Genomic DNA, 92,089 nt, shown 5'->3' with positions numbered 1-92,089 from the left:
TCGCGCGCGCCGGCCAGGAACGGCAGCGGCGCTGCTTCTCGGTCGGCGCGATGCAGGCGGGCGTGTTCGACGGCTATCGCCGGCTGCTGGCGCGTGACGACGGCGCCGCGCGGCCTACGGCCGGCGCGTGAAGGGCCGTCGGTCGATCCGCCTTCGCCGAACCCTCCCGCGTCGAAACCGACGTCGCCGTGGTTCATCGTGTCGGCACGCTGGTTGCCGCAATCTCGGCCAATGCGCAGGAGCGGAGCGCTGGTGTCGTCCAGATCGGCCAGTCTGTCACCGAGCTAGACCAGATTGCCCAGCCGAATGCTGAGCTGGTGCGGGAGTTATCTGATTCCGCCCCGGATCATTGCCTTCAAACTCAGAGCCTGGCGGAGCCAGAATATCGCTAGTTCTGGTTTAGCTGGCACTGTTTTCCAGAAACACTTGCACGCTGCGCGGCTTGAGGTAGACATGGCTGCCCTGGTTGAGGGCCAGCTCTCTGAAACGCTCGCGCGTGATTTCCGCTTCGATGATGTCGGCATCGTTCACGGGTTGTAGTTCCAGACGCACCAGCGGGCCGGCTGCGTGGATGTAACTGACGACGGCCTGCAATGCCGGGTTGCCATTCGGCTCGGTGTAGATGTCGATGTCGTGCGGGCGCACGTAGGCGAGCGCATTGCTGTTTTGCACGGCATGGTGCTCGTCCAGGCTTAGCGTGATGTTGCCGATATGGGCCTGGCCCTGGTCGACGCGGCTATGGAACTGGTTGACGTTGCCGAGGAATTTATAGACGAACGGCGAGGACGGGTTGTCGTATACCTCCTGCGGGGAGCCGATTTGCTCGATCTTGCCCTGGTTCATGACGACGATGCGGTCCGCGACTTCCAGGGCTTCTTCCTGGTCGTGCGTGACGAATACGCTGGTGATGTGCAGTTCGTCATGCAGGCGGCGCAGCCAGCGGCGCAAGTCCTTGCGCACCTTGGCGTCCAACGCGCCGAAGGGTTCATCCAGCAGCAATACCTTGGGCTCGACAGCGAGCGCGCGGGCGAGCGCGATGCGTTGGCGCTGGCCGCCGGAAAGCTGCGGCGGGTAGCGGTCAGCCAGCCAGTCGAGTTGCACCAGGCTCAGTAGCTGGTGCACCCGCCGGTGGATTTCGGCTTCGCTAGGACGGGTTTTCTTGGGCCTGACCCGCAGGCCGAACGCGACGTTCTCGAACACGGTCATGTGGCGGAACAAGGCGTAATGCTGGAACACGAAGCCAACCTGGCGTTCGCGTACGTCGCGGTTGGTTGCTTCCTCGCCATGGAAGTGGATGCTGCCGGAATCGGGCGATTCCAGGCCGGCGATGATGCGCAGCAGCGTGGTCTTGCCGCATCCCGAAGGGCCGAGCAGGGCAACCAGTTCGCCGCTTGGCACGTCGAGGCTGACGTCCCCCAGTGCGGTAAAGCTGCCGAATTCTTTTTTGATGTTGCGGATTTCAATACTCATGATGTCATCCTTGTGACAGGTATGCTGTTTATATGTTATTGGTCAGAGGCTTTTTCACGCGCGCTGGCGCTGCGGCTGCTTTGCCACTCGATATACGACTTGAGCGCCAGCGTGATGAGCGCAAGGAAAGCCAGCAGCGACGCCACGGCAAACGCGGCTGCATAGTTGTATTCGTTGTAGAGGATTTCCACATGCAGCGGCATGGTGTTGGTGAGTCCGCGGATATGGCCCGACACCACCGAGACCGCGCCGAACTCGCCCATGGCGCGCGCATTGGTGAGAATCACGCCGTACAGCAAGCCCCATTTGATATTGGGCAGAGTAATGTGCCAGAGGATCTGCCAGCCTGACGCGCCCAGCACCAGGCCTGCCTCTTCCTCTTCCTTGCCTTGCGCCTGCATGAGCGGGATCAGCTCGCGCGCGATGAATGGGAAGGTGACGAAGATCGTGGCCAGCACAATGCCTGGGATGGCGAAAATCACCTTGAGATCATGGTCGATCAGCCATTCGCCGAACCAGCCCTGCAGGCCGAAGATCAGCACATAGATCAGGCCTGCGATGACCGGGGAAACGGCAAACGGCAGGTCGATCAGCGTAATGAGGATGCTTTTTCCCTTGAACTCGAACTTGGCGATTGCCCAGGCTGCTGCAATGCCGAATACCAGGTTGAGCGGCAGCGAGATGGCTGCCGCGATCAGGGTGAGCTTGATCGCGGAGACGGCATCAGGCTCCACCAGGGCGGCGATGTAGGTTTCAAAGCCCTTGCGCAACGCCTCGGTGAATACGGCAGCCAAGGGGATGAACAGGAACAGGCTGAGGAACAGCAGGGCCGAGATGATCAAGGTCCAGCGAACCCAGGTGGGCTCGGAGGTCGCGCGGCTGCGCGCTACCTTGGCATTGTAGTGGGCGAGTTGGGAAACGGTGGTCGACATATTATTGTGTTCCTATCGCGATGCGCTGTTGCGGCGGCTGCTCCACCATTGCAGGCCGTTGATGGTGAGCAATAGCAGGAAGGAGATGACGAGCATGACCACCGCGACCGCGGTAGCGCCGGTGTAGTCATACTGTTCCAGCTTGGTGATGATGATCAGCGGGGTGATCTCGGAGATCATCGGCATGTTGCCCGCAATGAAGATGACGGAGCCATATTCGCCAATCGCGCGGGCAAAGGCGAGCGCGAAGCCGGTGAGCAGGGCGGGCCAGAGCGCGGGCAGGATGACGCGATGGAAGGTTTGCCAGCGATTGGCTCCCAGGCTGGCGGCGGCCTCCTCGGTTTCCGCCTCCAGGTCCTCGAGCACGGGCTGCACGGTGCGGACTACGAAGGGCAGTCCGATGAATGTGAGTGCCACGACGACGCCGAGCGGGGTAAATGCCACTTTCAGGCCGTAAGGTTCGAGCAGGCTGCCGATCCAGCCGTTGGCCGAGTAGACCGCCGTAAGCGCAATGCCTGCCACCGCGGTAGGCAGGGCGAACGGCAGGTCGACCAGCGCGTCGACCAGCTTTTTGCCTGGAAATGTGTAGCGCGTCAGCACCCATGCAGTCAGCAAGCCAAAAACCGCATTGATGATGGCGGCAAACAGGGATGCCCCGAAGGTGAGCTTGTACGAGGCGATGACCCTCGGCGTGGTAACGGTGTGCCAGAATTCACCGAAGCTTAGTTCGGTGGTCTTGAAGAAGGCGGCCGACAAGGGGATCAAGACGATCAGGCTCAGGTATAGCAACGTATAGCCGAGAGAGAGGTTGAAGCCGGGCAGCACGTTATGCGGTTTGTGTTTTTTTGCCATATTGTGAATTTAGTTTGTTTGGCTGGAATTGGGGCTGGTGCAATGTAGCAGAAGCGACTGCCGGGCAAAAATAATATGTTTTTATAATGATATGCCCCGACGTTATTTTTCTACGGGCCGCGCCGTTATGCCGCGGCCCGCTTGTTCAAGCGCAGCGCGGGCTTCAAGGCCTCCGCAGGCTGTAATTCCTTGGCGGTGGCCGGCCTGCCGAGGAAATAGCCTTGCAGCAACGTGCTGCCCGACTCGATGGCGATTTCCAGTCCGGCCTGCGATTCGATGCCGGTAATCACCGGTTGCGCGCCGATGTCGTGCACCAACTGGATCAAGCGGGGCAGGATCTTGCGTACGCGCGGGTTGCGCTCGGCTTCCTTGATCAGGCTGGTATCCAGCTTCACGAACTCGGGTGAGAGTTTCCACAGCCGCTCCAGGTGGGAGTGCTTGTTGCCGAAATTGCCGATGGCGATGCGGTATCCCCGTTCCGTGTAATTCTCGATGGCGTCGGCCAATTGGTTTTCGTGCTCGACGACGCTTTCCTGTATCTCGATGACCACGCGGTTGGTCGGTACGGAATTCGAGTGCAGGATGCGCTCGAACACCTTGCCGTGCGCATTAACGCTGATCAGCAGGTTGGGGTGCACGTTGAGGAACAGCAAGCCGTTTTCCGCATAGATCTGGCGGAAGTTGAGCACGTGCAGCGTGCGCACGACGCGGTCGAACTTCACCAGCTTGCCTACCTGCCCGGCAAAGCTGAAGGCGAATTCGGGACTGATGCCCTGCTGGCCGCCCAGCGATGGGCGGATGAAGGCCTCGTGGCCGAACAAGTCCCCGGCCTCGCTATCATAGATAGGCTGGAAGGCGCTGTTGAGCTGTAAGCCCAGGAAGGTGCTGTTGAACTCTCCCGAGGATTGTTCTTCCAGCCCATACTCGTCGAGATCCAGGTAGAGGGATTCCCGCAACTGGGACTTGAGCTGCTCGATGGCAGCGGAGGTGGGGGCTGTGTTCTTTGTCGTCATGGCTGGCTGCTTATTTGTTCACATAAATCTGGTCGAATATTCCGCCGTCGGCAAAATGCGTTTTCTGGGCTTTCTGCCATCCGCCGAAGGTGTCATCCACGGTAAACAATTGCAATGGCTTGAAGTCGGCCTTATGGGCCGCCAGGACTTCGGCTGAACGCGGGCGCAGGTAATGGCGGGCGGCGATTTCCTGTCCTTCCGGCGAATAGTGGAATTCCAGATAGGCTTGCGCTACCTGGCGCGTCTTGCGCTTGTCCACCACCTTGTCGACCAGGGAAACCGGGTTTTCCGCCAGGATGCTGGAGGACGGGTAGACCACGTCGAAATTGTTGTTCCCCAGCTCCTTGTTGATGAGGAAGACTTCGTTTTCGAATGTCAGCAATACGTCGCCAATGCCGCGCTGCACGAAAGTCGTGGTCGCGCCGCGGCCGCCCGCGTCCAGCACCGGCACGTTCTTGAACAGCTTGGTGACGAAATCGCGCGCCTTGGCTTCGTCGCCGCCTTTCTTGATGACGGCGCCCCAGGCGGCAAGATAGCTATAGCGACCATTGCCGGAGGTCTTGGGGTTGGGGATGACCACCCCGACCCCGGGCTTGACCAGGTCGTCCCAGTCCTTGATGTTCTTGGGGTTGCCCTTGCGCACCAGGAAGACGGTGGTCGACGTGGTGGGCGAGCTGGCATTGGGCAGGCGCTTCTGCCAATCAGCAGGGATCAGCTTGCCGCGCTCGAAGAGGATGTCGATATCGTTGCTCTGGTTCATGGAGATGACGTCGGCCTGCAAACCGTCCGCAACGGACCTGGCCTGCTTGCTCGAACCGCCATGGGATTGGTTGATGGTGACGGATTCCCCGGTTTTCTGCTTCCAGTACTTGCTGAAGGCAGGGTTGAAGTCTTTATAGAACTCGCGTGTCACGTCGTAGGAAACGTTCAGCAAGGTAGTGTCGGCATGAGCCAGGCCCGCCGCGGCCAATAGGCTGATAGCCAATATTTTTTGTAGCATTGAGACCTCTAGAGGGATTGAGAGACGATGGAGTGCACTATAGGAGGCTTTGGAAATAATGTAAAAGAATATAGTGGAATATAATTAAATTGATTCGTTATTTCGTAATCAAACTTTCACATATATTTTTTAATTATATATATAGAATTAATTCGAATATGTGGTAATCTTCTATTATTACAGTGTTTGTTGCACCATGACCAATGGACAGCGACCATTTTATGATGAGGATGTACTTGGATGCATCGTCACAATATATCGTTAGCGTGAGCTGACCGGACAACCGGAAGCCAGCACCTCTCTATGAGAAGTGCTGGCTTTTTTGTTTTTACAAGGTCAATTTTGGGCGGCAATTGATGAGTCAACATGAAAAAAATGCTGAGTTCGGAGATGAGCTGGGGATCAGCCAGATCGTCACCCAGCTGCGCGAAGTCAGACTGACTGCGCTGGAGCACCGCAACCGGCTGAACCGCCCTCCCAAGCTCCCTGCGCGCAAGGCGCTTGCCGAGGTGGTGGAAGGGCTGGGCGCCGCCCTGTTTCCCAACCGTCTCGGTTTGCCGGACCTGCGGGAAGAGGGCATCGACTATTTCGTGGGCCATACGCTGGATGTGGCATTGCGGGAACTTGTCGCCCAGGTGCGGCTGGAGTTGAGCTTCGTTGCAGAGGCCGGGCAGGCAGAGGATGTGAAAGCGCGCGCGACTACCTTGGTGCGTGAATTCGCTTCCCAGCTGCCTGCCGTCCGGCATTTGCTCGACAGCGACATCCGCGCAGCCTATGAGGGCGACCCGGCGGCACGCAGCGTGGACGAGGTGCTGGTGTGCTATCCGGGAATCAACGCCATCATCCATTACCGTATTGCCCATGTGCTGCACCAGCTGGGCGTGCCGTTGATTGCCCGCATGATCACTGAAATTGCCCATTCCGCCACGGGGATCGACATTCATCCCGGCGCCCAGATCAGCGAGGGCTTCTTCATTGACCACGGCACGGGAGTGGTCATCGGTGAGACCAGCATCATTGGCCGCCATGTGCGGCTTTACCAGGCAGTCACGCTGGGCGCCAAGCGCTTCCCTGTGGATGCCGATGGCAGCCTGGTCAAGGGCAATGCGCGCCACCCGATTGTCGAGGACGACGTCGTGATCTATGCCGGGGCCACGATCCTGGGCCGGATTACCATAGGTCGCGGCTCAGTGATCGGCGGCAATGTCTGGCTCACGTACAGCGTCCCACCCAATAGCAATATCACCCAGGCGCAGATGAGGGAAGGCGCGCCTGCAGGCCAGCGCAACGGCACTGTGACTCATCAGTAAAGCAATAGGGCGGCATCTGGTCCGCCGCATCGATCGGTAATTTTAAAGGAGAGATTTTCATGTCAGACATTCATCAAGCGCATACCGCCCTGGGAGACGTCGCTGCCCGTACGCTGGCGAATGCCACCAAGACCGTGCCCATGCTGGGCGCCATCACGCCGCGCTGGCTGGTGCACCTGCTGCAATGGGTGCCGGTGGAGGCGGGCATCTACCGCGTCAACAAGGTCAAGGACAACCACCATGTCGAGGTGGATTGCTCTAACAAGGATGAGCGCGAACTGCCCGCCACGTTCGTGGATTACGAAGAATGGGGCCGCGAGTATGTGCTGAATGCCGTGAATACCGTGGTGGACGTGCATACCCGCATTTCCGACCTCTACAGCAGCCCGCACAACCAGATTCGCGAGCAGTTGCGCCTGACCATCGAGACGGTGAAGGAGCGCCAGGAAAGCGAGCTGATCAATAACAAGGAATACGGCTTGCTGCACAACATCGCAGCCGGTCAGAAGGTCAAGTCCCGCAGCGGCTCCCCTACGCCGGACGATTTCGACGAGCTGATTTCCCGCGTGTGGAAGGAGCCAGCGTTCTTCCTCGCACATCCGCAGGCGATTGCAGCCTTCGGCCGCGAGTGCACGCGCCGCGGCGTGCCGCCGCCGACTGTCAGCCTGTTCGGCTCCCAGTTCATCACCTGGCGCGGCATCCCCATCATCCCGTGCGACAAGCTGCGCGTGACCAAGGGCAAGACCAACATCCTGCTGCTGCGTACCGGTGAAAGCCGCCAAGGCGTAGTGGGCCTGTACCAGCCCAACCTGCCAGGACAGCAAAGCATGGGGCTGTCCGTCCGCTTCATGGGCATCAATCACAAGGCGATTGCTTCCTACCTGGTTTCCCTTTATTGCTCGCTGGCGGTACTGACCGAAGATGCGATTGCCGTGCTCGAGAATGTCGACGTAGGCAACTACTATGACTACAAGTAACATTAACGACCTGTCATCGTTTGAACCCGAAGCCATCCTGGCAGCATTGCCGGGCGAGCATCCGCGCATGGCCGCGGCCATTGCGGTGGGGCGGGAGGCGCAGGCAAGCGGGCACCTGGATATTGACGAGCTGACCCGCATTGCCAATGAAATCTATGTGGAAGGTTTTCCGCATGGCGCGCCAGAGCTTCCTTCCACGGCATCGCTCACGGATTCCGCTGCGCCTTATGCCGCCGGGAGCCCGGGGATAGGAGCGCCAGTGCCGCCGGCCCCTTCCGCGGTGTCTGCATTGCCAACGGGTGCCCCCGCTGCGGCCAATGTCGTCTCCGGCATCGAGCTTGCGCAGATCGCGACTCTCAGCTTCGGCGTATCGCCGTCCCAACTGCCGCCGGAATTCAGCCAGGAACGGGTTGAGGCCGTCGGGGCTGCGCCTGTCTTCCCGGGCCTGGATATCAGCAGCCTGCTTGGAGGGGTGGATATTCCTTACCCAGTGGACCTGCAAGGGCTGCTGGCTTCGCCCGCCAATAGCCCGCACGGTTCGGGAAAGTCGGCCGCCAGCAAGGCTTCGCCTTACTATTTTGTCGCGGAGCGCCCCGGCATACCGGAGGTGGCAGGCTCGGCCCACCCGCCGTTCGACGTCAACCTGGTGCGCAAGGATTTCCCTATCCTGCGCGAGCTGGTGAACGGCAGGCCGTTGATCTGGCTGGATAATGCTGCGACGACACAGAAGCCGCAAGCGGTGATCGACCGCCTGTCCTATTTCTATCAGCACGAGAATTCCAACATCCATCGCGCAGCCCATGAACTGGCGGCCCGCGCGACCGATGCCTATGAAGGCGCGCGCGAAACGGTACGCCGTTTCATCAATGCGCCTGCGGTGGAAAATATCGTGTTTGTGCGCGGCACGACCGAAGCGATCAACCTGGTGGCCAAGACCTGGGGCAGGAAGCACCTGGGCGAGGGCGACGAAGTGGTGGTCACCAACCTGGAGCACCACGCCAATATCGTGCCCTGGCAACAGCTGTGCCAGGAAACCGGGGCCAAGCTCAAAGTGGTGCCGGTGGACGATAGCGGGCAGGTGCTGCTCGATGAATATCAGAAATTGCTGACCTCGCGCACCAAGCTGGTTTCCTTCACCCAGGTTTCCAATGCCCTCGGCACCGTGACGCCGGCAAGGGAGATGATCGCCATGGCGCATGCGGTTGGCGCCAAGGTGCTGTTGGACGGCGCGCAATCGGTCTCGCACATGCGCACGGACGTGCAATCCCTGGATTGCGATTTCCTGGTGTTCTCCGGCCACAAGATTTTTGGCCCGACCGGCATCGGCGCGTTGTACGGCAAGGCGGAAGTGCTGGACGACATGCCCGCCTGGCAAGGTGGCGGCAATATGATCCAGGACGTCACCTTCGAGAAGACGGTATATCACGGCGCTCCCGCCAAGTTCGAGGCTGGTACCGGCAATATCGCCGATGCGGTGGGCATGGGGGCTGCGCTCGAGTACGTAGAGCGCCTGGGCATAGAGAACATTGCGCGTTACGAGCATGAGCTGCTGGTTTATGCGACCGCCGCGCTGGAGAAGGTGCCGGGTTTGCGCTTGATCGGCACCTCCCAGCACAAGGCCAGCGTGCTGTCGTTCAATCTGCACGGCTACAAGAGCGAAGAAGTCGGGGCCGCGTTGAACCAGGAAGGCATTGCGGTGCGCTCTGGCCACCATTGCGCGCAACCGATACTGCGGCGCTTCGGCGTGGAAACCACGGTCAGGCCGTCGCTGGCTTTCTACAATACCTATGCCGAAGTGGATGTCCTGCAGGGCGTGCTGCTCAAGTTGGCCTCCGCAAAACGCTGAACGCAACGTCTAGCCAGCTTGCAGCAAGTAAAAAGGCCAGGAATATTCCTGGCCTTTTTGTTGATTGACAAGCTGCTGGCAGCTTATACCTTGGCGAGGGAAACCTCGGTCGCCTTGATCAGCGCCAGCACTTCCGTGCCGACCTGCAGGTTCAGCTCGTTGACCGAACGCGTGGTGATCACGGAAGTGACGATGCCCACCGGGGTTTCCACATCGACCTCGGATACCACCGGGCCCAGCACGATTTCCTTGATCCGGCCACGGAACTGGTTGCGGACGTTAATTGCATGAATTGCCATGATAAAACTCCTTTTGCTACATCAACTGCTTGAGTACGGGTTAATTCAGTGAGAGACGGTCTTGCCATTGAGCACTGGCTTGCGTGTCTTCGCTACACTCTCCCTCCGCGACGTAGTCGGGGTTCAGTTGCTTCAAGCGGGTGCGCAATGCTGTTGGACCATTCGGTGTGTAAACAATTCGCACACCGCGCTTGGCTGCGCTTTGCTTGATCTTGTGGGTGAATGTATGGCTGATCCAGTCGGTGACCAACACGATCAGGTCGGTATCGTGCGGAATGACTTTCTTGCCGTCGCCGACCTTGCGGCCCGACCAGTGGTTGATATGCGTGACACCGAAGTTGGACAGCTCTTGCTTGATGCCTTCAATCTGGTCGCCGCCTACAATTAACGCAGTACTCATGATGAGAGTCTCCTTTAGCTGCTGGCAGCGCCAAATTGTGCTCGGCGCTGCCTGTTAATCAATGAATCGTCAATTTATTGCTGGTAGATCTGGTCGAAGGTGCCGCCGTCGGCAAAGTGCGTTTTCTGCGCCTTTTGCCAGCCGCCGAATGCCGAGTCGATGGTGACCAGGCTCAGCTTGGGGAAGAACTTTTCATACTTCTTGGCGACGCTTTCGAGGCGGGGCCGGTAGTAGTTCTTCGCCGCAATCTCCTGGCCTTCCTCGCTGTACAGATGCTCCAGATAGGCTTCTGCCACCTTGCGGGTGCCGCGCTTGTCGGCCACCTTGTCCACTACCGAGACGGACGGCTCGGCCAGGATGGACAGCGACGGCGCGACGATCTCGAACTTGTCCGGGCCTAGTTCCTTTTGCGCCAGGAAGGCTTCGTTTTCCCATGCCAGCAGGACATCGCCGATCCCGCGTTCCACGAAGGTGGTTGTCGAGCCGCGGGCGCCGGAATCCAGTACCGGGACGTTCTTGAGAATCTTGCCGATGAATTCGCGGGTCTTGGATTCATCGTTGTTGAATTTCTTCTGGCCGTAAGCCCAGGCTGCCAGGTAGTTCCAGCGCGCGCCGCCGGAAGTCTTGGGGTTGGGGGTAATCACCTTGATGCCGGGCTTGGCGAGGTCGTCCCAATCCTTGATGTTCTTGGGGTTGCCCTTGCGCACCAGGAACACGATGGTGGAAGTGTAAGGGGAGCTGTTGTCCGGCAGGCGCTTGATCCAGTCCTTGGGGATCAGCTTGGCCTTTTCCTGCAGCGCATCGACATCGTAGGCAAGCGCTAGCGTGACCACGTCGGCCTGCAGGCCGTCGATGACGGCACGGGCCTGCTTGCCGGAGCCTCCATGGGAAGTCTTGATGGTGACCTTGTCGCCCGTCTTGGCTTGCCAGTATTTTGCAAAGACATTGTTGTACTCTTGGTAGAGTTCGCGCGTCGGGTCATAGGAGACGTTCAGCAGTGTGACATCGGCCGCCAATGCAGAGAGCGAGCTGCCCAATGCCGCGATGGCGATCAAGCCGGAAAGGCGGGGAATAAAACGGTTCATGCAAAATCCTTTTTTATATTTACTTAGTGGTTAACAGCGCTTTGCAAGGCTGGCTTGGTTTTTGGCGTGTCGTTGTTGAAGCGTACTTTTTCCCGGCGCTCGATCTGGGTGACGCGGCCATCGTGGACCGTGATCTCGATGGAGCCAAAACGCAGCAGATCGATGGAACGCAGGATTTCCTGAATCACCTCGTTGCTGGTTTTTAATTTTGGTTCTTGTGACATACGTTTGCCCTTGGCAGTGTTCAATGAATGGGTGAACTGTAGCAAGGTTATTAAATAGTTAAAAATAATTTGTTTTTATAATTTTATCGTTTTTTTGAATATCGATAGGCGCAAAAAAACCGGGAAAGCCCATGGCGATCCCGGTTGAAAATGGAGGTATACAGAAAAAGGCGAACTAGAAGGCGCTGACCGTCAACTCGACATAGAAGAAGTTGGAGGTGTCCTTGCGGTCTCCCGTATTGTTCTTCACGAAGTCACCGCCCTTGAAGTAGGCATAACCCACATTGCCAGTGACCTGCTTCACAATCGGGAATCTGACGCGAATATCCCATTCCTCGCCAAGATCCCTGTCTTGGTTGGTGCCGGTGTTGACCAGGTTGTTGCCCGCACCCCAGCGGTCGGTTGCGCTATCCAGCTTGTACCAGCTGTAGCCGGTGTCAATATTGACGCCGGTATATGGGGTGAACTCGGCGCGAATCTTGGTGGCATTGATGTTTTCCATCTGGATGTAATCATTGCTCGACCATGGGCGCGCAAAGCCGAACAGGCGGTCGAAGCGTTCCTGGGTGCCGGTGGTGGAGGCCTTGTTGCCGCTCGCTACGCCATAATTGGCGCTGAAGCGCGGTTTCCAGGCATGGTCGGCGGTATAGCCGACTTCAGCGATGTAGGAGTAGGCGCGATGGTCGCGCTTGGTGGTCGGCGTCACGTCTTCCTCGCCCCATTGGCGGTAGTAGCTGACGTCGTAGTCGAAGCCGGTCTTGCCGACTACGCCATAACCGCGCAGCCCGGCAGTGTGGATTTCCCGGTCCTTGAAGTCGTTGATATTAGTGATCCTGGCGCCGGAGGCATTGTATTTGACTTCATCGCCATCCTGCTTGAGGTAAAAGTAGGATGGGGACAGCGTCACGATATCGGACCACTTGCGCCAATCGAAGACGGCACCATAGAACCATTGGGCCTTGTCGCGCTGGTTGAGCTGCTCGGTGAAGCGCACGATAGGCTGCAACGCAAACAGGTCCAGCTCCCAGTCGTTCTTGTGCTGGCCGAAAGTGGCACGCACGCCCTGGAATGTATTGGTCGTGTTGCGCCATTCGTTACGGGCGATCAGGCGGCGGTCAAGCTGCTCGAACGCCATGCGGCCGGCCTTGATGCTGATGGGGCGGTCGTTCCCGAGATCGTCCTTGCCCAGTCCATCCTTGAAGAACAGCTCGCCATATAGCTGGATTGGCTCAGCCAGGTCGACATCCCGGTTGTCGCGGGCGAAATGGCTATGGTTGCGGCGATCGTCTTCCAGTTCAAGCGTGAATCTCAAAGGATCAAATTTGTTGCGTACTGCAAGGTAGATGCGAGAGCGAAGCAGGAATGGTTCGTCCGTCACATTGACTCCGCGGCGGAAGTCATTTTCCCGGTTTTCATAACGGAACCGGTAGTCGGCGCCGACGTCCAGCCAGTCGATGTCGGTATATTCCTTGAGCCAGGTCTGGTTGATCGGCTTGGTGAATCTAGGGGGCTCGCTTTCGCGCTGCGTGCCATAGGCGCGCGGAGCAACCCAGTAGCCTTTTTCCGCTTTTTTCGCGAGTGCCGCCTCGGCGGCAATTTCCGCCTTGCGCGCCTTGATGCGTTCTTGTTGATCGAGTTCCTCTGCTGTCAGAGGAGCGTTCGCAGCTTCTTCGGCTGCATAAGTGAGTCCGGCCGTGAGTGCGATGCCGCTGGCAATCAATAGCTGGATAAGCCCAGTTTTCTTGATCAAGATAAATCTCCCTGATGTTTGTTGCTTCCAGTTGACTGGCAAGCGAACCTTGTTTGTGAACAAGTGTTGATATTCAACCGCTGGTGATACAGTAGGTGTTAGGGGTGTTTAAACAGGACAACGAGACGCTGGGATATGACTACGTTGTGCCGCCTGGAGAACCAGGCAAGCGGTCCCCTGCTCACGGATAAGACCTAATGTAAATTCCAAGGCTAATATCGACATGATGTAGGGGTTCTTTAAAAACTCAATGAATTGATAGCCCGCACTTTAGCAATAGTTATTAATAGTTAAAAATACTTTTTGAATCTATTTTTATATGAATCCTTAATATACAGGCTATGTGCGCCGGTGCTGCCACAATACATCCGCTTCGCCCGCCGCATGGTTAAGGTGGCGCGCCATGACGAACAATAAGTCCGACAGGCGGTTCAGGTAAGGCAAGGCGGCATCGCTGGTGGCTTGCTGGCGGTGCAGGGAAAGCAGTACCCGTTCCGCACGGCGGCATATGGTGCGGCCGAGGTGGCATAATGCTGCAGCACGTGTGCCGCCGGGGAGGATAAACTCCTTGAGCGGGGCAAGTTGGACGTTGAGCGAGTCCAGGGTTTGTTCCAGCGCTGCCACACGGCTCGCTTGCAAAAGCCGGTAGCCGGGAATGGAAATTTCGCCTCCCAGGTCGAACAGGTCATGCTGAATCTGCGTCAGGGCTTGGCTTACTTGGAGTGGCAGCGGTTCGGCCAGCAATACCCCCAGCGCGGCATTGAGCTCATCCACGCAGCCCATGGCCTCTACACGCAAGCTGTCCTTTTCTATCCGGCTGCCGTCGCCGAGGCCGGTGGTGCCATCGTCACCCGTACGTGTATATATTTTGCTCAGGCGGTTGCCCATGGTCGCTTATCCTTGTCGCGTGCATAAGGCGCATTGTAAAGCAATGCGCATGCTGGCTCGCAAGCCAGCGCTTGGGTAAACTGCCTGGGTTCTTATTTCTTCTGTCTATCGTGGCCCATTCATCAATTCATTCACCTGAAAGCCCCAGTGTCATTCCGGCCATTGGCGTATTCGACTCCGGCGTGGGCGGGCTGTCCGTGCTGCGGCATATCCGTGAGCAGCTTCCTGGCGAGCACCTGCTTTATTTCGCGGATTCCCTGAACGCGCCATATGGTCCCAAGTCGCAGGCTTTCATCATTGAGCGATCCAGGGAGATTTCCCGGTTTTTGATTGGGCATGGAGCCAAGGCGATCGTCGTCGCGTGCAATACGGCCACAGCGGCTGCGATCCAGACTCTCAGGAGTGAGCTGGATATCCCCATCATCGGGATGGAGCCGGCAGTCAAGCCTGCCGCGGCTGCAACGCGTAGTGGGGTTGTGGGGGTGCTGGCTACGACCGGAACATTGAAGAGCGCGCAATTTGCCGCCTTGCTTGCGCATTACGGGAAGAATATCAGGGTGGTGACCCAGGCTTGCTTGGGTCTGGTCGAATGCATAGAGCGTGGAGACTTGGATGGTGAAGCCACCCGTGCGCTGGTGGCGGAGTATGTCGCCCCATTAATAGAGGCGGGAGCCGACACGATTGTGTTGGGATGCACGCATTACCCTTTTGCCAAATCCCTTATCGCCGAGATTGCCGGGCCGGATGTCGTGCTCATCGATACAGGAGAAGCGGTGGCGAGACAGGTTCGCCACCGCCTGGAAGAGGCAGGGTTGCTGGCCGCCTCAGGGATGCCAGATACCGTCAGAGCCTGGACCAACAGCCCTGCAGGTAATGCAAAACAGCTGATCCGCTTATTGCATGGCGGCGATATAGAAGTCGAGGCGATAGGCGGGCAATCACTCAGTTTACTGTGAGCATCGCTGTATCAATTTAAGGCATGGAAACAATAAAGCCGGACAAGTCCGGCTTTATTGTTTAATGGTGTGCGACGGTTTCGCCGGCTTTCAATCGATACTTGGTGCCGCAGTAAGGGCAAGCGACATGGCCCGTGGCAGCGATATCAAGAAAAACGCGCGGATGCGAGCACCACAGCGCTACCTCGTCGGTGGGGCAGTGCAGGGGCAGGTCTTTCGCAGTGACTTCGATTTCCTTGGTGTCGGTTGCCATGTCGTGTCCTCTTGCGCTGTGTTATACCAGTGTCAGCCAGCCGATATGCTCAGGGGAGCGGCCGTGCACCACGTCGAAATACTTGGATTGCAGCTTCTCGGTGATCGGGCCGCGCGTACCGGCGCCGATGGCGCGATTGTCCAGTTCGCGGATCGGGGTGACTTCGGCTGCGGTACCGGTGAAGAAAGCCTCGTCTGCAGAATAGACTTCATCACGGGTGATGCGTTTTTCGATGATCTGGTAACCGAATTCCGTAGCAAGCTGGACTACGGTGTCGCGCGTAATGCCTTCCAGCGCGCTGGTGAGGTCAGGCGTGTAGATCTTGTTGTTGCGGATGATGAAGATGTTCTCACCTGAGCCTTCGGCGACGAAACCGTCGACATCCAGCAGCAGGGCTTCGTCATAGCCGTCCTGAGCAGCTTCCTGGTGGGCCAGGATCGAGTTCATGTAGTTGCCGTTGGCTTTTGCCTTGCACATGTGGATATTGACGTGATGGCGCGCAAACGAGGAAGTCTTGACGCGGATGCCGTGCTTGATCGCCTCGTCGCCCATGTAGGCGCCCCATTTCCAGGCCGCCACGATCACGTGGGTGGAAAGCGTCTTGGCGGAGATGCCCATGGCCTCGGCGCCATAGAACGCCATTGGGCGCATGTAGCCCGACTCGAGATTGTTTTCGCGGATGGCGGCTTTTTGCGCTTCCAGCAGGGTCGCCTTGTCAAATGGCATTTTCATGCCCAGGATATGGGCGGAGCGGAACAGGCGGTCAGTGTGTTCCTGCAAGCGGAAAATCGCAGTGCCCTTGTCCGTTTTGTAGGCGCGCACGCCTTCAAATACGCCCATGCCGTAGTGCAATGTATGGGTCAGTACATGCGTAGTGGCATCACGCCAAGGTACCATTTTTCCGTCATACCAAATCAGACCATCGCGGTCGGCCATCGACATCTTTGCTTCTCCGTTACCAAGTGCTGTCAAAAACTTCCATTGTACGCGCAAGGCCTTGTATTTGAATAGCTGGTTTTCTCAAAATTGTTGGTGAGAAGGCGGTACCTGGCAATGGATCTACGCGGAGATCAAGCAAATAATATGGAGCCTAAATAAGTTGACTAATTTGATCGGATATTAACCACTTTTAAATTATGGTTAATGGGGGTAGAATGGTTTCATGGTGTCCTGTTTTGTAGTCAATAATAAAGTGAGAGATATGATGAAACTGAAGCAAAGTGTGTTGCTGGCTTGTGCGTTGATGGTTCCTGCCGCTGCGATGGCCGAGGCTGGCGACTGGGTGATCCGTGCGCGCGCGGTGAATGTGAGCCCGAATGAAGACAGCAAGCTGGGAAATTACACCAATGCCCTGCTGGGCGCTGGCGCTGGTTCCAAGCTGGAAGTCAACGACCAAGTGATTCCCGAGTTGGATATTTCCTACTATGTGACCAAGAACATTGCGCTGGAGTTGATCCTTGCCTTGGGTACCCGCCATGATGTCAGCATCAAGGGCGCCAATGGCGTGGCAAGCGAAAACCTGGGTTCCGTCAACCTGCTGCCGCCGACATTGACAGCACAATGGCACTTTCGTCCTGACCAGACATTCGACCCTTATGTCGGTGCCGGCGTGAACTATACCCGTTTTATGGATAACGGCCTGCACTCCAACCAAGTGGGTGATATTCGCGTCGAGCGCAACAGCTGGGGCCCTGCGCTGCAAGCCGGCTTCGATATCAACCTCAAGGATGGCTGGTTGCTCAACGCTGACGTCAAATACCTATGGATCGATACCGACGTCAAGCTCAAGAACGGCCCCAAGATCGATAGCCTGGACATCAATCCATGGGTCATCGGTTTTGGTTTCGGCAAGCGCTTCTAATTGCCTGGCAGCCACGGGCTGCGGTTTGGCATAAACCACCTAGTGGCCGATAATCCTAGTTTGGATTGTTGGACACGGGTGGATGTATGTTGAGATGGTTGTGGATTTTCCTGGTTTTCTCCTTGGTTGCATGCGGGCCGGGGAAGCAGGAGCTGGAACTATACGGCGTTGATATCAGCGACAGGGAGTTGGAAGGCGCTTTTACCCTGACTGACCATCAAGGCCAGGTGCGGCGCCTGGAAGACTTCAAGGGCAAGGTCGTGGTGTTGTTTTTCGGCTATACGCATTGCCCGGATGTGTGTCCGACCACCATGCTGTCCATGGCAAACGCCATGAAGCTGATGGGCGACAAGGCACAGGACGTACAAGTGTTGTTTGTCAGCGTAGACCCAGAGCGGGATACGCGAGAAGTGCTGGCGCAATATGTTCCATTCTTCGATGCGCGTTTTATCGGTTTGAACGGAACGCCGGAGCAGTTGAAGCGGGTCGCGAAGAATTACAAAGTGGTATACGCCAAGCGGCCGGCGGAAGACGGGGATGCTTATACCGTCGATCACAGTACCGGCGTGTATGTGGTTGACCGTAAAGGAAAAGTGCGTGCCTATTTGCGGCATGACGAGACGCCGGAACAACTGGCGCATGATATTACCCAATTTTATTAGGGTTTTTCTTGTCCAAGGGCTTGGATAAAGAATATAATTTTGCGATTTTTATAAATTAGACTTTTAGATGAGGAGTGCGACCATGGCAACGGCAAGCATTGCGTCTGCTGGTGTTGGTGCTAGCGAACAATATAACTACGATATTATTCGCAAATTCGCCATCATGACCTTGATCTGGGGTGCGATTGGTATGTTCGTCGGCGTGTATATCGCCTCTGAACTGGCCTTTCCGTTCCTGAATTTCGATAGCCCGTACATCACATTCGGCCGCCTGCGCCCTGTGCATACCAGTGGCGTGATCTTCGGTTTCGGCGGCAGCGCCCTGTTCGCAACCTCATACTATGTTGTACAGCGTACCTGTCAGGCCCGCCTATTCGGGGGCGAGGGGCTGGCCAATTTCACCTTCTGGGGCTGGCAGGCCGCGGTGGCGCTTTCTGCGCTCGGATACATGTTCGGCTATACGCAGGCACGCGAATATGCAGAGATGACCTGGCCGGTCGACCTGCTGATCCTCTTCGTATGGGTGGCTTACCTGGGCATCTATGTCGGCACCTTGCTCAAGCGCAAGCAGCCGCACATCTACGTTGCCAACTGGTTCTACCTTGCCTTTATCCTCGCAACGGCCCTGCTGCATATCTTCAATAACCTGCAAGTGCCCGTTAAGCTGTTCTCTCTGGAGTCCTACAGCCTGTTCTCCGGCACTCAGGATGCGATGACCCAGTGGTGGTACGGCCACAATGCTGTGGGCTTCTTCCTGACCGCAGCCTTCCTCGGCATGATGTACTACTTCGTTCCAAAGCAAGCCGGCCGCCCGGTGTACTCCTACCGCCTGTCCATCCTGCACTTCTGGGCGATTATCTTCCTCTACATGTGGGCGGGTGCGCACCACTTGCACTGGACTGCATTGCCTGACTGGACCGGCACACTGGCCGCCACCTTCTCCATCATGCTGTTGCTGCCATCCTGGGGCGGCATGATCAACGGCATCATGACCTTGTCTGGCGCCTGGGACAAGCTACGTACGGACCCGGTGATCCGCTTCCTGATCGTTGCGTTGTCCTTCTACGGCATGTCCACCTTTGAAGGCCCGATGATGTCCCTGAAGGATGTGAATGCGCTGTCCCACTATACCGACTGGACTGTAGGCCACGTCCACTCCGGTGCGCTGGGCTGGGTTGCCATGATCACCTTCGGCAGTATGTACCACCTGGTGCCGCGTATCTGGAACACCCAGATGTACAGCCTGCGCCTGATCAACGTCCACTTCTGGCTCGCGACAATCGGCGTCCTGCTCTACATCACCGCCATGTGGATCTCGGGCATCATGCAGGGTCTGATGTGGCGCGCTTTCGATGACTTCGGCAACCTGCAGTATTCCTTCGTCGAGTCTGTTGCTGCTGCGCATCCGTTCTACGTCATGCGTGCTGCGGGCGGGGCATTCTTCCTCGCGGGCATGATTCTCATGTGCTACAACATGTACAAGACCATCCGCCAAGGCAGCACCGAGGCCCATGCCGGCCTCAATGTGGCGGCAGCCTAATCGGCGCTTGATTGTAAAGACGAGTTACTGGAGTTATTCATGAAGCATGACAAAATTGAGCGCAACCTAGGCATACTGCTGGTGTTCACCATGCTGGCAATCAGTGCCGGCGGTATGGTTGAGATCATTCCACTGTTTTTCATCAAGGAAACAGTGGAAAAGGTCGAAGGCGTGCGTCCCTACACACCGCTGGAGCAGCGCGGCCGCGATATTTATACCCGTGAAGGCTGCTATCTATGCCACTCGCAGATGATCCGTCCCTTCCGTGACGAAGCATTGCGCTATGGCCACTATTCCCTGGCTGCCGAGTCCAAGTACGACCATCCGTTCCAGTGGGGTTCCAAGCGTACCGGTCCTGACTTGGCGCGCGTGGGCGGCAAGTACTCCAACAATTGGCATACCCAGCACTTGATCGCGCCGCGCTCCCTGGTGCCGGAATCCGTGATGCCTAACTACCCATGGCTGGCAACTACCGAGCTCAAGTACGACGACATCAAGGACCGCTTGCTGGCCCTGCGTCGTGTCGGAGTGCCGTATTCCAACAGCCAGGCGGAGTTCGAGCGCAATGTGAAAGAGTTCGGCGAGGATATTGCCAAGCAACTGCACATTCCTGATGCGGACAAGAACCTGGCCGCCCAGGCGCAGTCGGGCAACTACGATACTGACCCGAGCAATATCACCGAAATGGACGCGCTGGTGGCCTATTTGCAGGTGCTGGGCACCATGGTTGATTTCAAGAAATATGATGACGATTATTTCGTCAAATTCCGCTAAGGAGTAAAGACGATGGAATGGCTGCTCTGGTTCACTCGCTTTGAAAATACTAAGCCTTTGTCTTTGTTGATTTTCTTCCTCGTGTTCTGCGGCATCCTGTTCTATGTCTTCGGAAGCAAAAAGCGCGGCGAAAGGCTGGAAAGCCACAAGAATATTCCGCTGCAAGATGACGAAATCTAGTTAGGAAAGCATTATGAGTCAGGATAAGGCTACGACGACAACACCAAAGACCACGGGCCATAGCTGGGACGGTATTGAGGAATATACCAACCCGTTGCCCACCTGGTGGATCTGGGGGTTTTACATCACATTCATCTTCACCGTGGTCTACTGGCTGCTGTACCCGGCTTGGCCGATCGGCGACAAGTTCACCAAGGGTGTTCCCGGGCTGCATACCATTACCTACACTGCGACGACTGCAGACGGCAAGGAAGTGGAAAAGACCTCCCATTGGAACATGCGTGCCAAGTACATGCGTGAAATGAACGAGCATCAGGCCGACCAGAAGCAATGGTTCGACAAGGTGGCTGCGATGTCATTCGAGGACGTCTCCAAGGATGCCGAGCTGATGCAGTTCGTGAATTCCGCGGGCAAGACCCTGTTTTCCGACAACTGCGCGGCGTGCCACCAGGCAGGCGGTCAAGGCAAGATCGGCATGGCCCCTAACTTGACCGATGACCATTGGCAGTTCGGCGGTACCTACGAGCAGATCCACGCGACGATCGAAGGCGGCCGCAATGGCGTGATGCCTCCGTTCAAGGACAGCCTGGAAGACGATCAAATCACCCAGCTTGCACACTATGTATTAAGCTTGTCCGGCGAGCCGCATGATGCCGCCCTGGCTACGCAAGGCAAGACATTGTTCAGCGGTGCCGGGATATGCTTTACATGCCATGGTCCGGATGCCAAGGGCAATACGGCAATGGGTTCTGCCGACCTGACCGATAAGATATGGCTTTGGGCGGATGTCGGCGGCAAGACTGGGCAGGAAGCTAAGGTTGCCGAAGTGAAGCGTATCATCGCCGGCGGGATGAACAGCGGCGTGATGCCTGCTTGGGAGGAACGGTTGAAGCCAGAACAAATCAAGCTCCTGACTGTCTATGTACATGACACACTGGGCGGCGGTCGCTAAACCGCATCGATGTTGAATAAAGGCTCACGGTTGCGTGGGCCTTTATTTCTAGAGCAGTTGCATTTTTAGAGGGGTGGTGTATCACCAGCGTTATGGAAGCAACCAGTTCGGCCAGCACTACTAAAAAATCCCCGCTTCTAAACCGGCAAATCCCGATTGTCACGCGTTCGGTAAAAGGCAAGTTCCGCACTTTCAAGACTGCGGTGATGGTGATCGCCTACTCCGTCTATTTCCTGTTGCCGTGGATGCCATGGGAGCGCAATACCGCTGCGAGCCAGGCTGTATTGTTCGACCTGGAATCGCGCCGCTTCTTCATCTTCAACCTGGTTGTCTACCCCCAGGATATCTTCTGGCTCGCAATGCTGCTGTTCATCGCAGCCGCGTTGCTGTTCTTCACCACGGGCCTGATCGGCCGGGCATGGTGCGGCTATTTCTGCTTCCAGACCCTGTGGACCGACCTTTTCATCATGATCGAGCGCATGATCCAGGGGGAGCGGCCCGCACGCCTGAGATTACTTAAGCAGCCCTGGAACGCCGAAAAGATCATCAAGATGGGCAGCTCGCATGGCTTGATGGTGCTGGTGTCGTTCTGGACCGGGGTGACGTTTGCCTGCTATTTCGCCTATGCGCCGGATTTCGTGCCGCGGCTATTCGCTGGCACGGCCGCGGAGGCCGGGTACATCACCGTAGTGGTGCTGACCATCACGACCTATGTCGCAGCCGGCTTGTCGCGCGAGCACATCTGTACGCTTGCCTGCCCGTATGCCAGGTTCCAGGGCGTCATGTATGAACCAGATACCCTAGCTGTCGCCTACGATGTGAAGCGCGGGGAAGGCACCGCCGGCCGCAAGGCGCCGGCCAAGGGGTTGCGCACCCGCGAGGAACGCCAGGCGGCCGGCCACGGCGATTGTATCGATTGCGGCTTCTGCGTCCAGGTCTGCCCGACCGGGATCGATATCCGCGACGGCTTGCAATACCAGTGTATTTCCTGCGGCCTGTGCATCGACGCATGCAACAACATCATGGATTCCATCGGCTCTCCGCGCGGCCTAATCCGCTATGACTCCGAGCAGAATATCGCCAGCCCGGCTCCGCACAAACCGCGCCTGGAGTGGAAGCGACCCAAGGTCCTGGGATATGCCTCGGCGCTGGTGGTGGCGACGATGGTGTTGTTCTACAACATCGGCACCCGGAACGATACCGAGGCCAACGTGCAGCAGGTCAGGCAGCCCTTGTTCGTCATGCTCTCCGACGGCAGCGTGCGCAACCGCTACCAGATCAATATCGCCAATAAGACCGAGCACGAACAGCGCTACGAGCTGAAAGTACAAGGCATTCCCGCCGGCGCGCTGGACCTCGGCAACATCCCGGAAATCCGCGTGCGTGCCGGCAAAAGCCTGAGCCTGAATGCCAAGGTTGACCTCGCCAGCGATATCGCGCGTAATACCAAAGAATTCTCGTTTGTGATCATCCCCACCATCGCTGACGCCGAGCCCGTAGTGGTGAAGACCAATTTCAACAGTCATTGATACATGCTTAAGCTGATTCCCGTTTTATCCATTGCCGAAACCTTGTTCGGTGGCCTCATCTTCGCCATCGGGCTTTATTTTCTGCTGCGAGCCGCCCGGGTAGCCAACTTCTGGGCAGCCGTATTGAGCGGCGCCATCCCGTTCCTGCTGTATATCGTCTACAGCACCCAGCATTGGGCGGGCGGCGATGTGCTGGCGATCCACTTTGCGGTGTTCCTTGCCAATGCAGGCCTGCTCGGCGTGTTTGGCAGCATGAAGCAGAAGCAGCAATCCATGCATTGGGCCCCGAAGATCATCATCGGCTTTTTCATTTTCCTGGTGATTTCCAATGCGATCCTGCTCTCCATAGCAGGCCGGGGACTGCCGCAAGGCCTGACATCCTTTTTCCTGCCCAATCCTGACAACCAGCGGGTGCACACCGCTTTTCCAGGCGTGATGCCGCATGACCGCAACAAGAGCTACCAGCCGCACCTCGAGCAGCTGCAACAACAGCAAGCCCTGGGGTGGCAGCTCAAGCTGCAAGGAGTCGAGGATCTTAACCCAGGCACCTCGAAGCGCATTGCGGCGCGTATTCTCGACGAGAATGGCAATGCCGTCACCCAGGCCGAGGTGACGCTCAATTTCTGGCGCATGGCGAATAGCCGCGACGACAAGATTTACGCCCTGGAAGAACAGGCCGAAGGGGAATATGGCGCCGATGTCGTCCTGCCCGACTCGGGGCGATGGATTGCCGAAGTATTGGTCAAGCAGGGCGACAAACGCTACCGCAAGCAGGAGTCGCTGTTCATCGGCGATGAATAGTCCGCAGGCGCTGGAAGCGTCTTGCTACCATTGCGGCCTGCCGGTGCCGGCTAGCAGCGAGTTTCACGCGGCCATTCTCGGGCAGCGCCGCCGGATGTGCTGCCATGGCTGCCAGGCGGTAGCCGAGTCGATCGTCGAGAACGGGCTGGAGGACTATTACCGGCACCGTACCGAGCTGCCCCAGACAGCCGAGGAGTTGGTGCCGGACGAACTGCGCCAACTTGAGCTGTACGACCATCCCGAAGTGCAGAAAAGCTTTGTGCACGATGAATCGGGAAACTTGCTGGAGGCCTCGCTGATTCTCGAGGGGATCACGTGTGCAGCCTGCATCTGGCTCAATGAGCGCCACCTGCAGCAGTTGGACGGCGTCGCGTCCGCCTCGATCAATTATTCCTCCCATCGTGCGCGAGTGCGCTGGGATGACAGCAAAATCCGCTTGAGCCAGATCCTGGCCGAAATCCGAAAGCTGGGCTATCACGCCCATCCCTTCAGCGCTCAACAACAGGAAGCCGTTCGCGAGCAGCAGCGGCGGCAGGATTTCCGCCGGCTGGCGATAGCGGGGCTTTCCGCAGCGCAGGTGATGATGGTGGCCGTGGCATTCTATGCCGGCCCTGAACAGGGGCTGGAGCCTGCCACCGAGCAACTGCTGCGCTGGTTCAGCCTGGTGATCACCGTCCCGGCGATGATCTATTCGGCCTGGCCGTTCTACCAAGCCGCCTGGCGCAGCATCGACAATCGCAGGGTGGGCATGGACGTGCCTATCAGCCTGGGCCTGATCACCGGCTTCATCGGCAGCGTCTGGGTGACATTCCAGGGGCAAGGCATTGTCTACTACGACACCCTGACCATGCTGATTTTCTTCCTGCTCGCCACGCGCTACCTCGAACGCCACGCACGCGAGAAGTCCGTAGAAGCGGCGGAGAACCTGCACCGGCTGATTCCCCCGATGGCTACCAGGCTGGATGATAACCAGCAGCCTCAGATGGTGCCGCTGCACGAGCTGCAAGTGGGCGATACCTTGCTGGTGAAACCCGGCGAGGCCATTGCAGGCGACGGCGTCGTGACGGAAGGGGAAAGCCAGGTCGATGAGGCATTGCTCACCGGCGAAAGCCGCCCGGTGGCCAAACTGCCGGGGGCGTACGTCTATGCTGGCAGCGTCAATTACGAAAGTCCGCTGCAAGTCAGGGTGACCGGCCTTGGCGAGCAGACCGTGATTGCGGGGATCGCGCGTCTGCTGGACCGCGCCCAGGCGGAGAAGCCGCGCCTGGCGAGGGTGGCCGATCATGTCGCCATGTATTTCACTAGTATCCTGCTGATTGCCGTCGTGGTGATTGGCCTGGCCTGGTGGTGGATCGCGCCGGAGCGCTGCTTTGAGATCGTGCTCGCGGTGCTGGTGGTGAGTTGCCCGTGCGCGTTATCGCTGGCAGCGCCAGCGGCATTTGCAGCGGCTGGCTCGCACCTGGTCGGGCAGGGCGTGTTGCTGACGCGCGGCCATGCCTTGGAGTCCCTCGCCAAGGTCACGCATGTGGTGTTCGACAAGACCGGCACGCTGACTATCGGCCGTCCGCACATTATTGCAACCGTTCCCTATCATGGATACGAGGCTGAAGCGTCGCTGCGCATTGCCGCAAGCCTGGAGCAGGCCTCGGAACATCCGCTGGCACGCAGCTTCACCGACATGGTGCCCGCGGGCGAGCGTTCCGGCGTGGTTGGCGTAAATAACCAGCCAGGCAAGGGCATCAGCGGCGAAGTGGACGGCGAACGCTACTTTATCGGCAATATGGCGCTCAACTCTCAGGTTGCATACCCGGAGTTAGCGGGCCTGGAGCCTGGGGCCAGCATCGTATGGCTCAGCAATTCGCAGCAGGTGACGGCGGCATTTGTATTGGCGGATACGATGCGCCCGGAAGTCACGGCGCTGGTAGGCAATCTCAAGAGGCGCAACATTGCCGTATCGATATTGAGCGGTGATACCGCATCCAGCGTGCAGCATTTCGCCTCGGTGGCCGGTATCGACGACTGGCGGGCGGGCCTGACCCCCGAGGGCAAGCTTGCCGCCTTGCGCGAGATGCAGCAGCGAGGAGAGGTGGTTGCCATGGTCGGCGACGGCATCAACGACGCCCCGGTGCTGGCAGGGGCGCAAGTATCGTTCGCCATGGGCAATGGCACGCAAATGGCGAGGGCCTCCGGAGATATTGTGCTGCTTGGGGAAAACCTGCAGGAGATCGACCATGCCATCACCACGGGACGCTTCACCGTCAGCATCGTTCGTCAGAACTTCACATGGGCCTTGGTCTATAACGCCGTGGCATTGCCGTTTGCCGCCACGGGGCTGATTGCGCCATGGATGGCGGCGATCGGCATGTCTGTGAGCTCCCTCATCGTCATACTTAACGCCTTGCGCCTGCGATAGCGCATTCCAACTTTTCCCCTTCGATTTCTTTTCGCGAAAGTGACGTGTTCTCGTGTAGTACGAAGAATGATTCTTGTTGGTATTTTTCTTTATAAAATCATTAAAAATCAATAATTTACAAAAATATTTTCCTATCCATTCCAGATGATATTGGGTATGATGCGTGCAATTGGACAAATCATCCGTGGAGGCGCTATGAAAGGCGATAAGAAAATCATCGAAACCCTGAACGAGCTGCTGGCAGGCGAGCTGACAGCTGTTGATCAATACCTGCTCCATGGCGAAATGTATGCCGACTTCGGCCTGGGGCAACTGGCGCAGAAAACCCTGCATGAGTCCGACCATGAGCGCCAGCACGCGCGCGCCATCATCCAGCGTATCCTGTTCCTGGAAGGCAAGCCGAACCTGGAAAAGCGCCATGCGCTGACGACGGGGAAAACCGTGCCCGAGATGCTGAAGTCGGACCTGGCGCTGGAATACAAGGTCGTAGCCGATCTCAAGGCTGCCATGGCGCAATGCGAAAAGGCCAGCGATTATGTGACACGCGACATGCTGTTGCTGCAACTCGACGATACCGAAATGGACCATGCCTACTGGATCGAGCAACAGCTGCGCCTGATCGGTTTGGTTGGGCTGGAAAACTACTTGCAGAGCCAGATGAAGTCTGAGCCTGCGGTTTGATAAGGAGCATATGATGAAGGGCGACAAAAAGATTATCGATATCCTCAACAAGGTATTGAAGAATGAGCTCACCTCGATCAACCAGTACTTCCTGCATGCCCGCATGTTCCGCAACTGGGGGCTGGAAAAGCTCAACGACTACCAGTACAAGCAGTCCATCCGCGTAATGAAGGAGGCGGATGAGCTGATCGAACGCATCCTGTTCCTGGACGGCCTGCCCAACCTGCAGAACCTGGGCAAGCTGCTGATCGGTGAAAATGTGGTGGAATGCCTGCAGGGCGACCTCAAGTATGAAAGGGAAATTCACCGACCGTTGCTGGTGGAGGCGGTCGCGTTATGCGAGGAGTTGCAGGATTACGTCAGCCGCGACCTGCTGGAAGAACTGCTGGAAAAAAGCGAGGCCGCGATCGATTGGCTGGAAACCCAGCACAGCCTGATTGCCGACGTGACATTGCCCAACTATCTGCAAGCCCATATGGAAGCCGCAGATTAAACTGGCTTTCATCCAGAAAAAACCGCAGCTTGCCTGCGGTTTTTTATTACATGTTGGCCGGGAATTTCTCTTGACAAGACAGTGAGTTAAAAACGATAATGGTTATCGTTTGTTAACGCATCTTGATTCAGCAAGAGAAAGCCACCGATCGTTCTATGTACGTCTGTGTTTGTCGGGCCATCACTGATCGCCAAATTCTCCAGGCAGCGCGCGCAGGAGCCAGCAGTCTCAAGGATTTGAGGCGCGATCTGGGCGTGGCCACCGAGTGCGGCCAATGTGCCAGTTGCGCCAAGCAATGCTTGCGCGAGGCGCACCAGGAAAACGACATCGCCATGCCGGTCGGCTTTGCCTGATTAGACTCTATTTCTATTGCCGGCGAGCATATTACCCGCCGGTGCCAGCATTTCCCGTTTATTTCTTTGCTTACAGTAAATGATCCAGCAGGTCTGGACCAAATACCTCGCGCTTGATGCGGTTAGGGTTGACGCCTGCCTGCAATAGCTGTTCGCGTTGCGCTTGCATGAAGCCCAGCGGTCCGCACAGGTAAATATCCGCATTCTGCAGCGCTGCCGGCCATAAGCCGGTGATGTCCATCTGTCCTTGATATACGCCGCCTATGCTGCCGTGTGCGCCTTCCAGGCTTTCATAGAACAATGCGGTTGCCAGGTTGGGCATGCGATACCTGGCTTCTTGCAGGTCCAGGCTATGGCTTTGCCATGCCGGGCTGCGCGCCGCATGCGCGAAGAATACCGGGCGCTGCGGTGCGAGGTCGCGCACTGAGTTCAGCATGGACAGCATGGGGGTAATGCCGACGCCGGCCGAGAGAAGCAGTAATGGCTGGTCGCTGATGACGGTATCCAGCACAAAATCGCCGAATGCAGGCGTGGCCTGGATCAGGTCGCCGACCTTGACTTCGTCATGCAGCCAGTTGGAAACCAGGCCCTGCGGCTTTTCTGCCTCCTGTTCGCGCTTCACCGAGATGCGCCACCATGGGGCCGTGCTTGAGTCCGACAGGCTGTATTGCCTGAGCTGGCGCCTCTTGCCTTGCTCGAACTGCATTTCCACGCTGATATATTGCCCGGGCAGGAAATCCCCTGGTTTACGCCCGTCCGGGTGCTGCAGGTAAAACGAGACAATGTGCTCTGACTCGAATACCTTGCGCGCGATCTTGAGCGTCATCAAGGCGCCTGCCGTGCTGGCGGTGCTCGCATACAGCGATTTTTCCTCCTCGATCAGGAGGTCGGCCAGCAGCCAATAGGCCTCGCCCCAGGCTGCCAGCAGCTCATCGGTGGCGGCCTCTCCCAATACTTGCTTGATGGCGCCGAGCAGGTGCGTGCCGACGATAGGGTAGTGCTCCGGCTTGATGCCGACGGCGGCATGCTTGTGCACGATGCGCTTGACCACGGGCGCCAGGGTGGCAGGATTATCGATGTTGGCGGCATAGGCGAAGACGGCAGAAGCCAAGGACTGCTGCTGGATGCCGCTGGCCTGGTTGCCCATATTGAACAGGTTCTTGAGCTCGGGGTGGGTGCCCAGCATGTTCTGGTAGAAGGTTTGCGTGATTTTTAGGCCGTGTTCCCTCAGGACGGGAACGCTGGCGTCAATGTAGGGACGGGCTGCGGCAGAAAGCATATCGGCTCCTTATGTTGTATATAAAATGAAACAATTACTGCAAAAAAAAGGCGCGGCAGTGTGGTGCGGGCATTTCAGTGCACTCCCGCCAGATGGCTTTGCTGCAGCTTGATGATGATATTGGCCGTGCGGTTGTGGATCACGTCCTGCAAGGTATAGGTATCCATGTATTCGTAGAATGCATTCAGGCCCTGGTCCAGCGCATGCCTGAGCCCGCATTGCCCTTCCAGCGGGCAGGGAGGCTCCTGGCAGTTCACCAGCGACACGCTGCCTTCCAGTACGCGGATCACGTGGCCCAGGTTTAATGAGCCTGGGTCCGTGCCCAGCCTCAGCCCGCCATTCGGCCCGCGCGTGGTTTGAATCCAGCCGGTCTTGTTCAGGAAGGTGACGACCTTGATCAGGTGGTTGCGCGGGATATTGAACTGCGTGGCGATTTCACTGATGGTAATGGGCTTGTTGCGGTCATGCTGGGAAACGTACATCAATACGCGTAAGCCAAGATCGGTGAATTTGGTGAGCTGCATGTCGGGCAGTATAGTATTGTTTATTTTTACATGCAACAATTGGCAATGATTGAGGACAGGAAATCCTCTAATCTGCTCAGCCGAGACGGTAGAGCTGCTGCGAACAGGCCTTGAGGGCTTGCTCGGCGGCCGGGTAGTCGGGGTAAAGCTTGGCCACTACTGCCCAGAACCTGGCGGAGTGGTTCATCTCGCGTAGGTGCGCGAGCTCGTGGGCAATGACGTAATTGATCAGCGCGGGCGGCGCCTGGACCAGGCGCCAGTTGAGGCGGACTTCGCGCCTGGAGTTGCAGCTGCCCCAGCGGGTTTTGGCATTGGAAAGAAACAGGGCGGGGGTGGGTTCTCCCAGCCTTGCCGCGAATATAGGCAGGCGCCGCGCGAAATCCATCCTGGCTTCCTTCTGCAGCCATTGGATCACCTTGCGGGCAATCATGGCGTGGTCATGAATATCAGCGGCGGCGAGTTTCAGCATATTGCCTTCGAGCTTGGGGCTGCTATTGCGCGTCGATGATGTGATCCTCAAGATCAGCGGCTGGCCCAGCAGTTGCAGTTCGGCGCCATCGCGCCACTCGAATTCGGGAACGATAACCGCCTGCCTGGCCTTGAGCTTGGTGGTAATCCAGCGTGCCTTGCTGCGCAACAGGGCTTCGAGGTCGGCATGGCGGATGCGCAGCGGCGCATGCACGATCAGGCCATCCACGGTGATCTTCATGCCGATGGTGCGCCTGGCCCGCCGCTCAAGCTGGTAAGGGATTTGCTCCCCGTTGGGCAGGGCCAGGACGTATTGCATTATTTGCGGTCCAGCAGCAGCATTTCCTGCTCGATCCAGTCCTCGACCCGCTGGTTGAGCTCATCGGCCTTGATGCCTGCGGTTTCAATCGGCTTGCCTATGCTGAGCGTGATCGTGCCGGGACGCTTGAGGAAGGAGTTCTTGCCCCAGTATTCGCCGGCATTGTGCGCCACGGGCACGACGGTGGACTTGGTGTGCGCGGCCAGCCATGCCCCGCCAATATGGTATTTGCCGCGGGTGCCGGGAGCGACGCGGGTGCCTTCGGGGAAGATCACGACAAAGAATCCCTGCTTGAGGCGTTCCTTGCCCTTGGCGACCAGTTGCTTGAGGGCTTCGCGCCCCGCCGCGCGGTTGATGGCGATCGGCGAGGTCAATGCCAATCCCCAGCCGAAAAACGGGATCCACAGCAATTCGCGCTTCAGCACCCAGACCTGCGGCGGGAAAATCTGCTGCAAGGCCAGGGTCTCCCATGCGGACTGGTGCTTGCAGAGGAGGACGCTGGGATGGTCGGGAATGTTCTCCCTGCCGATGACGCGATAGCGCAAGCCGCAGGTCAGCTTCAGCCACCAGAGCATGCTCCTGGCCCAGCCGGAGATCAGGATGTAGCGCGTCCTGCGCGGCAAGGGGAAGGTGAGGAGGGAAAGCGTGGTGAATATCGGGGTGAAAATCCACATGCCCAGCATGTAGAGGGAGGAGCGGATATAGATCATAGATTAAGCAAATTCGATCAGCCAGGTTGTGAAGCGAGTTCAGTGATGATGCGGCGCGCTGCCTCGGCCAGGTTATCGCATACCCAGGTGTTTTCCGGCAGGCCGCCGGCCGCCAGGGTTTTCTCGCCCTTGCCCGTGAGCACCAGGATAGGCTGTGCGCCGAATACCGCGCTGGCCTGCAGGTCGCGCAACGAGTCTCCCACGCTGGGCACGCCCTTGAGGTCCATGTTGAAGCGCTTGCTTATTTCTTCAATCATGCCTGGCTTGGGTTTGCGGCAATTGCAGTTCGCATCCGCCGCATGCGGGCAATAGAACAGGGCATCGATGCGGCTACCAAACTGCGCGAGCGCCTTGTGCATCTTGTCGTGGATAGCGTTCAGGGTGGCCATGTCGAACAGCCCACGGCCAATGCCCGACTGGTTGGTCGCCAATGCCACCCGGTAACCGTTCTGGTTGAGCAGGGCAATGGCTTCCAGGCTGCCCTCGATCGGTTTCCATTCATCAGGGCTCTTGATGAACTGGGCGCTGTCTTGGTTGATTACCCCGTCGCGGTCGAGTATGACAAGTTTCATGGCGGTTCCCGGTCAGGCTGTTATGGCTATTATGCCGCGAGCCTGGACAAATCGGCTACCTGGTTCATGGCCTGGTGCAGGTTCGCCAGCAATGCGAGGCGGTTGGCCTTCAATGCAGGGTCGTCGGCATTGACCATCACATGGTCGAAAAACGCGTCCACGGGTGCCTTGAGCGCGGCCAATGCCTTGAGCGAGCCTGTGTAGTCGCCGGCGGCAAACGCCTGTTGCGCCTGCGGCTGCACTTGCGACAGCGATTGCGTCAATGCTTTTTCCGCCTCTTCCTGCAGCAGTGCCGGGTTGATATTGCTCTCGATCGCGCTTTCGGACTTCTTGAGGATATTGCCGACGCGCTTGTTGGCGGCGGCCAGGCTGGCCGCTTCGGGCAGGCTGGCGAAAGCGCGCACGGCTTCCAGCCGCTTGGCGATATCGCCGAGCAACTGAGGTTTCAGTGCCAGCACCGCGTCAACTTCCTGCACGCTGTAGCCCTGGTCGCGCAGGCTGCCGGACAGCCGGTCGAAAATGAACTCTTCCAGCGCCTGCAATGCCGCACCACGGTCGAACTCATGCTGGAATACCGATAATGTCTGTTCAAGCAGGGTGTCGAGCGGCAATGACAAGCCGCCCTCGGTGAGGATGCGGAGGATGCCGATGGCATGGCGGCGCAGCGCGAACGGGTCTTTTTCGCCGGTGGGTTTTTCGCCGATGCTGAACATGCCCGCCAGGGTTTCCAGCTTGTCGGCGAGCGCGACCACCAGGCCGATACGGTTGCGCGGCAGCTTGTCGCCAGCGAAGCGCGGGCGGTAGTGGTCCTCGATGGCATAGGCGATGTCGTCGCTCAGTCCCTCGTGCTGCGCATAGTAGCGTCCCATGATGCCTTGCAGTTCGGGAAACTCCCCGACCATGTCGGTGACGAGATCGGCCTTGGCCAGTTGAGCGGCCTGCGAGGCTTGTGCGGCCAGGGTCTGGTCGCCCAGGGCCGTGGCAACCAGGTTGGCGATCGCGCTGACGCGGGCGATGCGCTCGCCTTGCGAGCCCAGCTTGTTGTGGTATACCACCTTGGCCAGGCCGGGAATGCGCGACTCCAGGGTTTTCTTGCGGTCCTGCTCGAAGAAGAACTTGGCGTCGGCCAGGCGCGGGCGCACCACGCGCTCGTTGCCGCCGATCACGGCGCTCGGGTCTGCCGGGCTGATGTTGGAGACGATGAGGAACTGGTTGGTGAGCTTGCCTTGCGCATCCAGCAGCGGGAAGTATTTCTGGTTAGCCTTCATGGTGAGGATCAGGCACTCCTGCGGCACGGCAAGGAACTCCTGCTCAAATTGCCCGACCAGCACGTTGGGGCGCTCGACCAAGGCGGTGACTTCGTCCAGAAGGGCCTCGTCCTCGATCGGGCGCAGCTTGAGCTTGCTTGCGGCAGCTTCCAGTTGGCGCGCGATTTCGTCGCGGCGTTCCTTGAAGCCGGGAATCACCGCGCCGTCCTGCTGCAATTGTTCGGCATAGCTGTCGGCATTGCGCAGCACGATAGGGTTCTGCGTGGCCTCGAAGCGATGGCCTTGCGTCTGGTTGCCGGCATTCAGGCCCAAAGTATTGATTGCGATAACCTCGCTGCCATGCAGCGCGACCAGGCCGTGCGCGGGGCGCACGAAGTTGACATTGCTCCAGCCGTCCTGCAACTGGTAGGTCATGACCTTGGGAATGGGCAGCTTGGCGATGGCTTCATCCAGCGCTTTCTGCAAGCCTTCCGCCAGTGTTGCCCCTGTGACGGTGAGGTCGAGGAACAGCACTTCGGCCTTGCCGTCATGCTCGCGTTTGAGCTGGCCGATTACGCTGGCATTGGCGCTGGCATCGACGCCCAGCGCCGTCAGTTTTTTCAGCAAGGCGGGCGTGGCGTTGCCGTCGGCATCCAGGCCTACGCTGACCGGCATGAGCTTCTGCGCGACGGCCTTGTCATCGGCCTTGGCGGCGACATTGGGGATGTGCGCGGCGAGGCGGCGCGGCGAGGCGTAAGAGGCGACGCTGGAGTCTGCGGCGGTGAGGCCTTGCGCCTTCAGGCTGTCGAGCAGGGTTTGGGAAAACGCCTGGCCGAGCTTGTTCAATGCCTTGGGCGGCAGTTCTTCGACGAATAATTCTACGAGTAGGTTGCTCATGCTGCTGCTTTCTTTGCCAGTTCTGCCAATACTTCATCCGCCCAGGCCTTGGGCGCCATCGGGAAGCCAAGCCGGGCGCGGCTGTCGAGATAGCTTGCGGCCACGGCGCGCGCCAGGTTGCGGATGCGGCCGATATAGGCGGCGCGTTCGGTGACGGAAATCGCGCCGCGCGCGTCGAGCAGGTTGAATGTATGCGCGGCCTTGAGCACTTGCTCGTAGGCGGGCAGGGCGAGTTTATGCTCCATGAGTTCCTGCGCCTTCTTTTCATGGGCGTTGAAGGCGGTGAACAGGAAATCGGCGTCGCTGTGCTCGAAGTTGTAGGTGGATTGCTCTACCTCGTTCTGGTGGAATACGTCGCCGTACTTGAGGTCGGGCGCGCCGTTGATGCCCTTAGAATAGACGAGGTCGTAGACGTTTTCCACACCTTGCAGATACATCGCCAGACGTTCCAGGCCATAGGTGATTTCGCCGGTGATCGGACGGCAGTTGATGCCGCCCACCTGCTGGAAGTAGGTGAACTGCGTGACTTCCATGCCGTTGAGCCAGACTTCCCAACCCAGGCCCCAAGCGCCCAGCGTCGGGTTTTCCCAGTCGTCCTCGACGAAGCGGATGTCGTTTTTCTTCAGATCGAAGCCCAGGGCTTCCAGCGAGCCCAGGTAGAGTTCCAGGATATTGTCGGGTGCCGGCTTGAGCACGACCTGGAATTGGTAATAGTGCTGCAGGCGGTTGGGGTTCTCGCCGTAGCGGCCGTCCTTGGGGCGGCGGCTGGGCTGCACGTAGGCGGCCTTCCAGGGCTCGGGGCCGAGCGCTCGCAGGAAGGTGGCGGTATGCGAGGTGCCTGCGCCGACCTCCATGTCGTAAGGTTGCAGCAGCGCACAGCCTTGTTTGTCCCAATATTGCTGCAGGGTCAGAATGATCTGTTGAAAAGTCAGCATGGTGTGATTAATTATTTGTCTGGATTGGGTTTGCCCGCACGCCGGCATCGCGTGATGGCCGGTAGCGGACCACACAATGCATCAGCGTGCAAAAGGGCTTGATTTTACTTCTTTTTACCGCGCGGCAAAAGGCCGGGCGCGACGGCGCCATAAAAGGCCGACTGCGGTGAACAGCAGGATCAGGACCGGCCAGTTGCCCCAGCGTACATAAGGGGTCGTTCCCTGATAGCCTTGGACTTCGCCTTCAAGGATGGTGGTCTCGAAATGCGGCGCATGGGCGGCCAGCGTGCCGTCTGCCCGGATGATGGCGGTGGCGCCGGTATTGGTTGAGCGCAGCATCATGCGCGCGGTTTCCATCGATCGGGCCTGTGCAATCTGCAAATGCTGGTAGGCGGCAAACGACTCCCCGTACCAGGCATCGTTGCTGGTGTTCACCAGGATGTTGGCTGCGGGCAACTGCAGGATGATTTCCTCGCCGAACACGTCCTCGTAGCAGATGTTGATGGCGACGGCTTGTCCGGCGATCCGCATCGGACGTTGCTGGAAGCCGCCTCGAGACATGTCGGTGAGCGGGATGTCCAGCCAGTTCTCGTAGACCCAGCCAAACACCTGCTTGAGCGGAATGAATTCGCCGAAGGGCACCAGGTGCGTCTTTCTGTAGGATTGCTCAGGCGAGCTGCCCAGGCTCAGCATGCTGTTGTAGTAATGGTCGTTTTCATGCTCGACCGTGCCGATCAGAATGTCGCCGCCATTTTTCCGTGCATGGTCAGCAAGGCGTTGCAGGTAATCGGCTGGCAACTGGCTGGAGATCAGCGGGAACGCGGTCTCAGGCAGGATGATGAGTTGCGCCTTGGTCTGCAGCGTCATGTCCAGATAGCGCTGCAACGTTTCGCGCAATGTCTGGTTTTCCCATTTCAGGTCCTGCGTGATATTGCCCTGCAGCAAGGCGACGGAAACTGGCGCACCCGCCGGTGTGCTCCATTGCGGCAGCTTCAACAGACCGCCGGCAACCCATAGCAGGATCAGCAATGCCGCGCTGCGGCGCAAGACGGCCCTCTGGCGCCAATGCAATGCCATGGCGGCGAGCAGGCTGGCGCTGACGACGGTGGCGAGCGATACGCCGTGAATGCCGAGCACCGGGGCGAACCCGGCCAGCGGACTGCCTGGGATTTGCGAATAGCCCGACAACAGCCAGGGGAAGCCGGTGAATATCCAGCCGCGCACCCATTCGCTCAATACCCATAGTACCGGGATGCTCAGCCAGGGGTTGCCAAGTGCGCGCGCGCCCCAGCCGGTGGCAGCCGGGAACAGAGCCATGAAGAGGCTGAGCATGAAGGTGGCGAAGACGGCCATGCCAGCGGGCATGCCGCCAAAGTCGTGCAGGCTGATGTAAATCCAGTAAATGCCGACGCCAAACAAGCCAAGCCCGAAGGCCAGGCCCAACCACCAGGCCTGGGCCGGGGTTTCCGACTGCTGCCATAGGTAGATCAGGCCGGCCAATCCCATTATCGTGGCCGGATACCAATAAAAGGGCGCAAAGCCGATGACGCAGAATGCCCCGGCAAGCAGGGCGGCAAGGTGGGGTAAACCCAAGCGCGGAAGTTTCAAGTGGGCCTCAGGGGTATTAAACTGGACGGATATCGCGTGTTTATTGCATTATAGCGGCTCGGGCTGGTATCAGGCATGCGGCATGCATGCGCTACTCAAACTGACTGTTTTTGACGGGAGATAATATGTTTAAAGAATTCAAAGCGTTTGCGATGCGCGGCAACGTAGTCGACATGGCGGTGGGTATCATTATCGGTGCGGCGTTCGGCTCCATCGTGAAATCCCTGGTTGACGACGTCATCATGCCGCCGATTGGCTTGTTGCTCGGTAACGTGGATTTCAGCAACCTCTTCATCGTGCTCAAAGACGGTGCTGAAGTGGCTCCACCCTATGCCTCCGTTGCGGCCGCGCATGCTGCCGGCGCAGTGACCCTCAACTACGGCTTGTTCATCAATGCGGTGGTAAGCTTCCTGATCGTGGCGTTTGCCGTGTTCCTGCTGATCCGCGCCATCAACAAGCTCAAGACTACCGAAGTGCCTGAGCCAGCCGCTACGCCAGAGGATGTGCTGTTGTTGCGTGAAATCCGCGACTCGCTCAAGAAGTAGCCTTCAGCAGTATTGTCGCCAATCATTGGATTGGCATATTGTCTAGGTATCGCAATAAAAAAGCCAGATAAATTCCGGCTTTTTTATTGCGTTGTAACGCTCCGTCTATAGGTCGGGAGTAAACGGATTGGGGGCGGCCTCGCTCTCATCCTTGCCATCGTGGTTCATGAACACCACCATGACCACGTTATCGCCGACAAAATCCAGCTCGGTGGTCTGGTAATAACTGCCCTCAAGATCGGTGTTGATGTAGTGGTATTGCCAGACCGAAGCCATCAACTCGTCGGTGCCAGGACGGTGATAGTCCTGCTTGCTGGCAGGCTCTCCGAACTGGGCGACGATAGTGGCCTTATCGAACTGGTGGATGTTTTGGACAAACTCGGTCTCGGCGGTGGGAATGGCTGCTTCAGGTGACTGCTGGCTTTCTTCCGCCAGGAGCGGGCCGGAGGACAGAGACAATAACAGGGTAAACCACACGATACGCATCACGTAACTCCCCATGCAAGGTGTCAGACTGGTTTGACGGCGGTCTTTGCCTAAAGTTCCTGTTCCAACAATGGCTTACTGTGTGCTCTCTGGCGAAGCGCTTGCTGGCTATAGATCGCTTTCATGCTGTATTGCCGGCACGATTTCGACCAATAGGGAATAAACGCGGCGGCTGTCGGCGCGCAACACCGTGACATTGAGGTTGTCGAAACTGACTTCCTCGCCGCGCTTTGGCATGTGCTGGAACTTGCTTACCACCAGGCCGCCTATGGTGGAGAATTCCTCGTCGCTGAACTCGGTGCCCAGGGCTTCGTTGAAGTCCGCAATTTCCGTGAGCGCCTTGACGCGGTAGCGGCCATGCGCGTCCTGGATGATGTTGTCTTCGTTCTCGTCTTCGTCGAACTCGTCCTCGATATCGCCGACGATCTGCTCCAGGACGTCCTCGATGGTGACCATGCCGGCCACGCCGCCGTATTCGTCGACGACGATCGCGATGTGGTTGCGGTTGCTGCGGAACTCCTTGAGCAGGACATTGAGGCGCTTTGATTCGGGGATGAACACGGCCGGACGCAGCATCTCGCGCACGTTGAAGTCCTTGCCGCTGTAGAACTGCAACAAGTCCTTGGCCAGCAAGATGCCGATGACGTCGTCCTTGTTTTCGTCAATGACGGGAAAGCGGGAGTGCGCGGCTTCGATGACAAACGGGATGAATTTCTCGGGCGGGTCGGTAATGTCGATGACGTCCATTTGCGAGCGCGGGATCATGATGTCGCGCACCTGCATTTCGGAAACCTGCAAGACGCCTTCTATCATGGCCAGCGCGTCGGCATCGAGGACGCTGTTGGCGTAGGCGGTGTGGAGTTGTTCGATGAGTTGCTCGCGGTCTTCAGGCTCGCGCAGCAGGAAATGGGTCAGGCGTTCCAGCCAGTGGGGTTTGTCGTTGACGCTACGTTTGTCGGGTTCTGCCATGATGGTAGATTAAGGCTTCCGTTTTTCTGATAAATAAGGGTCTGCATAGCCAAGCCGGACCATGGTGGCGGATTCTATCGATTCCATCAGTTCGGCCTGGTGTTCATCTTCGTGGTCATAGCCGTGCATGTGCAGTATGCCATGCACGGTGAGATGTGCGTAATGCGCTTCCAGTGTAATGTTTTGTTCATGTGCTTCCCTGGCGACCACCGGGGCGCAGAGGATGATGTCGCCGACCAGCCAGGGCTCTTCCACTAATGGGAAGGTCAGTACGTTGGTGGCGTAATCCTTGCCGCGGTAGTCGCGGTTGAGCATGCGGCCTTCCTCTTCATCGACGATGCGCAAGGTCGCTTCGGTATCCACGCGCAAGGCGGCGCGCGCCCACTTACGGAACTGCTTCTCGCTGGGGAGGCCGTCGCCTTCGCTGGCGTATTGCACACTCATGGCGAGCTTGGGCATGGCGGTTATTCCTTGTCCGTGCCGGGTTTGCCGTCGGCTCCAGATTTGCCTGCATTGGGCTGTGCATGCCGCTCGCTGTCGTAGCGCTCGTAGGCGTTGATGATCTTCTGCACCAATGGGTGGCGCACCACGTCCTCGGAAAGGAATTGCGTAAAGGCGATGCCGCGCACATCCTTGAGCACTTTCTGTGCTTCCACCAGCCCGCTTTTCTGCCCGCGGGCGAGGTCGATCTGGGTAACGTCGCCCGTGATAACGGCCTTGGTGCCGAAACCGATGCGGGTAAGGAACATCTTCATCTGTTCCGGCGTGGTGTTCTGCGCCTCGTCGAGGATGATGAAGCTCTGGTTCAGGGTGCGGCCGCGCATATAGGCGAGCGGGGCGACCTCGATCGCGCCGCGCTCGAACATCTTGTTGACGCTGTCGTAGCCAGCAAGGTCGTACAGCGCATCGTAAAGTGGACGCAAGTAAGGGTCCACTTTCTGCGAAAGGTCGCCAGGCAGGAAGCCCAGACGCTCGCCGGCTTCCACTGCCGGGCGTACCAGCACGATGCGCTTGACGCGGTCGCGCGTCATGGCGTCGATGGCGCTGGCAACCGCGAGATAGGTTTTGCCGGTGCCGGCGGGGCCGATGCCGAATGTGATGTCGAAATCCTGGATCTGCTGCAAATAGCTGACCTGGCGCGGCGTGCGCCCGTGCAGGTCCTGCCGCCGGGTCATCAGGGTAGTCATAGGCGTGGCGACCTCGTCGGGCGACAGGCGGTCAAGCTCGACCAGCCCCAGCTGGATTTCCTCCAGGCTGATCGGTTTGCCCGCACGCTCGTAATAGTTCTCGACCAGCTGTGCGGCGAGGCGGGTATTGCCTTGCTCCCCGGAAAAGCGGAAATGCGCCCCGCGCCGCGAGATGCCGACATCCAGCGCGTCTTCGATCTGTTTGAGGTTTTCGTCCAGCGCGCCGCACAGGTTGGCGAGGCGCATGTTGTCTTCAGGTTGTAGGGTAATGTCTACCGGCATATTGTTAGACCAACTCTCCTCGCAGGGTATGTGAAAGGGCTTCGGTGATTCTTACGTTGACGAACTGGTTGATCAAGGCGGCATCGCCAGGGAAATTGACGATGCGGTTATTGTCGGTGCGCCCCGCGAGTTCGCTGGCGCTCTTGGCGGAAACGCTTTCGATCAGCACGCGCTGTATGCTGCCCACCATGGAGGCGCTAATGACCTTGCCCTGCGCTTCGTTGAGCGCCTGCAGGCGTGACAGGCGCGACTGCTTTTCCTCTGCGCTGCAATCGTCCGGCAGGTAGGAGGCGGGCGTGCCGGGACGCGGGCTGTAAACGAAACTGAAGCTGAAATCAAAACCGACATCGCGCATCAGCTTCATGGTGGCTTCGAAATCCTGCTCGGTTTCGCCTGGGAAGCCGACGATGAAATCCGAACTGATGCAGATGTCCGGCCGCGCCGCGCGCAGCTTGCGGATGATGGATTTGTACTGCAAGGCCGTGTAGTTGCGCTTCATGTTCATGAGCACGCGGTCCGAACCCGCCTGAACCGGCAGATGCAGGTGCGACACCAGTTTGGGGATGCGGGCATAACAGTCTATCAATGCCGAGGTCATCTCGTTCGGGTGCGAGGTGGTGTAGCGGATGCGCTCGATCTCGGGGATTTCCGCCAGGTATTCGATCAGCAATGCCAGGTCGGCGGTTTCGCCTTGCGCCGTTTCGCTGCGGTAGCCATTGACGTTCTGGCCGAGCAATGTGATTTCCTTGACGCCTTGCTCGGCAAGCTGGATCGCCTCGGTGAGGATGTCGTCGAAAGGCCGCGAGACTTCGTCGCCGCGCGTGTAGGGGACGACGCAGAACGTGCAGTATTTGCTGCAGCCCTCCATGATGGAGAGGAATGCCGCAGCTCCTTCCACCCGCGGCGGCGGCAGGTGGTCGAACTTCTCCACTTCCGGGAAGCTGATATCGACCTGCGAAATGCCGGTCTTGCGCTTGGACTGGATCATGTCCGGCAGGCGGTGCAAGGTCTGCGGGCCGAAGACGACATCGACGTAAGGCGCGCGCGCCACGATGCTTTCGCCTTCCTGGCTTGCAACGCAGCCGCCTACGCCGATCACGAGGTTGGGGTTCTTTTCCTTGAGCGGCGCGAAGCGCCCCAAATGGCTGAACACCTTCTCCTGGGCCTTTTCACGCACCGAGCAGGTATTGAGCAGGATGACGTCGGCTTCTTCCGGGTTTTCGGTGGTCTGCATGCCTTCGGCGGCGTGCAGCATGTCGAGCATGCGCGACGAGTCATACTCGTTCATCTGGCAGCCAAAGGTTTTGATGAAAATTCTTTTCGGCGGATTCATACAGCAGGTCGGGTTGCGCCCGAGGCGCGGCAGGAGAAAAAGGTGGAGGTTGCAGGCTGCAAAATAGCGTAAGAAAAACAGTAGGGTAAGGGCTCATTTTAGCTTAGCTGCCGCGGAAAGCCAATCGTAGCGTCATTCCATTCCGAATTTAATCCGATACGCGGTTGTTCCTCCTTGGCCTCTATTGCAACGTCATGCCTAGTCTCGTTCTGGAGCGGCTCACAACATCCAGCGCAGCGATTCCGGCTAGGTGCTCCGCCGCAGGCATTGCAAATAGTACGGCAAGGCAGCGACGCCGGGAGAGTTTTGTTAGTCGCTCCAAATTGGAAATGGAATAAAATGTCGCGCATGGAAACATTGCCTATCTTTATGAAACTGCGCGGTCGACCCTGCCTGGTGGTGGGTGGGGGCGACGTCGCCAGCCGCAAGGTGAGCCTGCTGGAAAAAGCCGGGGCCAATATCACGGTGGTGTCGCCCGAGTTGCACCCTGTGTTGATGCAATGGCTGGCCGAGGGGCGAATCCGCCATCTTGCCGCGGAATTCGAGCCATCGCAGCTGGATGGCGCAGCGGTGGTGATCGCCGCTACGGATGATGCCGAGGTGAACCGCGCTGTTTCCCAAGCGGCACAGGCGCGCAATATCCCCGTGAACGTCGTGGATGCCCCCGACTTGTGTACCTTCATCGTGCCTTCAATTGTGGACCGCTCCCCGTTGCTGGTCGCGGTATCCAGCGGCGGGGCGGCACCGGTGCTTGCGCGCATGCTACGCACCCGCATTGAAACCATGATTCCCGCCACCTACGGCCGTTTGGCAGCATTTGCCGCCGAGTTCCGTGAGGCCGTGAAACATCGCTTCACCACTGGGCAGCAGCGGCGGATTTTCTGGGAGGATGTGTTCCAGGGGGCGATAGGCGAACAGGTATTGTCCGGGCAGGAGGCTACGGCGCGCCATGCCATGCAGCAAGTGCTTGCGGGGAATGGCGAGCTTAATCATGGGGAGGTCTATCTTGTCGGCGGCGGTCCGGGAGATCCCGACCTGCTGACTTTCCGTGCCCTGCGCCTGATGCAGCAAGCGGATGTGTGTGTTTACGACAAACTCGTGAGCAAGGAAGTCATGGAGTTGGTGCGGCGCGATGCGGAGCTGATTTATGTGGGCAAGTCGCGCGACCAGCATACTTTGCCGCAGGAGGACATCAACCAGTTATTGGTACGCCTCGCCAAGGAGGGCAAGCGCGTGCTGCGCCTGAAGGGCGGCGACCCATTCATTTTCGGCCGCGGCGGCGAGGAGATAGAGACGCTGATGGAGAACGGCGTCCCGTTCCAGGTGGTGCCCGGCATCACGGCGGCGAACGGAGTATCCAGCTATGCCGGCATTCCGCTGACGCACCGGGACTATGCGCAGTCGTGCCTGTTCACGACCGGGCACCTCAAGGACGGTTCGGTCAACCTTGATTGGCATGCCCTTGTGCGCCCGAACCAGACCGTGGTGATTTATATGGGATTGGTCGGCTTGCCCGAGATATGCCGGCAAATGCAAGCTCACGGCGCTTCCGAAAATCTACCCATCGCCATCATCCAGCAAGGCACGACGCAACGGCAGCGGGTAGTGGAAGGCACGTTAGCGACATTGCCCAGACTGGTGGAGCACGCAGGGTTGCGCGCGCCCTGCCTGATTATTGTCGGCGAGGTTGTGCGTTTACGCGAAAGGCTTGCTTGGTTTGCGCCGTCACCTGAGGCTGTATCGGCAGGGTAAGCCGAGCTTCCAGGCCGCCCTGCGGGCGATTGAGCAGGGTGAGCTGGCCCTTGTGCAGCTTGGCGATGCGGTCGGCGATCGCCAGGCCTAAGCCGCTGCCGCTCTTGTTGCCGCGCGCCGTATCGAGGCGCTCGAATGGGCGCAGCAGTCTTTCCATTTGTGCCGCTGGAATGCCGGGGCCGTTGTCCAGCACGCTGAGCGTGATGCTGCCTGCAGTGATGCGCGTCATCACGGTGACGTCGCCGCCGCCGTAGGCGAAGGCGTTGTCGATCAGGTTGGTGAGCAGCCGCTGCATCGCGAGCGGACGCAAGGGAATCAGGTGGGTTGGCGCCAGCGACATGGTGAGTTTGCGGCCTGCGCGGATATGGCGGTCTGCAATCGAGGTGAGCAGTGCGTTGAGGTCCATCATCTGCGTCGGCTCGCCTTCGATTCCGCGCACAAAGTCGAGGAACTGGTGGATGATGCTGTCCATGTCGCCGATGTCCTGGATCATGCCGGTCTTGAGGTTGGCGCAATATTCGTCCGGCAGCATTTCCACGGATAGGCGTAGGCGCGCCAGCGGCGTGCGCAGGTCATGCGAAATGCCCGCCAGCAGCAAGGTCCGTTCGTTGTCCAGCCGCACCAGCGCCTCGGTCATTTCATTGAAGGTGCGGCTGACTTCGCGCAGCTCATGGGCGCCTTCTTCCGGCAATGGCGGGGGATATTCGCCGCTGCTCAAGCGTCCTGCGGCCTTGACCAGCAGGCGCAAGGGGTGGTGGATATTCGAGGCGATCAGGTAGGCGCCGAGCAATGACAGCATGATGACCAGGGCGCCCCAGCCCAGCCATTGCCAGGGGAACGGCCGGTCTACCTGAATGCGAGGAATCACTACCCAATAATCGTCTTGCCCCAGGCTGAAGCTGACCCACAGGCCGGGTATGCCGAAGTGGTTCAATACGACGAGCGTGTCCTTGCCCAGGCGCTCGCGGATTTTTTCCGCGATCAGGCGGATCAGGTGGTCGTTGGGAAGCGGCTCGATTTCCTCGAGCATGTCCGCGGCGTAAATTCGCACGCCTTCGCGCCCGGATAGCTCCGAGAGCAAGGCCAGCCTGCGGTTTTCATGCGCGGCGAGCAGGGAGGCGCGGGTATAGTTGACGACCGTGATCGCCTGTAGCGCCGCCGCCATGGCGCGCGGCTCGCTTTCGAAGTAGTCGAACAGCTTTAGCGCCGCGAACTGCCCTGCTGCGAGCAGCAGGGCGATCAGCAGCATGACGCGTGCGAGAAGGGTACGGGGCAACAGGCTCACGGAGGCGCGACACTAGCTTTTCTGGGTTTCGCCATCGGGCACGAAGACATAGCCAAACCCCCACATGGTCTGCAGGTAGCGCGGATGGGATGGATCGGGTTCAATCAGGCGGCGCAATCGGGATACCTGCACGTCGATGCTGCGGTCGAACACATCCAGCTCGCGTCCGCGCGCCAGTTGCATGAGGCGGTCGCGCGACAACGGTTGGCGCGGATGGTCGACGAATACCTTGAGCAGGGCGAATTCGCCGCTGGTAATGGTGACAGGCTCCCCGTTCTTGGTCAGCGTGCGTGTGGAGGGATCGAAGATGAACTCGCCGAAGCTGATGTGCTCCGCCTCTGCGACAGGCGTGCCGGGCGGGAGCCGGCTGTGGCGGCGCAAGACCGCATTGATGCGGGCAAGCAGCTCGCGCGGGTTGAACGGCTTGGGCAGGTAGTCGTCCGCCCCCATTTCCAAGCCGATGATGCGGTCTATCTCGTCCCCGCGTGCGGTGAGCATGACGACGGGGATGGTACTGCCGTTGGCGCGCAGGCGCCGGCAGATGGCCAGACCGTCCTCCCCCGGGAGCATGAGGTCCAGCACCAGCAAGTCCACATGTTCATGGGCAAGCACTTGATCCATTTCTGCTGCATCGGAAACAGCTTTTACCGAAAAGCCCTGTTCGCCTAGATAACGTTGCAACAACTCGCGCATGCGCAAGTCGTCGTCCACCATTAATATTTTTTTCGAAGGTGTCTGCATAGCCATATTTTCTGCGGAATTGGGGGGGATGAAAAGTATTATTTACAAGCTTCCATAAGTCTCATGCCGATTCTCTCCATTGCCTGCCCATGGTTTTCATATGGTCGAAAAATAGGGCCGAAAAAACCACACAATAATTGTTACAATTTTTTACAATGAGAAGTCGATATGAAACACTCAGTTTACATCAATGAGGGATGATGTCGCCTCATTCAACTGCTTGCCAGTACAAATTTGCATCATCGGCGAGGTTGAATAGTTCCTGAGCCAGGCGTGTTGTTAGCCAGCGGCGACGGGGCAAGTAAGCTTAAAACAGAGGCGAGCGAATCATATGATCTTGCAAGTGTACGGTTTAGCTTTATGTTGATGGTAACCGATCTGGTCTGGCATCATAAATTGGTAATGACAGCGCTATTGCTGGGCGTTGCCGGTGTCGTCCATGCTGCGAACATACGTTATGCGAATGACGAAATGGCAGCCGATGCGCAGGAAGTGCCAACGGCACATATCCATCAAACCCTGGATGCAAAGATTTCTGGTGAGGACCGCCAGCGCTTGCGGCGCGATCTTTATGAATACTCCCGCAGCGTTGATGCTGCCCATGCCCAGATTGAAGAGCGCAGGCGCGTGATGCGCCAGCGCATACTGGAACGCTTTCAAGAAGCGGACAAAGACGGCAACGGGGTGATTTCACGCGAAGAAGCTGTCGAAATGCTTCCCCAGGTCGCCCGTCATTTCATGCAGTTCGACCTCAATGGCGACGGCGTGATTACGATGAGCGAGCTTGAGGTTATGCAAGCCCAGATAGCCGAGCGCCAGCACAAGGCGCTAGAGAAGAAGGACAAAGAATTGCAGGATGTGGCGGAACCAGCCCCGCTGCATGATGTAAAGGACGTGAGCGTTGCCGTGCCCAAACGGGCGCTATGACTGAATTCCAATAATAAATCTTCCTTGTGAAACCTTTAAGCACTGCCTTGCCGGGACAGTGCTTTTCTTTTGTCTATTATTGGCGACAAATTTTCAAGTTTTTCCCTCCCGGGATTGTGAATTTTTCCAATCAACTAATTGATTTTAATTTGAAAATCATTAATGGCCCAGTTTTTGCACTCTGAACAATAACGGGTAAAGACCTGGAATTTGAAAGGAAAATGAAATGAAGAAAACGATTGCAGGGTTATTGTTGCTCGCCATGTTGAGCGGTTGTTCCGGATTGTCCACGCGTCAAAAGAATGCGGCCACGGGCGCTGCCATCGGCGGCGTTGCGGGAGCGGTGCTGACCGGTGGGAGTTCGTTCGGCACTGTTGGCGGGGCTGCCATTGGCGGCGTCATCGGTCATGGCGTCGATTCCGCGGGCAAGCGCAAATGATATTCAAGCCATGAGTGTCGCGATTTTGCGACGCTCATTGGCTGCAGTATTTCACTTCTCCTCCGCTTCACCACTACGACGCCAACTGGCGGGTAGTGGTGTTTTTTCGCCTGCTTCCGCTGCATTATCCTGATACTCTACATAGTGTTGCCAGCATCCGGAGATCAGCGTGTCCTGTCTTATCCAACGCGAAGCCAATAGATATAGCGTGGCCATCATTCAGCCGGGGCTGTATGCAGATCGAGGTTGAAATCACCGCAGGCGTCAGCGCGCTGGATAGCGTGCAATGGAATGCGCTGACGGATGGTTCCCCCTTGCTCAGCCACGCTTTCCTCAGTGCGTTGGAGCATAGCGGTTCGGTTGGCGAGGGCACCGGCTGGCAACCCATGCCGCTGGTATTCAGGCGCGAGGGCAAGTTGGCCGGGGCCGTGCCCCTCTACCTCAAGCATCATTCCTACGGCGAATATGTATTTGACTGGTCTTGGGCGGACGCTTATGCCCAGCATGGGCTGGAGTATTACCCCAAGCTGGTGGCGGCCGTGCCTTTCACGCCGATTACGGGCGCGCGGCTCTTGTCGCACGATGCCGTGCTGCAAGTGCGCATGGCGGATATCCTGCGCGATACGGCACACCGCTTGCAGCTGTCTTCTGCTCATGTCTTGTTTCCAGACGAGAAAAATGCGGATGTGTTGTCAGGCCAAGGCTGGTTCAGGCGCCAGGGAGTGCAATTCCGCTGGCAGAACCAGGGCTTTGCCGGCTTTGACGAGTTTCTCATGACCCTCACGCATGACAAGCGCAAGAAAATCCGCCAGGAGCGCAGGAAGGTCGATGCGGCCGGCGTGAGTTGCCGGCGCTTGCGCGGGCGTGATATCAGCGAGCGCGAGTGGGATTTTTTCTACAAGTGCTACCTCAATACCTATCTCGAGCACCGCTCCAGCCCTTACCTGACCCAGGCATTTTTCCGCGAGCTGGGCGAGCGGTTGCCGGACAATGTAATGATGGTGCTGGCGGAGCGCGACGGCCGCCGTATCGGCGCCGCGCTCAACCTATATGACAAGGATTGCCTGTATGGGCGCTACTGGGGCGCATTGGCTTACGTGCCCAACCTGCATTTCGAACTTTGCTATTACCAGGCGCAGGAGTTCTGCATCGAGCAGGGCATCCACTTCTTCGAGGGCGGCGCCCAGGGGGAGCACAAGCTGGCAAGGGGGTTTGTCGCGCGGGAAACCTGCTCGTTCCACCATATCACCCATGCCGATTTCGAGGCCGCGGTCAGGCGCTTTGTCTCACGCGAAGGGGTTGGCGTCAGCCACTACCAGCAAGAACTGGACGAGCGTGCGCCTTACCGGAAGCCTGGCTAGCCAAGTTTCAGGCGCCAAGTCACAGGACTACCATTCCACGCCGGCGCGCACCCAGTTCGCCATGCCCTTGGCGATCTCCCTTTCTCCCATGATGGTGTAGGACGCCCCATGTTTTTCCAGGTGCTCGATCTGGGCGTCGGAATGCGCGCGCGCCACGACTTCGATCTGCGGATTGATTTTTCGGGCATGTTCGATGATTTGCCCCGCTTCCAACGCATCCGGGATGGCGACCAGCAGCCAGCGCGCGGTTTTGAGGTTGGCGGCTTCCATCATGCCAGGTGCCACGGCATTGCCGCACAAGGCCGGGGTACCCTGCTCGCGCAGGGCCTGGACCACTTCGGGCTGGTCTTCCAGCACGATGAACGGTTGGTCTTGCTGGCGTAGCGATGCGCCTACCAGCTTGCCGACGCGTCCATAGCCCACCAGGACGGCATGGGCGTGCAGGTGGGGGTAGGAGATGGTGCGTGCGCCGCTTTCGCCCTTGAGGGGACGCTTCTCTTCGCGATTGAGCAGCCAGGGCTTTAGGCGGTCCAGCCAGGCAAACAGCAACGGATTGATCAGGATGGAGAGGATCGCGCCGCTCAGGATCAAGTCGCGGCCGGTGTCCGACAACAAGCCCAGCGAACCTCCCAGGGAGGCCAGGATGAATGAGAATTCGCCTATCTGCGCCAGGCTGGCGGAAATCGTCAATGCAGTGCCCAAGGGGTGGCGGAAGGCCAGCACGATGCCGAAGGCGGCCAGTGATTTCCCGATCACGATGATGAAGAGGGTGGCGAGGATGAGCCAGGGCTCGCGAAAAAGGATGGAGGGGTCGAACAACATGCCGACCGAGACAAAAAACAGCACTGCAAACGCATCGCGCAACGGTAGGGATTCTTCCGCGGCGCGGTGGCTGAGCTCGGATTCGCTCAGGATCATGCCGGCAAAGAACGCGCCCAGCGCGAACGATACGCCGAAGATATAGGTGGCTCCAAGCGCAAACCCGAGGGCGATCGCGAGTACGGCGAGCCGGAACAGCTCGCGCGATCCGGTGGCGGCTGTGCGTGCCAGCAGCCAAGGGATGATGCGGCGGCCGACCAGCAGCATCACGGCGACAAAGGCGATTACCTTGCCTATGGTCAACGCCATAGTATTGAGGAGGGCGCTGCCGTCCAGGTTGTTGCCCTCGCCGCCCAGCATGCCGCTCAGCGCAGGCACCAGCACCAGGGTGAGCACCATGGCGATGTCTTCCACGATGAGCCAGCCAATCGCGATCTGTCCGCGCTTGGTTTCCAGGATGCGCCGTTCCTGCAAGGCGGTGAGCAATACGACGGTGCTGGCTGTGGACAGCGCCAGGCCGAAGATGAGGCCTTCTCCCAGCGGCCAGCCGATCGCCAATGCCATTGAAAGGCCGAGTAGCGTGGCAATGGCGATTTGCACGATAGCGCCCGGAATGGCAATCGATTTCACCGCGAGCAGGTCGCGCAGCGAAAAGTGCAGGCCTACGCCGAACATGAGCAGGATGACGCCGATTTCCGATAGTTCATGGGCAAGGTTGGCGTCAGCGACAAATCCGGGGGTGTGCGGACCCACGACGACCCCGGCAATCAGGTAGCCGACGAGCGGCGGCATCTTCAGGCGGTTGGCCAGCATGCCGAAAATAAAAGCCAGTACCAGGCCTCCAACTATGGTGGCGATGAGTGGCGTATGCTCCATCCCGGGGGGAAACCTTTCAAACTTGGCGAGAGATCAAATTGCGCGCCATGCTGCATGGCATTCCGGCACAGGCAGTATGGGTATTCGAAAATTAACTCAAGATTGTGTCAGTGCGCAACTTTTTATATGAAATTCTCATGCAATGGCACGCCTTTGGCACGTGTCGGTAGAAAAACCGTTGGTTTTTCCGACATGGTTTTAGGAATAAGCCAGCTCTTGCGCGGATAACGCGGCGATTACACTGGTTTTTATCTTAAAGTGTGTATGGAGCCTGACATGCCGACCATTGAAAAAACCATAGACGTCAAGGTCCCGGTGAATATTGCCTATAACCAGTGGACCCAGTTCGAGACCTTTCCCAACTTCATGGATAGCGTAGTCAACGTCAAGCAGCTGGACGATAGGCATGTCTGGTGGCTGGCGCAGATCGGCGGGCAGGCTGTCGAATGGGAGGCCGAGATTACCGAGCAGGTGCCGGACGACCATATTGCCTGGCGCAGCGTTTCCGGCGTGCGCAATACCGGTGTCGTGTCCTTCCAGCACGTGGACGTGCATTCCACCCGCGTGCGTCTCGAGATTGAATATGAAACCGATACCTTGGCCGGGACGGCCGCCAGCATGATGGGCATGCTGGAACGCAAGATTGCGGAAGACCTAGAGCGTTATCGCCAATTGCTGGAATCGCGCAAGGCGCCTACGGGCGGTTGGCGCGGGCATATCCCTTCCGACGCGGACAACAGCGCGTTGCGGCATTGAGGGAAGGGCGACGCGAGATGGGGTTATTTACAGTCAATGTGCGCCATAAAGGGCATCTTGCAGGCGAGCCGCCTTTATGGAGCAATGATATCGATGCGGCTGACGTCGAGGAGGCGTACCGCATCGGCAAGGCCCAGTTCGAGGCGGAACATCCCGACCTTGCAAGCGAGCCGGTCAGCATAGAGGCCGCATCAGGTTACGTGGAGAAGTGAGGCAGCATGGATATGGAAGGCTTGATTGCCAAGCTCAAGACGCCGTCGCCCCATCATGAGGTTGAAATGGAAGTGCACGGTTTCACCATCAGGCCGATCGATGATAGCGTAAGCGCGCTTGAGGATTTTCAGCCAGTAGCGGAAGAGGCGATCCGCTATGCGGGCGACGATTATAAAGTGGTGGCCTATCCTGCCGATAGCGCGGACAGCGCACGCGGGCAGTACGGCAAGGTATTCTTCAACAAGGTGAAATGTCCTTAGGCCGACTTGGAGCCGCTAACAAAACCCTTCTGTCGTCGTTGCTCTGCTCTGCCGTACTTGTTGTACTGTCTTCGGCAGAGCGCCTAGCCAGAACCGCTTTGCTGGGTTTTGTTAGAGGCTTTTATTGCAGGCTGGGTTATTGCTGGCAGAGATCCAGCCATTTTTCTATGTAGTCGTTGAGGTACTCGCGGTCGCCTTCCACGATATTGCCGATGATGCCTTGCTCAACGAGCCGGTCCCGTTGTTCCCGGATGCAGGACGATAGCGTGCCCTTGTCTGGATGCGCCGCTACCACAGCCTTCATGAGGATGCGGTACTCCAGGCTCTCCAGCGTACGTTGGTTCAACTGCCTTGCCATTGCTTCAACCTGTGCTTGCAATATTGGAATTCTTTCCATGTGCATTCTTTCCAGAGTAATTTCCCCGATGATCAATACCAGCTGTTGATACCGTGCGGCGATATTTCGCTTTTGTTCATTATTGTCACAAATTAGTTGCCGTCTGCCAACTGTGCCGCCCACAAACTAGGGCGTGGAGCGGCATGCATCGGCGGCCTGCAGGGTGAACTCGCAAGGCATGTCTGCCTGCCACAGGTGCTTGTCCAACGGCGCATTGCATCCCGCGTCTTCCAGCAGGCCCCGGTGGCCGTCCTCGGTACAGACCAGCAGGACGGCATGCCGGTCCTCCGCCTTGACCCGGATCAGGCGATGCTTGAACGGATTAAGCAGTTCAGGGTCATGCGCCGTGGCGTGTTGCAATATGGCTTGTTCATCCATGTCGGTAGCGCCAGGTTCGTAGCGGACGGTAGCTTCCACGGCTGCGCTGAGCTTGGTGAGGCTGGATGCCTCAGCCAGCATGGCTTCCTCGTGGCTGGTGCGGATCGAGCTGCATCCGCTGGCCGCCATCAGCAAGACGGCCAGCAGCCATAAGCGAGGCTTACGCCCAAAAGCCGAATTGGCCATGTTCATCCTTTCCTGTGTCGAGGTTCCAATTGCGGATCACGGTCTGATAAGCGTCATCCTGATGGAGCACTGCATTGGCGACGACGGCCCATATCTGCAAGGTATTGCGCAGCGCATAGTCGAACAGGGCGTCGTAGTCCATCGGTCCGCCGGGCGTGCGCAGCTGTACGACGTATTGCGGGTCGACCTCTGCGGGGTTGGGATAGGTGAGGCCGGCCCTCACGCCCAGGTGGCGCGCGAACGGCATCAGCTTGTTTCCCTCCTCGGCAATCTTGTTGACCATGCGGTTGAAGCGCTGGTGCCATTTGTCAATCTTGGGCGGATTGCTGGCATAGGCTTGCGGGTAGGCATGCTGCAACATGCCTGACCACAAGGCATTGATGTCGCGGTCCAGCTTTTTGGTACCCGGCTCACGGCAGGCCCATATGCCCGATTCCAGATGCTCGGACAAACCGATGCCGCCCAGGTTCATGCGCTGGAAGATATATGCGTCCTGATGCATCTCGCATTGCCGGTGATGGCGCTTGTTGGCGGCATAAGGCCCGACCTTGAGCTCGACCACCGGATGGATGGTGACGTCCATGACCACGTGCGACACGTAACCCAGCAACCACGCCATGCCTTTTTCCCGTTGCAGGCCTTGCCATTGCCTGAGGAGATGAATGCCGGCATGGATGACTTCGCCCGTACGCACGTAATGCATGTCATCGGCCCATGCCAATGATGACGGGTCGCGGATCGCCAGGTATGGATAGTCGGGACTGACCGCCCCGAGCTCGGCAAACTTGAAGTGGCGCAGCAACCATGGGATCGCCTGGCGCGGGAACCCGGCAGCTGCTTCCAGCCTGGGGGTTTCGCGCAAGTGATTGATGAGGGTGAGGTGGGCAAATGCACCGGGCATTATTATTTTCCCTTGTTCTTCGAGCCTGGATGGATGCCATCCAGCGAACGGCTTACCCCGCCGTTCATGAGTTTCCCCGATGCAATGTATGGTGATTGTTTTTATTGTTCTGATCAGGCTCCGGTTCAGGGATTTTGCCGGTATTTCAGGAGAAATTCGTTTTCCATGAACTCGCAGGCTTCGGCAACGTATTTCAGTTCGGTGGGCGAAAGCGCAGAGTTGGCATGACGTTTCCAGCAATCCTTTATCGCTGCGCGGTCATTGCGTTGCTCAGCGCTGTCCGGGACTGCCGGCTTGCCGAAGAGGTAGTAAAGCAGCGCCGCGCTGATAAAGACGACAATAAACAGCCAAAGCCAGGATTGCGACCCCCAGTGCTGAGTGCGGCTGGTCATAATGCGGTTCTCCTTTTCCTCGAATAGTGAATTGCTGGTGTTTATATTATGCATTGATTATAGTCTGGCAGGATTGTTCCAATCTTCCCTGCGAGGCTTAATTTTTCTCATGATGCGCAAAGAACCCGCGAGTTATTCATGTGTCACACAGCTAAGCTCATCCGGCTCATTCTAAAAGAGAAGCAGAATATGAAGAAGATGGCAGCATGAGGGCTTTCCTGGCCAGAGGATTGGACAAGCTGGGTTGGCGGCATGCTGGCATGGCCTGGTGCCAGCGAGGCATCCTGCTGATGTTGGTCGTGCCGTTGTTCGCATGCGGCCTGCCCCATGTGCGAGAGAGCGACAAGCCGCCTTCAACGGCGCTACGGGTGGAGGAGGTGGCGCATACCCAGCTGGGCCAGACCATGCAGCCGCTCAAGGCCGTCCATCCCGGCGAGTCGGGCATCATGCCTCTGCTCGATGCCTACAGCGCCTTTGCAGCGCGCATGTTGTTGACCCATTCCGCGCAAAAGACTCTGGATGTCCAATATTACATCTGGCGCAACGACAATACCGGCATCTTGTTCCTCGAAGCCTTGCGCAAGGCGGCGCAACGCGGCGTCCGGGTGAGGCTGTTGCTGGACGACAACGGCATTAGCGGCCGTGCATTGGATGCCAGGCTGGCCGCGCTCGACAAGCATCCCAACATCGAAGTCCGCCTGTTCAACCCTTTTCCTTTCCGTACTTTCAAACCGCTGGGCTTCTTCACGGATTTTTCGCGCCTCAACCGCCGCATGCACAACAAGTCGTTCACTGCCGACAACATGGTGACGATTATCGGCGGGCGCAATGTCGGGGATGAGTATTTCGGCGCGACGGATGGCGTGTTGTTTGCGGACCTGGACGTCATGGCGATTGGCGCCGTGGTCGACGATACTTCGCAGGATTTCGACCGCTACTGGGCCAGCGCATCGGCCTACCCCCTAAGCGTGCTGGTCCCTGCTCCCAGCAATGATGAGCTGCAAGCATTGAGTGTTGCGGCGGACAAGGCGGAAAAAACCGTCACCGGGCAAGGCTACCTCAAGGCATTGAAGGAGAGCCAGTTCATCCACGATTTCATCAAGGGCCAGCATGCATTCGACTGGGCCAAGGTGGAATTGATCAGCGATAGCCCGGACAAGATCACCGGCGATGCGAAAAGGGATGAGCTGATGGTGTTCAACCTGGCCCGCATCCTGCGCAACCCCAAGGAGAGCGTCGACCTGGTGTCTCCCTATTTCGTGCCGACCCGGACCGGGGTGGATGGCTTCTCCGCGCTGGCCAGGCGCGGCATCGATATCCGCATCCTGACCAATGCGCTCGAGTCTACCGACGTCGCCGCGGTGCATGCGGGCTATGCAAAGTGGCGCAAGCCATTGCTGCAGGCGGGTATACGGCTGTACGAAATGCGCAGCCAGGTGGCTGGAAACGGCATGGCGAAGTACCTGGGGGCATTGGGCAGTTCGGGTTCGAGTTTGCATGCCAAGACTTTCACGATTGACCGTTCACGCGTATTTATCGGTTCGTTCAATTTCGACCCGCGTTCGGCGCAGCTCAATACGGAACTTGGCTTCATGATCGAAAGCCCGGCGCTGGCCCAGCAGATGGAACAGGCATTCAAGGCGGATGTGCCCGAGAGCGCTTATGAGGTGCGGCTGGACGAAAATAACCGCTTGTATTGGCTCTCATACCAGGATGGGGTTGAGCAGCGATACAGCGTTGACCCGGGCACTACCCTGATGCAGCGTTTTTTCGTGAGGATATTGTCGATAATGCCTGTCGACTGGCTGTTGTAAAAGCATGCTGTCGAGGCAATAAAAAAGGCGGAACCGTGTCCGCCTTTGGAGAAAAATCCGGTCCGGATCAAGCCTTCTTGACCAGCGTCAGCCCGGTTCTTTTTGCCTTGAGCAATACTTCGAATACGTCGACTGCGGCAACCTTGTGCGCTTTGACTACTGCGTCAAACGCGGCGATCAATTCTGGCATGCCTTCGCTTTGACGATTCAGTTCCACTGGCTTGTTTTCCAGCGCTTCCAATTGCTCTGTGAGAGCAGAAATCTTTTGCTTCAGCTTTTCTCTTTTTGTATCAATAGTTGCCATTAGTCGGTCCTGTTTGTAGTCATGAGGAAAGAAATTCAATAAACCGTTAGTGAAGAAATACAGCAATCAGTGTGTCAAATCATCTGAATTAATTCACTTCGATTCGGCATTATATTCAAATTAATCTTAAAAATAAAATAATGAATACATCAATACAATAAAATAAAAATGATAAAAACGTTCACGCAGGGAAACTAGCCTAACGATAACGCGAAGTCATATATAAATCAGGGTAGTCAGCACTGGCTCTATATCGGAAATAGCCTGATTTATGTTAAAAAATAGAAAAAATAGTAATCGCAAATATGTCAGATAATATTGCTTATTGCTCGAGGAGTGATGTAAGTAAAAAACCTGAATCTGGCGAAGGCCGGCACTCTGCTCAATGCTGGGAATCACTGCCGCATTCCTTCAGTTTTAAATGAGACCTGTTGAGGTAGCCTGGCAAGAATTTTTTATTGAAACAGAAAAGTTATTATCCAACTCCGCATTGGAGTGGGGCAGTAAATGATCGGGAAACGGCTCTGCAATAACTAATGTTGCTTGGGATATATGGCAGGGAATATTAAGAATTTAAAACCGACGCTTGCTAAGCAGCCTTATCCGGTATGCGGTAAGGTTGCTGGGCTAAGCCCTTTTCGATAGATAGTGGTCCAAGCCGAACATGTCAGCAAACTGAATGGCAGACAAGGGCCGGGAGAAAAGATATCCCTGGCCTTCAGAGCAACCAATTTCAAGCAAGGCCTTTTGTTGTTCCGCAGTTTCAATGCCTTCCGCAATTGTATCCAGAGAAAATGCGTTGGCCATATCGATGACGGCATTGACGACGGTTTTATCCTGCTGCGACTCCAGCATGCCCTGGACAAAAGAGCGGTCAATCTTGATGCGGCTTAAAGGATAATGTTTGAGCAGGCTGAGCGACGCGTATCCTGTGCCGAAATCATCAAAGGCGATGCCGACACCGGCTTCGCGCAAGCGACGTATGGATTCGAGCGCCAACTCGTCATGTTCGAGCACGATATTTTCCGTGATTTCCAACTCCAAGGCCGAGGGCGGCAGGCCATGGCGTTCAAGCGTGGACATGACAGTCTTCGCAAGGTCGTCCACCCTAAACTGTGCGCCGAACAGGTTGACTCCCATGCGGAAATCCGCCAAGCCCTGGCGCCGCCATTGCGCCACTTGGGCGCAGGCTTCATCCAGCACCCAGTTGCCCACCGTTGCCGCCAGCGGTCCGTTTTCCAATGCAGGCAGGAAAGCGGCTGGCGACAACAGGCCGCGTTCAGGATGCCGCCAGCGGATCAGCGCCTCTGCCCCAGCCAACAATCCGTCGGACAAGCGGACCTGCGGTTGGTAGAAGAGGACGAATTCGCCGTCGTGCACTGCCCGGTGCAATTCCAGGCCGTAAAGGTGGCGCGCCACCGCCTCCATCCTGAGGGCTTGGACAAATACATAGGATTGCGCCCCGCCGAGCCGTTTGGCATGGAACAAGGCCAGGTCTGCATTGCCGATCAATTCCAGCGCTTCTTGCGCGTGTTGTGGCGCCATCGCCACGCCGCAGCTGGCGGTGATGCGAATTTCATGATGGTCGATCACAATCGCATCGACCAGCGCTTCGATCAAGGATTGCGCAATGGCCTGCGCCTCCGCAGGGTCCTCCAATTGATGCAATAACAGCGCGAATTCGTCGCCGCCGATGCGCGCTGCCAATCCGGAGCTCCCCAGCGCATGTTCCAGCCTATGGGCGATTTCGCGGAGGATGCTGTCTCCTACCGCGTGGCCCAGCGTGTCATTCACATCCTTGAAGCCATCAAGGTCGAGCATCAAGACGGCGATCGGCTTCGCTGCGACCAGGGCTTGCTCCACTTCGCGATAAAAGCGGCCGCGATTCGCCAGCCCGGTCAGCAGGTCGGTGGTGGCTAGGCGGTGCAACTCCGCCTCCTCACGCTTTTTTGCTGTGATGTCCTGCAGGTGCGCGTTGAAAATAAGCTGGCCATGTTCTTGCCAGCAGAAGAGGGAAAGCCCCAGTTCGAACTCGCTTCCGTCCTTCCGCAGGCCGTAAGCGGTTTCCGGCATGGATATGCCGTCGAAGGTGCCGGTGGTCACGGCTTGTGCGACCAGTTGATGGAAAACGGGGCGCTCCCTTTCCGGGATCAACTGATCAACGAGCAAGCCTTCGCCTTCATCCAGGCGATAGCCATGCAAGGCGGCGGCAGCCTGGTTCCAGGTCACGATTTTGCGGTGGGCGTCGAACCAGACTACTGCCGTGGGCGAGTTGCGCGCAAAATCCTCGAACGGCCGGCGGGATTGTTCCGTCGACAGCTCCAGACGGCGCAGCTCGAGGCGGTCCACTGCCATCTTGGCAAGTTCGCGCAGGCGCTCGCAATCCTCCTCGGAAAACTCCCTGGGCTGGCCGTCAATCACACATAAGGCTCCCAGCGCATGGCCTTCAGGCGAGATCAAGGGAACGCCCGCATAGAAGCGCAAGTTGGCAGGACCCATGACGAGGGGGTTGTCGTGAAAGCGCTCATCGAGATGGGAGTCGGGCACGACCATCACGTTGTGCTGGTTGATGGCATGGGCGCAGAAGGAAACGTCCCTTCTCATGTCCACATTCCCGACTCCGGTGCTGGCTGCGAAAAACACATGGTCGCTGCCAATCATGTTGATGGCGGCGACAGGCATGTTGAACATGCGTGCGGCGATTTGCACTACCGGCTCCAGTGCCGGAAGCGGCCGATCCTGGCCTAACCCATAGGTCGCCAATGCCTGCAGGCGTTCGGTTTCATCTGGCGGAATCACGGGACATTTCATCAGAAATTTCCTATAGCAGTATGAATAAAGCTGGGACCGTTAACGATTAATCTAATGATGAAGCTGGATCATATACTGGTATTGGTGCAAATCGTATTATGTAATGCAGGCGTTATGCAATACCGCCATCACGGCGCATGACGCTCCGCATGTCCGCCCTCGATTTTGATGCATGGTACGCAGCACGACAGGCCGATGCTATGAGATTTCTCATCCGCAAGAGATTTTCAGGCATGGTGTACGAGAGGTAGTGACAAGGGCAGGCTAGATATCTTGCAGCGACCGTTTCAGGTAGCTCGAGTTTTCCATCTGGTCGATGGCGCGATGGAGTTCAAGAATCAATGCCACGGCCTGATCGGCAGTGAACGCGTAGCTCGGCCCTGTGGTGGCGTCTTCCGGCTGTTGCCCCAACTCGCTCAGGTAAGCCGGGGAAAATACAATGAGGCCATTTTCCGGGATGGCGGTGGTGGTGAACGTGACGACCGGGAATAAAGGCGCTTGGTTTTCCTGCCCCATCATGTTTCCTTTCTGCATTCCGTTTGGAAATAGTTCGAACCCGGAATGGAGAAGAGGTTCAAGTGCCCATCAACGGCTGCTTTAACGCAGCAGGTTTTTCACTGCGCTGTGTATTGCGGCAATGGTGATGGGCTTGGATACGACATCGTTGAAGCCCGCCGAGTATAGTTTGTCGCGGCTGCCTTGGATGGGGATGCCGGTGACTGCAATGAGCGGTGTTGTCGCTGTCTTCTCATGCTCGCGCAGCAATCTGGCCAGCTGAAAGCCATCCATGCCGGGCATATCGATATCGGAGAGAATGAGGTCGTAGCTGTACTTGGCATTGGCGACCTGATCCAGCCCGCTCTGGCCGTCGAATGCCACGTCCACGGCATAACCCTCCAGGGTGAGCAATTGCGACAGCAATTCCGCAGAGCTCCTGTTGTCTTCGACCAGCAGGAGGTGGAGAGGGCGATCCAGCCCAGGTGTGGCCTGGCTGGTTTCCTGGGTGGCTGAATGACTCAGCGGCAAGCATATGCGAAAGCTTGCGCCCGTGCCCTTGCCTTGCGAGAGCGCTTCTACTTTGCCTTGATGCAGCTCAACAATCTGTTTGACCAGGGCTAGCCCGATGCCCAGGCCGTTGTTGATTCGCGAGGAGGAGGAGTCCTCCTGCACGAACATGTCGAAGACATACGGCAACACCTCGCCAGGAATGCCCTGGCCAGTGTCGCTCACCTTCAGCACCGCCCAATCGTCGCGCGCAGACAGGGAAATATCAATGGCGCCGCCTGCCGGCGTGAATTTCAATGCATTGGAAAGCAGGTTCCATATCACTTGTTCGATGCGGGTCGAGTCGGCATGAATGACAATGCCGGGCTGCAGCTCAAAACTTAGCGCGATGGTGTTCTGGTCGGCTTCGTCCTGGAACGAGGTAACCAGCTTCTGCACCAACGTCTCAAGATGGCATTGGCTGCATTGCAGCGCCAGCTTGCCGGTATTGATGCGCGACAGGTCCAGCAGGTCGTCCACCACGGTGGCAAGGTTTTTGACGGTACGGCTCAAGGTTTCGGCAGTGCGCTGAATAATCGGCTGAGTGTCGGCCTCGGGTAAGCGTCCCAGCAATTCGGCATTGAGCAGGATCAGGTTCAGCGGGTTGCGCAACTCATGGGAAACCACGGCGAGAAAATCATCCTTGGCCTTGTTGGCCTTGATGAGTGCCTGTTCAGCCGCTATGCGCGGGGAAATATCCTTGAACAAGAGGCCGACAGTATGCTGTTCCGGCTCGTCGATGCGAAACCCGTAAACTTCATAAAAGCGCTTTAGTGCGTCAGCCTTGTGCTCGAAACGTTCTGGCACGCCGGTTTGGTCGATGCGCGCATAAGTGTCAAACCAGAATTGCTCATGCTGGGGCGCCAGCTCGCGCATGCCTTTCCCGATGACATTGACCAGGCCCGTCTGGCTGGCAAAAGCGGCATTGGTATGCAGGAAGATATAGTCGATAGGCTTGCCGTTCGCATCGTAGACCATCTTGATGATGCACATGCCTTGATCGATGGAGTCGAAAATCTGCTGCGAGCGTATCTCGGTGAGGCTGAGCGCGCGTTCCGCGCGTGCGCGCTCCACCGTTTCCCAAGTGCGGTCGGCCGCTTTCCGCAACAGAAACGCATCACGCTCGGACCACTGCCGGGGAGCGCTTGCGTTGATCGAGAGCACCGCCATCAGTGTGGATTGCTTGATCAAGGGTACGGCAATGTAGCTTTGCACCCCGACGGAAGCATAGGCATGTCGCTCTTCTGCGCTGAGCGAGGGCTCTTGCTGGATGTCCCGCATGATGAGCGTCTCTCCGCTGCGCAGCCGCTCCACCAGGTCTTTGCCGAATCTGTCGAGCTCGAAGCTTCCATGGATTTGTGCAATGCCCGGGCGCTGATAGCAGACGTTGATCATGGCGTCGTCGACGCCGCTGATTTCGGCATAGCAGGCGCGTTCGGCCGGCATCGTCTCGCAAAGCATCTTGCAGACGCATTGCTTGATTTCTTCGGTATTGCTGAGGGGGCGTATGGAATTGCTGAGCTTGAGCAGGAACTGGTACTCCGCCCCTCCCATGGCATAGGGAGTGTGGTCACGCATGGTCGGTGCTTTCAAGGACAAGCCTTCCTCTCTGCATTGTCGGGTGTGATGCGGGCCCTGGAGTAATGAATGCCGATCAATAGCTTGGCCCTGCATTATGCCACGGCTCATCAAAAAAGAGAGTCACCGTTTCTGCCAGTCATATGGCTTGCGCAGGGGCTGGAGTCGGCGTTGGTCTTCGTGTGAGTCGTCGGGAATAGGCTGCAGTGGATTGCCAAGGCGCTCGCGATCCCCGCCTAAAGGCTCGCGGTGGCCGCTGCGCTCGTATTGTCTGATCGCCTCGACCTGCTGTCGCTGTCGCGCCTCCTCTGTGGATTCATTTACCTTTTCTGCTTGGGCGAGCATCGGCACCATCAGCACGGCAAACGCGAGTAACAGTCTCATCTATACAGCCCTCCTGGGTAAGGAGACTTATTGATCAAGCGAAAGTTTCTTTTGACGGTGACAGCCTTTTCGGGCCTTATGCTGGCTGAGGATGAGGGGTGAATGTAGGTGTCAGTCGGCTTGCTTATGGTCTCGATATGAGCCGCTAAAAGCACGCCTGCCTGTAAGAACCCTGCCTCACAAGCATTGCTCTATATGTCCAGCATGAGTCCTACAGGAGTCTGTCAGATAATTCCCGATAGTCGCGCATCTGCTTCACAAGATACGATTATTTCGCCGGTTGTCTAGCGCTGGAAGTAGGGCTCAATCTTCATCTTATAGACAATAAGCAATTAGGGCTGCAAGAAATTAGAGAGTCCGTGCTCAACGTTGGCGTAGTTTTTTGCAGGCTCGATCCCAAGCGAATATATAGAGGTCTCACGCATTGATATCCACGCCACCATCTCATCCGCCCATCCAACTGGCCCAGTCTGTCGCTGATTCGGACCGGCGGACACGGCTTTATGAGACTTTCCTCAACAACACACCTGATTTGGCCTACGTGTTCGACCTGCAATACCGTTTCATCTATGCCAATAGCGTGCTGTTGCAGATGTGGGGGAAAACCTGGGACGAGGCCATCGGCAAGACTTTTCTTGAGTTAGGTTATGAACCCTGGCACGCCGAGATGCACAACCGGGAGATTGACCAAGTCGTGGCCACCAAACAGCCTATTCGCGGCGAAGTGCCATTTAACGGTACTTTTGGCCGTCGTATCTATGATTATATTTTTGTGCCGGTCTTTGGCCCCAACGGCGAGGTCGAGGCGGTGGCCGGCCCCACCCGTGACACTACCGAGCGTAAGCAGATGGAAGAGCGCAAGGATGAATTCCTCGCCATGCTGGCGCACGAGCTGCGCAATCCGCTCGCCCCCATCAGCGCGGCGGCCCAGATGATTGCCATGCATGACGTCAGTCCGGAATGCCTGCACCGCTCGGTCGAGATCATCAACCGCCAGGTGAAGCACATGGTCGGGTTGGTCGATGACCTGCTGGACGTATCGCGGGTGACGCGCGGGCTGGTAAGCATCGACCAGCTGCCGCAGGATTTGAAGGCCGTCGTCGCCGACTCCATCGAACAAGTGCTCCCGCTGATGGAGTCCAAGCAGCAACGCTTCAGCCTGGAACTGTGCTCCGAAGAAGCCAGCATACTCGGCGATAAGAAGCGGCTGGTGCAGATAATCACCAACCTGCTGAATAATGCCGCCAAATATACCCCCGCATATGGCAGCATCAAACTGGATATGCGCCTGGAGAACGGGCAGGCCGTCATCAGGATCAGCGATAACGGAGTCGGCATTGTCGAGGGGGAGCAACTGCATATCTTCGAGCTTTTCGCCCAGACCAAACGCAATTCCGACCGCTCCCAGGGCGGGCTGGGCATCGGCCTGGCGATAGTGAGAAGCATGGTGGAGCTGCATGGGGGCGGCATAGATTGCCGCAGCGCCGGAATCGGCCATGGCTCGTGCTTTACAGTATCCCTTCCATTATTATTGCCCCAGGCGCCAGCGGCCGTGCCAGAGCAAGCAGGCCATGCCATGGCTCATCCCAGCCGAGCCCCGGTGCTGGTGGTGGACGACAACATTGATGCCGCCGACATGCTCGCAAGCCTGCTGGACCTTCAAGGCTACGACACGCTGGTCGAGCATGAACCTGTGAGCGCGATCAAACAGGCGCAAGAGCATCAGCCGCAGATATGCATCCTGGACATCGGCCTGCCTGGTATGGATGGCAACGAGCTGGCAAGGAGGCTCCGCTCCATGCCGGAAACTTCAGATGCCTTGTTGATCGCGGTCACCGGCTACGGTCAGGAGCGTGACCGCGAAACCTCGTTACAAGCGGGTTTTGACCATCATCTCGTTAAGCCGGTTGACGTTGAAAAGCTCATTACCATTCTTTCTGCCAAACCCCTGTAATTTGGGGTCTGCAAGTTTATGGAATGCAATTGAACAACCGTTTTCATTACTGGCATGGTTAGTGATGAAGACCAACATTGATACCTGTTGGTTATGGGCTTTCCAAATTTGCGCGCCAGATCTACTCATGCTGAAGCTGCCACCGGCCAGACGCATTCACCGTCCGTGACGGAAATCAAGGCGCCGGGCTTGTTTTCCATCACACAGCCGCCGGTAAAATCGCCGAAGGCAGGCAGCAAGGTCATGTCGGCCTGGTGGTAAAAACATGGCAAATTCAGGCGTTGCCGGCCTTTGCCCAGCAAACGGAAAACAGGGTGGATATGCCCGGCAAGCACATGGTGCGTGGGATGTGGGGCAGGAATGTGTTGCAAGGCGAAATCCCCGATAAGGTAAGGCTCATCCACCGTTTCAATATTCAAATCCGCTGGCGGATCGCCCGCATGCTTATCATGGTTGCCGCGAACCAGAATACATTGCATGGAGGTGTGCTGCGCGCGCCAGTGGCGTAAAGCTGCCAATGTGGCCGGTGCATGGGACTTGGGCGCATGCAGGAAGTCGCCCAGGAAAATCAGTTGCTCAGTCGGGTATGCGGAAAGCAAAACGTTCAGGCGCTGCAGGTTCCGGCTGGTGGTGCCGTGCGGTACCGGCTGGCCCAAAGCGCGATAGGCCGCTGCCTTGCCGAAATGCGCATCTGCAATCAACAGTGCTTTTTGTTGCGGCCAGTAGATGGCTTTGTCGGCCAGTATCAGCAAAGTGTTCGCGCCGATGTTTAAAGGTAGTTCATGTCTCATTGAAAATTATTTTATCGAGGCCTTATGTCACCCGCTTTTTATCGTGTTCTTTCTCAAAACCCGTGGCGCGGCTTAGGCGGAATGATCCTGGTACGTGGCTGTTCTACATTCGTTTCGTTGTCATGTGACCCTACGCTGGGCAATCCGGTTTTGCGCCTGCGTTCACGTTTTTTATATACCTTTTCCTGCACGTTGAACTTTGCCTGCGCGTTCACGGTTTCTTCCGCTACATAACCGCCAGCGCCGGCGGCCTTTTCCAGGTCGGCCACCATGCGGGCAATCCGGTCGGCCAGCTTTTCCGAACTGTTGCTTTCGCGGAAGCGTTCGACCAGCAAAGGGAAGGCAAACGGCGTCGGCCTTTTGATGTGCATCAATTGTATTTGCTTGCGGTGCAAATGTTGCAACGTAGCGGACAAGCGTGCGATTTCCAGCTCCTGTTGCAGCACTTCTTCCTGCGCTTGCGTCAGCAATAAATTATCGGGGTCGTATTTGCGGAATACATCATAAAACAGGCTGGATGAGGCCTGCACTTGCTTGGCGCTTTTGTGCGCGCCGGGAAAACCGGCGAACACCAGCCCGGAAATACGCGCGATTTCGCGGAAACGCCTTTGCGCCAGCTCGCCTGCATTCAGGCTGCCGATGACGTCAATCAACAGGTTTTCAGTGCTGAAAACATCCTGTGCAAAAATCGTTGCCCAATCCACTGGCGTAGCGGAAAGCAGTTCCAGGCCGTAATCATTGACGGCGATGGAAAACGTGCTCGGTTGGTGCTTGCCGACGCGCCAAGCCAACAAACTGGCCAAGCCCAAGTGCACGCTGCGCCCGGCGTAAGGGTAAAGGAACAAATGCCAGCCTTCGCGCGAGTGCAGCGATTCGGCCAGCAGGTTGGTATTGGTTGGCAGCGCGGACCAGTCGCTCTGCACTTGCAATAGGGGTTTGACCATCTGCATTTCCGGGCCGTCGAAATGGCCGTGCGCCGCTGCATCCATGCGCGCCACCATGGCATTGGCAAGCTCGGTGGAAAGCGGCAGGCGGCCGCCATTCCAGCGCGGCACCGCGGCTTTTTTGCCGCTCGCCTTGCGCACGAAAGCGGTCATTTCATGGACGCGCACCAGTTCCAGCAGGCGTCCGCCAAACAAGAAATGGTCGCCGGGCTTGAGCCGGGCGATAAAGCTTTCTTCCACCGAACCTAGGCTCTTGCCGGATGCGCCTTTGCTCCAGAATTTAACCACCATGCTGGAATCGCTGACGATGGTGCCGACGCTCATGCGGTGCCGCCGCGCCAGGTGCGCATCCGGCACATGCCAAACGCCGTGCTCATCGGGAATGGCGCGGCGGTAATCCGGGTAGGCGGTCAGCGATTCTCCGCCGTGCCGCACAAAAGCCAGGGCCCAGCGCCATTCTTCGTCGGTCAGGTGCCGGTAGGCGTAGCAACTGCGCACTTCCGCCAGCAAATCCTCCGCGGTAAACCCGCCGCCAAGCGCAATCGTCACCAGGTGCTGCACCAATACGTCCAATGGCTTTTGCGGTGATGTTCTTGGCTCGACATTGCGTGCGGCAATCGCATCCTGCGCGGCCACCGATTCGATCAGCTCCAGGCTATGCGTCGGCACCACGGTCAAGCGCGAAGCGCGGCCGGGCGCATGGCCGGAGCGCCCGGCGCGCTGCATCAGGCGCGCCACGCCCTTGGGCGAGCCGATCTGCAGTACGCGTTCCACCGGCAGGAAGTCCACGCCCAGGTCCAGGCTGGATGTGCAGACCACCGCCTTGAGAGTGCCTTGTTTCAGGCCGGCTTCCACCCATTCGCGTACGGTTCTATCCAATGAGCCGTGGTGCAGCGCAATCAAACCCGCCCAGTCAGGACGCGCTTCCAGCAAGGCTTGGTACCAGATCTCGCATTGCGAGCGGGTATTGGTGAAAACCAGGCTGTTGGGGCTGGCTTCGATCTGCTCGATCACCTGCGGCAACATGCGCAAACCCAGGTGGCCAGCCCAGGGGAAACGCTCAATGCCGGGCGGCAACAGGGTATCGATCAGCAGGTGCTTCTCCAGCTTGCCTTGCACCAGTACCGCATTGGATGAGTTTGGGATCAGCACTTCCATGGCATGCTGCAAATTACCCAGCGTCGCCGACAAGCCCCAGGTGATCAATTGCGGCTGCCAGCGCCGCAGCCGCGCCAAGGCCAGCTGCAGCTGCACGCCGCGCTTGTTGCCGATCAGCTCGTGCCATTCGTCCACCACCACCATTTGCAGGCTGGCAAAGGTGTCGGCGGCGTCCGGCCGCGTCAGCAGCAGCGTCAGGCTTTCCGGCGTGGTGATCAGCGCGGTCGGCAGGCGTTTGGCCTGCCTCGAACGCTCCGCGCTATTGGTGTCGCCAGTGCGTAAAGCGATGCTCCAATCGAGATTCAATTGCTCGACCGGTGCGGTCAAAGCGCGTTCTGTATCCGCGGCCAGGGCGCGCATGGGGGTGATCCACAGCACGGTCAATGGTTGGCAGGCAGGCTTACGCCTGGCTGTATTGGCAGGCTTTTCCGCAGCTGCATTGCCTGCTTTTCCTGTGGATGCGGCTGTCGATTTCTTCGAGGCGAACCGTTCGATTGCCGCCATCCACACCGCATATGTTTTGCCGGCGCCGGTAGTCGCGTGCAGCATGCCGGATTGGCCGCGGGCCACTGCTTGCCATACCTGCTCCTGGAACGGAAAAGGCTGCCATTGATGCGAGGCAAACCAGTGGCGGCTTAAATGGAAACCGCCAGGGCTGGGCGCTTCAGCCGCCTCGCTGGGCGATAAAGTCATATCCGGGACGGTTTTCAATGTCATCGCAAAGCCGCATCCTGGCTCGCAGGGCGGAAAGCCTGCGGTAGCAATTCCTGCAAGGTCTGCAGCGTGTCGGCTTCGGCCACCGGTTTATCCTGACGCCAGCGCAGCATGCGGGGGAAGCGCACGGCGATACCGCTTTTATGGCGTCCGCTTAAAGAAATGCCTTCGAAGCCCAACTCGAACACCATGGTCGGAGTTACGCTTCGCACTGGGCCGAATTTCTCGACCGTGGTCTTGCGGATAATCGCATCCACCTGGCGTATTTCGGCATCGGTCAAGCCCGAGTATGCCTTGGCAAACGGCACCAGTTTGCGATTGGGGTTGTCCTCAGGGTTGTCCCACACCGCGAAGGTATAGTCGGTATACAGGCTGGCGCGACGGCCGTGGCCGGTCTGCGCGTAAATAAGCACCGCATCCGCCGTGTAAGGGTCGATCTTCCACTTCCACCATACGCCGACATCCTTGGTGCGGCCCACGCCGTAGTGCGCATCCTTGCGTTTGAGCATAAAGCCTTCCACCCCCAGGCTGCGTGATGCCTCGCGCTGGCGATCGAGATCTTGCCAGCTTGCACCCGTGATCAAAGGCGATATTTGCAGTTGCGGCTGTTGGCATGCGCGGACAATGCTTTCCAATTGTTCACGGCGGGCGGACTGCGGGTGTTCGCGCCAGTCTGTACCCTGCCATTCCAGCAAATCGTAAGCCACAATCGCCACCGGCAGGCTGTCCAGGATTTTGGCGCTTAAGGTTTTTCGGCCGATGCGCTGTTGCAGCAAGGCAAACGGCTGCACCTGTTTTAACCCTTCTTGTCCGGAAGCGTTCCCAGCATCGTGCTTCCACACCACCAGTTCGCCGTCGATCACCGTGCCATCCGGCAAGCAATCCGCCAGCACATGTAATTCGGGAAAGCGCTCGGTCACTAGCTCTTCGCCGCGCGACCAAACCCATAGCTGGCCGTCGCGCTTCACCAGTTGCGCGCGGATGCCATCCCATTTCCATTCCACCAACCAATCTTTGGGGCTGCCAATCGTCGCTGCAAACTGCTCGGTAGGCAGCTGTAAGGGATGCGCCAGGAAAAACGGGTAGGGCTGGCCTTCGCTGCGCCCTTCGCCATCTTCGCTCACCGGCGCGATCAATTTCAGGTAATGCGCCGCAGTCGGGCGTGCTGAAAGGTCGGTATAGCCGACCAGGCGCTGGGCAATACGTTTTGCGTCTATGCCTGCCACGGCAGCCAGGGCGCGCGTGACCAGCAGGCGCGAAACGCCGACGCGGAAACTGCCGGTAATGAGCTTGATGCAGACCAGTTTGCTCCGCTTATCCAGCTGCTGTAGCAAGGGCAATAACTGCAGGGTTAATGTTTCAGGCGCCAGGCCGCGTAGCGGCAACAGTTTGGTTTCCACCCATGCGGCCAATCCCTCTTCTGAAGAATGGATGGATTCAGGCAACAGCAAGGACATGGTTTCCGCCAGGTCGCCCACTGCATGGTAGCTTTCCTCAAACAACCATTCCGGCAGGCCGGCTACCGTCAGCGTCAATTGACGCAACAGCTTGGTTGGCACTAATTGGCGCGGGCGGCCGCCAGCCAGGAAATATACCGCCCAGGCGGCATCGGCGGGCGGTGCTACCTGGAAATAATCGCGCAACGCAGCCAGTTTGGCATTGCTGCTGGTAGTGGCGTCCAGCCTGCTGTAGAGATCGGCAAAGGCTTTCAAACGGTCGCCTTTGCCATGGTCATATGGGCGCTGCCTTCAGTCTCAGGCGGCAAATCCGCTTCCGCTTCTGCCGCCTCTTCGCCGTATTCGGTGACAAATGCCTGCGCATCCAGGCCTTGTTCGCACAACCAGCGCACCATGGGGTGTATTTGTCCGTGCGTCACAAACACACGTTCAGCCCCGGTGGCCTGTATCGCAGCCTGCAAGCCGGGCCAATCGGCATGGTCGGACATGATGAAGCCGCGGTCCACGCCCCGGCGCCTGCGCGTGCCGCGCAATTGCATCCAGCCGCTGGCAAACGCATCCGAGTAATCGCCGAACCGTTTCATCCACGGCGTGCCTTGCGCAGAAGGCGGCGCCAGCACCAGGCTTTTGCCTATCTGTGATTTATCCTGCATGTCGCCGACATATTGCGTGGCAGGCAGATGGACGCCAGCTTCGCGATAAACCCGGTTTAAGGGTTCTACCGCGCCATGAACCAGGATCGGGCCGATATGCGGGTTTAACCCCGACAGTATCCTTTGCGCTTTACCGAAGGCATAGCAAAACAACACGCTGGCGCGGTTGTGATCGGCGTTGCTTTGCCACCATTGGTTGATGTCGGCAAAAATCTCGTGCTGCGGCTGCCACTGGTAAATCGGCAGGCCAAAGGTGGATTCGGTGATAAACGTGTGGCAGCGCACGCTTTCAAACGGCGCGCAGGTACCGTCGGCCTCCACTTTATAGTCGCCTGAAGCCACCCAGACCTCACCTTTGTATTCCAGGCGCACCTGGGCAGAGCCCAACACGTGGCCGGCGGGATGCAGGCTCAGCTTGACGCCATGGTGGTCGATGTTTTCCCCGTACTCTAGCGAAAGCAGATCGATATCCGCCCCCAGGCGCTTGCGCAATATACCTTCGCCCGCTGCCGCTGCCAGGTAATGCTGGTGGCCGGTGCGCGCGTGATCGCCGTGTCCGTGCGTGATCACGGCGCGCTCCACTTGGCGCCAGGGGTCGATATAAAAATCGCCGGGCGGACAATACAAGCCTTCCGGCCGCGCGATGACTAAATCCATGATCTAGTTTGTTGATTGCACATGCGGATTCGACACCACAAATGCAATTTCATTCTGCATGCCTGCACAAAAAGGAGGGTGAGTGCGCTAGGCAATAAGACCTAATGGAGGAGATGTCTGAAAATTCAGGGAGAGGGGGGTGAAGGGGATATCAATGAAAAAAATAGACTAGCCAGTTGGAACACGATAGTAAGCATTAATAAATTGTGACTTAGTCTCTTGGCGATTTTTGATCTTCCGTAAGTGAATATTGCATCCTCAAGCATAGGATTGCTGCGGCAATTTGTCACATATTTAAACTTTCTCCAAGCCGCTATTATTAGGCTGTACTGGGAATATGGTTTTTAGCTGGATAGTATTTCTAATACAAAAAATAGAAAAAACAATCTGGAGAAAGTATGAATACATTATTTGTAGTGCTGTTGGTGGCACAGGGCATGTTTGCTGCCACTGCTCATGCTGCAGATGCGAAAGCAGCACAAACATTGGCCCAAAAGAGCGGATGTCTCGCATGTCATGGCGTCGAGAAAAAGATTGTTGGGCCAGGGTATAAGGAAGTGGCAGAAAAATATAAAAACGACAAAGCGGCAGAAGCAAAATTGATTACCAAGGTCAAAGCCGGTGGAAGTGGCGCCTGGGGACCCATGCCAATGCCGCCAAATGCCCACGTCAAGGATGAAGATATCAAGACAATAGTGCAGTGGATACTCTCATTGTAAGCGCATCCCAGGCCTTGTTAATACGATCCTCCATCATAGTCTAAGTAACATTGACTGTGGTTTTAAAGCTGACTCCTTGCTGGTAGTCAGCTTTTTTTTAATTGAACACAAATGCGACAAATTGTCGCGCGACAATATGTCACATTCTCATTCATTCTCTCTTTCCTTATATTGCTCTACGGCGCTCATAGCCTATTTGCTCTTATTGAAAGGGAAACCCAATGAAAAAAATATTATTGCTGGCAGGTTTGATTGCCAGCCAATCAGCTTTTGCCCATGTCAGCTATACGGGGCGGGATTTTGGTACGTTTGATGGACTGAGCAGTGAGTCGGTCACGATTGCCAATCAAACAACACGTAGCTTCGGCTGGGCGGATGCAGCCGATGCGGACTGGGGAGATTCACACCAGGTCAAATGGTTTACTTTCAGCCTGACCAACGAAGCCCTTGTCACGATATCCGCATCTGCATTCGCCAATGCAACAGCGACGTCCTTAGACGGTCTGCTTCCTGGCTTCAGCCTTTACGAAGGCATAGCCCCTCGTGCAGCGCACGATGGTTCCCCTGTGACGGTCGCCTATCGCGATACATTGGGTTTTGATACTGAAGGTGCACTCAATACATTCGGTGATTTCGACATTGGCAACGATGCAGGTTACATCAGCAAGCTGACGTTCATTGGTTATGTGGTTGACGGTACCTCGGACAATGTCGGCAACTTGCCAGGCGTGGTCGGTGACGGTGCTGCCGATGGCATCGTCAGCTCCAGCTTCCTGCTTGGCGCCGGTACCTACACCTTGATCGTTGGCGGTGCCGATTATGCCTCGCAGAATGACCCACTGTCCCTCGCCTACAACTATGGCCTGTCAACCACATTGAGCGTGGCTGCGGTTCCAGAACCCAGTACTTACGCCATGCTGGCTCTGGGCTTGGGCGTGATGGGCTTTGCCGCGCGTCGTCGCTCAGCGCGGTAATTCCTCATTCAATTCGGGAGGTCTGCCGGACCTTCCTCTTCTCGGTAGGAGAATGAAATGACATTCAGCAAAAAACACATTACATCCGCAGTATCCGCATTATTGATGGCCGCTGGCGCAGGCCAGGCCTTGGCTGCCGTCAGCTCGTACAACATTGAAACCGTATGGTACGAACCTGACACCCAGCCTCGCGACACTATTTTCCTGGGTAGCTTTGACTATGACAGCGCCACCAAGACGGTCTCCAACCTGAAAGGCATTTTGTCCGAGTCGATGACAGGCGACGCGGTTGGCTATCCTGGCGACAACATGACCTGGCTGACCTTGGATTACCAACTGCAATCCTGGTATGACGCTTCTCTGGGCGGTACCTTTGCCGCGGCATTCAAAAATGACAATACCAATACCTTCTGGACCGGGCTGGGGGGCGATGGCTGGAGCCCCCAGGCGGGCGTGAATGCAGGCGGGGTTTACTATGGCTTCCCGAGCGCTGGCAACAACCCTGGCAATGCCTATGCCCTGGTCTTCATTCCAGATGACCCATTGCAGGCGCTGACACAAATACAGATCAACCATCTGGCCTATGCCGACTGTGCAGCTGGGGGCATGATGGGTGCTGTCTGCATGACAGGCACCTCCGAATCAGCCTATGGCGCAATCGGCACCATGAGTGGCTATCCAATCTCGCAAACCATCACCGCAGCGGTGCCCGAACCCAGCACCTATGCGATGCTGGGCCTGGGATTGGCTTTGATGGGGGCTGCAGCACGCCGTCGTCGCCAAGCTTAACCTCATTCATCATATAACTTCAGAACGGCAGGTGCTGCGCACCTGCCTTTTTGCGCTGGAAAGCCCCAAATGAACAAACCAACCTTGCTGAGCCTGGCTGTTGCGCTCGCATTCAACCCGGTCAGCGGCATGGCAGACACTGTTGATAGCAAAGAAAATGGCATGCCAGTCAAGGAATTGCCGCTGCTCGAAGTGCAGGCCAGCCGCATAGAAGATCCTGCATTTGAAGGCCAGTCACTGTCATCAATGTCCTTGGCAAGTCGGCGTCCAAACACCAACGACACCGCCCGATTGCTGGAAGACATACCGGGCGTCAGTACCTATGGTGCAGGCGGGATTTCCAGCCTGCCGACAATCCACGGCTTTGCTGATGACCGCATCCGCATCCAGGTGGACGGCATGGACCTCATGAGCGCTTGCCCCAACCACATGAACCCTGCATTGTCGTACATGGACCCTTCCAATGTGGAAACCGTACAGGTATATGCGGGCATCACGCCCGTCAGCGTGGGTGGCGACAGCATTGGCGGGACGATCCAGGTCAATTCGGCCAAGCCCAAGTTTGCAAAGGATGGTGAGGAGCTGCTGGTTACAGGCAAGCTCGGCACGTTTTACCGCAGCAATGGCGCGGCGAGAGGCGGCAATGTCGCCCTTACCCTGGCAAGCCAGAATCTCAGCCTGACCTATACCGACTCTTATTCCCAAGCCAATAACTACAGGGCAGCAGGGGATTTTAAAAAGCCTGGGGGCTGGAATCAGCAGAACAATGCTTTCTTAAGGCCTTTTCTTGACTCCGTGACTGAGCGTACCGTTGCAGGAACAGCTTACCGCGGCTCGCGCCATCGAGAGCTTAGCCTTGGCTGGAAAATCCAGGACAACCACTTGCTCGAATTGAAATTAGGCGAACAATCCCTCGATTGGGAGGGCTTCCCTAACCAGCGGATGGACATGGTTTCAAGCGAGCCGGACCCCGGCAACCCCGGGAATTTTTTACTAAACATCAAGAAACCTGCCAATGTAAACCGCACCGCCAACCTCCATTACACCGGGCAGTTCGGCTGGGGGGAGTTGGAAATGCGCTATTTTCACCAGAACCTCGAGCATTCAATGGATATGTTGCCCCATCGCTACATTGGCATGATGATGCCGATGCTTTCAGAAGCAACCACGGATGGCGGTATGGCAAAAGCCAATATTGCATTGGATGAGCAGCATTCTTTCAATATAGGCGCTGATTTCCAATTCTATCGGCTGGATGACTGGTGGCCTGGCATTGGATTATCCGCGAACTCGATGTGCTGCAACGACTTCTGGAATATTCGTGACGGCAAGCGTGACCGCATCGGTGTGTTCAGTGAATGGGAAGCGAAATGGAGCAGTCAATGGACCACGCTGCTGGGTATCAGGACAGATCGTGTCAAGTCGAATGCCGGGCCTGTGCAAGGCTACTCAAGCGGTTCATATCAAACGGATGCCAACGCCTTCAATGCCTTGAACCGCAGCCGCGAGGATTATCATTACGACCTGACAGCATTATCCCGGTTTACACCCAACGATGGTCAAAGTTACGAATTCGGCTTTGCCCGGAAGACCCGCTCTCCCAATCTGTACGAGCGCTACCCATGGTCCAGGTTTGCCATGGCTGCTCTCATGAACAACTTTGTCGGCGATGGCAACGGTTATATCGGCAATCCGGATTTGAAGCCTGAAGTCGCCTACACCATCAGCGCCAGCGGCGATTGGCATGATGCCAACAAGGAAAAGTGGCAGGTGAAAACGACAGGGTATCTCACCTATGTCGAGAATTACATCGATGCCGTGCGCTTGCCGGGCTATACCCGCAACGATCAATATATGCTGCTGCAATACGTCAATGCGGATGCCAGGCTCTATGGACTCGATGTTTCAGGAAGCTACCACCTGGGCAGCATTGCCAATATCGGCAGTTTTGCGGTCAGCGGCATGTTCAGTTACGTTCGTGGCGAGAATCGCGCCACTGGCGACAACCTTTACCATATGATGCCGCTGAACGGGAAATTCGCGTTTGAGCACAAGCTTGGTTCCTGGACCAACACCCTGGAAATGCAGCGGGTCACCGAAAAAGACAGAATCTCCCAGGTGCGCAACGAAATCACAACCCCTGGATATACCCTGTTCAACCTGCGCAGCAGCCTGGAGTGGCAACGTGCGCGACTGGATTTTTCGGTGGAAAACCTGTTCAACCGTTTCTACTATTTACCGCTTGGCGGCGCTTATCTGGCCCAAGGGAATGCCATGACGACCAATGGTGTTCCATGGGGCATGGGTGTGCCAGGGCGGGGAAGATCAGTAAACATGGCGCTTTCTTACAGTTTTTAGACGTTATCCCATGCGACAATATGTCACTGTCGCATGGAAATGATTCAAGCGAACATGAGCATTTTTTTGCAAGGCTTTATCATGCTCTTCATATCTCGCTTCCCATGTTTTTTCTCCTTCTTTAGCGCTTGCCTATTCCTGGCTTTATCTACATCCTTGCATGCAGAAATTCTCGGCACAAGTTTACGCATTTGGACAACGGAACCAGGACAGAAATCTACTTCGGCTTATATGATCTTGACCTCGAGCCGCGATTCTGTGTTGACCAATGTAACTTCTCCAATCGCGAAACAGGCCGCATTTTTCCGGACGGTCCGTATTGGCGGTACATTAAGAATGAATGTGATAGAGCGCCTACCGTTGGCTGCAGGCAGTCCTGTGGATTTCACTACGGAAGGCTATCAACTGGTCCTGAGTGGACTTAACCATATGATTCGGCCAGGGGAAATTGTTCCTGTCACGCTGGAATTCGTTGAGAAAAACCAGAGCAGGCAAACCGTGACATTGTCACTCACTGGACACTTCTTCAATGAATAACGCAACATGCGACACTTTGTCACATATAACAATAATTCTCATTAACATAAAATAATACTGCTCATTTTTCGAGCTTATTTTCAATAAACACATTGTGTTGATGGGAGGTTGAATGAAAAGCAGTATTCGTCATTTAGTATTCGGAATGATCGGTAGTCTATGTATGGTAGCGGCCAGTAGTACTGTCATGGCTGCCAGTTGTAGCTACACACCAGATGAAAAAGGGTTTAAGTTCTATTTCACTGCATTTGGTGCGCCAGACAAATCTTATGTTGTCAGCAAAAACACGTTCAAGAAATATCAGTTGGCATCTTCAACAGGTAAACTTGAAGGAGCAACCATTGATATAGATTCCACGTCATTGGATACTTCAGCAGACTTGAATAATGGCAGTGGAGGGCAATGGGATCCATCCTTTGCTGCGGTGAGAAACAATAATGTAGTGACTGGACTATTCAAGAGCTTTGCAAGTCCTGGCAAGATTTCCGCTAAGATCGACAAGATTGAAGGTGATACATTGCAATTAGCGGTCACCATGAATGAGGTCACCAAAGTCATTCCGATGAAAGTGACTGAAAAAGGCGGTAATTTTCATGCCAAAGGCACCTTGGACATCATCAAGGATTTCAATGGGAGTAAAGCCTTTGCCAAGCTGGAGCGTATTTGTACTCAAGCCTTCCACAGGGGTAAAACCTGGACTGATGTGGATATTGAGTTTGAAGTTCCAGTGAAAAAGAGTTGTAAATAACACCCTTCTAGTTCATCAAAAATTCTCCTCGAAGCAGGATCAATGAGATTAATATCATTGATCCTGATGAGCAATGATCATTTACGGCCACAAGCTGATAAGACCATGTGGCGTGTGAACAGCATTCTTTACAGCGTAATCAAAAAGAGTAGGGATGAATAAAAAAAAATACCAACCATAAGATAGAAATTTTTATCGCACTTGGCCTGACTATTTCTGGAGTATTAGTTTTTGGCGGTATCAGCTGGCTTTTTCATTTGGTAAATATTTTAAACGTTTGAGGCATCCATGTCTGGCGGTGTGCAATACCCTGATTTCAGAGGTAAAAATTGCTCCAAAGTTATTTGCGTGTTTTGTGATCGGGATGGTTTTTTGAATTTTTTGGTTTCGTTGGTAGTCTCTTGCCGTATTGCAACGTGTGTCGCTTATGAGCCTTTTTCAAGCTCACATCGGGATAGACACCAAGAGAAATAGAGTCTTTTGCTTACCCAGATGCGGTATGAATAACGCCGCTATTTGCTGTCGTTAGGTTTTACAAGCATAAGCATGCCTCCGCCGCGTCTGGGAGTTTCTATCTGTATCAGTGGGTTTTGTTGTGCAAATAGCGATATCAGTGAGAGCTATGTCCAATTTGCCTTTATCTTGCTGTTGGTAACGAAATTGCTGGTACGTTGTCAGTTACCAACAAAATTACTAACAGATTTCATTGGATTGGCTAGATACGGCCGGATCAAAAGGCAATAAAAAACCCGCATTGAAGCGGGTTCTCTGGACTTTGGTCAATCTCCTTGGATGGGTATTTGGTGGTGATGGGGGGACTTGAACCCTCGACCCCAGGATTATGAATCCTGTGCTCTAACCAGCTGAGCTACATCACCAGAACCCAATGGATTCGACCAAGCCCGCTATTTTATTTTCTTGTTTGCGTAAAGTCAAAGCCAATATGCGTTTTCTAGCGAGTAAATAGGGCATAGCCTAGGGAAGGGGTGTCCTGAAAAGGTCGGGAGTTTCTCATTGAATGTCTTAATCGATTGAAAGAGAAGGGGAATATATGCTTTTCTTGTGTTTGTGATGTTTTTCCTACGAAAGCCGGCGGAATTGTCTGACGGTATGCGGGTCTACTTTTATAGATAATTCCCTATATCTTAATCTTACTGACGTTGTAATACGGGGGGTGCATCATGAAAGAGGTAACGCTGGGTCGGGGCGTCACAGCAGACGCTATTCCAAGTCTGGTATTCAGGCGCGATGTTTCTTCAATCGTGTTCAAACGAAATCCTCCGCAGCCGCTTTCTCAAACGGCTTCTTTTCCCACCCGTGATTTGTTCCATGCATTGGCCCGTGGTGCCGATGTGAATGGCGCAAACCAATCTGCACAGACATTTCTAGATGAGAAATTGGCGGAAGCGGAGTCGCTCGAGAGCGATCTGCCAGAGGAGATGAATGCATTGCCGCAATGGCTGGAGCAGCGTTGTGCCCGTGTGAAAACCGGTTACCGGGCTTATTTGGCCGACCGGCATGCGGGGCAGAAGGCGCGATATTTCTCCTGCAGGGCTCATGCCTTGCACTTCCTGCAGTCCATTGCCCCCAGCCGCATGGTGGAAGGCGCCTGGCTGTATGGTTTTCTCAAGCATTGGCGCGAAGCCAGGTTTGCGCCTTTATGCAAGATTTATCTCCGCAACCTGGGCGATGGCGACGAAGGCTGCAACCAAGTCAAGCTATACCAGAAGTTGCTTGACCAAAACGGTTGCTCGGATTGGTACGGCTTGGATGACCAATATTATGTCCAGGGAGCAATCAGGCTGGCATTGGGGCACCATGTCGACGATTATCTGCCTGAAATCATTGGATTCAACCTGGGATACGAGCAAGTTTCGCTTCCGATGCTGATTGCAGCTTACGAGTTGAGCGAGCAGGGGGTCCAGCCGCATTACTTCACATTGCACGCGACGGAGGACGACGCCTGCGTCGCCAGCGCCATCAAGTTGTTGCAATCTCTGCTTGATGCGGCCGATGATGAATGCCAAAAGCAAGCGTTGCTTCGTCGCGTCAATAATGGCTACAAACTGCATCAATTAGGGCTGGATATCCCCAAAATCGTCGCTTCTTTCGATCTGCAGAGGGCTTTCCTCACTACCATACGGCCTTGTGCAGCGCACCTTGAGCGGGCTTACCGGATTGATTGCATGGAGCGCGGCATTCGCGGTCGCTGGACCGATAGCCTGCCGTTGCCCTTGTTATTGCAGCAGTTGTGCAACGAAGGCTGGATGCAGCCAGGAGATAAAGGCAAGACCAGGTTGTGGCATGTGCTGGAGCGCGACAACTTGTTGCCGGCGCCAGGGTACCAACAGCAGGTGCTGCTGGATTGGCTGGCTTACAGCCAAGAGTACGGCAAGCACTTGCAGTATGCCGATGTTTCGGACTTGGTGAGCAACGCGTCTGCACCTGTCGTGACAAGGCCGGAGGAGGCCGCAGAGGAAAGCTTGGCGGGCGTGAGCGAGTCGAGCAGCCAAATGGATGTGATGGATTACATGATCCGGCTCATGTCACCACTGGTACACCATACGCAGGAGGGATTAAAGGCCGCTCGGGTGTATAAATCCATCCTGGAAAAAGGCAGCGAACTTTATACGCAGCACTATGCTTTTTTCCTGGTGCGCGGACAGGTGTAGAAGAGACGTACAAAGAACCGAGGAAATAAAAAGCCAGGAAGAAATTCCTGGCTTTTTTGCATCAGGCAACCATGAGTTTATTCACGGTTACCTTGACCGTGAGGCCTATGAGCTGCGGCGGCCGCCCTTGCGGCCTGCGGCACGCGCTTCTTTAGAGGTGAATTGATGCGCAGTACCTTTTGCATGGGCAGCTTGTCCGCCCTTGCGGCCTGCCAGCCGGGCAGAGGCGGAATCGAATTCGTGGGCGGTGCCTTTGGCGTGAGCGGCTTTGCCGCCCATACTGGCAATCTGGCGTTGTTTTTCAGGACTCATTGCGGCAAAGCCGCGCGGACTTGCAGTCTGTACCATAATAAACCTCCATAACGAAGTTGATAGAGCGAGGCAGTTGGTCTTGCAACTCTCTCAAATGAAAAGAAAGTGGGTCCATTATTGGCCGGCCCTGAGGATCCCGTTATAAGCCACTGTCTTATATCCGTGTCAGAAAACTCGACATTCGCCTTTTTGAGTTCAGTCGTCCTCTGTAGCCTTGATAACTGCGAGCAGGGCTTTGGCTGTTTCCAAATTGGAGGTCGCTGGCGACAATTGCTGCAAAGCAAACTTCTTGATATCGGGGTCTTCGGTGCGGTTGGCGACTTTGCCAAGCAATTTCACGATTTCTTCCTGTGACTTGACGCCGATGGTCTTGGCATAACCGAGATCGAATTCGGCGCCGTCCTTGGAGGACAGGCTCCTGAACTTGGCCTTTTGCCAAAGCGACGGCTCCTTGGGGAGTTCCGCGCGCTTCTGGCTAGCCAGTTGTTTTAGCGCTTCGCCCATCTGGGTTTGCGACTTGAGCATTTCCCGTGCGAAGTCCCGTACGCTCTCATTGCTGGACTTGATCACGGCCAGCTCGCTGGCTTCGGTCTGCAATATCTCCAGACGCGTAATGTCTTTGAGGTAGCCTTGGTCTTTTGCAGATAACACCTCTGCCGCCGCAACATCATTCAAGATGAACATGGTGGAGGCGAGCAGTGATATTGCGAGCAGGTTAAGGCATTGCTTGCGTAACCATAATCCGGACATCATGTCGGGGCTCCATTTGGTTCATGATCTTGCATCATGACATGATGAGCTTGCCAATTTGGATCAGACAGTACTGATTCTTTTGTAGGAGTAGGAGGGACAAACGGCGGAAGGGAAATACTGGGTATTTTCCTACTTTTTCCTACATTCTTTTGCGGAATCGGACTACACGCGCTCGGCGTAAGACATGCTTAATATTGTCGCCATAGATCTGTTCGCGAGGCGGCAATGGAATTATTCACCTTCAGCGTATCACCTCTGGAAATCATCATCAGGGGATCGCTGGTGTTCTGGTTTTTGTTCTTCATCTTCCGGTTTGTATTACGGCGGGACGTCGGTAGCCTGGGGATAGGGGATTTCCTGTTCGTGGTGATTGTCGCCGATGCGTCCCAAAACGCGATGAGCGGCGATTCCAAAACCTTCGTGGACGGGGCGCTGCTGGTGGCGACCTTGCTGTGCTGGAACCTGCTGTTCGATTATTTGGGCTACCGCTATCCATTAATCCGCCGATTCACCGAGTCATCCAGCATGACGTTGGTGCGCAATGGTGAAATCCAGTGGAAAAACCTGCGGCGAGAATGGATTACCAAAGAAGAGTTGATGTCCAAAATTCGCGAGGAAGGGCTGGAGACCCTAGACCAAGTCAAGGAAATGAGGCTGGAGCCTGACGGCAGGATCAGTGTGATCCAATTACCCTCCTAAAAATTGGCGGAGGATACAAAAAATCCGCGTTTAACGCGGATTTTTTGAGGTCGAAAAACAGGTAGGTTATACGTTGAAGCGGAAATGCATGACATCGCCGTCCTGCACGATGTAGTCCTTGCCTTCCAGGCGCATCTTGCCGGCTTCCTGCGCGCCTTTTTCACCCTTGTGCTTGACGTATTCGTCGTAGGCGATGACTTCGGCACGGATGAAGCCGCGCTCGAAGTCGGTATGGATCACGCCGGCCGCTTGCGGGGCGGTGGCGCCTTTTTTCACGGTCCAGGCGCGCACTTCCTTCACGCCGGCGGTGAAGTAGGTCTGCAGGCCGAGCAGGTCGTAGGCGGCGCGGATGACGCGGTCGAGGCCGGGCTCTTCCAGGCCCAGTTCAGAGAGGAACATGGCCTTGTCCTCGTCCTCCAGGTCGGCGATCTCGCTCTCGATCTTGGCGCAGATCGCGACCACGGGCGCGCCTTCTTTCTTGCCGAGTTCCAGCACTTTTTCCAGCAAGGGGTTGTTGTCGAAACCGCCTTCGTCGACGTTGGCGAGATACATCACGGGCTTGACCGTGATCAGGCACAGTGGCTTGATCAATTTGAGCTGGTCTTCGTCCAGGCCCAGGGTGCGAACCGGATGGCCCTGGTCTAGGTGCTTCTGTACCTTCTCCAGCACTGCGCACAATGCGATTGCTTCCTTGTCGCCGGACTTGGCTTTCTTGCTTTCGCGCTGCAGGGTCTTTTCCACGGTTTCCATATCGGCGAGCGCGAGCTCGGTATTGATGGTCTCGACGTCAGCCAATGGATCGACCTTGCCTGCGACGTGCACGATGTTGCCGTCGTCGAAACAGCGCACCACGTGCGCAATCGCGTCGGTCTCGCGGATGTTGGCGAGGAACTTGTTGCCCAGGCCTTCGCCCTTGGAGGCGCCGGCCACCAGGCCGGCGATATCGACGAACTCGACGATCGCGGGCTGGATTTTCTGCGGGTTGACGATGTCGATCAAGGGCTTGAGGCGCGGGTCGGGCACCTCAACGATGCCGACATTGGGTTCTATGGTGCAGAACGGGTAATTGGCGGCTTCGATGCCTGCGCGGGTAATCGCATTGAAGAGGGTGGACTTTCCTACGTTGGGTAGGCCAACAATTCCGCATTTCATGGTGATCTGCCTGTTCTTGGTTAAGGGTTAATTCTGCTTGGTCTTGGTGTGCAGCTTGAGCATGGCTTCCTCGAACTTGCCTTCGAGCAGTTGTGGCAATACGAGCGTACTGTCGTCCATGGCATATTCTATCTGCTGCATTTCGTCGCGCAGCGGCGTGTGCAGCACGTAATTGACCACCGCGCTGCGGTCGCCTGGATGGCCGATGCCCAGGCGCAGGCGCCAGAAGTCGTTGGTGCCCAGTTGCGCGGCGATGTCCTTGAGGCCGTTATGGCCGCCGTGGCCGCCGCCTTTCTTCAGGCGGGCAGCGCCGGGGGGCAAATCCAATTCGTCATGGATGACCAGGATTTGTTCGGCCGGAATCTTGTAAAAACGTGCCAGTGCCGACACGGCGCGGCCGCTGGCGTTCATGAAGGTAGTCGGCTTGAGCAGCCAGGTGTCGGCATGGCCGTTGAGGCGGCCGCTCAGACCGAAGAATTTGGCTTCCAAAGCGGTTTTGCTGGAAGTCTGCGCGCAGACCTGGTCTATCCACCAGAAACCTGCATTGTGGCGGGTGTCTTCATATTGGGCGCCTGGATTGCCGAGGCCAACAAAAAGGCGGATACCGTTCATGATGATGATGTGACTCTTTAAAATGAATACGCGCGCCCCGGTCGCCCGGAGCGCGCGTTCAAGCATTGACGCCGGTATTACTCGGCTGCAGCTTCGCCGTCAGCATCGGCTTCGCCTTCAGCGGCAGCACCGCCGCGTGGCTTGGCGATCGATGCGACAGCCGCATCGTTGTCGTGTGCCAACTGAACGAACTCAACGCCCTTGGGCAGCTTGATTTCGGACAGGTGGATGGAGTGGCCGGCTTCCAGCTTGCCCAGGTCCACTTCGATGAACTCTGGCAGGTCCTTAGGCAGGCAGCTCACGTCTGCTTCGGTCAGGATGTGGGCCACGATGCCGCCGCCCAGCTTCACGCCAGGAGCAACATCGGCGTTGATGAAGTGCAGAGGCACCTTCACGTGCACCTTCTCGCTCGCGCTGACGCGTTGGAAGTCGATGTGCTGAATGGTGTTGCGGACTGGGTGCAGTTGGTAGTCGCGTAGAAGGACTTGTTCCTTCTTGCCGTCCACTTCCAGGTTCAGGATGGAAGCGTGGAATGTTTCATGACGGAACTCGAGGAACAGCTCCTTGTGGTTGAACTCAAGGCTGACAGCCTCCTTGTCGCCACCGTAAACAACACCTGGAACGTTACCAGCGCGACGGAGACGGCGGCTCGCACCCGTACCTTTGCCTTCGCGTTTGGCTGCTTTGATTGTAATTGCCATTTTACTACTCCTAAAAAAGGCCTGTCGGCCTTGGGTTTGCCTGTTATCCGCGACCAGATAACAGAAAAGGCGGATGGGCATGCCCACCCGCCGGAACCGTGCTCCCGTTTAGTCTACGAACAGGGAGCTTACTGAGTCTTCATTGCTGATGCGGCGTATGGTTTCCGCAAACAGCTCGCCTGCGCTGACCACGCGTATCTTCGGCGATTGCTGCGCATTCGGGCGCAGCGGAATTGTGTTGGTGACCACCAGTTCGTCCAGTTCGGAGTTGGTGATGCGCGATACCGCCTCGCCGGAAAGCACCGGGTGGGTACAGTAGGCCACCACCTTCTTGGCACCTTGCTGCTTCAGCGCAATCGCGGCTTCGCACAAGGTGTTGGCGGTATCCACCATGTCGTCCATCAATACGCAGGTGCGGCCGGAAACGTCACCGATGATGTTCATCACCTTTGCCACGTTGGGCTTGGGGCGGCGCTTGTCGATAATCGCCAGGTCGACGTTGAGGTGCTTGGCCGCTGCGCGGGCGCGTACCACGCCGCCGACGTCGGGCGATACCACCACCAGGTCGTCATGCTTCTGCTGGGTCAAGTCATGAAGCAGGATAGGGGTGGCATAGATATTGTCCACCGGGATATCGAAGAAGCCCTGGATCTGGTCCGAGTGCAGGTCCATGGTCAGCAGGCGGTTGACGCCTACCGTCGTGAGCATGTTGGCGATCACCTTGGCGGTGATCGCGACCCGTGCGGAACGCGGGCGCCTGTCCTGGCGTGCATAGCCGAAATAAGGAATGGCTGCGGTGATACGCGCGGCGGAGGAGCGGCGCAGGGCGTCGACCATGACCATCACTTCCATGAGGTGGTCGTTAGTCGGCATGCAGGTGGATTGCAGGATGAACACGTCCTTGCCGCGGACATTGTCCAGCAGCTCGATCATCACTTCGCCGTCGCTGAAGCGGTCAACGGTGGCCCTGCCCAGCTCTATGCCCAGGTGGCTCACTACCTCTTCGGCAAGCGCACGGTTGGCGTTGCCGGTAAATACCATCATGTCGCCCTTGGCCACAGTTGGAATCCTTATCTCTAACAATAAACCGCGAGAATCGCTTCTTCATCATAGGCCGCGAGCAATCGCTTGTATGAATCGCGTGCAAAAAACAAAAGCGTGTAATTTTTAAGTTACACGCTTTTATTCTGGCTGGGGAGGAAGGATTCGAACCTTCGCATGCCGGAATCAAAATCCGGTGCCTTAACCAGCTTGGCGACTCCCCATTTGATCGTTGTTTCCATCAGGCTGCAAAACTGCGCAGGGGATGTTGATCCAGCCCTTTTGCATAAAATCCTGAAACTTCGCAACCCGCATATTGTTGCAATTCACGCGTTTCATTCATTCTTGCTAACACAGCTTCCGCAGCTTCCTGGTTGCCGAATGCTGCGAATACCGAAGCGCCAGAACCGCTCATGCGAGCCTTGGAGAATTGAGACAGCCATTGCAGGCATTTTTCAACTTCCGGGTACTGCCGTCTAACTACGGTTTCGAGATCGTTGTGAACCAAGTCCCTCAGAAAGGCCGCTATTGTCGTGGGATTCGTGTCCCTTGTCAATTGCTTCGATGCAAAAATTTCTGCGGTCGATATGTGGATGCGCGGGGTGATGACCGCATAATGCGTTTGAGGCAGTTGAATTGATTGCAGTTTTTCGCCAATCCCCTCTACCCAGGCGTTTTCTCCGAAAATGAAGAAGGGTACGTCCGCCCCCAGTTCCAGGCCCAGCGCGATCAGTTCCTCGCGGCGCAAGCCTAGGTGCCACAACTGGTTTAGGGCCAGCAAGACGCTGGCAGCGTCGGAACTGCCCCCGCCCAGCCCGCCCCCCATGGGGGTGCGCTTGGTGACGTAGATATCGGCCCCCAGCTTGCAACCCGAATGCTGTTGCAGCAGTTTTGCCGCGCGGATGCACAAATCGCTTTCTTCAGGCACGCCGGGCGTATTTTCCGTGCGCCGGATGCTCTGGTCGGCTCGCGGCCTGATATGTACGGTATCGCCAAAATCCAGCAGGCGGAACACGCTTTGCAGCAGGTGGTAGCCGTCGGGCCGGCGGCCCGTGATATGCAGAAACAGATTGATTTTTGCCGGTGCGGGGTAAGCGTGGAAATCTTGCATGGTATTGAGGAGCGCTGTTGCTTAAGGCGATGGCAACTGCCATTGCTGCACGATCAGCTTGAGCGTGAGCCTGCTGGCATTGCGCAGGGTGATGCGCATAGGGAGCTGGTAATGGTTGACGGTAGCATATTGGCCGTACTCGATATCCCAGCCGTCCTGACTGAGCTTGACCAGGCGTCCGGCATCGTCCCATTGGGCGGCTTCTACCGGCTCTTTGCCCGGACGCCCCAGCACCCAGTCTGACAGCCCGTTCATGGGCAGGCGCCAGCCCAGGTTCTGCTCGGTCAGGGTTTCGGCATCCACGGCTTCGTAGCGTTTGTTGTCATTGGTCACCAGGCTGACATTCTCGCTGGTGCGCTCAATGGCGGCAACCTGGCTTCCCAGCGGAGAAAACAGCGAGATAGTGTCATGCTGGGGAGTATGGTGCCATTGCGTCGAGCCGGAAAAGCCCTTTGCCTCGGTCTGCACGCCGATACGCCCGTTCAGGCTGAACTGGTCGATCCCGGCAAGGCTGGCCAGGTGTTGCTGATGAACCTCGGGTGTGCTTGGGACGGTGGCAGGAGGGATGCTGGCGCAGCCTGGGATTGCCAATATGGCGCCCAGCAGCAGCCAGCGCTGTGCAGCTTGCATCTTAACGGTTGAATTTCTTATTGGTGCTGATCAGGACTTCGTTTTCAGGAAAGGCTGAAAGCGCGGCTTCCCAGGTCTTGACTGCCTCGTCGCGCTTGCCTTGCTTCCACAGCACCTCACCGAGATGGGCGGCGATTTCCGGATCCGGTTGCTGCGAATATGCGCTGCGCAAGTATTCCAGGGCTTTGTCCAGGTTGCCCAGGCGGTAATGCACCCAGCCCAGGCTATCGAGGATGTAGTGGTCCTCGGGGCTCAGCTCGTGCGCTTTTTCAATCATCACCCTGGCTTCCTCGAGGCGGACATTGCGGTCCGCCAGGGAGTAGCCCAGCGCGTTATAGGCCTGCGCAAACTCAGGTTGAATCTTGATCAGCTTGCGCAGCTCGCGCTCCATCACGTCCACCTTGTTGACGCGTTCCGCCGCCATGGCAAAGTCGTAGACCAGCTCGGGAGAGTTGGGCAGGGTGTTGATGGCGTTTTCCAGGCGCGAATAGGCTTCCTGGTGGCGCTTGGCCTGGGTCAGGACGTTGGCTTGCGCGTGCACGACGGCTGCGCGCTGCGCATCGGTCAGGTCCGGCAGGTTCTCCAGCGACTGGATGGCGGCATCGATGCCTTCCCGGCGCGAAATGACGTTGGCAACCCCGAGCTGTGCGTCGACATAGCGCACTTCTCCAGGGGCAACCTTGCTATACCACTGCAGCGCTTCGTCGTCGTTGCGCTTCTTCTCGGCAATCTGCCCGAGGTAGATGTAAATCTGGTCCTTGTCCTTGAATCCCTTGCCCAGGGCATCCTTGAAATATTTTTCGGCATCGGGCAGTTCGTTCGCCTGCAGCGAGAGCAGGCCTACCACCACCAGGATTTCCGGGTTGCCGTTGGAGGCCTCGATCAGCTTGATGAACTCATTCTTGGCTTCGTCGAATTTCTTCTGTCCGGCCAGGATGCGGGCCAGGGCCAGGCGTACCTCATTGGCATCTGCGTGCGTGGAAAGGAAGCCGCGGTAAAATTCCACCGCCTGTTCCGGCGACTTGCCCAGCAGCACCTGGCCTTGCATCAGCGCTGCCATTTCCCAGCCTGGGCGCAGCTTGTTCGCCTGGTTGAGTTCGTTGAGCGAAAGCTCGGTGTTGCCCGCGTTCCAGGCAGCATGCGCAATGGCGAAATGCGCTTCGGGAAGGTCGGGGTAATCGCGCGCGAGTTCCTGCACCAGGCTCAGGACCGCCGCCTTGTTCTGTTGGCGGGAAAGCAGGTTGTTGAGGAACATGAAGCCGCTGGCGCGGCCTTCTTCATTGGCAAGCAAGGCTTTGAGGTGCGGCTTGGCTTCGTTCAGCTTGCCGGTGTTGATCAGCATCTGGGTCAGGGCCTGATGGGCTTCCGTGGAGCCCGGGTCGAGCTGTGACCAGAGGTTTGCCGCATCGATCGCGGTCCGTCCGTCGTTGCCCATCACGGCGGTCTTGGCGGCACGCTCCGCAAGGCGCGAGTCGCGGCTGCTCTGGGCCAGGTCGAGGAACAAGGCGCTCGCCAGGTCGAACTGGCCGCGTTGCCCGGCAATTTCCCCGATCAGGTATTTATAGACGAATTCGCCAGTGAGCGCCGGCTGGGGGCTTTCTGTCTTGGCTGCCGCATTGGCGGCATTCCCCATGCCCAGCGACATTGCGGCGCAGGCAACTGCGATTGCGATCTTTTTGCTAATAAGCATTTTCAAGGAAATCTCGTAGCGGATTGATAATTAGCATATTGAGGCCTGCTGAGCTTGTTTTCAATGGGGTAGATGCAAGTTTTGCACGATTTTGCACGGTCTTTGTTAGTCCGTGACAGTGTGCACAAGTTCACCCATAATGCGCGATGCTATAAACTGGATGGTCCATAGTTTACGTACTTGTATGCTTTTGGGGCTGGCCCAGCATCCGAGCGTAGCGGATTTAAACACGATATTTCAATAACGTCAGGCTCGTGCTTGCGTTTTTGCGATGCTGCAAAGGCGAGACAAACTTGACAGGCGAGTGATGTTTTTCTAACTTAGCACCCCTTAAAACCGGATAATTCACTCATATATGACGACTATTACCGTAGAGGCTTCAGAGTTAACCCGTAAATATGGCAGCCGTGCAGCGGTCAACGACGTCAGCTTTAGCTTGAACAAGGGCGAGGTGCTGGGTTTCCTCGGGCCGAATGGCGCAGGCAAGTCCACCACCATGAAGATGCTGACCGGCAACCTGGCCCCTAGCAACGGTTCGGTGAAGATTTGCGGCATCGACATGATGGAGCGCCCCAAGGATGCCAAGGCCTTGATCGGCTACCTGCCCGAGCAGCCTCCCTTGTACCGCGAGTTGACTGTCGACGAGTTCCTCACGATCGCGGCGCGCCTGCACCGCGTCAGCCGCCAGCATATCAAGAAGGCGGTCGACATTGCCAAGCAGCGCTGCGGCCTGACCGAGATGGGCAAGCGCCTGATCGAGAATCTCTCCAAGGGTTATCAGCAGCGGGTGGGTATCGCCCAGGCCATCATCCACAACCCGATGGTGGTGATCCTGGACGAGCCGACCGTGGGCCTGGACCCGATCCAGATCCGCGACATCCGCGCCTTGATCAAGGAGCTGGGCGGCGAGCACAGCGTGATTCTTTCCACCCATATCCTGCCGGAAGTCGAAATGGTCTGTGACCGCGTGCAGATCATCCACAAGGGCAGCCTGGTGTTCAATGGCGGCATTGACGTCCTCAAGCAGCAGCGCCACGGCAACCGTCTGCTCCTGGGCCTCAGGCAGCCGCCTGCCCACGAGGCATTGCTGGGCATTCCCGGCGTGGAGTCGGTCGAGGCGCTGGAAGGCAACCTGCTGCGCATCCGGCATACGCCGGGCGAAGCGCCATCCGAGGCGCTGGTGCAGGCCGCCGTCAGCCAGAACTGGGGCCTGTTCCAGATCAATCCTGACCAGACCTCGCTGGAAGAGGTCTTCGTCCAGCTCACATTCCAGGAAGCTGCCGCTGCCTGACGGCAGGCAGCCTGCGTTTTAAGGACTTCTTATGATCGTCAATATCGCCAGAAAAGAATTGAAGGGCCTGTTTTCCTCGCCCATGGGCTGGGTGATCCTCGCCCTGCTGCAATTCGTCTTCGCCACCTTCTACCTCATGGGGGTCGACCAGTACTTCCTTACCATGTCGGGCGCTATGCGTCCCGACCAGCGCATTGGCGTCACCGAGTTCGTCGGCGGCAGCGTGTTCGGCATTGCGCCCTTCATCATGCTGTTCGCCGTGCCCTTGCTCTCGATGCGGCTAATCAGCGAGGAACGCCGCCAGCAGACATTGCCTTTCCTGTTCAGCGCCCCCTTGTCGCTGACCGAGATCGTCCTCGGCAAATTCGTCGGCCTGCTGTCGTTCCTGTCGGTAAGCGTGTTGCTGATCGGCGCCATGGTGTTCTCGCTCAATTTGTGGGCGGATATCGATTTTGGCTATTTGCTTGCCAACCTGCTCGGCCTGTTCCTGCTGCTGGCAAGCTATTGCGCGCTGGGGACGTATGTATCCAGCACCACGCAGCAACCGGTGGTCGCCGCGATCGTTACCTTCGTCGCATTGCTGGCCCTGCAGTTGATCGAGTATTTCCTCGCAGGCGATCCGAGCAATACGGTCGCCAACCTGTCCCTGATGCGCCACTTCGAGCCTTTCTCGCGCGGCATGCTGGATACCCGCGACATTGCCTATTTCCTGTTGTTTATTGTGACCTTTCTGACCCTGACTATTCGTAGGCTGGATGCAGATCGCTTGCGTGGCTGATCGAGAGACTTTATGAAAACCAATCGCAAACTACGCTTTCAATTGTTCGTGCAGAACAGCTTCTTCGTGGCGCTGTTCCTGGTGCTGGTGTTCCTGCTTGGCTTCCTGACGTATCAATACCACGTCAGCCGCGACGTGACTCAGGGCGGCCGCAATACCCTGACCGAGGGCAGCGTCAATGTCCTCAAGGAGATGGAAGGGCCGATCAATATCACGGCCTATGTCGTCAAGGACAACGACACGCGCAAGTACATCAACAAGTTCGTCGAGCGCTACCAGCGCGTCAAGCCGGATATTACGCTGAACTTCATCAGCCCGACCGAGGAGCCCAAGGCGACGCAGGAAGCCGGGGTCAAGGCCGAGATCGAGCTGGTGGTGGAGTACAACCAGCGTACCGAGCACATCGTGCCACCGCAGGCATTCATCGAGCAGGACATGACCAACCTGCTGGTGCGCCTGTCCCGCACCAACCAGAATGCCATCATGTTCCTGGACGGGCATGGCGAGCGCAGCCTGATCGGCGTCAAGAACCACGACCTTGGCGACTTCGGCCGGCACCTGGAAAAGAAGGGCTTCAAGCTGTCCAATCCCGACCTGCTGCTCGCGCAGGAAGTGCCGAGCAATGGCGCGATGCTGGTAATCGCGAGCCCGGAAGTGGACGTGACCGAGGTCGAGGTGCAGAAGATCAAGCAATACCTGGAAAAGGGCGGCAACCTGCTGTGGCTGATCGATGACGAAGTCAACCTGCACGGCTTGCAGCCGATCGCGGAATACCTGGGGCTGCAACTGACGCCCGGCATGGTGGTGGACTTGTCCGCCACCCGCTACGGCGCGGATGCCAAGGTGGCGTTTGCCAATCAGTACGGGGTGCATGCGATTACCAAGAACTTCATGCTGCGTACATTGTTCCCCGAGGCGCGCATGGTCCATGCCGAGGATTCCTTCGAGAATGGCTGGCGCTCGTCCAACCTGGTGGAAGTGGCGCCCAATGGCTGGCTCGAGACCGGCAAGGTGGATGACAACGTCAGTTTCGACAGCAAGAAGGACTTGCCCGGCCCGATCAACATCGCGGTGGCGCTCGAGCGCAAGTACGGCGAAAAAGGTCAGCGCGTGGTGGTGGTGGGTAACGGCAACTTCCTTGCCAACACTTTCCTCTCCAATGGCGGCAACCTTGACCTGGGCCTGAATATCGTCAACTGGCTGGCAGGCGACGACAGGTTGATCACCATCCAGCCCAAGCCGCGCAAGGACGTGAATATCGTGATTCCTTCCGAGGGCTGGGCCAATCTGCTGGCGCAGTTCGTCTTCATCGGCTTCAGCCGCATCCTGCCGCTGGGCTTGATCGTGATCGGCGTGGTGATCTGGTGGAGGCGTCGCAAGGCATGAAGTCGAGATGGATAGTGAACCTGGTGCTGCTGTTGCTGGTGGCGGGAATCGTGGCGTTCCTCTACCTCAAGCCGCAGGACCAGGAAGAGCAGTCGGCTAGCTATGAGGTATCCAGCCTCAAGTTGTCGGACTTCGACAAGCTGAGCATCGAGTTCCCCGCCAAGGCGCCGGTGGTGTTCGAAAAGACCGACGGCTTCTGGTACCTGGCCCAGCCATATGCCGCCCGGGCTGACCAGGTGACTGTGCAGCGGATCGTCTCGATCGTGGCCGGCACCAGCCGCGAAAAGTTTTCCGCTGAGGACCCTGGGCGCTTCGGCCTGGACAACCCCAGGCTGAGAATCAGGCTCAATGACGAGGAATTCATTTTCGGCCTGTATAACCCAGTGACTGCCGAGCAATATGTGGCCTACAAGGACTCCGTGTACCTGCTATCCGGCCTATACTCAGAAACGGCCGCGACCCAATTGCTGGAAATGCTGGACAAGAGCCCGCTCAAGCCCAAGGAGGAAGTCGCAGGCTTCGATTTCTCGCGCCTGGAGCAATGGGAAGAGGTTCGCCTGCAGCTCGACCGCGATGCCGGTGGCAAATGGCAGGTATCGGTACCCAATGCCAAGCCGAAACAGGAAGAGCTGGACTCGTGGTTCGATGAGTTCTGGACAAAGATCCGCGCATCTTCCGTCGAGCCTTACACCCCTGACCGCAAGGGCCGCTATCCATCGTTTTCGGTCAAGCTCAAGGACGGCAAGCAAGTGCATTTTGACAAGCTGCAGGAGTCCCCGCAGTTGATCCTGGGCCGGCCTGATGAGGGGATGCGCTACCATTTCCCGCCTGATGTCGGCTTTACCCTGCTCAACCCGCCCGTGGGCCTGGGCAAGTAATCCGCGAACTGATGCCGGAATTACCAGAAGTCGAGGTCACGCGTCGCGGCTTGGAGCCCTTGGTCGGCGCCACCGTGACGCAAGCCGTGATTCGCCAGCCGTCCATGCGCTGGCCCATTCCTTCCCACTTGCCGCAAGTGTTGCATGGTTCCAGACTGCTGGAGCTGAGGCGCCGCGGCAAATACATCATCGCCCGCTTTGAAAGCGGCTGCCTGATCCTGCACCTGGGCATGTCCGGGCGGCTTTGCCTGCTGGAAAGCGATACGCTTCCCGAAAAGCATGACCATTTCGACCTGCATTTTGCCGACGGGCGCGTGATGCGCCTGCGCGATCCGCGCAGGTTCGGCGCGGTATTGTGGGCGGGCGACCAGCCGGAGGAGCACAGCTTGCTCAAGGTGTTGGGCCCGGAGCCGCTGGATGAAGCGTTCAATGGCGAATTCCTGCACCGGGCCATTCGCACCCGGTCGCCCCCGATCAAGACCGTGATCATGGATAGCCACCTGGTGGTGGGGGTCGGGAACATTTATGCCAGCGAATCCCTGTTCCGCGCGGGCATCCACCCGGAAACGCCAGCAAGGACGCTGACGCTGGCGCAATGCCGGCGCTTGGTGGAGGAGATCAAGCTGACCTTGCAAGACGCACTGCAGGCCGGGGGAAGCAGCCTACGCGATTTCTTCGGCGCAGACGGCAATCCGGGCTATTTCCAGCAAACCTATTTCGTTTATGGCAGGGCGGGTCAACCTTGCCGGCGATGCCAAACGCCGATCACCAACGTGCGTTTGGGACAGCGCTCTACCTTCTATTGTTCTTCCTGCCAAAAGGCCTAAGCATATTTCCTTGGAGTGGACTGAAGCGTATGGATTAGTCTGTTCGGACCATATTTGATTATATCTTTATTGGGTTATGATCATATTCCACTCACGAGGGAGCAATAGCATGAAAACTTTAATGGCGAAGGTGGTACCTCTGGTATTGGCAACAGGCTTGTTGGCGCCGTCTGTTCAAGCGGCTGAGCCAGCTCTGGCTGATATTCTGCAAGGCGTGGAGGCGACAAGCTGGACTCAGATCAGCTACGACGATTTTATCGGCGGTAGCTGGAACCAGGTGGGGCAACAACTGACTTTCACATTCGTTGCCGAACATACTGCACATAGCGCCACCCAGGAGTTCTGGCTTGATGCTGCGTTCACCCCCGATCCTTATGGCTATGCATCCGTGATCTTTGCGGGCGCCGATGTGCCAGGCGCGACCTTGACGGTTACCCTGGAAAGCGTCGCCAGCCGGATTCTCTTCAACTCTAGCATCAATGCCGAGCAGATCGCCCCTGGCGGCTCGGCCGGTGATTTACAGGTATGGTTGAGTTCTAGCGGTACTTATGCCTTGGCATACGAGGATTGGATTCATTCTGGGCCTGACTACAATGATTTTGTCGTGACTGTGTCGGCTGTGCCTGAGCC

The 92,089-nt window shown here is 57.1% G+C and carries 92 protein-coding genes and 2 tRNA genes (1 of these 94 running past the window's edge); 41 read left to right on the top strand and 53 right to left on the bottom strand.

The features are described 5' to 3' along the window. The first annotated feature begins 188 nt into the window (after nt 1-188). Nucleotides 189-392 carry a hypothetical protein gene (locus ACW4YW_RS04645; RefSeq protein ID WP_457136478.1) on the top strand — a complete coding sequence of 68 codons (204 nt, stop codon included), beginning with the start codon at nt 189-191 and terminating at the stop codon, nt 390-392. A gap of 7 nt (nt 393-399) precedes the next feature. On the opposite strand, the gene ACW4YW_RS04640 is transcribed toward ACW4YW_RS04645, so the two are convergent. The 5 genes from ACW4YW_RS04640 to ACW4YW_RS04620 all read right to left on the bottom strand — a co-directional run bounded on the left by ACW4YW_RS04640 (nt 400) and on the right by ACW4YW_RS04620 (nt 5,267). Beyond that, nucleotides 400-1,470, bottom strand: coding sequence for a sulfate/molybdate ABC transporter ATP-binding protein (locus ACW4YW_RS04640; protein ID WP_457136477.1), 1,071 nt, complete (start codon nt 1,468-1,470; stop codon nt 400-402). Nucleotides 1,471-1,505: 35 nt separating this feature from the next. Beyond that, on the bottom strand, nt 1,506-2,402 hold the full coding sequence (gene cysW / locus ACW4YW_RS04635) for a sulfate ABC transporter permease subunit CysW (protein WP_407995125.1): 897 nt from the start codon (nt 2,400-2,402) through the stop codon (nt 1,506-1,508). A 12-nt stretch (nt 2,403-2,414) separates the two neighbouring features. Then, nucleotides 2,415-3,254 carry a sulfate ABC transporter permease subunit CysT gene (gene cysT / locus ACW4YW_RS04630; RefSeq protein WP_407995126.1) on the bottom strand — a complete coding sequence of 280 codons (840 nt, stop codon included), beginning with the start codon at nt 3,252-3,254 and terminating at the stop codon, nt 2,415-2,417. Between the two features lie 125 nt (nt 3,255-3,379). After that, the gene (locus ACW4YW_RS04625; RefSeq protein WP_309564502.1) at nt 3,380-4,267 is read right to left on the bottom strand and encodes an EAL domain-containing protein; all 888 of its coding nucleotides are present in this window, start codon (nt 4,265-4,267) and stop codon (nt 3,380-3,382) included. 10 nt (nt 4,268-4,277) lie between these two features. After that, the gene (locus ACW4YW_RS04620) at nt 4,278-5,267 is read right to left on the bottom strand and encodes a sulfate ABC transporter substrate-binding protein (RefSeq protein ID WP_457136476.1); all 990 of its coding nucleotides are present in this window, start codon (nt 5,265-5,267) and stop codon (nt 4,278-4,280) included. A gap of 356 nt (nt 5,268-5,623) precedes the next feature. Between ACW4YW_RS04620 and epsC the strand changes: the two genes are divergently transcribed. The 3 genes from epsC to ACW4YW_RS04605 are packed head-to-tail and all read left to right on the top strand — an operon-like array spanning nt 5,624 to nt 9,400. Continuing rightward, nucleotides 5,624-6,577 (top strand): serine O-acetyltransferase EpsC, encoded by a 954-nt coding sequence (gene epsC / locus ACW4YW_RS04615; protein WP_457136475.1) that lies wholly within the window; start codon nt 5,624-5,626, stop codon nt 6,575-6,577. Between the two features lie 59 nt (nt 6,578-6,636). Next, entirely contained in the window at nt 6,637-7,554 is a 918-nt protein-coding gene (locus tag ACW4YW_RS04610) for a family 2A encapsulin nanocompartment shell protein (protein ID WP_407995130.1), read from the top strand. After that, nucleotides 7,541-9,400 carry a family 2A encapsulin nanocompartment cargo protein cysteine desulfurase gene (locus tag ACW4YW_RS04605; protein ID WP_457136474.1) on the top strand — a complete coding sequence of 620 codons (1,860 nt, stop codon included), beginning with the start codon at nt 7,541-7,543 and terminating at the stop codon, nt 9,398-9,400. The genes ACW4YW_RS04610 and ACW4YW_RS04605 overlap by 14 nt, the downstream gene beginning before the upstream one ends. An 83-nt stretch (nt 9,401-9,483) precedes the next feature. Here ACW4YW_RS04605 and ACW4YW_RS04600 read toward each other — a convergent pair whose 3' ends face one another. From ACW4YW_RS04600 to ACW4YW_RS04575, 6 genes are all read right to left on the bottom strand, one after another. Continuing rightward, nucleotides 9,484-9,699 carry a TOBE domain-containing protein gene (locus tag ACW4YW_RS04600; RefSeq protein ID WP_309564507.1) on the bottom strand — a complete coding sequence of 72 codons (216 nt, stop codon included), beginning with the start codon at nt 9,697-9,699 and terminating at the stop codon, nt 9,484-9,486. 40 nt (nt 9,700-9,739) lie between these two features. Then, nucleotides 9,740-10,099: a DUF2325 domain-containing protein gene (locus ACW4YW_RS04595; protein ID WP_457136473.1), complete on the bottom strand. Its 360-nt coding sequence runs from the start codon at nt 10,097-10,099 to the stop codon at nt 9,740-9,742. 74 nt (nt 10,100-10,173) lie between these two features. Continuing rightward, nucleotides 10,174-11,184, bottom strand: a complete 1,011-nt coding sequence (locus tag ACW4YW_RS04590; protein WP_407995738.1) for a sulfate ABC transporter substrate-binding protein — start codon at nt 11,182-11,184, stop codon at nt 10,174-10,176. Between the two features lie 23 nt (nt 11,185-11,207). Further along, on the bottom strand, nt 11,208-11,408 hold the full coding sequence (locus ACW4YW_RS04585; protein WP_407995739.1) for a YezD family protein: 201 nt from the start codon (nt 11,406-11,408) through the stop codon (nt 11,208-11,210). A 175-nt stretch (nt 11,409-11,583) separates the two neighbouring features. Beyond that, complete coding sequence (locus tag ACW4YW_RS04580; RefSeq protein ID WP_457136472.1) at nt 11,584-13,158, bottom strand: alginate export family protein; 1,575 nt, start codon at nt 13,156-13,158, stop codon at nt 11,584-11,586. Nucleotides 13,159-13,497: 339 nt separating this feature from the next. Next, nucleotides 13,498-14,046, bottom strand: coding sequence for a cob(I)yrinic acid a,c-diamide adenosyltransferase (locus ACW4YW_RS04575; protein ID WP_457136471.1), 549 nt, complete (start codon nt 14,044-14,046; stop codon nt 13,498-13,500). Between the two features lie 107 nt (nt 14,047-14,153). Between ACW4YW_RS04575 and murI the strand changes: the two genes are divergently transcribed. After that, nucleotides 14,154-15,002, top strand: coding sequence for a glutamate racemase (murI, locus tag ACW4YW_RS04570; protein WP_457136506.1), 849 nt, complete (start codon nt 14,154-14,156; stop codon nt 15,000-15,002). Nucleotides 15,003-15,063: 61 nt separating this feature from the next. On the opposite strand, the gene ACW4YW_RS04565 is transcribed toward murI, so the two are convergent. Then, the gene (locus tag ACW4YW_RS04565) at nt 15,064-15,255 is read right to left on the bottom strand and encodes a zinc-finger domain-containing protein (RefSeq protein WP_309564514.1); all 192 of its coding nucleotides are present in this window, start codon (nt 15,253-15,255) and stop codon (nt 15,064-15,066) included. Nucleotides 15,256-15,276: 21 nt separating this feature from the next. Next, nucleotides 15,277-16,197 (bottom strand): branched-chain amino acid transaminase, encoded by a 921-nt coding sequence (locus ACW4YW_RS04560; protein ID WP_309564515.1) that lies wholly within the window; start codon nt 16,195-16,197, stop codon nt 15,277-15,279. A 262-nt stretch (nt 16,198-16,459) separates the two neighbouring features. Here ACW4YW_RS04560 and ACW4YW_RS04555 point away from each other — a divergent pair, with 262 nt between their 5' ends. From ACW4YW_RS04555 to ACW4YW_RS04500, 12 genes are all read left to right on the top strand, one after another. Continuing rightward, on the top strand, nt 16,460-17,116 hold the full coding sequence (locus tag ACW4YW_RS04555; RefSeq protein ID WP_457136505.1) for an OmpW/AlkL family protein: 657 nt from the start codon (nt 16,460-16,462) through the stop codon (nt 17,114-17,116). Between the two features lie 86 nt (nt 17,117-17,202). Further along, nucleotides 17,203-17,778: an SCO family protein gene (locus ACW4YW_RS04550; protein ID WP_457136470.1), complete on the top strand. Its 576-nt coding sequence runs from the start codon at nt 17,203-17,205 to the stop codon at nt 17,776-17,778. Between the two features lie 82 nt (nt 17,779-17,860). Beyond that, on the top strand, nt 17,861-19,318 hold the full coding sequence (gene ccoN, locus ACW4YW_RS04545) for a cytochrome-c oxidase, cbb3-type subunit I (RefSeq protein ID WP_309564518.1): 1,458 nt from the start codon (nt 17,861-17,863) through the stop codon (nt 19,316-19,318). Nucleotides 19,319-19,357: 39 nt separating this feature from the next. Then, nucleotides 19,358-20,092 carry a cytochrome-c oxidase, cbb3-type subunit II gene (gene ccoO / locus ACW4YW_RS04540; RefSeq protein ID WP_407995138.1) on the top strand — a complete coding sequence of 245 codons (735 nt, stop codon included), beginning with the start codon at nt 19,358-19,360 and terminating at the stop codon, nt 20,090-20,092. 12 nt (nt 20,093-20,104) lie between these two features. Beyond that, a complete protein-coding gene (locus ACW4YW_RS04535; RefSeq protein ID WP_309564520.1) occupies nt 20,105-20,272 on the top strand; it encodes a cbb3-type cytochrome c oxidase subunit 3 in 168 nt (55 codons plus the stop codon). A 13-nt stretch (nt 20,273-20,285) separates the two neighbouring features. Next, nucleotides 20,286-21,224 carry a cytochrome-c oxidase, cbb3-type subunit III gene (ccoP, locus tag ACW4YW_RS04530; RefSeq protein ID WP_309564521.1) on the top strand — a complete coding sequence of 313 codons (939 nt, stop codon included), beginning with the start codon at nt 20,286-20,288 and terminating at the stop codon, nt 21,222-21,224. 92 nt (nt 21,225-21,316) lie between these two features. Beyond that, nucleotides 21,317-22,753: a cytochrome c oxidase accessory protein CcoG gene (gene ccoG, locus ACW4YW_RS04525; protein ID WP_457136469.1), complete on the top strand. Its 1,437-nt coding sequence runs from the start codon at nt 21,317-21,319 to the stop codon at nt 22,751-22,753. A gap of 3 nt (nt 22,754-22,756) precedes the next feature. Continuing rightward, nucleotides 22,757-23,554 (top strand): FixH family protein, encoded by a 798-nt coding sequence (locus tag ACW4YW_RS04520; protein ID WP_457136468.1) that lies wholly within the window; start codon nt 22,757-22,759, stop codon nt 23,552-23,554. Then, nucleotides 23,547-25,967, top strand: a complete 2,421-nt coding sequence (locus tag ACW4YW_RS04515; protein WP_457136467.1) for a heavy metal translocating P-type ATPase — start codon at nt 23,547-23,549, stop codon at nt 25,965-25,967. The genes ACW4YW_RS04520 and ACW4YW_RS04515 overlap by 8 nt, the downstream gene beginning before the upstream one ends. Nucleotides 25,968-26,162: 195 nt before the next feature. Continuing rightward, the gene (bfr, locus tag ACW4YW_RS04510) at nt 26,163-26,648 is read left to right on the top strand and encodes a bacterioferritin (protein WP_457136466.1); all 486 of its coding nucleotides are present in this window, start codon (nt 26,163-26,165) and stop codon (nt 26,646-26,648) included. A gap of 13 nt (nt 26,649-26,661) precedes the next feature. Next, nucleotides 26,662-27,141 carry a bacterioferritin gene (gene bfr, locus ACW4YW_RS04505; protein WP_457136504.1) on the top strand — a complete coding sequence of 160 codons (480 nt, stop codon included), beginning with the start codon at nt 26,662-26,664 and terminating at the stop codon, nt 27,139-27,141. Between the two features lie 155 nt (nt 27,142-27,296). Then, nucleotides 27,297-27,494, top strand: a complete 198-nt coding sequence (locus tag ACW4YW_RS04500; RefSeq protein WP_457136465.1) for a (2Fe-2S)-binding protein — start codon at nt 27,297-27,299, stop codon at nt 27,492-27,494. A 70-nt stretch (nt 27,495-27,564) separates the two neighbouring features. Here ACW4YW_RS04500 and hmpA read toward each other — a convergent pair whose 3' ends face one another. From hmpA to lnt, 8 genes are all read right to left on the bottom strand, one after another. Next, nucleotides 27,565-28,773 (bottom strand): NO-inducible flavohemoprotein, encoded by a 1,209-nt coding sequence (gene hmpA, locus ACW4YW_RS04495; protein WP_457136464.1) that lies wholly within the window; start codon nt 28,771-28,773, stop codon nt 27,565-27,567. A gap of 74 nt (nt 28,774-28,847) precedes the next feature. Further along, a complete protein-coding gene (locus tag ACW4YW_RS04490) occupies nt 28,848-29,297 on the bottom strand; it encodes an RrF2 family transcriptional regulator (RefSeq protein ID WP_457136463.1) in 450 nt (149 codons plus the stop codon). Nucleotides 29,298-29,373: 76 nt separating this feature from the next. After that, nucleotides 29,374-30,084, bottom strand: a complete 711-nt coding sequence (locus tag ACW4YW_RS04485) for a M48 family metallopeptidase (protein WP_457136462.1) — start codon at nt 30,082-30,084, stop codon at nt 29,374-29,376. Continuing rightward, nucleotides 30,084-30,794 (bottom strand): lysophospholipid acyltransferase family protein, encoded by a 711-nt coding sequence (locus ACW4YW_RS04480; protein WP_457136461.1) that lies wholly within the window; start codon nt 30,792-30,794, stop codon nt 30,084-30,086. The genes ACW4YW_RS04485 and ACW4YW_RS04480 overlap by 1 nt, the downstream gene beginning before the upstream one ends. 17 nt (nt 30,795-30,811) lie before the next feature. Next, on the bottom strand, nt 30,812-31,366 hold the full coding sequence (gmhB, locus tag ACW4YW_RS04475) for a D-glycero-beta-D-manno-heptose 1,7-bisphosphate 7-phosphatase (protein WP_457136460.1): 555 nt from the start codon (nt 31,364-31,366) through the stop codon (nt 30,812-30,814). A gap of 29 nt (nt 31,367-31,395) precedes the next feature. Then, on the bottom strand, nt 31,396-33,510 hold the full coding sequence (gene glyS / locus ACW4YW_RS04470) for a glycine--tRNA ligase subunit beta (RefSeq protein ID WP_457136459.1): 2,115 nt from the start codon (nt 33,508-33,510) through the stop codon (nt 31,396-31,398). Continuing rightward, nucleotides 33,507-34,445, bottom strand: a complete 939-nt coding sequence (glyQ, locus tag ACW4YW_RS04465) for a glycine--tRNA ligase subunit alpha (protein WP_457136458.1) — start codon at nt 34,443-34,445, stop codon at nt 33,507-33,509. The genes glyS and glyQ overlap by 4 nt, the downstream gene beginning before the upstream one ends. A 114-nt stretch (nt 34,446-34,559) precedes the next feature. After that, a complete protein-coding gene (lnt, locus tag ACW4YW_RS04460; protein ID WP_457136457.1) occupies nt 34,560-36,053 on the bottom strand; it encodes an apolipoprotein N-acyltransferase in 1,494 nt (497 codons plus the stop codon). A gap of 125 nt (nt 36,054-36,178) precedes the next feature. Here lnt and mscL point away from each other — a divergent pair, with 125 nt between their 5' ends. Beyond that, entirely contained in the window at nt 36,179-36,598 is a 420-nt protein-coding gene (gene mscL / locus ACW4YW_RS04455) for a large conductance mechanosensitive channel protein MscL (RefSeq protein ID WP_457136456.1), read from the top strand. A 105-nt stretch (nt 36,599-36,703) separates the two neighbouring features. On the opposite strand, the gene ACW4YW_RS04450 is transcribed toward mscL, so the two are convergent. The 5 genes from ACW4YW_RS04450 to miaB form a co-directional block, all read right to left on the bottom strand. Continuing rightward, nucleotides 36,704-37,084, bottom strand: a complete 381-nt coding sequence (locus tag ACW4YW_RS04450; RefSeq protein WP_457136455.1) for a hypothetical protein — start codon at nt 37,082-37,084, stop codon at nt 36,704-36,706. A gap of 108 nt (nt 37,085-37,192) precedes the next feature. After that, a complete protein-coding gene (locus ACW4YW_RS04445; RefSeq protein WP_457136454.1) occupies nt 37,193-38,053 on the bottom strand; it encodes an HlyC/CorC family transporter in 861 nt (286 codons plus the stop codon). A gap of 9 nt (nt 38,054-38,062) precedes the next feature. Then, nucleotides 38,063-38,512: an rRNA maturation RNase YbeY gene (gene ybeY / locus ACW4YW_RS04440; RefSeq protein ID WP_457136453.1), complete on the bottom strand. Its 450-nt coding sequence runs from the start codon at nt 38,510-38,512 to the stop codon at nt 38,063-38,065. Nucleotides 38,513-38,517: 5 nt separating this feature from the next. Continuing rightward, the gene (locus ACW4YW_RS04435) at nt 38,518-39,522 is read right to left on the bottom strand and encodes a PhoH family protein (RefSeq protein ID WP_309564539.1); all 1,005 of its coding nucleotides are present in this window, start codon (nt 39,520-39,522) and stop codon (nt 38,518-38,520) included. Between the two features lie 4 nt (nt 39,523-39,526). Beyond that, a complete protein-coding gene (gene miaB, locus ACW4YW_RS04430; RefSeq protein ID WP_457136452.1) occupies nt 39,527-40,855 on the bottom strand; it encodes a tRNA (N6-isopentenyl adenosine(37)-C2)-methylthiotransferase MiaB in 1,329 nt (442 codons plus the stop codon). 348 nt (nt 40,856-41,203) lie between these two features. Between miaB and cysG the strand changes: the two genes are divergently transcribed. Then, nucleotides 41,204-42,607, top strand: a complete 1,404-nt coding sequence (cysG, locus tag ACW4YW_RS04425; protein WP_457136451.1) for a siroheme synthase CysG — start codon at nt 41,204-41,206, stop codon at nt 42,605-42,607. On the opposite strand, the gene ACW4YW_RS04420 is transcribed toward cysG, so the two are convergent. Beyond that, on the bottom strand, nt 42,528-43,892 hold the full coding sequence (locus ACW4YW_RS04420; RefSeq protein ID WP_457136450.1) for an ATP-binding protein: 1,365 nt from the start codon (nt 43,890-43,892) through the stop codon (nt 42,528-42,530). The two genes, cysG and ACW4YW_RS04420, sit on opposite strands and share 80 nt — an antisense overlap. A 12-nt stretch (nt 43,893-43,904) precedes the next feature. After that, complete coding sequence (ompR, locus tag ACW4YW_RS04415) at nt 43,905-44,639, bottom strand: osmolarity response regulator transcription factor OmpR (RefSeq protein ID WP_457136449.1); 735 nt, start codon at nt 44,637-44,639, stop codon at nt 43,905-43,907. Between the two features lie 396 nt (nt 44,640-45,035). Between ompR and ACW4YW_RS04410 the strand changes: the two genes are divergently transcribed. The 3 genes from ACW4YW_RS04410 to ACW4YW_RS04400 all read left to right on the top strand — a co-directional run bounded on the left by ACW4YW_RS04410 (nt 45,036) and on the right by ACW4YW_RS04400 (nt 47,360). Beyond that, nucleotides 45,036-45,560 (top strand): EF-hand domain-containing protein, encoded by a 525-nt coding sequence (locus ACW4YW_RS04410; protein ID WP_457136448.1) that lies wholly within the window; start codon nt 45,036-45,038, stop codon nt 45,558-45,560. A 226-nt stretch (nt 45,561-45,786) separates the two neighbouring features. Next, a complete protein-coding gene (locus ACW4YW_RS04405; RefSeq protein ID WP_407995159.1) occupies nt 45,787-45,999 on the top strand; it encodes a lipoprotein in 213 nt (70 codons plus the stop codon). A 233-nt stretch (nt 46,000-46,232) separates the two neighbouring features. Beyond that, nucleotides 46,233-47,360, top strand: a complete 1,128-nt coding sequence (locus tag ACW4YW_RS04400; RefSeq protein ID WP_457136447.1) for a GNAT family N-acetyltransferase — start codon at nt 46,233-46,235, stop codon at nt 47,358-47,360. A 27-nt stretch (nt 47,361-47,387) separates the two neighbouring features. Here ACW4YW_RS04400 and ybaL read toward each other — a convergent pair whose 3' ends face one another. After that, entirely contained in the window at nt 47,388-49,055 is a 1,668-nt protein-coding gene (ybaL, locus tag ACW4YW_RS04395) for a YbaL family putative K(+) efflux transporter (RefSeq protein WP_457136446.1), read from the bottom strand. Nucleotides 49,056-49,331: 276 nt separating this feature from the next. Between ybaL and ACW4YW_RS04390 the strand changes: the two genes are divergently transcribed. From ACW4YW_RS04390 to ACW4YW_RS04380, 3 genes are read left to right on the top strand one after another with little or no spacing between them, the layout of a single operon-like run. Then, nucleotides 49,332-49,811 (top strand): SRPBCC family protein, encoded by a 480-nt coding sequence (locus ACW4YW_RS04390; RefSeq protein ID WP_457136445.1) that lies wholly within the window; start codon nt 49,332-49,334, stop codon nt 49,809-49,811. Nucleotides 49,812-49,828: 17 nt separating this feature from the next. Next, the gene (locus tag ACW4YW_RS04385) at nt 49,829-50,023 is read left to right on the top strand and encodes a hypothetical protein (protein WP_457136444.1); all 195 of its coding nucleotides are present in this window, start codon (nt 49,829-49,831) and stop codon (nt 50,021-50,023) included. Between the two features lie 6 nt (nt 50,024-50,029). Beyond that, nucleotides 50,030-50,284 carry a hypothetical protein gene (locus tag ACW4YW_RS04380; RefSeq protein WP_457136443.1) on the top strand — a complete coding sequence of 85 codons (255 nt, stop codon included), beginning with the start codon at nt 50,030-50,032 and terminating at the stop codon, nt 50,282-50,284. A 136-nt stretch (nt 50,285-50,420) separates the two neighbouring features. On the opposite strand, the gene ACW4YW_RS04375 is transcribed toward ACW4YW_RS04380, so the two are convergent. From ACW4YW_RS04375 to ACW4YW_RS04360, 4 genes are all read right to left on the bottom strand, one after another. Beyond that, complete coding sequence (locus ACW4YW_RS04375) at nt 50,421-50,681, bottom strand: hypothetical protein (protein WP_457136442.1); 261 nt, start codon at nt 50,679-50,681, stop codon at nt 50,421-50,423. A gap of 126 nt (nt 50,682-50,807) precedes the next feature. Further along, entirely contained in the window at nt 50,808-51,245 is a 438-nt protein-coding gene (locus tag ACW4YW_RS04370) for a hypothetical protein (RefSeq protein WP_457136441.1), read from the bottom strand. Next, nucleotides 51,220-52,146, bottom strand: coding sequence for a zinc dependent phospholipase C family protein (locus ACW4YW_RS04365; RefSeq protein WP_457136440.1), 927 nt, complete (start codon nt 52,144-52,146; stop codon nt 51,220-51,222). Before ACW4YW_RS04365 ends, ACW4YW_RS04370 begins: the two co-directional genes overlap by 26 nt. A gap of 125 nt (nt 52,147-52,271) precedes the next feature. Next, on the bottom strand, nt 52,272-52,538 hold the full coding sequence (locus ACW4YW_RS04360; protein WP_457136439.1) for a hypothetical protein: 267 nt from the start codon (nt 52,536-52,538) through the stop codon (nt 52,272-52,274). Nucleotides 52,539-52,744: 206 nt separating this feature from the next. Between ACW4YW_RS04360 and ACW4YW_RS04355 the strand changes: the two genes are divergently transcribed. Then, nucleotides 52,745-54,352, top strand: a complete 1,608-nt coding sequence (locus ACW4YW_RS04355) for a phospholipase D-like domain-containing protein (protein WP_457136438.1) — start codon at nt 52,745-52,747, stop codon at nt 54,350-54,352. Nucleotides 54,353-54,419: 67 nt separating this feature from the next. On the opposite strand, the gene ACW4YW_RS04350 is transcribed toward ACW4YW_RS04355, so the two are convergent. The 5 genes from ACW4YW_RS04350 to ACW4YW_RS04330 all read right to left on the bottom strand — a co-directional run bounded on the left by ACW4YW_RS04350 (nt 54,420) and on the right by ACW4YW_RS04330 (nt 60,473). Next, on the bottom strand, nt 54,420-54,656 hold the full coding sequence (locus ACW4YW_RS04350) for a hypothetical protein (protein ID WP_457136437.1): 237 nt from the start codon (nt 54,654-54,656) through the stop codon (nt 54,420-54,422). A gap of 627 nt (nt 54,657-55,283) precedes the next feature. Further along, nucleotides 55,284-57,467 (bottom strand): putative bifunctional diguanylate cyclase/phosphodiesterase, encoded by a 2,184-nt coding sequence (locus tag ACW4YW_RS04345; RefSeq protein ID WP_457136436.1) that lies wholly within the window; start codon nt 57,465-57,467, stop codon nt 55,284-55,286. Nucleotides 57,468-57,731: 264 nt separating this feature from the next. Further along, nucleotides 57,732-57,986, bottom strand: coding sequence for a hypothetical protein (locus ACW4YW_RS04340; protein WP_457136435.1), 255 nt, complete (start codon nt 57,984-57,986; stop codon nt 57,732-57,734). 78 nt (nt 57,987-58,064) lie between these two features. Beyond that, nucleotides 58,065-60,089 (bottom strand): ATP-binding protein, encoded by a 2,025-nt coding sequence (locus tag ACW4YW_RS04335; protein WP_457136434.1) that lies wholly within the window; start codon nt 60,087-60,089, stop codon nt 58,065-58,067. 123 nt (nt 60,090-60,212) lie between these two features. Then, complete coding sequence (locus ACW4YW_RS04330; RefSeq protein ID WP_457136433.1) at nt 60,213-60,473, bottom strand: hypothetical protein; 261 nt, start codon at nt 60,471-60,473, stop codon at nt 60,213-60,215. 424 nt (nt 60,474-60,897) lie between these two features. Between ACW4YW_RS04330 and ACW4YW_RS04325 the strand changes: the two genes are divergently transcribed. Further along, on the top strand, nt 60,898-62,427 hold the full coding sequence (locus ACW4YW_RS04325) for a hybrid sensor histidine kinase/response regulator (RefSeq protein WP_457136432.1): 1,530 nt from the start codon (nt 60,898-60,900) through the stop codon (nt 62,425-62,427). A 125-nt stretch (nt 62,428-62,552) separates the two neighbouring features. Here ACW4YW_RS04325 and pdeM read toward each other — a convergent pair whose 3' ends face one another. Genes pdeM through ACW4YW_RS04305 form a run of 4 tightly spaced genes read right to left on the bottom strand, consistent with a single transcriptional unit; the run spans nt 62,553 to nt 68,801 of the window. Beyond that, nucleotides 62,553-63,218 carry a ligase-associated DNA damage response endonuclease PdeM gene (gene pdeM / locus ACW4YW_RS04320; protein WP_457136431.1) on the bottom strand — a complete coding sequence of 222 codons (666 nt, stop codon included), beginning with the start codon at nt 63,216-63,218 and terminating at the stop codon, nt 62,553-62,555. A 53-nt stretch (nt 63,219-63,271) separates the two neighbouring features. Continuing rightward, nucleotides 63,272-66,037 carry a ligase-associated DNA damage response DEXH box helicase gene (locus ACW4YW_RS04315; protein WP_457136430.1) on the bottom strand — a complete coding sequence of 922 codons (2,766 nt, stop codon included), beginning with the start codon at nt 66,035-66,037 and terminating at the stop codon, nt 63,272-63,274. After that, nucleotides 66,034-67,746: an ATP-dependent DNA ligase gene (locus tag ACW4YW_RS04310; RefSeq protein ID WP_457136429.1), complete on the bottom strand. Its 1,713-nt coding sequence runs from the start codon at nt 67,744-67,746 to the stop codon at nt 66,034-66,036. Before ACW4YW_RS04310 ends, ACW4YW_RS04315 begins: the two co-directional genes overlap by 4 nt. Continuing rightward, a complete protein-coding gene (locus tag ACW4YW_RS04305; protein ID WP_457136428.1) occupies nt 67,743-68,801 on the bottom strand; it encodes a ligase-associated DNA damage response exonuclease in 1,059 nt (352 codons plus the stop codon). Before ACW4YW_RS04305 ends, ACW4YW_RS04310 begins: the two co-directional genes overlap by 4 nt. A gap of 398 nt (nt 68,802-69,199) precedes the next feature. Here ACW4YW_RS04305 and ACW4YW_RS04300 point away from each other — a divergent pair, with 398 nt between their 5' ends. From ACW4YW_RS04300 to ACW4YW_RS04275, 6 genes are all read left to right on the top strand, one after another. Further along, nucleotides 69,200-69,520, top strand: a complete 321-nt coding sequence (locus tag ACW4YW_RS04300; RefSeq protein ID WP_457136427.1) for a c-type cytochrome — start codon at nt 69,200-69,202, stop codon at nt 69,518-69,520. A 221-nt stretch (nt 69,521-69,741) separates the two neighbouring features. After that, the gene (locus ACW4YW_RS04295; protein ID WP_457136426.1) at nt 69,742-70,494 is read left to right on the top strand and encodes an FxDxF family PEP-CTERM protein; all 753 of its coding nucleotides are present in this window, start codon (nt 69,742-69,744) and stop codon (nt 70,492-70,494) included. Between the two features lie 57 nt (nt 70,495-70,551). Beyond that, nucleotides 70,552-71,283 carry a PEP-CTERM sorting domain-containing protein gene (locus ACW4YW_RS04290; protein ID WP_457136425.1) on the top strand — a complete coding sequence of 244 codons (732 nt, stop codon included), beginning with the start codon at nt 70,552-70,554 and terminating at the stop codon, nt 71,281-71,283. Nucleotides 71,284-71,352: 69 nt separating this feature from the next. Continuing rightward, complete coding sequence (locus tag ACW4YW_RS04285; RefSeq protein ID WP_457136424.1) at nt 71,353-73,641, top strand: TonB-dependent receptor; 2,289 nt, start codon at nt 71,353-71,355, stop codon at nt 73,639-73,641. A gap of 54 nt (nt 73,642-73,695) precedes the next feature. Further along, nucleotides 73,696-74,178, top strand: a complete 483-nt coding sequence (locus ACW4YW_RS04280) for a copper chaperone PCu(A)C (protein WP_457136423.1) — start codon at nt 73,696-73,698, stop codon at nt 74,176-74,178. Nucleotides 74,179-74,290: 112 nt separating this feature from the next. Continuing rightward, nucleotides 74,291-74,926: a YceI family protein gene (locus tag ACW4YW_RS04275; protein WP_457136422.1), complete on the top strand. Its 636-nt coding sequence runs from the start codon at nt 74,291-74,293 to the stop codon at nt 74,924-74,926. Between the two features lie 801 nt (nt 74,927-75,727). Here the strand turns inward: ACW4YW_RS04275 and ACW4YW_RS04270 are convergent. Then, nucleotides 75,728-75,804 (bottom strand) — tRNA-Met (locus ACW4YW_RS04270). A gap of 303 nt (nt 75,805-76,107) precedes the next feature. On the opposite strand from ACW4YW_RS04270, the gene ACW4YW_RS04265 reads away from it, so the two are divergent. Next, the gene (locus tag ACW4YW_RS04265) at nt 76,108-77,598 is read left to right on the top strand and encodes an iron-containing redox enzyme family protein (RefSeq protein WP_457136421.1); all 1,491 of its coding nucleotides are present in this window, start codon (nt 76,108-76,110) and stop codon (nt 77,596-77,598) included. Between the two features lie 105 nt (nt 77,599-77,703). Here the strand turns inward: ACW4YW_RS04265 and ACW4YW_RS04260 are convergent, their stop codons facing one another. After that, on the bottom strand, nt 77,704-77,946 hold the full coding sequence (locus ACW4YW_RS04260) for a KGG domain-containing protein (protein WP_309564612.1): 243 nt from the start codon (nt 77,944-77,946) through the stop codon (nt 77,704-77,706). Nucleotides 77,947-78,105: 159 nt separating this feature from the next. Further along, nucleotides 78,106-78,663: a DUF4142 domain-containing protein gene (locus ACW4YW_RS04255; protein ID WP_457136420.1), complete on the bottom strand. Its 558-nt coding sequence runs from the start codon at nt 78,661-78,663 to the stop codon at nt 78,106-78,108. 225 nt (nt 78,664-78,888) lie between these two features. On the opposite strand from ACW4YW_RS04255, the gene ACW4YW_RS04250 reads away from it, so the two are divergent. Then, on the top strand, nt 78,889-79,362 hold the full coding sequence (locus tag ACW4YW_RS04250; protein WP_457136419.1) for a DUF421 domain-containing protein: 474 nt from the start codon (nt 78,889-78,891) through the stop codon (nt 79,360-79,362). 66 nt (nt 79,363-79,428) lie between these two features. On the opposite strand, the gene ychF is transcribed toward ACW4YW_RS04250, so the two are convergent. From ychF to ACW4YW_RS04210, 8 genes are all read right to left on the bottom strand, one after another. Beyond that, nucleotides 79,429-80,514, bottom strand: a complete 1,086-nt coding sequence (gene ychF, locus ACW4YW_RS04245) for a redox-regulated ATPase YchF (protein WP_457136418.1) — start codon at nt 80,512-80,514, stop codon at nt 79,429-79,431. A 27-nt stretch (nt 80,515-80,541) separates the two neighbouring features. Then, nucleotides 80,542-81,126: an aminoacyl-tRNA hydrolase gene (pth, locus tag ACW4YW_RS04240; RefSeq protein WP_457136417.1), complete on the bottom strand. Its 585-nt coding sequence runs from the start codon at nt 81,124-81,126 to the stop codon at nt 80,542-80,544. A 77-nt stretch (nt 81,127-81,203) separates the two neighbouring features. Next, nucleotides 81,204-81,827, bottom strand: a complete 624-nt coding sequence (locus tag ACW4YW_RS04235) for a 50S ribosomal protein L25/general stress protein Ctc (RefSeq protein WP_457136416.1) — start codon at nt 81,825-81,827, stop codon at nt 81,204-81,206. Between the two features lie 108 nt (nt 81,828-81,935). Continuing rightward, entirely contained in the window at nt 81,936-82,871 is a 936-nt protein-coding gene (locus tag ACW4YW_RS04230) for a ribose-phosphate pyrophosphokinase (protein ID WP_309565115.1), read from the bottom strand. Between the two features lie 144 nt (nt 82,872-83,015). Then, nucleotides 83,016-83,092 (bottom strand) — tRNA-Gln (locus ACW4YW_RS04225). 17 nt (nt 83,093-83,109) lie between these two features. Further along, on the bottom strand, nt 83,110-83,979 hold the full coding sequence (gene ispE / locus ACW4YW_RS04220; RefSeq protein WP_457136415.1) for a 4-(cytidine 5'-diphospho)-2-C-methyl-D-erythritol kinase: 870 nt from the start codon (nt 83,977-83,979) through the stop codon (nt 83,110-83,112). Nucleotides 83,980-84,000: 21 nt separating this feature from the next. Then, nucleotides 84,001-84,609: a lipoprotein insertase outer membrane protein LolB gene (gene lolB / locus ACW4YW_RS04215; protein ID WP_457136414.1), complete on the bottom strand. Its 609-nt coding sequence runs from the start codon at nt 84,607-84,609 to the stop codon at nt 84,001-84,003. A gap of 1 nt (nt 84,610) precedes the next feature. After that, the gene (locus tag ACW4YW_RS04210) at nt 84,611-86,299 is read right to left on the bottom strand and encodes a tetratricopeptide repeat protein (protein ID WP_457136413.1); all 1,689 of its coding nucleotides are present in this window, start codon (nt 86,297-86,299) and stop codon (nt 84,611-84,613) included. Nucleotides 86,300-86,654: 355 nt separating this feature from the next. On the opposite strand from ACW4YW_RS04210, the gene ACW4YW_RS04205 reads away from it, so the two are divergent. The 6 genes from ACW4YW_RS04205 to ACW4YW_RS04180 all read left to right on the top strand — a co-directional run. After that, complete coding sequence (locus ACW4YW_RS04205) at nt 86,655-87,590, top strand: ABC transporter ATP-binding protein (RefSeq protein ID WP_457136412.1); 936 nt, start codon at nt 86,655-86,657, stop codon at nt 87,588-87,590. 31 nt (nt 87,591-87,621) lie between these two features. Continuing rightward, nucleotides 87,622-88,368: an ABC transporter permease subunit gene (locus tag ACW4YW_RS04200; protein WP_457136411.1), complete on the top strand. Its 747-nt coding sequence runs from the start codon at nt 87,622-87,624 to the stop codon at nt 88,366-88,368. 12 nt (nt 88,369-88,380) lie between these two features. Further along, nucleotides 88,381-89,754 carry a GldG family protein gene (locus tag ACW4YW_RS04195; protein WP_457136410.1) on the top strand — a complete coding sequence of 458 codons (1,374 nt, stop codon included), beginning with the start codon at nt 88,381-88,383 and terminating at the stop codon, nt 89,752-89,754. Further along, complete coding sequence (locus ACW4YW_RS04190; RefSeq protein WP_457136409.1) at nt 89,751-90,632, top strand: DUF4340 domain-containing protein; 882 nt, start codon at nt 89,751-89,753, stop codon at nt 90,630-90,632. Before ACW4YW_RS04195 ends, ACW4YW_RS04190 begins: the two co-directional genes overlap by 4 nt. Before the next feature lie 11 nt (nt 90,633-90,643). Then, entirely contained in the window at nt 90,644-91,459 is an 816-nt protein-coding gene (mutM, locus tag ACW4YW_RS04185; RefSeq protein WP_457136408.1) for a bifunctional DNA-formamidopyrimidine glycosylase/DNA-(apurinic or apyrimidinic site) lyase, read from the top strand. A gap of 109 nt (nt 91,460-91,568) precedes the next feature. Then, nucleotides 91,569-92,089 carry the 5' portion of a PEP-CTERM sorting domain-containing protein gene (locus ACW4YW_RS04180; RefSeq protein WP_457136407.1) on the top strand. The gene runs 85 nt beyond the window's last position, so only the first 521 of its 606 coding nucleotides appear in the window; the start codon lies at nt 91,569-91,571; its stop codon lies off the right edge, out of view.

The organism is Methylobacillus pratensis, assembly GCF_054072455.1.
Note: the sequence above shows the minus strand (reverse complement) of the source record. Positions and strands in the feature narration are given on the sequence as shown.

What these genes read in the sequence shown, in the direction of transcription:
- ccoP (WP_309564521.1), top strand. Translation starts at nt 20,286, where the DNA reads ATGAGTCAGGATAAGGCTACGACGACAACACCAAAGACCACGGGCCAT.
- ACW4YW_RS04500 (WP_457136465.1), top strand. Translation starts at nt 27,297, where the DNA reads ATGTACGTCTGTGTTTGTCGGGCCATCACTGATCGCCAAATTCTCCAG.
- lolB (WP_457136414.1), bottom strand. Translation starts at nt 84,609, where the DNA reads ATGCAAGCTGCACAGCGCTGGCTGCTGCTGGGCGCCATATTGGCAATC.
- ybaL (WP_457136446.1), bottom strand. Translation starts at nt 49,055, where the DNA reads ATGGAGCATACGCCACTCATCGCCACCATAGTTGGAGGCCTGGTACTG.
- ACW4YW_RS04480 (WP_457136461.1), bottom strand. Translation starts at nt 30,794, where the DNA reads ATGATCTATATCCGCTCCTCCCTCTACATGCTGGGCATGTGGATTTTC.
- cysG (WP_457136451.1), top strand. Translation starts at nt 41,204, where the DNA reads ATGGAAACATTGCCTATCTTTATGAAACTGCGCGGTCGACCCTGCCTG.
- ACW4YW_RS04295 (WP_457136426.1), top strand. Translation starts at nt 69,742, where the DNA reads ATGAAAAAAATATTATTGCTGGCAGGTTTGATTGCCAGCCAATCAGCT.
- ACW4YW_RS04200 (WP_457136411.1), top strand. Translation starts at nt 87,622, where the DNA reads ATGATCGTCAATATCGCCAGAAAAGAATTGAAGGGCCTGTTTTCCTCG.
- ACW4YW_RS04305 (WP_457136428.1), bottom strand. Translation starts at nt 68,801, where the DNA reads ATGGATTTAGTCATCGCGCGGCCGGAAGGCTTGTATTGTCCGCCCGGC.
- ACW4YW_RS04195 (WP_457136410.1), top strand. Translation starts at nt 88,381, where the DNA reads ATGAAAACCAATCGCAAACTACGCTTTCAATTGTTCGTGCAGAACAGC.
- ACW4YW_RS04315 (WP_457136430.1), bottom strand. Translation starts at nt 66,037, where the DNA reads ATGACATTGAAAACCGTCCCGGATATGACTTTATCGCCCAGCGAGGCG.
- ACW4YW_RS04485 (WP_457136462.1), bottom strand. Translation starts at nt 30,084, where the DNA reads ATGCAATACGTCCTGGCCCTGCCCAACGGGGAGCAAATCCCTTACCAG.
- ACW4YW_RS04275 (WP_457136422.1), top strand. Translation starts at nt 74,291, where the DNA reads ATGAAAAGCAGTATTCGTCATTTAGTATTCGGAATGATCGGTAGTCTA.
- ACW4YW_RS04405 (WP_407995159.1), top strand. Translation starts at nt 45,787, where the DNA reads ATGAAGAAAACGATTGCAGGGTTATTGTTGCTCGCCATGTTGAGCGGT.
- ACW4YW_RS04265 (WP_457136421.1), top strand. Translation starts at nt 76,108, where the DNA reads ATGAAAGAGGTAACGCTGGGTCGGGGCGTCACAGCAGACGCTATTCCA.
- ACW4YW_RS04595 (WP_457136473.1), bottom strand. Translation starts at nt 10,099, where the DNA reads ATGAGTACTGCGTTAATTGTAGGCGGCGACCAGATTGAAGGCATCAAG.
- bfr (WP_457136466.1), top strand. Translation starts at nt 26,163, where the DNA reads ATGAAAGGCGATAAGAAAATCATCGAAACCCTGAACGAGCTGCTGGCA.
- ACW4YW_RS04210 (WP_457136413.1), bottom strand. Translation starts at nt 86,299, where the DNA reads ATGCTTATTAGCAAAAAGATCGCAATCGCAGTTGCCTGCGCCGCAATG.
- ACW4YW_RS04330 (WP_457136433.1), bottom strand. Translation starts at nt 60,473, where the DNA reads ATGAGACTGTTACTCGCGTTTGCCGTGCTGATGGTGCCGATGCTCGCC.
- ACW4YW_RS04380 (WP_457136443.1), top strand. Translation starts at nt 50,030, where the DNA reads ATGGATATGGAAGGCTTGATTGCCAAGCTCAAGACGCCGTCGCCCCAT.
- ACW4YW_RS04360 (WP_457136439.1), bottom strand. Translation starts at nt 52,538, where the DNA reads ATGACCAGCCGCACTCAGCACTGGGGGTCGCAATCCTGGCTTTGGCTG.
- ACW4YW_RS04410 (WP_457136448.1), top strand. Translation starts at nt 45,036, where the DNA reads ATGACAGCGCTATTGCTGGGCGTTGCCGGTGTCGTCCATGCTGCGAAC.
- cysW (WP_407995125.1), bottom strand. Translation starts at nt 2,402, where the DNA reads ATGTCGACCACCGTTTCCCAACTCGCCCACTACAATGCCAAGGTAGCG.
- ccoN (WP_309564518.1), top strand. Translation starts at nt 17,861, where the DNA reads ATGGCAACGGCAAGCATTGCGTCTGCTGGTGTTGGTGCTAGCGAACAA.
- ACW4YW_RS04585 (WP_407995739.1), bottom strand. Translation starts at nt 11,408, where the DNA reads ATGTCACAAGAACCAAAATTAAAAACCAGCAACGAGGTGATTCAGGAA.
- ACW4YW_RS04385 (WP_457136444.1), top strand. Translation starts at nt 49,829, where the DNA reads ATGGGGTTATTTACAGTCAATGTGCGCCATAAAGGGCATCTTGCAGGC.
- ACW4YW_RS04550 (WP_457136470.1), top strand. Translation starts at nt 17,203, where the DNA reads ATGTTGAGATGGTTGTGGATTTTCCTGGTTTTCTCCTTGGTTGCATGC.
- ACW4YW_RS04520 (WP_457136468.1), top strand. Translation starts at nt 22,757, where the DNA reads ATGCTTAAGCTGATTCCCGTTTTATCCATTGCCGAAACCTTGTTCGGT.
- ACW4YW_RS04445 (WP_457136454.1), bottom strand. Translation starts at nt 38,053, where the DNA reads ATGGCAGAACCCGACAAACGTAGCGTCAACGACAAACCCCACTGGCTG.
- ACW4YW_RS04375 (WP_457136442.1), bottom strand. Translation starts at nt 50,681, where the DNA reads ATGGAAAGAATTCCAATATTGCAAGCACAGGTTGAAGCAATGGCAAGG.
- ACW4YW_RS04370 (WP_457136441.1), bottom strand. Translation starts at nt 51,245, where the DNA reads ATGGCCAATTCGGCTTTTGGGCGTAAGCCTCGCTTATGGCTGCTGGCC.
- ACW4YW_RS04450 (WP_457136455.1), bottom strand. Translation starts at nt 37,084, where the DNA reads ATGCGTATCGTGTGGTTTACCCTGTTATTGTCTCTGTCCTCCGGCCCG.
- ACW4YW_RS04205 (WP_457136412.1), top strand. Translation starts at nt 86,655, where the DNA reads ATGACGACTATTACCGTAGAGGCTTCAGAGTTAACCCGTAAATATGGC.
- ACW4YW_RS04390 (WP_457136445.1), top strand. Translation starts at nt 49,332, where the DNA reads ATGCCGACCATTGAAAAAACCATAGACGTCAAGGTCCCGGTGAATATT.
- ACW4YW_RS04605 (WP_457136474.1), top strand. Translation starts at nt 7,541, where the DNA reads ATGACTACAAGTAACATTAACGACCTGTCATCGTTTGAACCCGAAGCC.
- ACW4YW_RS04250 (WP_457136419.1), top strand. Translation starts at nt 78,889, where the DNA reads ATGGAATTATTCACCTTCAGCGTATCACCTCTGGAAATCATCATCAGG.
- ACW4YW_RS04255 (WP_457136420.1), bottom strand. Translation starts at nt 78,663, where the DNA reads ATGATGTCCGGATTATGGTTACGCAAGCAATGCCTTAACCTGCTCGCA.
- ACW4YW_RS04230 (WP_309565115.1), bottom strand. Translation starts at nt 82,871, where the DNA reads ATGATGGTATTTACCGGCAACGCCAACCGTGCGCTTGCCGAAGAGGTA.
- ybeY (WP_457136453.1), bottom strand. Translation starts at nt 38,512, where the DNA reads ATGCCCAAGCTCGCCATGAGTGTGCAATACGCCAGCGAAGGCGACGGC.
- mutM (WP_457136408.1), top strand. Translation starts at nt 90,644, where the DNA reads ATGCCGGAATTACCAGAAGTCGAGGTCACGCGTCGCGGCTTGGAGCCC.
- ccoG (WP_457136469.1), top strand. Translation starts at nt 21,317, where the DNA reads ATGGAAGCAACCAGTTCGGCCAGCACTACTAAAAAATCCCCGCTTCTA.
- mscL (WP_457136456.1), top strand. Translation starts at nt 36,179, where the DNA reads ATGTTTAAAGAATTCAAAGCGTTTGCGATGCGCGGCAACGTAGTCGAC.
- cysT (WP_407995126.1), bottom strand. Translation starts at nt 3,254, where the DNA reads ATGGCAAAAAAACACAAACCGCATAACGTGCTGCCCGGCTTCAACCTC.
- epsC (WP_457136475.1), top strand. Translation starts at nt 5,624, where the DNA reads ATGAGTCAACATGAAAAAAATGCTGAGTTCGGAGATGAGCTGGGGATC.
- pth (WP_457136417.1), bottom strand. Translation starts at nt 81,126, where the DNA reads ATGAACGGTATCCGCCTTTTTGTTGGCCTCGGCAATCCAGGCGCCCAA.
- glyS (WP_457136459.1), bottom strand. Translation starts at nt 33,510, where the DNA reads ATGAGCAACCTACTCGTAGAATTATTCGTCGAAGAACTGCCGCCCAAG.
- ACW4YW_RS04610 (WP_407995130.1), top strand. Translation starts at nt 6,637, where the DNA reads ATGTCAGACATTCATCAAGCGCATACCGCCCTGGGAGACGTCGCTGCC.
- pdeM (WP_457136431.1), bottom strand. Translation starts at nt 63,218, where the DNA reads ATGAGACATGAACTACCTTTAAACATCGGCGCGAACACTTTGCTGATA.
- ACW4YW_RS04435 (WP_309564539.1), bottom strand. Translation starts at nt 39,522, where the DNA reads ATGCCGGTAGACATTACCCTACAACCTGAAGACAACATGCGCCTCGCC.
- ACW4YW_RS04280 (WP_457136423.1), top strand. Translation starts at nt 73,696, where the DNA reads ATGAGCATTTTTTTGCAAGGCTTTATCATGCTCTTCATATCTCGCTTC.
- ACW4YW_RS04590 (WP_407995738.1), bottom strand. Translation starts at nt 11,184, where the DNA reads ATGAACCGTTTTATTCCCCGCCTTTCCGGCTTGATCGCCATCGCGGCA.
- ccoO (WP_407995138.1), top strand. Translation starts at nt 19,358, where the DNA reads ATGAAGCATGACAAAATTGAGCGCAACCTAGGCATACTGCTGGTGTTC.
- ACW4YW_RS04640 (WP_457136477.1), bottom strand. Translation starts at nt 1,470, where the DNA reads ATGAGTATTGAAATCCGCAACATCAAAAAAGAATTCGGCAGCTTTACC.
- ACW4YW_RS04190 (WP_457136409.1), top strand. Translation starts at nt 89,751, where the DNA reads ATGAAGTCGAGATGGATAGTGAACCTGGTGCTGCTGTTGCTGGTGGCG.
- ychF (WP_457136418.1), bottom strand. Translation starts at nt 80,514, where the DNA reads ATGAAATGCGGAATTGTTGGCCTACCCAACGTAGGAAAGTCCACCCTC.
- ACW4YW_RS04515 (WP_457136467.1), top strand. Translation starts at nt 23,547, where the DNA reads ATGAATAGTCCGCAGGCGCTGGAAGCGTCTTGCTACCATTGCGGCCTG.
- ACW4YW_RS04365 (WP_457136440.1), bottom strand. Translation starts at nt 52,146, where the DNA reads ATGCCCGGTGCATTTGCCCACCTCACCCTCATCAATCACTTGCGCGAA.
- ACW4YW_RS04335 (WP_457136434.1), bottom strand. Translation starts at nt 60,089, where the DNA reads ATGCGTGACCACACTCCCTATGCCATGGGAGGGGCGGAGTACCAGTTC.
- ACW4YW_RS04575 (WP_457136471.1), bottom strand. Translation starts at nt 14,046, where the DNA reads ATGGGCAACCGCCTGAGCAAAATATATACACGTACGGGTGACGATGGC.
- ACW4YW_RS04625 (WP_309564502.1), bottom strand. Translation starts at nt 4,267, where the DNA reads ATGACGACAAAGAACACAGCCCCCACCTCCGCTGCCATCGAGCAGCTC.
- miaB (WP_457136452.1), bottom strand. Translation starts at nt 40,855, where the DNA reads ATGAATCCGCCGAAAAGAATTTTCATCAAAACCTTTGGCTGCCAGATG.
- ACW4YW_RS04400 (WP_457136447.1), top strand. Translation starts at nt 46,233, where the DNA reads ATGCAGATCGAGGTTGAAATCACCGCAGGCGTCAGCGCGCTGGATAGC.
- gmhB (WP_457136460.1), bottom strand. Translation starts at nt 31,366, where the DNA reads ATGAAACTTGTCATACTCGACCGCGACGGGGTAATCAACCAAGACAGC.
- bfr (WP_457136504.1), top strand. Translation starts at nt 26,662, where the DNA reads ATGAAGGGCGACAAAAAGATTATCGATATCCTCAACAAGGTATTGAAG.
- ACW4YW_RS04565 (WP_309564514.1), bottom strand. Translation starts at nt 15,255, where the DNA reads ATGGCAACCGACACCAAGGAAATCGAAGTCACTGCGAAAGACCTGCCC.
- ACW4YW_RS04355 (WP_457136438.1), top strand. Translation starts at nt 52,745, where the DNA reads ATGAGGGCTTTCCTGGCCAGAGGATTGGACAAGCTGGGTTGGCGGCAT.
- ACW4YW_RS04350 (WP_457136437.1), bottom strand. Translation starts at nt 54,656, where the DNA reads ATGGCAACTATTGATACAAAAAGAGAAAAGCTGAAGCAAAAGATTTCT.
- glyQ (WP_457136458.1), bottom strand. Translation starts at nt 34,445, where the DNA reads ATGCTGACTTTTCAACAGATCATTCTGACCCTGCAGCAATATTGGGAC.
- ACW4YW_RS04555 (WP_457136505.1), top strand. Translation starts at nt 16,460, where the DNA reads ATGAAACTGAAGCAAAGTGTGTTGCTGGCTTGTGCGTTGATGGTTCCT.
- ACW4YW_RS04235 (WP_457136416.1), bottom strand. Translation starts at nt 81,827, where the DNA reads ATGGCAATTACAATCAAAGCAGCCAAACGCGAAGGCAAAGGTACGGGT.
- ACW4YW_RS04600 (WP_309564507.1), bottom strand. Translation starts at nt 9,699, where the DNA reads ATGGCAATTCATGCAATTAACGTCCGCAACCAGTTCCGTGGCCGGATC.
- ACW4YW_RS04290 (WP_457136425.1), top strand. Translation starts at nt 70,552, where the DNA reads ATGACATTCAGCAAAAAACACATTACATCCGCAGTATCCGCATTATTG.
- ACW4YW_RS04535 (WP_309564520.1), top strand. Translation starts at nt 20,105, where the DNA reads ATGGAATGGCTGCTCTGGTTCACTCGCTTTGAAAATACTAAGCCTTTG.
- ACW4YW_RS04620 (WP_457136476.1), bottom strand. Translation starts at nt 5,267, where the DNA reads ATGCTACAAAAAATATTGGCTATCAGCCTATTGGCCGCGGCGGGCCTG.
- ACW4YW_RS04340 (WP_457136435.1), bottom strand. Translation starts at nt 57,986, where the DNA reads ATGATGGGGCAGGAAAACCAAGCGCCTTTATTCCCGGTCGTCACGTTC.
- ACW4YW_RS04345 (WP_457136436.1), bottom strand. Translation starts at nt 57,467, where the DNA reads ATGAAATGTCCCGTGATTCCGCCAGATGAAACCGAACGCCTGCAGGCA.
- ACW4YW_RS04560 (WP_309564515.1), bottom strand. Translation starts at nt 16,197, where the DNA reads ATGTCGATGGCCGACCGCGATGGTCTGATTTGGTATGACGGAAAAATG.
- ACW4YW_RS04300 (WP_457136427.1), top strand. Translation starts at nt 69,200, where the DNA reads ATGAATACATTATTTGTAGTGCTGTTGGTGGCACAGGGCATGTTTGCT.
- ispE (WP_457136415.1), bottom strand. Translation starts at nt 83,979, where the DNA reads ATGCAAGATTTCCACGCTTACCCCGCACCGGCAAAAATCAATCTGTTT.
- ACW4YW_RS04260 (WP_309564612.1), bottom strand. Translation starts at nt 77,946, where the DNA reads ATGGTACAGACTGCAAGTCCGCGCGGCTTTGCCGCAATGAGTCCTGAA.
- hmpA (WP_457136464.1), bottom strand. Translation starts at nt 28,773, where the DNA reads ATGCTTTCTGCCGCAGCCCGTCCCTACATTGACGCCAGCGTTCCCGTC.
- ompR (WP_457136449.1), bottom strand. Translation starts at nt 44,639, where the DNA reads ATGGCTATGCAGACACCTTCGAAAAAAATATTAATGGTGGACGACGAC.
- ACW4YW_RS04285 (WP_457136424.1), top strand. Translation starts at nt 71,353, where the DNA reads ATGAACAAACCAACCTTGCTGAGCCTGGCTGTTGCGCTCGCATTCAAC.
- ACW4YW_RS04490 (WP_457136463.1), bottom strand. Translation starts at nt 29,297, where the DNA reads ATGCAGCTCACCAAATTCACCGATCTTGGCTTACGCGTATTGATGTAC.